Source organism: Kitasatospora sp. NPDC093102, from assembly GCF_040683915.1.
GTDB lineage: Bacteria > Actinomycetota > Actinomycetes > Streptomycetales > Streptomycetaceae > Kitasatospora.
The window spans coordinates 113,670-229,012 of the sequence record NZ_JBFBFA010000004.1; the positions used below are offsets into that span (position 1 = coordinate 113,670).

General features: G+C 73.7%; 94 protein-coding genes and 2 pseudogenes (2 of these 96 cut by a window edge). 30 read left to right on the plus strand and 66 right to left on the minus strand.

Annotated elements, in window-relative coordinates; translation table 11 throughout:
• From AB0O11_RS08190 to manA, 3 genes are all read left to right on the plus strand, one after another.
• On the plus strand, nt 1-2,669 hold the 3' portion of the coding sequence (locus tag AB0O11_RS08190) for a glycoside hydrolase family 38 C-terminal domain-containing protein (protein ID WP_363383195.1). The gene continues 373 nt to the left of window position 1, outside the view; only the last 2,669 of its 3,042 coding nucleotides appear in the window; its start codon lies beyond the left edge, outside the window; its stop codon occupies nt 2,667-2,669.
• A 92-nt stretch (nt 2,670-2,761) separates the two neighbouring features.
• A complete protein-coding gene (locus tag AB0O11_RS08195; RefSeq protein WP_363383198.1) occupies nt 2,762-3,694 on the plus strand; it encodes an ROK family protein in 933 nt (310 codons plus the stop codon).
• A 20-nt stretch (nt 3,695-3,714) separates the two neighbouring features.
• A complete protein-coding gene (gene manA, locus AB0O11_RS08200; protein WP_363383201.1) occupies nt 3,715-4,962 on the plus strand; it encodes a mannose-6-phosphate isomerase, class I in 1,248 nt (415 codons plus the stop codon).
• A 27-nt stretch (nt 4,963-4,989) separates the two neighbouring features.
• On the opposite strand, the gene AB0O11_RS08205 is transcribed toward manA, so the two are convergent.
• From AB0O11_RS08205 to AB0O11_RS08240, 8 genes are all read right to left on the minus strand, one after another.
• On the minus strand, nt 4,990-5,385 hold the full coding sequence (locus AB0O11_RS08205; RefSeq protein WP_224285228.1) for a DUF2267 domain-containing protein: 396 nt from the start codon (nt 5,383-5,385) through the stop codon (nt 4,990-4,992).
• 273 nt (nt 5,386-5,658) lie between these two features.
• Nucleotides 5,659-6,270, minus strand: a complete 612-nt coding sequence (locus AB0O11_RS08210) for a thioesterase family protein (RefSeq protein ID WP_363383204.1) — start codon at nt 6,268-6,270, stop codon at nt 5,659-5,661.
• 17 nt (nt 6,271-6,287) lie between these two features.
• Entirely contained in the window at nt 6,288-6,485 is a 198-nt protein-coding gene (locus AB0O11_RS08215) for a hypothetical protein (RefSeq protein WP_363383206.1), read from the minus strand.
• 371 nt (nt 6,486-6,856) lie between these two features.
• Entirely contained in the window at nt 6,857-7,819 is a 963-nt protein-coding gene (locus AB0O11_RS08220; RefSeq protein WP_363383208.1) for a DUF6528 family protein, read from the minus strand.
• A 320-nt stretch (nt 7,820-8,139) separates the two neighbouring features.
• Nucleotides 8,140-9,528: an FAD-binding oxidoreductase gene (locus AB0O11_RS08225; RefSeq protein ID WP_363383210.1), complete on the minus strand. Its 1,389-nt coding sequence runs from the start codon at nt 9,526-9,528 to the stop codon at nt 8,140-8,142.
• A 107-nt stretch (nt 9,529-9,635) separates the two neighbouring features.
• Nucleotides 9,636-10,133, minus strand: a complete 498-nt coding sequence (locus AB0O11_RS08230) for a flavoprotein (protein ID WP_363383212.1) — start codon at nt 10,131-10,133, stop codon at nt 9,636-9,638.
• Between the two features lie 238 nt (nt 10,134-10,371).
• A complete protein-coding gene (locus AB0O11_RS08235; protein ID WP_363383214.1) occupies nt 10,372-11,784 on the minus strand; it encodes a hypothetical protein in 1,413 nt (470 codons plus the stop codon).
• A 296-nt stretch (nt 11,785-12,080) separates the two neighbouring features.
• On the minus strand, nt 12,081-13,043 hold the full coding sequence (locus tag AB0O11_RS08240; protein ID WP_363383216.1) for an FAD-dependent oxidoreductase: 963 nt from the start codon (nt 13,041-13,043) through the stop codon (nt 12,081-12,083).
• A 127-nt stretch (nt 13,044-13,170) separates the two neighbouring features.
• On the opposite strand from AB0O11_RS08240, the gene AB0O11_RS08245 reads away from it, so the two are divergent.
• Entirely contained in the window at nt 13,171-14,085 is a 915-nt protein-coding gene (locus AB0O11_RS08245) for a LysR substrate-binding domain-containing protein (protein ID WP_363383218.1), read from the plus strand.
• Between the two features lie 67 nt (nt 14,086-14,152).
• On the opposite strand, the gene AB0O11_RS08250 is transcribed toward AB0O11_RS08245, so the two are convergent.
• Nucleotides 14,153-14,638: a cysteine/serine endopeptidase inhibitor gene (locus AB0O11_RS08250; protein WP_363383220.1), complete on the minus strand. Its 486-nt coding sequence runs from the start codon at nt 14,636-14,638 to the stop codon at nt 14,153-14,155.
• A 403-nt stretch (nt 14,639-15,041) separates the two neighbouring features.
• Between AB0O11_RS08250 and AB0O11_RS08255 the strand changes: the two genes are divergently transcribed.
• Together AB0O11_RS08255 and AB0O11_RS08260 are read left to right on the plus strand one after the other, a co-directional pair.
• The gene (locus tag AB0O11_RS08255; protein WP_363383222.1) at nt 15,042-15,695 is read left to right on the plus strand and encodes a 4'-phosphopantetheinyl transferase superfamily protein; all 654 of its coding nucleotides are present in this window, start codon (nt 15,042-15,044) and stop codon (nt 15,693-15,695) included.
• Nucleotides 15,696-15,798: 103 nt separating this feature from the next.
• Nucleotides 15,799-16,182 carry a barstar family protein gene (locus AB0O11_RS08260; protein WP_363383224.1) on the plus strand — a complete coding sequence of 128 codons (384 nt, stop codon included), beginning with the start codon at nt 15,799-15,801 and terminating at the stop codon, nt 16,180-16,182.
• Between the two features lie 5 nt (nt 16,183-16,187).
• On the opposite strand, the gene AB0O11_RS08265 is transcribed toward AB0O11_RS08260, so the two are convergent.
• Entirely contained in the window at nt 16,188-17,168 is a 981-nt protein-coding gene (locus AB0O11_RS08265) for a polysaccharide deacetylase family protein (protein ID WP_363383226.1), read from the minus strand.
• 172 nt (nt 17,169-17,340) lie between these two features.
• Here AB0O11_RS08265 and AB0O11_RS08270 point away from each other — a divergent pair, with 172 nt between their 5' ends.
• Nucleotides 17,341-18,966: a CehA/McbA family metallohydrolase gene (locus AB0O11_RS08270; RefSeq protein WP_363383228.1), complete on the plus strand. Its 1,626-nt coding sequence runs from the start codon at nt 17,341-17,343 to the stop codon at nt 18,964-18,966.
• Between the two features lie 240 nt (nt 18,967-19,206).
• Nucleotides 19,207-19,701, plus strand: coding sequence for a hypothetical protein (locus tag AB0O11_RS08275; protein WP_363383230.1), 495 nt, complete (start codon nt 19,207-19,209; stop codon nt 19,699-19,701).
• Between the two features lie 19 nt (nt 19,702-19,720).
• Here the strand turns inward: AB0O11_RS08275 and AB0O11_RS08280 are convergent, their stop codons facing one another.
• Both AB0O11_RS08280 and AB0O11_RS08285 read right to left on the minus strand, forming a co-directional pair.
• Nucleotides 19,721-20,179 carry a DinB family protein gene (locus AB0O11_RS08280; protein WP_224279528.1) on the minus strand — a complete coding sequence of 153 codons (459 nt, stop codon included), beginning with the start codon at nt 20,177-20,179 and terminating at the stop codon, nt 19,721-19,723.
• A 448-nt stretch (nt 20,180-20,627) separates the two neighbouring features.
• Nucleotides 20,628-20,828: pseudogene (locus AB0O11_RS08285) on the minus strand (zinc ribbon domain-containing protein); the annotation flags it as partial.
• 33 nt (nt 20,829-20,861) lie between these two features.
• Here AB0O11_RS08285 and AB0O11_RS08290 point away from each other — a divergent pair.
• The 6 genes and pseudogenes from AB0O11_RS08290 to AB0O11_RS08315 all read left to right on the plus strand — a co-directional run bounded on the left by AB0O11_RS08290 (nt 20,862) and on the right by AB0O11_RS08315 (nt 25,133).
• The gene (locus AB0O11_RS08290) at nt 20,862-21,020 is read left to right on the plus strand and encodes a hypothetical protein (RefSeq protein WP_363383232.1); all 159 of its coding nucleotides are present in this window, start codon (nt 20,862-20,864) and stop codon (nt 21,018-21,020) included.
• Nucleotides 21,017-21,358, plus strand: a pseudogene (locus tag AB0O11_RS08295) (sigma factor); the annotation flags it as partial. The gene AB0O11_RS08290 and the pseudogene AB0O11_RS08295, both read left to right, overlap by 4 nt.
• 118 nt (nt 21,359-21,476) lie before the next feature.
• Nucleotides 21,477-22,352, plus strand: a complete 876-nt coding sequence (locus AB0O11_RS08300) for a class I SAM-dependent methyltransferase (RefSeq protein ID WP_363383234.1) — start codon at nt 21,477-21,479, stop codon at nt 22,350-22,352.
• A gap of 316 nt (nt 22,353-22,668) precedes the next feature.
• A complete protein-coding gene (locus AB0O11_RS08305) occupies nt 22,669-23,517 on the plus strand; it encodes an LLM class F420-dependent oxidoreductase (protein ID WP_363383236.1) in 849 nt (282 codons plus the stop codon).
• A 317-nt stretch (nt 23,518-23,834) separates the two neighbouring features.
• Nucleotides 23,835-24,473 (plus strand): flavin reductase family protein, encoded by a 639-nt coding sequence (locus tag AB0O11_RS08310; protein WP_363383238.1) that lies wholly within the window; start codon nt 23,835-23,837, stop codon nt 24,471-24,473.
• Nucleotides 24,474-24,560: 87 nt separating this feature from the next.
• A complete protein-coding gene (locus AB0O11_RS08315) occupies nt 24,561-25,133 on the plus strand; it encodes a MarR family transcriptional regulator (RefSeq protein ID WP_363383240.1) in 573 nt (190 codons plus the stop codon).
• A gap of 39 nt (nt 25,134-25,172) precedes the next feature.
• On the opposite strand, the gene AB0O11_RS08320 is transcribed toward AB0O11_RS08315, so the two are convergent.
• The 10 genes from AB0O11_RS08320 to AB0O11_RS08365 form a co-directional block, all read right to left on the minus strand.
• Nucleotides 25,173-25,898, minus strand: a complete 726-nt coding sequence (locus AB0O11_RS08320) for a gamma-glutamyl-gamma-aminobutyrate hydrolase family protein (protein WP_363383242.1) — start codon at nt 25,896-25,898, stop codon at nt 25,173-25,175.
• Nucleotides 25,895-27,382 (minus strand): aldehyde dehydrogenase, encoded by a 1,488-nt coding sequence (locus tag AB0O11_RS08325; protein WP_363383244.1) that lies wholly within the window; start codon nt 27,380-27,382, stop codon nt 25,895-25,897. Before AB0O11_RS08325 ends, AB0O11_RS08320 begins: the two co-directional genes overlap by 4 nt.
• A gap of 87 nt (nt 27,383-27,469) precedes the next feature.
• Nucleotides 27,470-28,918: an APC family permease gene (locus tag AB0O11_RS08330; RefSeq protein ID WP_363383246.1), complete on the minus strand. Its 1,449-nt coding sequence runs from the start codon at nt 28,916-28,918 to the stop codon at nt 27,470-27,472.
• Nucleotides 28,919-29,033: 115 nt separating this feature from the next.
• Entirely contained in the window at nt 29,034-29,672 is a 639-nt protein-coding gene (locus AB0O11_RS08335) for a TetR family transcriptional regulator (protein ID WP_363383248.1), read from the minus strand.
• A 27-nt stretch (nt 29,673-29,699) separates the two neighbouring features.
• Complete coding sequence (locus tag AB0O11_RS08340) at nt 29,700-30,545, minus strand: fumarylacetoacetate hydrolase family protein (protein WP_363383250.1); 846 nt, start codon at nt 30,543-30,545, stop codon at nt 29,700-29,702.
• Nucleotides 30,546-30,557: 12 nt separating this feature from the next.
• Nucleotides 30,558-31,493, minus strand: a complete 936-nt coding sequence (locus AB0O11_RS08345) for a 3,4-dihydroxyphenylacetate 2,3-dioxygenase (RefSeq protein ID WP_363383252.1) — start codon at nt 31,491-31,493, stop codon at nt 30,558-30,560.
• Entirely contained in the window at nt 31,486-32,949 is a 1,464-nt protein-coding gene (locus AB0O11_RS08350; RefSeq protein ID WP_363383254.1) for an aldehyde dehydrogenase, read from the minus strand. The genes AB0O11_RS08345 and AB0O11_RS08350 overlap by 8 nt, the downstream gene beginning before the upstream one ends.
• A gap of 68 nt (nt 32,950-33,017) precedes the next feature.
• The gene (locus AB0O11_RS08355; protein WP_363383256.1) at nt 33,018-33,824 is read right to left on the minus strand and encodes an acetoacetate decarboxylase family protein; all 807 of its coding nucleotides are present in this window, start codon (nt 33,822-33,824) and stop codon (nt 33,018-33,020) included.
• 10 nt (nt 33,825-33,834) lie between these two features.
• On the minus strand, nt 33,835-35,043 hold the full coding sequence (locus tag AB0O11_RS08360) for an FAD-dependent oxidoreductase (protein ID WP_363383258.1): 1,209 nt from the start codon (nt 35,041-35,043) through the stop codon (nt 33,835-33,837).
• Between the two features lie 3 nt (nt 35,044-35,046).
• Complete coding sequence (locus AB0O11_RS08365; RefSeq protein WP_363383260.1) at nt 35,047-35,235, minus strand: ferredoxin; 189 nt, start codon at nt 35,233-35,235, stop codon at nt 35,047-35,049.
• A 420-nt stretch (nt 35,236-35,655) separates the two neighbouring features.
• On the opposite strand from AB0O11_RS08365, the gene AB0O11_RS08370 reads away from it, so the two are divergent.
• Entirely contained in the window at nt 35,656-37,011 is a 1,356-nt protein-coding gene (locus AB0O11_RS08370; RefSeq protein WP_363383262.1) for a glutamine synthetase family protein, read from the plus strand.
• A 17-nt stretch (nt 37,012-37,028) separates the two neighbouring features.
• Nucleotides 37,029-38,327, plus strand: a complete 1,299-nt coding sequence (locus tag AB0O11_RS08375; protein WP_363383264.1) for a cytochrome P450 — start codon at nt 37,029-37,031, stop codon at nt 38,325-38,327.
• Nucleotides 38,328-38,392: 65 nt separating this feature from the next.
• Here AB0O11_RS08375 and AB0O11_RS08380 read toward each other — a convergent pair whose 3' ends face one another.
• Nucleotides 38,393-39,052: a response regulator transcription factor gene (locus AB0O11_RS08380; protein ID WP_363383558.1), complete on the minus strand. Its 660-nt coding sequence runs from the start codon at nt 39,050-39,052 to the stop codon at nt 38,393-38,395.
• A 5-nt stretch (nt 39,053-39,057) separates the two neighbouring features.
• Nucleotides 39,058-40,296 (minus strand): sensor domain-containing protein, encoded by a 1,239-nt coding sequence (locus tag AB0O11_RS08385; protein WP_363383559.1) that lies wholly within the window; start codon nt 40,294-40,296, stop codon nt 39,058-39,060.
• A 354-nt stretch (nt 40,297-40,650) separates the two neighbouring features.
• Between AB0O11_RS08385 and AB0O11_RS08390 the strand changes: the two genes are divergently transcribed.
• Nucleotides 40,651-42,549, plus strand: a complete 1,899-nt coding sequence (locus AB0O11_RS08390) for an FtsX-like permease family protein (protein ID WP_363383266.1) — start codon at nt 40,651-40,653, stop codon at nt 42,547-42,549.
• 22 nt (nt 42,550-42,571) lie between these two features.
• Here AB0O11_RS08390 and AB0O11_RS08395 read toward each other — a convergent pair whose 3' ends face one another.
• On the minus strand, nt 42,572-43,858 hold the full coding sequence (locus tag AB0O11_RS08395; protein WP_363383268.1) for an MFS transporter: 1,287 nt from the start codon (nt 43,856-43,858) through the stop codon (nt 42,572-42,574).
• A gap of 468 nt (nt 43,859-44,326) precedes the next feature.
• Between AB0O11_RS08395 and AB0O11_RS08400 the strand changes: the two genes are divergently transcribed.
• The 3 genes from AB0O11_RS08400 (at nt 44,327) to AB0O11_RS08410 (ending at nt 46,567) form a co-directional block, all read left to right on the plus strand.
• Complete coding sequence (locus tag AB0O11_RS08400) at nt 44,327-44,503, plus strand: hypothetical protein (RefSeq protein WP_363383270.1); 177 nt, start codon at nt 44,327-44,329, stop codon at nt 44,501-44,503.
• A gap of 34 nt (nt 44,504-44,537) precedes the next feature.
• The gene (locus tag AB0O11_RS08405) at nt 44,538-45,641 is read left to right on the plus strand and encodes an alkene reductase (RefSeq protein ID WP_363383271.1); all 1,104 of its coding nucleotides are present in this window, start codon (nt 44,538-44,540) and stop codon (nt 45,639-45,641) included.
• A 116-nt stretch (nt 45,642-45,757) separates the two neighbouring features.
• Nucleotides 45,758-46,567, plus strand: coding sequence for an AAC(3) family N-acetyltransferase (locus AB0O11_RS08410; protein WP_363383272.1), 810 nt, complete (start codon nt 45,758-45,760; stop codon nt 46,565-46,567).
• Nucleotides 46,568-46,624: 57 nt separating this feature from the next.
• Here AB0O11_RS08410 and AB0O11_RS08415 read toward each other — a convergent pair whose 3' ends face one another.
• The 5 genes from AB0O11_RS08415 to AB0O11_RS08435 form a co-directional block, all read right to left on the minus strand.
• Nucleotides 46,625-48,160, minus strand: coding sequence for a M1 family metallopeptidase (locus AB0O11_RS08415; RefSeq protein ID WP_363383274.1), 1,536 nt, complete (start codon nt 48,158-48,160; stop codon nt 46,625-46,627).
• A gap of 164 nt (nt 48,161-48,324) precedes the next feature.
• Nucleotides 48,325-49,851, minus strand: a complete 1,527-nt coding sequence (locus AB0O11_RS08420) for a M1 family metallopeptidase (protein WP_363383276.1) — start codon at nt 49,849-49,851, stop codon at nt 48,325-48,327.
• A 161-nt stretch (nt 49,852-50,012) separates the two neighbouring features.
• Nucleotides 50,013-50,885 (minus strand): sulfurtransferase, encoded by an 873-nt coding sequence (locus AB0O11_RS08425; protein WP_363383278.1) that lies wholly within the window; start codon nt 50,883-50,885, stop codon nt 50,013-50,015.
• 242 nt (nt 50,886-51,127) lie between these two features.
• Nucleotides 51,128-51,454 carry a hypothetical protein gene (locus tag AB0O11_RS08430; protein ID WP_363383280.1) on the minus strand — a complete coding sequence of 109 codons (327 nt, stop codon included), beginning with the start codon at nt 51,452-51,454 and terminating at the stop codon, nt 51,128-51,130.
• 153 nt (nt 51,455-51,607) lie between these two features.
• The gene (locus tag AB0O11_RS08435; protein ID WP_363383282.1) at nt 51,608-52,324 is read right to left on the minus strand and encodes a polysaccharide deacetylase family protein; all 717 of its coding nucleotides are present in this window, start codon (nt 52,322-52,324) and stop codon (nt 51,608-51,610) included.
• A 326-nt stretch (nt 52,325-52,650) separates the two neighbouring features.
• Between AB0O11_RS08435 and AB0O11_RS08440 the strand changes: the two genes are divergently transcribed.
• Entirely contained in the window at nt 52,651-53,511 is an 861-nt protein-coding gene (locus AB0O11_RS08440) for an SAM-dependent methyltransferase (protein WP_363383284.1), read from the plus strand.
• A gap of 69 nt (nt 53,512-53,580) precedes the next feature.
• Here AB0O11_RS08440 and AB0O11_RS08445 read toward each other — a convergent pair whose 3' ends face one another.
• On the minus strand, nt 53,581-54,456 hold the full coding sequence (locus AB0O11_RS08445) for a DNA-formamidopyrimidine glycosylase family protein (RefSeq protein ID WP_363383286.1): 876 nt from the start codon (nt 54,454-54,456) through the stop codon (nt 53,581-53,583).
• A 124-nt stretch (nt 54,457-54,580) separates the two neighbouring features.
• Between AB0O11_RS08445 and AB0O11_RS08450 the strand changes: the two genes are divergently transcribed.
• The 4 genes from AB0O11_RS08450 to AB0O11_RS08465 all read left to right on the plus strand — a co-directional run bounded on the left by AB0O11_RS08450 (nt 54,581) and on the right by AB0O11_RS08465 (nt 57,345).
• Entirely contained in the window at nt 54,581-55,075 is a 495-nt protein-coding gene (locus AB0O11_RS08450) for an SRPBCC family protein (protein WP_363383288.1), read from the plus strand.
• A gap of 98 nt (nt 55,076-55,173) precedes the next feature.
• Nucleotides 55,174-55,833, plus strand: coding sequence for a hypothetical protein (locus AB0O11_RS08455; protein WP_363383290.1), 660 nt, complete (start codon nt 55,174-55,176; stop codon nt 55,831-55,833).
• Between the two features lie 103 nt (nt 55,834-55,936).
• Nucleotides 55,937-56,728: a thioredoxin domain-containing protein gene (locus AB0O11_RS08460; protein ID WP_363383292.1), complete on the plus strand. Its 792-nt coding sequence runs from the start codon at nt 55,937-55,939 to the stop codon at nt 56,726-56,728.
• A complete protein-coding gene (locus AB0O11_RS08465) occupies nt 56,725-57,345 on the plus strand; it encodes a vitamin K epoxide reductase family protein (protein ID WP_363383293.1) in 621 nt (206 codons plus the stop codon). Before AB0O11_RS08460 ends, AB0O11_RS08465 begins: the two co-directional genes overlap by 4 nt.
• A 72-nt stretch (nt 57,346-57,417) precedes the next feature.
• On the opposite strand, the gene AB0O11_RS08470 is transcribed toward AB0O11_RS08465, so the two are convergent.
• From AB0O11_RS08470 to AB0O11_RS08480, 3 genes are read right to left on the minus strand one after another with little or no spacing between them, the layout of a single operon-like run.
• A complete protein-coding gene (locus AB0O11_RS08470) occupies nt 57,418-58,401 on the minus strand; it encodes an adenosine deaminase (RefSeq protein ID WP_363383295.1) in 984 nt (327 codons plus the stop codon).
• A 54-nt stretch (nt 58,402-58,455) separates the two neighbouring features.
• Entirely contained in the window at nt 58,456-59,739 is a 1,284-nt protein-coding gene (locus AB0O11_RS08475; protein WP_363383297.1) for an MFS transporter, read from the minus strand.
• Nucleotides 59,736-60,341: a winged helix-turn-helix domain-containing protein gene (locus AB0O11_RS08480; RefSeq protein ID WP_363383298.1), complete on the minus strand. Its 606-nt coding sequence runs from the start codon at nt 60,339-60,341 to the stop codon at nt 59,736-59,738. Before AB0O11_RS08480 ends, AB0O11_RS08475 begins: the two co-directional genes overlap by 4 nt.
• 142 nt (nt 60,342-60,483) lie before the next feature.
• Between AB0O11_RS08480 and AB0O11_RS08485 the strand changes: the two genes are divergently transcribed.
• Nucleotides 60,484-60,765: a DUF6158 family protein gene (locus tag AB0O11_RS08485; RefSeq protein ID WP_051829638.1), complete on the plus strand. Its 282-nt coding sequence runs from the start codon at nt 60,484-60,486 to the stop codon at nt 60,763-60,765.
• 121 nt (nt 60,766-60,886) lie between these two features.
• Complete coding sequence (locus tag AB0O11_RS08490) at nt 60,887-62,275, plus strand: NADP-dependent succinic semialdehyde dehydrogenase (RefSeq protein WP_363383300.1); 1,389 nt, start codon at nt 60,887-60,889, stop codon at nt 62,273-62,275.
• A gap of 185 nt (nt 62,276-62,460) precedes the next feature.
• Here AB0O11_RS08490 and AB0O11_RS08495 read toward each other — a convergent pair whose 3' ends face one another.
• Nucleotides 62,461-64,080, minus strand: a complete 1,620-nt coding sequence (locus AB0O11_RS08495) for a tryptophan halogenase family protein (RefSeq protein WP_363383302.1) — start codon at nt 64,078-64,080, stop codon at nt 62,461-62,463.
• 166 nt (nt 64,081-64,246) lie between these two features.
• Here AB0O11_RS08495 and AB0O11_RS08500 point away from each other — a divergent pair, with 166 nt between their 5' ends.
• The gene (locus AB0O11_RS08500) at nt 64,247-64,405 is read left to right on the plus strand and encodes a hypothetical protein (protein ID WP_363383304.1); all 159 of its coding nucleotides are present in this window, start codon (nt 64,247-64,249) and stop codon (nt 64,403-64,405) included.
• Between the two features lie 39 nt (nt 64,406-64,444).
• Here AB0O11_RS08500 and AB0O11_RS08505 read toward each other — a convergent pair whose 3' ends face one another.
• The gene (locus AB0O11_RS08505) at nt 64,445-66,268 is read right to left on the minus strand and encodes a BTAD domain-containing putative transcriptional regulator (RefSeq protein ID WP_363383306.1); all 1,824 of its coding nucleotides are present in this window, start codon (nt 66,266-66,268) and stop codon (nt 64,445-64,447) included.
• Nucleotides 66,269-66,674: 406 nt separating this feature from the next.
• On the opposite strand from AB0O11_RS08505, the gene AB0O11_RS08510 reads away from it, so the two are divergent.
• Both AB0O11_RS08510 and AB0O11_RS08515 read left to right on the plus strand, forming a co-directional pair.
• Nucleotides 66,675-68,630 (plus strand): AarF/UbiB family protein, encoded by a 1,956-nt coding sequence (locus AB0O11_RS08510; protein ID WP_363383307.1) that lies wholly within the window; start codon nt 66,675-66,677, stop codon nt 68,628-68,630.
• 38 nt (nt 68,631-68,668) lie between these two features.
• Nucleotides 68,669-69,238: a hypothetical protein gene (locus AB0O11_RS08515; protein ID WP_363383309.1), complete on the plus strand. Its 570-nt coding sequence runs from the start codon at nt 68,669-68,671 to the stop codon at nt 69,236-69,238.
• Between the two features lie 56 nt (nt 69,239-69,294).
• Here the strand turns inward: AB0O11_RS08515 and AB0O11_RS08520 are convergent, their stop codons facing one another.
• From AB0O11_RS08520 to AB0O11_RS08665, 30 genes are all read right to left on the minus strand, one after another.
• On the minus strand, nt 69,295-70,599 hold the full coding sequence (locus tag AB0O11_RS08520; RefSeq protein WP_363383310.1) for a cytochrome P450: 1,305 nt from the start codon (nt 70,597-70,599) through the stop codon (nt 69,295-69,297).
• Nucleotides 70,599-71,180, minus strand: a complete 582-nt coding sequence (locus AB0O11_RS08525) for a hypothetical protein (RefSeq protein WP_363383312.1) — start codon at nt 71,178-71,180, stop codon at nt 70,599-70,601. Before AB0O11_RS08525 ends, AB0O11_RS08520 begins: the two co-directional genes overlap by 1 nt.
• Before the next feature lie 38 nt (nt 71,181-71,218).
• On the minus strand, nt 71,219-72,073 hold the full coding sequence (locus AB0O11_RS08530) for a tryptophan 2,3-dioxygenase family protein (RefSeq protein WP_363383314.1): 855 nt from the start codon (nt 72,071-72,073) through the stop codon (nt 71,219-71,221).
• Between the two features lie 38 nt (nt 72,074-72,111).
• Entirely contained in the window at nt 72,112-72,900 is a 789-nt protein-coding gene (locus tag AB0O11_RS08535) for an ABC transporter permease (RefSeq protein WP_363383315.1), read from the minus strand.
• Nucleotides 72,897-73,916: an ATP-binding cassette domain-containing protein gene (locus AB0O11_RS08540; RefSeq protein ID WP_363383317.1), complete on the minus strand. Its 1,020-nt coding sequence runs from the start codon at nt 73,914-73,916 to the stop codon at nt 72,897-72,899. The genes AB0O11_RS08535 and AB0O11_RS08540 overlap by 4 nt, the downstream gene beginning before the upstream one ends.
• A 29-nt stretch (nt 73,917-73,945) precedes the next feature.
• On the minus strand, nt 73,946-81,136 hold the full coding sequence (locus AB0O11_RS08545; RefSeq protein WP_363383319.1) for an amino acid adenylation domain-containing protein: 7,191 nt from the start codon (nt 81,134-81,136) through the stop codon (nt 73,946-73,948).
• A complete protein-coding gene (locus AB0O11_RS08550; RefSeq protein WP_363383320.1) occupies nt 81,118-89,013 on the minus strand; it encodes an amino acid adenylation domain-containing protein in 7,896 nt (2,631 codons plus the stop codon). Before AB0O11_RS08550 ends, AB0O11_RS08545 begins: the two co-directional genes overlap by 19 nt.
• Nucleotides 89,010-95,435 (minus strand): amino acid adenylation domain-containing protein, encoded by a 6,426-nt coding sequence (locus AB0O11_RS08555; RefSeq protein ID WP_363383321.1) that lies wholly within the window; start codon nt 95,433-95,435, stop codon nt 89,010-89,012. Before AB0O11_RS08555 ends, AB0O11_RS08550 begins: the two co-directional genes overlap by 4 nt.
• Before the next feature lie 81 nt (nt 95,436-95,516).
• A complete protein-coding gene (locus tag AB0O11_RS08560; RefSeq protein ID WP_363383323.1) occupies nt 95,517-99,440 on the minus strand; it encodes an amino acid adenylation domain-containing protein in 3,924 nt (1,307 codons plus the stop codon).
• A 314-nt stretch (nt 99,441-99,754) separates the two neighbouring features.
• Entirely contained in the window at nt 99,755-99,967 is a 213-nt protein-coding gene (locus tag AB0O11_RS08565; RefSeq protein ID WP_363383325.1) for an MbtH family protein, read from the minus strand.
• Nucleotides 99,968-100,017: 50 nt separating this feature from the next.
• On the minus strand, nt 100,018-100,653 hold the full coding sequence (locus AB0O11_RS08570; protein WP_363383327.1) for a DsbA family protein: 636 nt from the start codon (nt 100,651-100,653) through the stop codon (nt 100,018-100,020).
• A gap of 29 nt (nt 100,654-100,682) precedes the next feature.
• Nucleotides 100,683-101,429, minus strand: a complete 747-nt coding sequence (fabG, locus tag AB0O11_RS08575; protein ID WP_363383328.1) for a 3-oxoacyl-[acyl-carrier-protein] reductase — start codon at nt 101,427-101,429, stop codon at nt 100,683-100,685.
• 29 nt (nt 101,430-101,458) lie between these two features.
• Nucleotides 101,459-101,947, minus strand: coding sequence for a beta-hydroxyacyl-ACP dehydratase (locus AB0O11_RS08580; protein ID WP_363383330.1), 489 nt, complete (start codon nt 101,945-101,947; stop codon nt 101,459-101,461).
• A complete protein-coding gene (locus AB0O11_RS08585; RefSeq protein ID WP_363383331.1) occupies nt 101,944-102,354 on the minus strand; it encodes a hypothetical protein in 411 nt (136 codons plus the stop codon). The genes AB0O11_RS08580 and AB0O11_RS08585 overlap by 4 nt, the downstream gene beginning before the upstream one ends.
• Nucleotides 102,354-102,614, minus strand: coding sequence for an acyl carrier protein (locus tag AB0O11_RS08590; protein ID WP_363383332.1), 261 nt, complete (start codon nt 102,612-102,614; stop codon nt 102,354-102,356). The genes AB0O11_RS08585 and AB0O11_RS08590 overlap by 1 nt, the downstream gene beginning before the upstream one ends.
• Nucleotides 102,615-102,675: 61 nt before the next feature.
• Nucleotides 102,676-103,779, minus strand: a complete 1,104-nt coding sequence (locus AB0O11_RS08595) for a beta-ketoacyl synthase N-terminal-like domain-containing protein (RefSeq protein WP_363383334.1) — start codon at nt 103,777-103,779, stop codon at nt 102,676-102,678.
• 77 nt (nt 103,780-103,856) lie between these two features.
• Nucleotides 103,857-104,270, minus strand: a complete 414-nt coding sequence (locus AB0O11_RS08600) for a hypothetical protein (RefSeq protein ID WP_363383335.1) — start codon at nt 104,268-104,270, stop codon at nt 103,857-103,859.
• Complete coding sequence (locus AB0O11_RS08605; protein WP_363383337.1) at nt 104,270-104,677, minus strand: hypothetical protein; 408 nt, start codon at nt 104,675-104,677, stop codon at nt 104,270-104,272. The genes AB0O11_RS08600 and AB0O11_RS08605 overlap by 1 nt, the downstream gene beginning before the upstream one ends.
• Nucleotides 104,677-105,033 (minus strand): DsrE family protein, encoded by a 357-nt coding sequence (locus tag AB0O11_RS08610; RefSeq protein ID WP_363383339.1) that lies wholly within the window; start codon nt 105,031-105,033, stop codon nt 104,677-104,679. The genes AB0O11_RS08605 and AB0O11_RS08610 overlap by 1 nt, the downstream gene beginning before the upstream one ends.
• Complete coding sequence (locus tag AB0O11_RS08615; RefSeq protein WP_363383341.1) at nt 105,030-106,001, minus strand: hypothetical protein; 972 nt, start codon at nt 105,999-106,001, stop codon at nt 105,030-105,032. The genes AB0O11_RS08610 and AB0O11_RS08615 overlap by 4 nt, the downstream gene beginning before the upstream one ends.
• Nucleotides 106,001-106,837 carry an alpha/beta hydrolase gene (locus AB0O11_RS08620; protein WP_363383342.1) on the minus strand — a complete coding sequence of 279 codons (837 nt, stop codon included), beginning with the start codon at nt 106,835-106,837 and terminating at the stop codon, nt 106,001-106,003. The genes AB0O11_RS08615 and AB0O11_RS08620 overlap by 1 nt, the downstream gene beginning before the upstream one ends.
• Nucleotides 106,837-107,763 carry a beta-ketoacyl synthase N-terminal-like domain-containing protein gene (locus AB0O11_RS08625; RefSeq protein WP_363383343.1) on the minus strand — a complete coding sequence of 309 codons (927 nt, stop codon included), beginning with the start codon at nt 107,761-107,763 and terminating at the stop codon, nt 106,837-106,839. The genes AB0O11_RS08620 and AB0O11_RS08625 overlap by 1 nt, the downstream gene beginning before the upstream one ends.
• Nucleotides 107,760-108,893 carry a beta-ketoacyl-[acyl-carrier-protein] synthase family protein gene (locus AB0O11_RS08630; protein ID WP_363383561.1) on the minus strand — a complete coding sequence of 378 codons (1,134 nt, stop codon included), beginning with the start codon at nt 108,891-108,893 and terminating at the stop codon, nt 107,760-107,762. The genes AB0O11_RS08625 and AB0O11_RS08630 overlap by 4 nt, the downstream gene beginning before the upstream one ends.
• On the minus strand, nt 108,890-110,155 hold the full coding sequence (locus AB0O11_RS08635; RefSeq protein ID WP_363383344.1) for a beta-ketoacyl-[acyl-carrier-protein] synthase family protein: 1,266 nt from the start codon (nt 110,153-110,155) through the stop codon (nt 108,890-108,892). Before AB0O11_RS08635 ends, AB0O11_RS08630 begins: the two co-directional genes overlap by 4 nt.
• Before the next feature lie 59 nt (nt 110,156-110,214).
• A complete protein-coding gene (locus AB0O11_RS08640; RefSeq protein WP_363383345.1) occupies nt 110,215-110,469 on the minus strand; it encodes an acyl carrier protein in 255 nt (84 codons plus the stop codon).
• A 231-nt stretch (nt 110,470-110,700) separates the two neighbouring features.
• Nucleotides 110,701-111,441, minus strand: coding sequence for an IclR family transcriptional regulator C-terminal domain-containing protein (locus AB0O11_RS08645; protein ID WP_363383347.1), 741 nt, complete (start codon nt 111,439-111,441; stop codon nt 110,701-110,703).
• Between the two features lie 4 nt (nt 111,442-111,445).
• Nucleotides 111,446-112,198 carry an alpha/beta fold hydrolase gene (locus tag AB0O11_RS08650; protein WP_363383349.1) on the minus strand — a complete coding sequence of 251 codons (753 nt, stop codon included), beginning with the start codon at nt 112,196-112,198 and terminating at the stop codon, nt 111,446-111,448.
• A complete protein-coding gene (locus AB0O11_RS08655) occupies nt 112,195-113,142 on the minus strand; it encodes an ACP S-malonyltransferase (RefSeq protein ID WP_363383350.1) in 948 nt (315 codons plus the stop codon). The genes AB0O11_RS08650 and AB0O11_RS08655 overlap by 4 nt, the downstream gene beginning before the upstream one ends.
• Nucleotides 113,143-113,559: 417 nt before the next feature.
• Nucleotides 113,560-114,498, minus strand: a complete 939-nt coding sequence (locus tag AB0O11_RS08660; protein WP_363383352.1) for a transcriptional regulator — start codon at nt 114,496-114,498, stop codon at nt 113,560-113,562.
• 484 nt (nt 114,499-114,982) lie between these two features.
• Nucleotides 114,983-115,343, minus strand: the final stretch of a protein-coding gene (locus AB0O11_RS08665; RefSeq protein WP_363383354.1) for an alpha/beta hydrolase. 557 nt of this gene lie beyond the right edge of the window; the window shows 361 of its 918 coding nt (coding positions 558-918); its start codon lies beyond the right edge, outside the window — the gene reads right to left on this strand; the stop codon is at nt 114,983-114,985.

Below are 115,343 nucleotides of genomic sequence, written 5' to 3' on the forward strand. Positions count from 1 at the left end.
TGCGGATCGCCGCGCCGGCGGCCGGCGGCGAGCAGGTGCTGCTGCACGTCGAGGCCGCCTCCAACCCGGTCATCCTGGACTACCACCCGTTCCTGCCCACCGAGCTGGGTGACAAGGAGACGGCCGGCGACCAGCCGCAGTACAAGCTGGCCCGGATGGACCTGGCGGTCTTCGACGAGACGGTCTGGCAGCTCGTGATGGACCTGGAGGTGCTCGGCGAGCTGATGGCCGAGCTGCCGGTGGAGAGCGCCCGCCGATGGGAGATCCTGCGCGCGGTCGAGCGCTGCCTCGACGCGGTCGACCTCCAGGACGTCAACGCCACCGCCGCGAAGGCCCGTTCGGAGCTGGCCGGGGTGCTGGCCGCGCCCGCCGTGCCGTCCGCGCACCGGATCAGCGCGATCGGCCACGCCCACATCGACTCGGCCTGGCTCTGGCCGCTGCGCGAGACCGTCCGCAAGGTGGCCCGCACCACCGCCAACATGACCGCGCTGCTGGAGGACGAGCCGGACTTCCGCTACACCATGTCCCAGGCCCAGCAGTTCGCCTGGATCAAGGAGCACCGTCCCGAGGTGTACGCCCGGGTGCGGAAGGCGGTGGCGGAGGGCCGGTTCGTCCCGGCCGGCGGCATGTGGGTCGAGTCCGACACCAACATGCCGAGCTCGGAGGCGATGGCCCGGCAGTTCGTCCACGGCAAGCGGTTCTTCCTGGACGAGTTCGGGGTGGAGAACCACGAGGCCTGGCTGCCGGACACCTTCGGCTTCACCGGCGGCCTTCCGCAGATCATCCGCAACGCGGGCTCCAAGTGGCTGCTGACCCAGAAAATCTCGTGGAGCCAGGTGAACCGGTTCCCGCACCACACCTTCCTCTGGGAGGGCATCGACGGGACCCGGATCTTCACCCACTTCCCTCCGGTGGACACCTACAACTGCTCGATGAAGGGCAGCGAGATCGCCCACGCGGCGAAGAACTTCAAGGACAAGGGCGTCGCCCGGCACTCGCTCGCCCCGACCGGCTGGGGTGACGGCGGCGGCGGCACCACCCGCGAGATGGTCGCCAAGGCCGCCCGGATGAAGGACCTGGAGGGCTCGGCCACCGTCCGCTGGGAGAATCCCGCCGAGTTCTTCGCCAAGGCCGAGGCCGAGTACCCGAACCCGCCGGTCTGGGTGGGCGAGCTCTACCTGGAGCTGCACCGCGCCACCCTGACCAGCCAGGCCAGGACCAAGCAGGGCAACCGGCGCAGCGAGAACCTGCTACGCGAGGCCGAACTCTGGTGTGCCACCGCCGCGTTGCGCACCGGCGCGGCCTACCCGTACGAGCAGCTGGACCGGATCTGGAAGACCGTCCTGCTGCACCAGTTCCACGACATCCTGCCCGGCTCGTCCATCGCCTGGGTGCACCGCGAGGCCGAGGCGACGTACGCGGCGCTGGCCGGGGAGCTGGAGGCGCTGATCGACGCGGCCCAGCAGGCGCTGGCCGGGGCGGCCTCCGGCGGGCGCGAGCTGGTGTTCAACGCGGCGCCGCACACCCGCTCGGCGGTACCGGCCGGCGGGGCCGCGGTCGCCGCCGTGACCGGCCCGGAGTGCGCGGTGGCGCAGCGGCCGGAGGGCGGCTTCACCCTGCGCAACGGCCTGCTGGAGGTCGTCGTGGACGCGGACGGCCTGATCGCCTCGGTGGTCGAGCTCGCGACCGGCCGGGAGACCGTCGCGCCCGGCAGCCGGGCCAACCTTCTCCAGCTGCACCCCGACTTCCCCAACATGTGGGACGCCTGGGACGTGGACCAGTTCTACCGCAACACCGTCACCGACCTGACCGGCGTGGACTCGCTCACCGCCGACCGCACCGCCGAACTGGCCTCCGTGCGGATCGCCCGCTCCTTCGGCTCCTCCACCGTGGTGCAGACCCTCACCCTGCGGGCCGACGAGCAGCGGCTGGACATCGACACCGTGGTCGACTGGCACGAGACCGAGAAGTTCCTCAAGGCCGCCTTCCCGCTGGACATCCACACCGAGCGCTACGCCGCCGAGACCCAGTTCGGCCACCTCTACCGGCCCACCCACACCAACACCAGCTGGGACGCCGCCAAGTTCGAGGCCTGCAACCACCGCTTCGTCCACCTCGACGAGCCCGGCTGGGGCGTCGCCCTGGTCACCGCCTCCACCTACGGCCACGACGTCACCCGCGCGGTGCGCTCCGGCGACGGCGGGACCACCACCACGGTCCGCTTCTCGCTGCTGCGCGCCCCGCGCTTCCCCGACCCGAAGACCGACCAGGGCCTGCACCGCTTCCGGCACGCCCTGGTGCCGGGCGCGGCGATCGGCGACGCCGTCCGCGAGGGCTACCGGATCGGCCTGCCGGAGCGGCGGGTCACCGGCAGCGCCGAGCAGGTCGCTCCGCTGGTACGGCTGGACAACGACGCCCTGGTGGTGAGCGCCGTCAAGCTCGCCGACGACCGGAGCGGGGACCTGATCGTCCGGGTCTACGAGGCGGGCGGCGGCCGTGCCCGGGGCCGGCTCACCACCTCCTTCCCGCTGGCCGGCGCCGTCTCCTGCGACCTGCTGGAGCGGCCCTGGGACGGCACCCGCGGCGAGGTGGCGGTCGAGGACGGCGCGGTGCGCCTCGCACTGCGCCCGTTCGAGCTGGTCACGCTGCGGCTCGGCGCGGCCGGCTGACGGGCGGCCGACCACCCGTCTGTTCTACGCTGTTCGGCGCCTCGGCCTCCGCGGCCGGGGCGCCGACCCCATCGACCGCTTTGGAGCCCACCGTGCCCGTCACCCCGCTGTTCGCCGCCCTCGACATCGGCGGCACCAAGATCGCCGGGGCGCTGGTCGACGGCGACGGCCGGCTGCGGCACCGGCTCCAGCTGCCCACCCCGGCCGCCGAGCCGGGCGCGGCCGTGCTCGCCGTGGTGCACCAGGTGCTGGCACAGCTCGCCGGAACGGCGGACTGGGCCGCCGTGACGGCCGTCGGGATCGGCAGCGCCGGCCCGGTCGACCTCGTCGGCGGCACCGTCAGCCCGGTCAACATCCCCGGCTGGCGGAGCTTCCCGCTGGTCGCCGCGGTCGCCGCACACCCGGCTGTGGCAGCCCGCGCGCTGCCCGTCCACCTCGCCGGGGACGGCGTGGCGATGGCCGCCGCCGAGCACTGGCAGGGCGCGGCCCGAGGCGCCGACAACGCGCTCTGCCTGGTGGTGTCGACCGGCGTCGGCGCCGGGCTGGTGCTCGACGGCGCGGTGCGCCCCGGCCCCAGCGGCAACGCCGGCCACCTCGGCCACATCACCGTCGAACTGGACGGAGAGCCCTGCCCGTGCGGCTCGCGCGGCTGCCTGGAGGGTCTCGCCAGCGGCACCGCGATCGCCCGCCGGGCCCTCGCCGCGGGCTGGCGGCCCGCGGACGGCGATCGGACGGCACGCGCCGTCGCCGCCTCCGCCGCCGCGGGCGACCCGGTCGCCCTCGCCTCCTTCGACCGCGCCGCCCAGGCACTGGCCGCCGGGATCGCCGCCACGGCCGCCCTGGTGGACCTCTCCCGGGTCGTCATAGGCGGCGGCGTGGCCGGTGCCGGGGACCAGCTGTTCGCCCCGCTCGCCCGCCACCTCGACCGCTACGCCGCCCTCCCGTACATCCGCGGCCTGGACGTGCGCCGCGCCGCACTCGGCACCGACGCCGGGCTGATCGGCGCGGCCGCGCTCTGCCGCTGAGCCACCCCGGAGCCGCCCGCATGCCGCCGCTCAGCCCCCTGCCGTTCGCCCTCCTGCAGAACCCGGTCCGCCGCTACGCCTGGGGCTCGCCCACCGCCATCCCCGCGCTCACCGGCACCACCCCCGACGGCACCCCGCAGGCCGAACTCTGGCTGGGCGCCCACCCGTCGGCGCCGTCCCTGCTGTCCGGCGACGGCGGCCCGCAGCCGCTGGACCGGCTGATCGACGCCGACCCGGACGGCATGCTCGGACCGGACACCGTACGGCGGTTCGGCCCGGCGCTGCCGTTCCTGTTCAAGGTGCTGGCCGCCGACCGGGCGCTCTCCCTCCAGGTCCACCCCACCCGCGCCCAGGCCGAGGCCGGGTACGCGGCGGAGCAGGCCCGGGGCGTTCCGCCGGACGCGCCGGAGCGGGTGTTCAAGGACCGTGGGCACAAGCCCGAACTCATCTGCTCGCTCGGCGACTTCGAGGCCCTGTGCGGCTTCCGCCCGGCCGCCGCCACCGCCCGGCTGCTGGACGCCCTCGGCGTGCTCTCCCCCTGGGCCACCGCGCTGCGAACCCGGCCCGTCGAGGCCGTGCTGCCCGAGCTGCTGCGCTCCGGCCTTCACGCCGACGCCGCCGAACTCATGGCCGTCACCGACTCCCTGCGCCGGGCGGCGGCGGCCGGCGGACCGCACGCCGCGAGCTGTGCCGCCTACGCCCGCCTCGCCGCGGAGTACCCCGGAGACCGGGGCCTGCTCGCCGCGCTGCTGCTCAACCATGTCCGGCTCACCGCCGGGCAGGCGCTGTACCTGGACTCCGGGGTGCCGCACGCCTACCTCCGGGGCGTGGGTGTGGAGTTGATGGCCAACTCCGACAACGTGCTGCGCTGCGGTCTCACCCCCAAGCACGTCGACGTGGACGGCCTGCTGGCGGTCACGTCCTTCCGCACCGGGGAACCCGAGGTGCTGGTGCCGCGCCCGCTCGGGGACGGCGCCGGCCCCGACTCCGGCGCCGGCATCAACACCGGCACCGGCGTCGAGGAGGAATTCCCATCGCCCGCAGAGGAGTTCAGGCTCTCGCGGCTGCGTCCCGGCGCCACCTCCGTCCGGGTCGACCTCCCCACCCCGCAGATCCTGCTCTGCGTCGCCGGCCAGGCCTGGCTGCGAGCGCCCGGCGGTGCCGGGCTCGCGCTTCCGGCGGGCGCGTCGGCCTACCTGCGCCCGGGCGCCGGGCCGGTCGAACTGACCGGCCCGGGCGCGGAGCTGTTCCGGGCGACCACCGGGTAGCGGCGCCCGACGGCCGCGCGGACGTGCTCAGGCCCGTGCCGGGTGTCCGAACAGCAGGTCGTAACCGTCCGGGAGCTGCTCGATCACCCGGTCCAGCAACTCCCCCGGGACCAGGTCGGCGACCGTGCTGAGCACGGCCCCGATGTCCCACTGTGCCGTCGCCGGGGTCGCCCCGTCGATCCAGCCCACCACGGCCTGCACGAAGCGCTCGGCGGTCAGTGGCTCGGCCGCGGGCCCGGCGTCGCGCAGCAGCGAGGCGTAGGTGACGGGCAACGCGTCGGCGAGTTCGCCCCGCTCGGACCCCACCAGGTGCTCGCCGAGCAGGGCCAGCACGACCCGGGCGGCGTGATCCGCCTCAGCCTCGCCCCGGTACTCGCCGCGCTCCACGACGCGGGCGAGGAAGTCCTCCCAGGAGATGGTCATCGCATCCTCCTTCCGGTCGGCGGGCTCCGGCCGGGCCGACGACGGCCTGCTCGCCCTGGGCCTGGAGGGAGGTCGCAGCCCGTGACCACCGCGGGGCGTACCGGTGCCCGTGCTGCTCAGCGTAACTCGCCGCGGCGCCTTCGGAACCGCCCTTCTTCCTGGGTACGGCGGGACCGCAGGGACCGGGGAGGCCGGGAACGCAGGTGAGGCCGGGGACGCAGGCCGGGCGGACCGACGCCCTTGTCGATCACGCCACCGGCCCGGGACGGCGGTTCACCCCGCCGAGGCGTGGCACCGCCGACGCGGCCGCCGGGACGGCACCACCACGCCGGCGGCCGCACCGGCCGGTACGCGCTGTGCCGGGGCCGTCGCGCTCACCGCTGCCGCCGCGGCCACCGCGGTGGCGGCACCCGCCGCGGTCGCGGCCGGCACGGTCGTCGCCGCGGTCACCGTCGTGGCCGCCAGGAGCGCCTGGGCGCGGGCCGCGTCCGTCATAAACGCCGAGAGAAAGCTCCGCTCGGCCGGGCTCAGCGCCCGTGAGCGGCCCGATTCGCGGTCCCGCGCGACCACCACGGTCCGCGCCCGCATAAAGGTGATCCGGTCCCGGCAGACATTCACCTCGACCTGCGCGGAACTCCGTCCGAGCCGTTCCACGACGAGCCGCACCGACAACGGCTCGGGCCGGTGGTGCAACTGTTCCAGGAAGTCGATCTCATGCCTCGCGATAATGAATCCGAACGGGAACAGCGATTCCCGCACGGCAGTCTCGTGATGACGGAACAGGTCGTAAATCCCCTCCTGGACGTAGCCGACCAGACGGGCGTTGTTGATGTGCCCGTTCTCGTCGACGTCACTCCACCGGGTGGGGCAGGACAGCACGTGCACGCCCGGTCGCACCGCGCTCACTGCCGGGTCAGCCCGGCAGCGGCGGGGAGCAGCGCGCGCTGCAACCTGGCGTAGTAGCCGGAGTGTTCGGCCGCCATGCGGGCCGCGGTCCACCCCTCCTCGGCTGCCTCGGCGGCCGCCTGGACGACCAGACTGTCGAGCACCGCGTCGACCGCGCGGCACAAGTCGTGAACGGCCGCGAGCCGCTCGGTCACGTCCGCTCCGCTCCCGGCGTTCCGGGACGGGAAGGCTGCCAGTGATTCCATCGCGAGCTGAAGGTCGTCGACTCCATCCGGCCGGTTTTCCGCACGGAAATTCCGCATGTTTTTCTCCAGGACTCATTCGGCCGTTACGGCCCAGTAGCTAGCGTTCGAATACACCGGATCGGCGTCGACCCCCCGACCCCACGACGCTATCCCAGCCGACCGGGGTCGACGGATGGTTTGCCGACCGCGACGGGAAACTGACCTCCATCGGAGTAGTTTGTCGGTGTACACAATATGCCCCATCAGCCGAATGCCGTCCGCAATTCGGGTGGTATCTCCGACGCGCGCGCCCAGATCGGCCACCTGGGGTCCAGAATCTGCTACCAGCCACTCCACCACCTCGCCTTGTACAGGTGCGTGCCGCGCAGCGACCGCGTTCCCTCCGGCCGGTGCAGGGTGATCACCGAGGTGCACCAGTCGCACGGCGCCGCGTGCTCGGGCGTCACCGTGAGCAGCCGGCCGGTGCCGGGCTCGTCGCCGACGCTCTTGAGGTCCCGCTCGGCGGCCGGATCTGCCAGTCGCACGGCGGCGAAGCGGTCGGTGGCGGGGTCGTAGCGCCACAGGCCGGTCAGCGTGGTCACCCAGAACCGCCCGGGAGCCGCCAGTACGGCGGCCAGGTCGTGCCCGCCACGGCCGGGCAACGGGCTGCTCCGCACCGCGGTGAGGGTGGGCGCGGCCGGGGTTCCGCCGACCCGCAGCGCGGTCAGCACCGTATCCCCGAGCACCCAGAGCAGGCCGGTCCGCCCGTCCCAGTGCACCCCGTGCGCACCCGGCAGCGGGAACTCCGCGTACGCTGCGGCCCGCGGGCCCTGCGACGCCGCGTACAGCCGCACCCAGCCGCCCGTGCTCGCTGCCACGGCCACGTTGCCGTCCGGCAGCAGTTCGATGCTGTGCGGGTTGACGGCCGTCCCCAGGTCCGCCGCCCAGTGGACGCGGTTCGTGGTGGTCTCCACGACGGCCGCCAGCCCACCGGAGGCGGTCGTCAGCAGGTACCGGCGCCCTTGCCGGACCCGGGACTTCGCCTCGTCCGGGTTCGTCCAGCTGCGCTCGGGCGCCAGATCCGCCAACTCCGGTGCCCGGTCCGCACTCCAGCCCCAGACCACCGGCAGCCGGTCCGGGCCGCGGTAGGCCATCAGATCCTCGGCGCTCTGCAGCACCAGCACACTGCGCGAGGCCTGGTCCACGACCGCCACCTGCCAGCCCGGCGACCTGGCCCACGCGCCGCTCCCGGGCGCGCAGAGCAGCAGGGCGACCGCAAGGGCCGGCAGTGTTCTCCTCGGCACGCCTTCACCGTCCGTGCTGCGGGCCCGCTCCGCTCGGCGGCAGGTCCGAACGGCCGATCGGCACGGCGGCCGCTCCGGCCGGACCCGGTCGTCGACTTCGCCGCCGACGGCGGCGGATCCACCTTGTTCACCGTCATCCGCACATCGTGGCGCGACGCTCGCCCCGACGGCCGTCGCAACACGGTCCGGCACGGCGGCCCGACCGCCGACCGCGCTCGTTCCGCGTCCGGGGACTCAGCGCCCGGCGATCGGCCCTGGATTCGGCACACGGAGACTCAGCGATCGGCGATTCAGAATCCGGGGACTCGGCGCCCGGCGGCTCAGCGCCCGGCGATGAGGTCCGCGACCCGGGCGATCGGCGAGGTGGTGGCCCGGCCGGCCGCCTCCTGCCGGTCGGCGGCGTGGTACGCGGCGTACATCGCGTGCACGCCCAGCCAGCGCAGCGGCTCCGGCTCCCAGCGCCGCACGGTGTGGCCCACCCAGGGCAGCCGGGTCAGCTCGGTGTCCCGGCCGAGCACCAGGTCCCGCAGGGTGCGGCCGGCCAGGTTGGTGGTGGTCACCCCGCTGCCGACGTACCCGCCCGCCCAGCCGAGCCCGCTCACCCGGTCCAGTTCGACGGTGGCGCACCAGTCCCGGGGCACCCCGAGCACGCCCGCCCAGGCGTGGTCGATCCGGGCGTGCGCGGCAGCCGGGAAGAACCGGTCGAGGATCGCCCGGAGCTGGCGCACCGTCTCCACCTGGGTGCTGCCGTCCGAGTCCGTCCGCGAGCCGAACCGGTACGGCACGCCCCGCCCGCCCAGCGCGATCCGGTCGTCGGCGGTGCGCTGCGCGTACATGTAGGCGTGCGCGAAGTCGCCCAGCACCTCCCGGCCGTGCCAGCCGGTCTCCGCCCAGAACTCGGCGGGCAGCGGCTCGGTGGCGACCATCGCGGAGTTCATCGGCAGCCAGGTCCGCTTCTCGCCGCGCAGCCCGGCGGTGAACCCCTCGGTGGCACGCAGCACATGGTCGGCGGTGACGGTGCCGTACGGGGTGACGGCGCGGGGCTTGCGGTAACCGGAGCCGGGCAGGATCGCGGTGACCGCCGTCCCCTCGTACACCTCGACGCCCGACCCGCGCACGGTGCGCGCGAGGCCACGGGCGAGCTTGGCGGGCTGGATGCGGGCCCCGTACGGGCTCCAGCAGCCGCCGAGGGCGCCGGCCACGTCGATCCGCTCCCTTGCCTCCTTCGCGCCGAGCAGCTCGACGCGCCCTTCGCCGTAGGCCCGCTCGCCCTCGACGTGGGCGCGCAGGCGTTCCAACTGCGGCTTGCTGCGGGCCACTTCGAGTACACCGCCGCGGACGATGTCCGCCTCGATCCCCTCGGTGGCGGCAATGTCGACGACCTCCCCGACCGCCTCGTCCATCATCCGCTGCATCGCGGCAGCCCGCTGCCGCCCGTACCGCTTGGCGAACGCACCGCGCCCCGCGAAGCCGTTGTACAGCCAGCCGCCGTTGCGGCCGGAGGCGCCGTAGCCGCAGAAGCGCTGTTCGAGGACGGCGATCCGGAGGGAGGGGTCGGCCTTCTTCAGGTAGTACGCCGTCCAGAGCCCGGTGTACCCGCCGCCGACGATGCACACCTCGACGTCCCGGTCCCCCGGCAGCCCGGGGCCCGGCTCGGGCACCCCGTCCGCCGCGTACCAGAACGACACCTCGCCGTTGACCGCCGCCACCGGAAACCTCCCACACCCTCGCTGACCTGCCCGGACGCTACCTCCAGAGCTTCGGCACCAACCACCCCTCACACTGCAAGGATCGCCGGCCCGGATCAGCCACTCTGTCAGTCCCGCAGCAACTCCAGGGCCCGCGTCCAGTTGTAGGAGCCGGGCACGAAGCCCGCGATCCGCACCCCCATCCGCCGCAGCTTCGCCAGGCTCTCCTCGTACGCGGGATGCGCCGCCTGCGCCGCGCTCAGACACGGCTGCACGGCCACCGGGATGCCCCAGCCGTACGACTCGCAGAGAATCCCCAGGGCCAGGGTGTCCGAGATCCCCAGGGCCCACTTGTTGATCGTGTTGAAGGTGGCCGGCGAGACGACGACGGCGTCCGGGTCCGGCAGTGGCCGGGGCTCCCCGGGCTTCCGCCAGGCCGAGCGGACCGGATACCCCGTCTGCGCGGTGATCGCGTCCGCGTCGATGAGCGTCATCGCGTTCGGAGTCGCCACCACCCCGACGTCCCACCCCTGCGCCTGCGCAGCGGCGATCAACTCCCCCACCCCGCCCGCGACTCCCGCCGCGCACACCACGACGTACAACACCGGCTTCCTGGCCTCGGACACCCTTGGAATCCCCACTCTCGAACCACCAGCGAACCCCAGAACAGTAAGCTGCCCGTATGGTCCGCTCCGTGGTGTTCGACATCGGCGAAACCCTCGTCTCCGACGTCGACGAGGCGAGACGCACCGGGCTCCTCCTGCTCGCCGACATCTTCGAAGCCGTCGAACGCCACGTCTGAACCGATCCTCGTCGGGCTCGCCTCTGCGAATCGCAGAGGCGAGCCCCCAGCCTGCGCGGGTCTCAGGTCCGGATCCGGGCCGGTGGGGCGATGGAGGGCGGGGAGCAGCGAGGGGTGGTGGCACAGACGGTGAGCGGTCTCGGGTGGGGGCCGTCAAGGATCTGGACGGACCAGAGCACGGGGTAGGTTCCGCCGCAGATGCCGCAGCTCGGGCGGGGCGGCGCGGTGGGCATCGGGGGCGCGGTGGGCATCGGGGGCACGACGGACGGCCGCGGGGTCGGCGGGGCGAGCGGGGGCGGCGGGGCGAGCGGGGGCGGCGGGGTGCCGGCCCAGGCGGGGAGGTCCGCGGCGAGGGCCTCGAAGTCATGGCCGCACTCGGAGCAGGTGTCCAGGACGGACTCGGTGCGCATGTCGCCGCAGCGCGGGCAGAAGGTCACCGGCTGTTCGTCGGCGACGGTGCTCTCGCAGCGCGCGCAGACGAAGTCCGGGTCAATCTTGGAGCGTTGGAAGACCGACCCGAAGATCAGGAAGGGGTTGGGTTCGCCGTCGTTCTCGTACGTCGTCTGCACGACGGAGGCGATCGTCTTGAGGCGGTTCTTGCGCTGCCGCAGCCGTTTGAGGTCCAGGTTCACCACCTTGGTCTGCCGGCAGTCCCGGCAGGTGCAGAGGGTCCGGACGGGCAGCTGCGAGCGGATGCCGAACTGGCGGTGCAGGAACTCGAAGGCCGGGCGGTCCTCCTCGGTGACCGCCACCTCCACGGAGCCGAGGCCGCCCGCGCCGAGGCGGCCTTCCACCACCGCCGCCAACCGTGCGACGTCGGAGGCCAGTTGGGCCGGTACGCCGTCCCGACGGCTGCCGATCATCACCGGGATCGCCAGCAGGGTGCGGGCGGTGACCATGTCCATCGCGAGGAACCCGGCCGGGGAGCGGAAGACGATGCGCTCGATGCCCTCCCACAGGGACGGGCCGGTGGAGCGGCGCCCGCCGGAGAGCCGCTCGTTGACGCGGGCGGCGACGCCGCCGACCAGCCGCTGGCCGGTCTCGTGGTGCCGGGCCAGGTTGTCGGCCCGGGGTGCGCGGGCCCACCACCGGGGTTGGGGGAAGCCGGCCGCTCCGGCTGCCGGGTCGAGGCCGGTGAGTGCGCGGTCGAGGGCGAGCAGCGCCGTCTGGAAGGCGGCCACATAGGGCTCCTGCACGCCCAGCGCGATCACCGAGACCGCCCGGTCCGTCAGGTGCAGCGAGACCGAGGTGCGGTCGCCGTCGGCGGGCACGAGGTGGAGGCGGGCCGCCAGCGGCACCTGGTCGGGCAGGAGCATCGCCGAGCGGACGGCGGAGCCGCGCCGGGCCTCCACCACGGTGGCCATCTCCGAGGTGATCTGGAAGCCGAGCGAGCGCAGCACGTCCACGGCGGCGACCCGGACGCGTCCGGTGTCGGCGTGGACGCGGCGCTCGGCGTCGAGCGTGATCGAGGCCAAGGTTCCTCCGGAGGAACGAAGTTGGGGAGCGAGAACGGAAGCGGGACGGTCTCAGCGCGCAACCGTAGCGAATGCGACTCACCGCCGTGGCCGGAACGGACCGCCGAACGCGTCGGGCCACGGGTGCTCCGACCGCGCTCGTTCGCCGGGGTGCACGGTTCTCGACCTCCTGCGGTCCGCTGCCTGCGACAGAGCAGGGCGCCCCTGGCCGGACCTCACGCCTGCCGCCGGCACCGGGCCCGCCCTCGCCCCATCGGCTCGACGGGCTCCGGCACCGACCCGGTGCGGATTCCCGGTCACCCCACCAGTTCGGCGGCGGCGTCGGCACAGCCCCAGCTGAGGGTGACGCCGGCGCCGCCGTGGCCGTAGTTGTGGACGATCCGGCCGGCCGGGTCCGCTTCGAGGCGGGGGCCGCCGTGGCGGGCGGGGCGCAGGCCGACGGCGTGGCCGATGACGCGGGCGCCGCGGAGTTCGGGTATGCGGGCCGTGCAGCGGGCGAGGATGGCCTCGGCGATGGCCGGGTCGGGCGTGGTGTTCCAGTCGTCCGGTTCGAAGGTGCCGCCGAGGACGACGTCGGCGCTGCGGGGGTGGATGTAGGTGTAGCCGGCCGGGTCGTCCTGGATGCGGGTCGAGCTGGGCAGTCCGGGGTTGCGGACCAGGACGAGCTGGCCGCGCACCGGGTGCACGGCAGGGTCGTCGCAGAGCTGTCGGGCGGCCAGTCCGGTGGCGTTGACCACCACGGGCGCCCAGGCCAGGGCCTGGTCGAGGGCGTCGAGTCGGCGGTGGACGATCTCGCCGCCGTTGTCGATGAACCGGCCGAGCAGCCAGGGCAGGTAGAGCGGCATCTCGACGGCGGGGGCCGTGAACGACCAGCCGTCCGCGCAGTCCGGTCCGCGTTCGGCTGCCGTCAGCCGGTGCAGGTCGGGGACGGCGTCACCCCACCAGGGCAGGCCCGACGGCTGCCGCTGGTGTTCCAGCATGCGGGTGCTGCGCATCGAGACGCCGGGTACGCCCTGCGCGGCCTGGCGGGCGAACTCGGCGAAGGCGGTCGCGGACCAGTCCGCCACCCGGCCGCTCGTGCCCGTGGCGACGGGGAACCAGACGGCCGCGGCCACGGCGGAGGTCGTCGACAGCAGCCCGTCGGCCGTCACCACGACGACTCGAAGTCCCTTCTCCTGCAAGCGGATCGCCGTGGTGAGCCCGATGATCCCGCTTCCGGCCACGACGACGTCCTTCGCCCCACCCACTGCATCGCCCATCGCGAACTCCTCCTCCCGAGGACCGCCCACCGGGTGTCGGCGGCCGTCTCCAGGAAATCCGGCCGCACCGACGGCCGTCCAAGACCAGTTCTGTCCCACGGCGATAAGCTGCGCTTATCATCACCGGATGGATCTGCGTCGGATGCGCTACTTCTCGGTACTGGCCGAGGAGTTGAACTTCACCCGCGCCGCGCGCCGACTGCACGTGGCGCAGCCTGCGCTCAGCCAGCAGGTCAAGGCGCTGGAGCGGCAGCTGGGCGTACAGCTGGTCGAGCGGACCAGCAAGGGCTGCGCGCTGACCCCGGTCGGGCGTGCGGTCGCCGAGGAGGCCCGGCGGGTGCTGCGGGAGGTGGCGGCGGCCGAGGAGCGGGTCGCGGCGGTGGTCCAGGGGCGGGAGGGCCGGCTGCGGGTGGCGTACACCCGCTCCGCCCGCGGCGGGGCCTGCGACGTCCTGGTGACGGAGTTCCGCAACCGCTACCCCCGGCTCGACGTCGCCCTGCAGACCGGTTGGACCTCGCACAACGTTGCCGAGCTGCTCGCCGGGCGGCTGGACGCGGCGTTCGTCCGGCCGCCACTGGACGTCCCCGGGCTCGACTGCCGGATCATCGCCGAGGAGGAGCTGCTGCTCGCCGTGCCGGCCGGCCATCCGCTCGCCCGCACCCGGGCCCGGATCGGCCGGCACCGGATCGCGGACGAGCCGGTGGTGCTGTGGCCGCGGGAGAACGGGCCGGGGATGCACGCGCTGATCACCGGGCAGCTGTGGCCGGGCCGGTCGCCGCGGATCGTGCGGGAGGAGCCGGACGACGAACAGCTCCTGCTGGCCGTGGCGGCGGGCTACGGCATAGCGCCGATACCCGAGGGCCGGGCCCGGGTGTTCCGGATCCCCGGCGTCCGCCTGCGCCGGCTCACCTCCCCGGTGCCGACCGTCACGCTGGGGCTCGCCCACGATCCGCGGACCGCTCCCCCGGCCGTACAGCTGCTGCTCGCGATGGCCCCGCCGCTCGTGCAGGCGGAAGCGCCGCCCGGACGCGGTCGGCCGTGATCCCGGCCTCCGACCGTGCCCGCCCCCGCCGACCGGGCGGGGGCGGGCACGGTCGTCAGGGGCGGGCTCAGCCGATGGTGGAGCCGGCGATCGGGGCGGAGAGCTCGACCGTCTTGCCGTTCAGGGTGGTCTTGACGAACTGCCAGGTCAGGCCGGTGATGATGCCCTTGTCCAGCGGGGCGAGCTTGGCGAAGGCGGGCTGGCTGAGGTCGATGTGGGTGGAGTCGCAGGAGGGACACTGGTCCTTCACCGGGACGGTGACGGTCTTGCCCTGGTAGGTGACCTTGACCGAAATGCCCTTGCAGACCGGGTCGTTGTTCGGGTTGGCGGTGGTCCACCAGGTGTGCGAGACGGCGACCAGCATCTGGGTGGCGGCATTGATCTGGGTGCCGCAGGCGCCGTAGCCGGCGTCGTTGTAGTAGGTGGCCTTGCCGGTCATGGGCTGGTTGATCGGTATCGCGGCGCTGGCGGAGCCGGCCGTGAGGGCGATGAGGGCGGCTGCGGCGAGCGGGGCGCCCGCGAGGATCCTGAGGTTCTTGCCGATGGCGCGCATGGTTCGTTCCCTCCGGTTGCAGTGCAGGTCATGGCAGTACAGGTCATGTACATGACAGGCCGGAACTCGACACATTCGCACGACAGTTCGTCAACCGAATGTCCGCCCCCGTGGAGGAAACGTATGCGCCCGCCCGCAAGGTGGTCCAGACCTCCGCAATGTTGGCATGAACACAAGACAGGGATCTTTACCAATGCGGCCGAAGGGGCGAAGATGCGTGACAGGCCCGCCACGGATGGTGCTGCCGCCTTCGGGCAGTCCGCGCGCCGCGCGGGGCGGCGGCCGCCTTCGAACAGTCCGGGCGGGCAACGGGCAGGCACCGATCCGTCCACCGGGAGCCCTCGGTCGGGTTACCCTCGTCCCGCGCGGCGACCACCCGCGCGGCCGACCGAGGGGGGAACGGATGATCGGGGACCTGCTGCCGGACGTCGTGGTGACCGAGGTGGCCTACGACGACCCGCCGGAGGCCCGGCTGGAGCCCGAGGAGGAGCCGGCCGTCGCCCGGGCCGTCGACAAGCGGCGCCGCGAGTTCACCACCGTCCGGCACTGCGCCCGGGCCGCCCTCGCCCGGCTCGGCGTCCCGTACCGCCCGCTCGTCCCGGGTCTGCGCGGCGCGCCGAGCTGGCCGGACGGCGTGGTCGGCAGCCTCACCCACTGCGACGGCTTCCGCGCGGCGGCCGTGGCCCGGGCCGGCACCCTCGCCTCCGTGGGCATCGACGCCGAGCCCGCGCTGCCGCTGCCGGAGGGCGTCCAGGAGGCCGTCGCGCTGCCGGTGGAGCAGCAGCGGCTCGCCAAGCTGGCGGCCGAGCGCCCGGACGTCCCGTGGGACCGCATCCTGTTCAGCGCCAAGGAGTCGGTGTACAAGGCCTGGTTCCCGCTGACCCTGCTCTTCCTGGACTTCCACGAGGCCGAGCTGGACCTCTCCCCCGACGGCACCTTCACCGCCCGGCTGCTGGTCCCGGGCCCGGTGGTCAACGGCCGCCGGATCGACGGCTTCGACGGCCGCTGGGCGGTCCGGGACGGGCTGCTCGCCACCGCGATCGCCGTCTCCCCCTGATCCGTCCGCCCCGAGCCGCCTCCCCCTGATCCGTCCGGCCCGGCCTGTTCACCCCGGGCCGTCCGCCCGGACCCGTTCACCGCCGCGGCATATCCTCGACCCCGTGACGGTGACCTATGTGATCGACGGCAACGAGATCAAGACCCTTGAGGACTTCTGGGACGTGGTCGGGCGGGCCATCGGGGTGGACGGCTACTTCGGCCGCAACCTCGACGCCTTCGCCGACTGCCTGCGCGGCGGCTACGGCACGCCCGAGGACGGGGACTGGGTCATCGAGTGGCGCCGTCACGAGGTCTCCCGCCGCAACCTCGGCCACCCGGAGACGGTCCGTCAGCTGGAGCTGCGGCTGGCCCGCGCCCATCCCACCAACCGCGCGCGCATCACTGCCGAGCTGGACGCCGCCCGGGCGGGCCGGGGGCCGACGGTCTTCGACTGGCTGGTCCGGGTCGTCGAACAGGAGCACCCGGGCGGCCTGCGCCTGCTCTGAGCCGGCTAAAGCACGTCCGAGAGCCGGACGAAGCGCCGCCCCGCCGCCAGCAGCCCCGGCACCGCCGCCGCCACCCCGGGGGCGGTGCCGCCGCCCGGGTGGTTCAGGTGGCCGATCACGATCGCGCCGGGCGGGGCGGAGGCGACCTCCCGCCGCACCTCGGCGGCCGGGAGCGTCGCCCCGCCGTCCCCGTTCACGGTGAAGCCGGCCACCAGCTGGCCCAGGTCGGCGACCACCCGGGTGGCGACGTCGTCGTAGTGCGCGGTGCCGGAGCGGAAGAACCGGGGCGGGTGCCCGAGCAGCCCGGCGAGCTTGTGGGCGTTGCCCACCACCTCGTCGTACACCTCGCCGACGTCACGCGTGCCGGAGATGCCGTAGGCGGAGCGGCCGGAGACCGAGAGCGGACGGTGCGCGGTTCCATGGTTGCCGATCTCGAACAGCGGGTCGGCGGCGAGCCGCTCGAACTCCTCGGGGTTGGCGTCGATCCAACGGGCGTTCAGGAAGAGCGTGGCCGGCACGTCCTGCGCCCGCAGGAAGTCGATCAGGTCGGCGTCGTAGCCGTTGCCTCCGGGGCCGCCGCAGGCGTCGAAGGTGAGCGCCATGGCGCCCTCGCCCTCCGGCAGCGCGGTGATCACCCCGTCGACCTCCGGCCCCCATTCGCTCGGAGCCAGTGCGCCGTACCGCTCGACCACCTCGGCCCGGGTCGGCTCGTGCGGCGGCTGCTTCGCCGGGTCCGGCGTCGGCTCCGGCGCGGGCGTCGACGCGGCGGCGGCCTCGGTGGGGCCTCCGGACGGCGTAGCGAACGGTGTGCCGGGCGGCGCGGCGGACGGTGTCACCGAATCCGCCGAGGCGCCGCCCACCGCCGAGGCCGGGCCGGTGTCCGCCGCTCTCGTCCGGCACCCCGCCAGCGCTCCCCCGGCCACCGCCATGAGCAGCGTCCGCCGACTCACCGACACACCCGCCTCCATCCGCGCCATTTCGCACATGAACTGACTCCATGACCATGAACCGACCATTCGTCACTCCCCGCAACTCGACCCTGGCCTGCCCGCCCCCTCTTCACCGGCCCGCCCCACCGCCGTGGGCCCCGACTCACCCCCGGTTCACTCGCCCGGGTAAGCACGCGAGCAACCCGCCAGCCCCGATCCGGAGACCTCGATGCCGACCGAGCCCAGCACCCCACGCTCCGACCAACCGACCGACCAGCCGGCTCCGCAGCCGGCCGCCCGGCCCGCCCGCCGCGACCTGCTCCGCACCGGCCTCGCCACCGGCGCCGCCACCACCCTCGGCCTCGCCGCCACCACCGGCCAGGCGACCGCCGCCCCCGCCGGCACCCCCGGCACCACTCCCGCCGACCGCACCCTCACCCTCACCGGCCACCTGCCCACCGGCGCCCCCGACTTCCTCTACCTCCCGGTGGAAGTGCCCGAGGGCGTCCGCGAGATAGCCGTCTCCTACGGCTACGACAAGCCGCCGGTCCCGGCCGGCACCCCCGGCAACTCCTGTGACATCGGCATCTTCGACGAGCGCGGCACCGACCTCGGCGGGCCCGGCTTCCGCGGCTGGTCCGGCGGCTTCCGCACCGAGTTCAGCCTCTCCCGCGGCGCCGCGACCCCCGGCTACCTCCCCGGCCCGATCAACCCCGGCACCTGGCACGTGGTCCTCGGCCCCTACCAGATCGCCCCGCAGGGCCTGGAGTACCACGTCGAGGTCACTCTCCGGTTCGGTGCACCCGGGCCGCAGTTCACGCCGCACTACCCGGCGGAGCGGGCCCGCGGCCGCGGCCGGGCCTGGTACCGGGGCGACTGCCACCTGCACACCGTCCACTCCGACGGGCGGCGCAAGCCCGAGGAGGTGGCGGCCGGGGCGCGCGCGGCCGGCCTGGACTTCATCGTCTCCACCGACCACAACACCAGCTCCTCGCACGCCGCCTGGGGCCCGCTGGCCGGGCCCGACCTGCTGATCCTGCCGGGCGAGGAGATCACCACCCGCAACGGCCACTGGCTGGCCCTCGGCCTGAAGCCGGGCCAGTTCGTCGACTGGCGCTACCGCTCGCGCGACGAGGAGTACCCGCGCTTCGTCCGCCAGGTCCACCGCTCCGGCGGCCTGGTGGTGCCCGCGCACCCGTACTGCCCGTACGTCGCCTGCCAGTGGAAGTTCGGCTACGAGCAGGCCGACGCCGTCGAGGTGTGGAACGGCCCCTGGACGTACGACGACGAGTCGGCGGTGGACACCTGGGACGGCCGGCTCGCCGTCGCCCTGCGCGAGGGCCGCTCCTGGCTGCCCGCCCTGGGCAACAGCGACGCACACAGCGAGCCGCAGGTCATCGGCTCCCCGCACACCGTGGTGCTGGCCGAGGACCTCACCCGGGACGCGATCCTCGACGGGTTGCGCGCCGGGCGCAGCTGGCTGGCCGAGTCCTCCGCCGTCGCGCTGGACCTCACCGTCACCGGGCACGGCCGCCGGGCGGGCATCGGCGAGGAGCTGACCGTCCCGGCCGACGCCCCGCTGGACGTCCGGCTCACCGTCTCCGGGGTGCCCGGCGGGACGGTCCGCCTCCTCACCGACGAGGGGCAGATGCACCAGGAGTCGCTGCCCGCCGACGGCTCCGGCACCGTGGTCTGGCGCACCACCGCCTCGCTCGCCGCCTACGTCCGGGCCGAGGTCCGCCACCCGAAGGCGGACGGCACCCCGGGCAGGGGCAACTCGATGGGCCCTGACCTGCCCTGGGGCCCGATGGCGGCGCTCACCAACCCGATCGTGCTGCGCACCGGCGACCGGTAGGGGCCGCCGGCGGTCCCCCGACGGGCCGCCGACCGGTCCCGGGTCTTCCCTCCGACCCGCCCAGGAACCGGGTGGGGGACGACTCGGACCACCCGTTTGGACTAGGTTGATCCCCGAAACGCATCAGTCGTAGGGACGAGGCGGTCGGTTGTCCGAATATGGGCCGACCAGCTCCTTCGCACTCCGACCGCCCCGCCCCGGCTACCCGACCGTCCCCGGCCCGCGAAGGGATCAGCAGCTGTGAACCGTACGACCGTAGGTGGGCCGGAGCTCGGGGGCGGCCGGGGCGCCGGGGGCGTCCTCGTCCTCGTCGACCCGGGCGGGGCCGGGGACAGCCCGGTCGCGGAGCTGCTCGCCCGGGAACTGAACCCGGGCGTCCACCTGCGGACGGACGACTTCCTGCGGGTCATCCGCAGCGGCCAGCTCCCGCCCCACCTGCCCGAGGCCGGACGCCAGAACGCCACCGCCCTGGCCGCCGCCGCCCAGGCCGCCTTCGCCTACGCCACCCGCGGCTACCAGGTCGTGGTGGAGGCCCCCGCCGTCCCGGCCGCCCTCGACACCTTCCGCCGCGAGAGCCGCGCCACCGGCGCCGCCCTCCACTACGTCGTCCTCCACCCCGGCCCGGCCCCCGACGACGCCACCCACACCCTCGACACCGCCGCCCTCACCCCCGAGACCACCGCAGCCGCCGTTCTCACCGCCCTCACCCACCGCACCCACCTCCTCGGCTGGTAGGCCCGCCCGGCCCACCCGGCTACGCCCCCACCGCGCCGTCGATCGCCTCCCGCAGGAAGTCCGCGTGCCCGTTGTGCCGGGCGTACTCGTGGATCAGGTGGAGCATCACCAGCCGCAGCGACACCTCGGCGTCCCACCGGGCCTGGTAGCCGGTGACGTCGAGGGAGTCCGCGGCGAGCTCGATGCGGCGGGAGTGCTCGACCTCGGTCCGCCAGGCGGTGAAGGCCTCGGCCCGGGTGGCGCCGGCGGGGTCGTACGCGGCCTGGTAGTCGCCGTCCTCGGACCAGACCAGCGGAAGGTCCTCGCCGTTGATGACCCGGCGGAACCAGGTGCGCTCGACCTCCGCCAGGTGCCGGACCAGCCCGAGCAGGCTGAGCGTGGAGGGCGGGCTGGAGCGCCGGCGCAGCTGCTCGTCGGTCAGGCCCTCGCACTTCAGGGCGAGGGTCGCCCGGTGGAAGTCGAGGAAGCCGCGCAGCATCTCGCGCTCGCCGCCGGTCAGCGGCGGGGCGGGGCGGTCGTCGGGGGCGTTCACGTGTCGTTCTCCTCGCGGTGGTCGGCAGTCCCCGCGGACTGTAGCGAACCGACCGGCCGGTCCGGAGGTCGTTTTCCCCGGCCGTCGCATCCGGCTGTCACATCCGTGCACCCTCCGGTGTCTTCATGTCCGGCAACCCGCCGAACCATCGAACCGGGAGGACACCATGGCACTGCGACTGCCGAAGGCCCAGCTGCCCGCCGAGCTGAGCGAGAACATGATCAAGGGATTCGGGACCACCCTCGAACCCGTCGAGGCGGTCTGGCACAACCCCGGCGTCGCCACCGCGAACCTGGACTTCTCCCGCCGGATCGCCGAGTGGGACGCGCTCGACGAGGGCCTCAAGTCCTTCGCGCACGTGACTCCTCCCCCGCGTGAACGCGGGGGCTTCTCGCTAACCCTTCCGGGCGTTGCGACGGGCCAGCCCGGCCCGGAGAACGTTGACGGCTCCCACCGTGTCGGCGTGCGCCCGGTGGGCGCAGCCGGTGCAGTGGAAGGTGTCCTGGGTGGGCCGGTTCTCCGCCGCAACATGCCCGCATGCGGGGCACGTCCGGGAGGTGTTGCGGGGGTCCACGGCGATCGTTTCCCGCCCGGCGCCCACCTGCTGGACGAACTCGGCCCGGCGGCCATGGTCGAACTCACCGCCTACGTCGCCTTCGTCAACATGGCCACCAGGAACAACACCGCGAACGGCGTCCGTTCCCAGGGCTTCTCCGACTCCTGCGAGATCCCGCCGGCCAGGCGCACCACCGCCGGCGACGCCCCGGCCGGAGCGTCGCCGGCATGACCGAGGACCCCTTCGTCACCCACCGCAGCCTGCTCTTCACCGTCGCCTACGAGCTGCTCGGCTCCGCCGCCGATGCCTCGGACGTGCTGCAGGAGTCCTGGCTGCGGTGGGCCGAGGTCGACCGCGGGCAGGTGCACGACCCGCGCTCGTACCTCATCCGGATCGTCACCCGCCAGGGCCTCAACCGGCTGCGGACGCTGTCCCGCCGGCGCGAGCAGTACGTCGGCGAGTGGCTGCCGGAGCCGCTGCTCACCAGCCCCGACGTCGCCGAGGACGTCGAACTCGCGGAGAACGTTTCGTTCGCGATGCTGACCGTGCTGGAGACGCTCGGGCCGACCTCGCCCGGTAGCCGCCCCGGTCGCGTGGTGGTGCTCCCAGCCCCCTCGGAGCACCACCACGCCCCCGTTGCTCCCCGGACACTCCACCATCACGTACCGTGTTCGGACCACCACAGGTTTGGGTACGTACCTCGGCGCGCCCGGCGGCCGGGCGCCCACCGAGCAGGAGACCCAGCGGCCCATGGACCACAACCGCATCCCCCCGACCGTGCGCCGGACCTACGGCGCCGACGACCTCAGCACCGCCCCGTCATTCGCCGGAGGTTTCATCAACTTCGGCTACTGGCGGGGCATCGACCTCGCCGCCCCGACGCCCGAGGACCGGGTACGCAGCCAGGAGCAGCTCTACCGGCGGGTGTTGCGGGCCTTCCCCGAGCCGCGTGAGCGGCTACGGCTGGCCGAGGTCGGCTGCGGGCGGGGGTTGGGTGCGGCGCTGGCGCTGCGGGAGTACCGCTTCGCGGCGGTGACGGGGGTGGACATCCACCCCGATCAGATCGAGCGGGCCCGCGCCGTCAACGCGAGAGCCCTGGCGGCGTACCCCGATCGGCTGGCGTACACCCTGGGCTCGGCGGACGAACTCCCGTTCTCCGACGGCTACCTGGACGGTGTGTTCTCCGTCGAGGCCGCCCAGCACTTCCGCGAGCTGACCGGCTTCGCCCGCGAGTCGGCCCGCGTCCTTCGCCCCGGCGGCCGCCTCGCCGTCACCACCTTCTTCACCGCGCCCGGCTCCGACGCCGCCGAGCGCCTCAAGATCCTCCTCGCCAGTTTCGCCGACGGCCTCGACATCGCCCACCCCCTCGACGACTTCACCGCCGACCTCGCCCGCCATGGCTTCACCGACATCACCACCGACTCCATCGGCGCCGACGTCTGGCCCGGTCTCGACCGCTACCTCGCCGACACCGTCCCACCCGCCCACTGGACCCGCCACTTCCTCACCGCCTGGCGCGACGACCTCGTCGACTACCAGGTCGTCACCGCCACCCGCATCTGACAGCGCCGCACACTCGACCAGCCCCGGGCTCGATCACGCCACCGGCGGAACAGGCCCCGGGGCGGACATCAGTGCCTGCTGCATGCCTTTCAGGGCTGATCACGAGGCGCTCGCCCTGCCTCGGCGTGCGGTGGGGTCTTTCAAGGCGAGGAGTGTTCCTCGGTACCGGGAATGGGTGACCGGAACAGCCGGTTGGACATGGCTGGTGGACAACGCGGCGATCACCTGCGACAGCTGGCAGTGGGCCGGCGATGCGGACCTACCGGTGGTTCGGGACACGGTGCCGCCGAGCAACGACCGATGGGGGTAGGAGTTCGTGGAACTGGGTGTGTACGGCCTGAGTGCCAAGGCGACGCTGGGGCCGGTCGACACGGCTCGGCTGGCCCGCCGGGCAGAGAAGTTGGGTTATCGCTCCTGGTGGGTGGGAGACCATGTGGTGCTGCCCAGCCCCCGGGTGCCCGACTCGCCGATGGCACCCACCGACCCGATTCTCGATCCCCTGGTGCACCTGTCCTATGTGGCCGCACTGACTGAGCGGATGGAGTTGGGAACCGGGATCCTCATCCTGCCGCAACGCAATCCGGTAGTGCTGGCCAAGCAGGCTGCCAGCCTGGACGTGCTGTCCGAGGGCCGGCTGCTTCTCGGCGTCGCGCCCGGCTACCTGGAGCCGGAAATGGCCGCAGTGGGCGTGCGGCTTTCCGAGCGCGGCGCCCGCACCGACGAGTACCTGGACGCGATGCGGCAGCTGTGGACCGAGCCGGAACCTGCGTTCCACGGCCGTTACGCGAACTTCGAACGCGTGGACGCGCATCCGCGCCCGGTGCGGCCGGACGGCCCGCGAATCGTGATCGGCGGGCACAGCCCAGCCGCGTACCGACGGGCAGTCCTCAAGGGGCACGGCTGGATCGGCAACGGCAGCTCGCCAGAGGACCTGGTCCTCCACCTCGAAGGGCTGCGCAAGGCCGCGGCCGAGGTGCCCCGGCCGGCGCAGCTGGGCCGATTGCAGATCAATTTCATGCAGATCGATCCGGTCGAGGTGGACGCTGACAGTGCGCTGCGGTACGCGGAACTCGGTGTGGACCGGCTGCTGCTCTACCCGCTGCCGGTGGAGGACCCGGTCGAGGTGGGCGCGTTTCTGGAGAGGCACGCCGGTCTCCCCCGCTGACTGCCCAAGGCTTCGGCGTAGTCAGGTGATGTCCGGTTCGTGATGAGTCGTCTGCTCAGTCGGAACTTCCGCCGGCGTGGGTCGGCCTTCTGCACCCTGACGGGCATCATGGTGGTCGCCGCCGCGCTCTCGTCACTCCGCGGGCGGAGCGTGTCCCGGTGACGCGTCCGGGTCGTCCTCGGCCACGGGTTCCACTCGGCGGGAGTGCGACGTCGTGTTTCCGCCAGCGCCGGTGATCTCGTCGCGAGAAGGTCGGCGACGGCTCGTGTTCCTCATCGCGGGTCCGTCCGTTCGGAACTCTGCGAAAGGCGCAGCGCATGCACATCGTCCCCGGGCTCAAGGTCCTGTACTTCGGAACTCCGGTGGTGCTGATCAGCTCGCTCAACGAAGACGGCACGGCGAATCTCGCGCCGATCTCCTCGGCGTGGTGGCTGGGCCAGTCGTGCATGCTCGGTCTCGGCAACAACGCCCAGACCACCGCGAACCTGCGGCGGGAGGGCGAGTGCGTGCTCAACCTGCCCTCGTCGGCGATGGTCGGTGCCGTCGACCGGATCGCGCTCACCACCGGGAAGTCGGCCGTGCCGGACTACAAGGTGGAGCAGGGCTACCGGTACGAGCCGGACAAGTTCTCGACCGCGCGGCTGACCGAGCAGGCCTCGGACCTGGTCCGAGCCCCACGGGTCGCGGAATGTCCGGTCCAGCTGGAGTGCCGCGTCGTCTCGGCCCATCCCTTCGGCGGCCCCGCTTCCCATGCCACCGCCTTCGAGGTCGAGGTTCTTCGCGCCCATGTCGAGGAGGGGCTGGTCATCCCGGGGACCCACTACGTGGACCCGCTCGGCTGGGATCCGCTGATCATGAAGTTCTGCGAGTTCTTCGGCGGTGGGCACAACGTTCACCCGTCGAGGCTCGCCGAGGGCTGGAACATGCCGCACCCGCGCCCGTCGGCGGCCGCCTGAGCGGTGTCCGCCCGTAGAATGGGAAGCTTGAACGGCCGTGGGCCCGGCCGGGCCCTCGCGGCCCGGCGATGATGTGAGGGAGCACCCGTGCCCAGCCAGCGGTCCATCAACGAGGCGGAAAGGCTCGTGCAGGCGAAGCTCGGCGGCATCCCCGTCCGCCGGGAGCGGATGGCCGCGGTGGCCAACATCTACCGGGCGGCCTCCGCCGTGCGGCAGCACCTGGAGAACTCCGTACTGCGCGGCTCGGACCTGACCTGGACCGCCTTCGTGGTGCTGTGGGTGGTGTGGGTCTGGGGCGAGTCCGAGACGCGGCACGTCGCCGAGGAGGCGGGGATCTCCAAGGGCACGCTGACCGGGGTGTCCCGCACGCTGGAGTCACGCGGCCTGCTGCGGCGCACCGATCACCCCACCGACGGGCGGCTGGTGCTGCTCGCACTCACCGAGGACGGCGAGGAGTTCATGCGCCGGGTGTTCCCCGCGTTCAACGACGAGGAGTCCTTCGTCACCGCGCAGCTGAGCGACGCGGAGTGCGTCAGCCTCGCCGACGGGCTGCGGCGCGTGGTGCTCCAGGTCGAGGAGGCGGGCGAGGACCGGCGCCGGTCGCTCCTGAACGGCGAGGAGCCCGCCCCGCGCCGCAGCGGCCGGCGCGCCCGCCGCTGACGCGGCGAGGTCGGGCCGGCCACCGCGTGGCACGCCGGCTCAGGCCGCGCCGCGGGCGGCCCGCACCAGTGCGTCGAAGAGGCGCTGCTGGACCGGGTCCTCGTGGGCGGTGTCCTCCGGGTGCCACTGCACGGCCGCGAACCAGCCGTCGTGCCCGGCGAGTTCGACCGCCTCGACCGTCCTGTCGGCGGCCCGGGCGGTGACGGCCAGGCCCTCCCCGAGCCGGTCCACGTGCTGGTGGTGGTAGCAGGACGCCTGGACCTCCTCGGCACCGGTGATCCGGGCCAGGGGGGAGCCCGGTGCGAGCGGTACGGGGTGCCGGCGGTGGCGGTGCTCGTGTCCGGGGCCGCCCATGTCCTGGTGCAGGGTGCCGCCCAGGACGGTGTTGACCACCTGGAGTCCGCGGCAGACGGCCAGCAGCGGCACCCCGCCCGCGAGGGCCTGCCGGGCGAGCTCCAGGTCGAACGCGTCCTGCTCGTCGTCCACGTCGTAGACGGCCTGGTGGGCGCCGGAGGCTCCGTAGCGGTGGGGCGCGAGGTCGCCGCCGCCGGGGAGCAGCAGCGCGTCGAACCGGGAGAGCCGGGCGGCGACCTCGGCGGGGTCGGCGGCGCCGCCGGGAGCGTGCGGGTGCAGGGTGACGGGCTCGCCGCCGGCCCGCCAGACGGCCTCGATCAGGGCCCGGGCGTTGACCTCCGCGGCGTGGCGCAGCGCGGAGGTGGTGGCGGCGAAGCGGGCGGGGATCGCGATGAGCGGTCGGTGGGTCAAAGCTGGATCCAGGTGGTCTTGAGTTCGGTGTACTTCTCCAGGGCGTGGGCGGACTTGTCGCGTCCGTTGCCGGACTGCTTCATGCCGCCGAAGGGCACGGTGAGGTCGCCCTCCTCGTAGCAGTTGACCCAGACCGTACCGGCCCTGAGGGCGCGGGAGACCTGGTGGGCGGTGGACAGGTCGGACGTCCACAGTCCGGCCGCGAGGCCGTACTCGGTGGCGTTGGCGAGGGCGACGGCCTGGTCGAGGTCGTCGAAGGTGAGGACGGACAGCACCGGGCCGAAGACCTCCTCGCGGGCCAGCCGGCTGTCCGGGGCAACCTGGTCGAAGACGGTCGGTGCGAGGTAGGCGCCGCCGGCGCCGGTCAGGGTGCGCGCGCCGCCGGTGCGCAGGCGGGCGCCGTCGTCGAGGGCGGTGCGGACGTGGCCGAGGACCCGGTCGAGGTGGTTCTCGCCGACCAGGGCGCCCATCTCGGTGGCGGGGTCGAGGGGATCGCCCACGCGCAGGGCGCGGGCGCGCGCCACGACGGCCTCGGTGACCCGTTCGGCGACGGAGGTGTGGACCAGCAGCCGGGAGGGCGCGGTGCACATCTCGCCCTGGTTGAAGAAGATGCCCCAGGCGGCGGTGGCCGCGGCCTGCTCCAGGTCGGGGGCGTCGGGCAGGATGATGTTGGGCGATTTGCCGCCCAGTTCCAGCCAGACCCGCTTGAGGTTGGAGTCGGCGGAGTAGCGCAGGAAGTGGCGGCCGACGGCGGTGGAGCCGGTGAAGGCGAGGACGTCCACGTCGGGGTGGAGGCCGAGGGCCCGGCCGGCGACCGGTCCGTCGCCGGCCACGACGTTGAGCACGCCCGGTGGCAGTCCGGCCGCCAGACCGATCCGCCCGAGCAGCAGCGCCGACAGCGGCGAGCTCTCCGAGGGCTTGAGCACGACGGTGCAGCCGGCGGCCAGCGCCGGGGCGATCTTCCAGCCGGCCAGAGTGAGGGGGAAGTTCCAGGGGACGACCGCGCCGACGACACCGGCGGGCTCCCGGGTGACGAGGGCGAGGGCGTCGGGCGCGGTGTGCGGGGACTCGTCGGTGAGCTTGTCGGCGAGCCCGCCGTACCAGCGGAACGTCCCGATGACGGCCCGCAGTTCGATGTCGTGGGCGTCGGTGACGGGCTTGCCCATCTCCAGGCTGACGGTGAGCGCCAGCTCCGCTCGCCGCTCCTCCAGGAGGTCGGCGAACCGCAGCAGGACGCGGCCTCGTTCGGCGGGGGACAGCCGCGGCCAGGGACCGCGGTCGAAGGCGCGGCGGGCGGCGGCGACGGCCGCGTCGACCTCGGCCACGCCGGCGTCGGCGACCTCGGCCAGCACCCGGCCGTCGCGGGGCGACACCACGGGGAACGCGCCGCCGCCGGCTTCGTCGGCGCCGTCGATCAGGTGCGTGCGGATCGGTTCCAGCGTCTCGGCCCGGCGGAGCCAGTCGTCGTGGGTGGCGGGGGTCATGCGGTCCTCCGGAGCACGTGGGTGGGACATGGGTGGCGCGCGCCCGGCCTGCGGGCGCGCGCCTTTGCGGACAGGCCCTGGAGCGGGTCAGCCGGTGCGTCGGCGCCGGATCCGGTGGTTGGCCACGCCGAGCGCCATGACGACCGGCACCGACAGGACGAGCGACAGCGCGGTGCTCACCTCGCCGCCGATCAGGGTGGTGAAGTTGGCCAGGATGAGCCAGATGGCACCCGTGATGCCGAGCGCGCCCAGCACGGGGGCGATCACGGTGTTCCACACCCTGGTGTCCACCCGCCGGCGGCGGAAGAACACCACGACCGACACCGAGGTCAGCAGGTAGAGCAGCATCATCGCCAGGACGGCGAGCCCGCTGAACCAGGAGAAGAGGGTGAGCACCGGGTCCTGGTCGGCCAGGGCGAAGGGCACGACCAGGAGGACGGCGACGACGCTCTGGACCCGGCCCGCGACCGCCGGGGCGTGCCGGCCGTTCAGCCGGCACAGCCGCGCGGGCAGTTGCCCGTCCCTGCCGAGGCAGAACAGGTAGCGGCTGGCGGAGTTGTGGAAGGTCAGGACGCCGGCGAACAGCGAGGTGGCCAGCAGGACCGGCAGGACGCCGCCGATCCAGCCGCCGAAGAGGTCCGCGACGGGAGCGAAGACGAATCCGGCGGAGTCGCCGGCTGCCAGCGCCTGCTCCGCTGCCGCCGGTGCCTTCGAGGCGCCGTAGGCCGAGATGAGGGTCCACGAGGTGAGGGCGAAGAAGCCGGTCACCACGATCACCGAGAGGTAGGTGGCCCTCGGCACGGTCTTCTTGGGTTCCTTCGCCTCCTCGCCGTAGATGGCGGTGGCCTCGAAGCCGAACATCGACGCCAGGGCGAACATCACGGCGACCCCCGGCGCGCCCTGGAGGGCCGCCGACGGGGAGAAGCTGTCGGCCACCCCGAGCCCTTCCGGCCCGCCGCCCTTGACCAGGGTGACCAGGCCGAAGACCAGCAGGATGCTGAACTCGGCGAGCACGAACGCGGCCAGCACCCGCGCGCCCATCTCGATCCCCAGGGCGCCGAGGGCCTGCACCACGGCCATGGTGACCAGCGTGTAGACCCACCACGGGAGGTGGAGCGGGGTGTGGTCGGCGACGAGTGCGCTGACGATCGAGCCGTACAGGCCGTACATCGCCGCCTGGATGACGCAGTAGGCGAACAGGGCGACGGCCGCGCTGCCCGCACCGGCGGCCCGGCCGAGGCCGGTGCCGATGTAGGTGTAGAAGGCGCCGGCGTCGACGACGTGCCGTCCCATCGCGATGAACCCGACGGAGAAGAGCAGGATCACCGCCCCGGCCACCACGTAGGCCGCGGGGGTGCCGGAGCCGTTGCCGAGGGCGACCGACAGGGGGGCGGCGCCCGCGATGCCCGTCAGCGGGGCCTGACCGGACAGGACGAAGAAGAGGATGCCCAGGACACCCAGGGCGTTGGGTTTGAGCGTGGTCGCGGTGGGGGCGTCCCGCTCGGTCCGTTTTGAGGAAGTCGTCCGACTGTCCACACGGATCACCTGCCAGTTTGGAGTGGGGGAAGTCGTTTCAGGTCAAACGAGTTGCCTCATCGTGGGGTGCGGCCACCCGTTTGACAAGGGGTCGGGAGGCAGAGAACCCCGGCCGTCAGCGCCCGTCCGACTCCTCGGCCGAGCCGGCCGGCCCGGACAGCCCGGCCAGGACGCCCCTGAGCTCCGTCAGGGCCGCCTCGGTGGCCGCACGCTCGCCGAACACCAGCTGGTGCAGCACCAGGCCCTCCAGCGCGGCGAAGACCAGCCGGGACATGCCGGGGCTCACCGGCCCGGGCAGGATGCGGTCCAACTCGCGCCGGCTGGCCTCGAAGTACTCCTCGTAGAGGCCGCGCAGGTGCGCCAGCAGCTCGGGCCTACGGCGGGCCTCCAGCAGCAACTCGTACTGGAACGCCTGCAGTTCGGGGCCGGCCTCGACCATCTCCGCGAGACCGGCGGCGAAGTCGGCCGGGCCGCCCGTACCGGCGCCGAGGGTGCTGATGCTCAGGGAGGAGCGGATGGCGTGGGTGACGGCCTCCTCGATCAGCGCGTCGCGCGAACCGAAGTGGTGCACCACGAGCCCGTGGGTGACTCCGGCCTCCTCGGCGACGGCCCGGTAGGTGAGCTTGCGCAGACCGCCCCGGGCCACCACGCGTACGGCGGCGTCCAGCAGGGCCGTCCGGCCCGTCCCGTAGTTCGTCACGCGCTTGCGGGGGCGGCGAGCGGGGGCGGGGGCGGGCTTGACGGGGTCGGTCATGTGATCGACCCTACCGGGGCCCACCGGTCAGCGCTTCGGCGGCCTGATGCCGCGGAACTCCCAGTCGCCGCCCAGGGCGGTGGACAGCACCTCCTCCGACTCCGTGGGCTGCGCCCCCACGTCGGTGCGGACCGGGGTCGGCCCGGTGACGACGTGGTTGGTGAGCCGGCCGAGGCCCTCCACCTCCACCTCCACGACGTCCCCGGGCCGGACGGGCCGGGAGTTGGCCGGGGTGCCGGACAGCAACACGTCGCCGGGGTACAGGGTGATGGTGCGGGCGATGTCGGCGACGAGGTAGTGCATGTCCCAGGTCATCTCGTCGGTGGAGCCGTCCTGGACGACCTCGCCGTTGACGTAGGTCCGCAGCCGCTTGTCGTGGAAGTCCCAGTCGGTGACCAGTCCGGGGCCGAGCGGGCACAGGGTGTCGGAGCCCTTGACCCGGAGCATGGAGCCGGCGTCGGTGTCCCGGAAGTCGTGGAGGCCGTAGTCGTTGGCCACGGTGTAGCCGGCGATGTACTCCCCCGCCTCGGCCGGGGAGACGTTGCGCGCGGTCCGGCCGATGACGATGGCGACCTCGCCCTCGTAGTTGAGCCACTTGCAGCCCTCGGGGCGGACGATCGCGCCCTTGTGGGAGTTGAGCGCCGAGGTCGGCTTGTGGAAGTACGTGGGGGTGTCGGGCAGACCGATCCGGAACTCCTCCACCCGGCTGCGGTGGTTGAGGTGGACGGCGATCACCTTCGAGGGGACGGCGGGCGGCAGGTGGTGGGCGTCCTCGATCGCGACGCGCCGGCCGTCTCCGGCGACCAGTTCGTCGCCGTCGCGCACGGTCTGGACGGCGGCGCCGTCGAGGAGGATGCGGCGGTACTCGGGCATGGCGGGGCCTTCCTAGACCAGGCTGTGGGGGTTGCGGGGACCGGCGGGGGCGGGCAGGCCTGCGCCCGTCCAGCCGTTCTCGGGGCGGTCGAACCAGAGGTGGACCTGGCCGGTGCCGATCGAGTTCTCGTACTCGCCGTACTGGCGCGCCTTCGCGGTGCACGCCTGCTCACCGAGGGCACCGGCCATCATCAGGTAGTGGGAGAACCGGGCTTCGGGCTTGTGGCGCCAGAACTCGTCCATGGTGTCGAGGACCCGGTCGTGGCGGCCCTCCTTGAACCAGGCGATCCGCTCCCGGTCGGCCGCCCGCGCCTCGGGGGTGAAGATGTGCGCCGGGTCGCTGGACTCGTGGTCGCGCAGTTCGCGCAGCGGCCAGAAGGTGTGGGAGAGGGCTCCGGAGGCGATCAGCAGCACCCGTCGGCCCGGGGTGGCGGCGATGCCGTCGGCCAGGGCGCGGCCCAGGCGCAGGTGGTCCTCCATGTCACCGGTCTGGCAGACGCCGATGGTCACCCAGCGCTTGTCCGGCAGGCCCTCGCCGAGGAACTTCCACAGGTTGATCGTGGCGTAGTAGATCGGCAGGTACGCGTCGTCGATCGCGGTGATCCAGGTGCCGTGCCGGTCGGCGAACGAGGCGATGTTGCGGGCGAGTTCGGGATCACCGGGGAAGTCGTAGGGCATCCGGCACATGCCGCGCGGCAGTTCCTCGGAGGTGAACAGGCCGGCCCGGCGCTGCTGGGCGGTGACCACGAACTCGACGGTGGTCGCCCAGTGGGAGTCCAGGACGACGACGGTGTCGTAGTCCTCGCGCTGGAAGACGTCCTCGCGCAGCTGACGCAGGCCGGTGACGAGGGTGATCTCCCTGCCCTCGTTCAGCTCCAGCCTGGTCTCCTCGGGCAGCACGATGGTGGGGACGTGGGCGAGCAGGCCCGCCCCGACGATCTCACCCATGGTCCTTCCACCCCTTCGGCGAGGTGACGGTGTTCTTGAGGTCGCAGTAGAAGTCGAAGCTCCAGGTGCCGCCCTCGCGGCCGACGCCCGAGTGGCGGGAGCCGCCGAACGGGGCCTGGAGGTCCCGGACGAAGAAGCAGTTGACCCAGACGGTGCCCGCCACCAGCTGCCCGGTGACGCGCCGGGCGCGCTCCGGGTCTCCGGTGGCCAGGGTGGCCGCCAGGCCGAAGCGGGTGTCGTTGGCCAGTCGTACGGCCTCGTCCTCGTCGCCGAAGGTCTGCAGGGTCAGGACGGGGCCGAAGACCTCCTCCTGGACGATCTCCGAGTCCTGGGCGACGTCGGTGAGCAGGGTCGGCGCGAAGTACCGGCCGTCCCGGCGGTGGCCGCCGATCACGGCGCGGGCGCCGGCCGCGACGGCCCGCTGCACGAAGCCGTCGATCTTCTCCAGCTGGCGGGGGTGGATGGTGGGGCCGATGTCGGTCGCCTCGTCGCGCGGGTCGCCCTGCCGCAGGTCGGAGGCCCTGTCGACGAAGCGGCGGGTGAACTCCTCGGCGACCGTCTCCTCGACGAGGATGCGGGTGGCGGCCAGGCAGACCTGACCGGCGTTGTCGTACTGCTCCACCGCGAGGTCGACGGCGAGGTCCAGGTCGGCGTCGGCGAACACCAGCAGCGGGGACTTGCCGCCCAGTTCGAGGCTGAGCGGGGTGAGGTTGGCAGCCGCCGACGCGGCGATGTGCCGGGCGGTCGGCACGGACCCGGTGAAGCTGATCCGGCGCACGTCCGGGTTCGAGGTGAGGGCGTCGCCGATCTCGGAACCGTAGCCCTGCACGACGTTGAGGACGCCGGCCGGAAGCCCGGCCTCGGCGGCGATGTCGGCGAGCAGCGAAGCCGTCAGCGGTGACCACTCGGCGGGCTTGAGGACGACGGTGTCACCGGCCGCCAGGGCCGGGGCGACCTTCCAGGTGGCCAGCATCAGCGGCGCGTTCCACGGGGTGATCAGCACACAGGGGCCGGCCGGGTCCCAGCTGACGTGGTTGGTGTGGCCGCGGGTGTCGAAGTCCTCGTGGTCGAGCCGCAGCAGCCAGTCGGCGAAGAACCGGAAGTTGTGCGCGACCCGGGGCATGACGCCGCGGCGGTGCGAGCGCAGCAGGGCGCCGTTGTCGGCCGTCTCCACGACGGCCAGCTCTTCCAGCCGCCGCTCCACACCGTCGGCGATGGCGTGCAGGATGCGGGCACGCTCCTCGCGCGGGGTGGCCGCCCAGGCGGGGAAGGCCTCCCGGGCGGCGGCGACCGCCGCGGCGGCCTCCGCCGCGGTGCCCCGGGCGATCTCGCCGAGGACGCTGCCGTCGATGGGCGAGACGTCGGTGAAGGTTGCGGCGGAGGCGACGCGTTCGCCGCCGATCCAGTGCCGGGTGTCGACGGCCACTCCGGCGACGGTGGTGATGTGTTCGCTCATGTCCTCAAGATCCTCGTGCGTCGAGATCCTCATGCGTCCTCGAGATCCGTGATCGGTGCGGTGCGGGTTCACTCGGCGCCGGAGGCGTTCGACTCCAGCAGCCGGCCGCCGTCCCACACCACGCCGACCTGCCGGTAGTACGCGGCGATCGGCTCGCGGACCTCCAGCCGGGCCAGCTCCTCGGTGGGCGCCTCGAACAGCTCCAGTTCGGCGTCGCCCACCCACGGCTGTCCGGCCTCGAAGGAGGCGGCACCGGACTCGACCAGCTCGTCCAGGGCGAGGCCCTTGCCCTTCTCGATGGAGGGCAGCCAGCGGTGGTGGGCCATCGGATGGCCGTTGACGAAGCCGTTGGTCTCGGACGGCTCGCGCAGGGTGACGACGGCCTGGGCCAGGCGCCGGTCCGCGGCGGCGAGGGTCGCGCCGAACCGGGCACCGGGCTCGATGCGCGGGGCGGGGCCGTAGGGGTGCGGCCGGGTCTGGTGGATGGAGCCGAGCTTCTTCGGGTAACCCTGGTGCAGTCCCCGGGCGATGGCGAAGTCCTTGTCGACCCAGATGTGGACGCAGCGCGAGTAGGTCTGCCCCCGGTACTTGCAGCGGACGACGGCGAACGCCTCCTTGTACTGCGCGAGCACCGGGTCGAGCAGTTCCCGCCCGGAGGCGGAGCAGGACTGCCAGTCGGCCCAGATCAGCGCGACGGCGCCCGGGTCCTCGTCGGCGAGTTCCAGCGGCTCGGGCAGCAGTTCGCGCACCCGCGCGGGGTCGGTGCGGTACTCGATGGTGAGCAGGTCGCCGGAGTAGCGCCACGGCGGCGAGGGGATCAGCGACGAGGCGCCGGTCGCCGTCTTGGGGTGGAAGTATCCACGGACACTGGCCACTTGGGATTCCTTACGCGGTGGGAGCGGGTTGCTGGAGCAGTTCGGCGCGGTAGCGGGCGGCGGCGGCCGCGGCGCTCTGGCCGCCGAGGGCGACGACGCCGACCAGGCGGCCGTCCCGGTGGTAGCCGACCAGGACGTCCCCGTCGAGGTCGCCGTCCAGGACGCGCACGTCGTCCTTGCCGAGGGCGGGGGCGCCGAAGGACTGGAGCCGGAAGTCGTGCTGGTCGCTCCAGAAGGTCGGCAGCGGCGCGAACGGCGCGAGACCGTGGTCGGCGCCGGTGAGGTGCGCGGTGAGCACCTTGGCGGCGTGCTTGGCCGTGTCGGTGGGGATGCACCAGTGCTCGACGCGGCGCGGGACACCGTCGTACCGGGCGTTGGGGAAGCGGGCGACGTCGCCGACGGCGATCACGTCCGGACGTCCGCCGGCCCGCAGGTGCTCGTCCGTGAGCACGCCGTCGGAGAGGTCCAGTCCGTTGCCTTCGAGCCACTCGGTGTTGGCCGCGGAGCCGACCGACTCCACCACGACGTCCGCGGCCAGCACCCGGCCGTCGGCCAGGGCCACCCCGGTGACCCGGTCCCCGCCCTGGAAGGCGCTCACCCCGGTGCCGAGGGCGAAGCGGACGCCCCGCTCCCGATGGCGGGCGAGCAGCGCCCCGGCGAGCAGTTCGCCCAGCGGGCCGACCATGGGCAGCGGCAGCGGGTCGACCACGGTGACCTCGGCGGCGCCGAGGGCCACGGCGCTGGCGGCCACCTCGCAGCCGATGAAGCCGGCTCCCACCACGACCACGCGCACGCCCGGCCGGGTCAGCGCCTCGCGCAGCCCCCGGGCGTCGGCCAGCGTACGGACGGTGTGCCGTCCGGTGACGGGACCGGGGCAGCGCAGTCGCCGGGGGCGCATGCCGGTGGCCACCACGAGAGCGCGGTAGGGCAGGGTCTCGCCGTCGTCGAGTTCGACGACCTGCCGGTCGAGGGCGGCCCGGACGATCGTGGCGCCCAGGCGCCACCGCACGTCGGAGACACTGGCCCGGGGCCGGAAGGCGAGCGAATCGAAGGTCGCCTTGCCCGCCAGGACCTCCTTGGACAGCGGAGGCCGGTTGTAGGGCATGTGGGGCTCGTCCCCGACGAGGGTGATCGGCCCGTCCCAGCCCGCGGCGCGCAGCTGTTCGGCGGCGCGCAGCCCGGCCATGGAGGCGCCGGCCACGACGATGGGTGCGGTCACGGCTCAGTCCTCGATCCGGATGGCCTGGAGCGGGCAGACGTCGGCGGCCTCCTCGACGTCGCCGCGCAGGGCCTCGTCGGGGTGCACGACGTACGCCAGACGTCCGTCGTCGTCGAAGCGGAAGACGTCGGGGGCGGCGAAGACGCACTGGCCGTGGTCCTGGCACTTGTTCATGTCGACGACGACCTTCATGGCCGGTCCTCCTGATGGTGGGGGAGCGTCGGGGAAAGGGAGGGAGAGGGGGCGTGGACCCGCGGGGACCGGATCACGGCCGAGGGGGGCGGTGGACGCCGCAGAAGGGCGACGGCCTCCGCGCGGGGGGGCGATGGACATCGACCGCCAAAACGTTTGATGTCAAATAACATAGGAAGCAGCCCGGCCCCTGGTCAATAGCTATCCGGATGGATAAATTTCTGGGACAGACCCCTTGCGGGAGAGCGACCGGCGTCCCTACCGTTTGCCACCAGCGAGCGAGCGGTGTCCTGCCCCACCCCGCAGTCCGAAGCCGCCGCGCCCCCTCCCCACTCTCCACTCCCCCACTGCCGCGCGCCCTGGCCCTCCCCGTGCCGCGAGCACGGGGAGGCGCCCCACTTCCCCCCAGAGGAGCCACCGGTGAGCGCATCCGACATCCCGCCCGTCCGCCACCACATGGAGCGACTGGCCGCCCAGGGCATCGACGTGGTCCGGGTGACCTATCCCGACCTCATCGGCACCGAACGGGCCCGGGACGTCCTGCTGGACCACCTGCCCTCGGCCTGCGGCCACGGGCTCGCCTTCTGCCGCGCCGTCTACCACACCAGCCCCCAGGGCGACGTGGTCCCCGTCTCCGGGGGCCTGGACGCCGGCCTGCCCGACATCTGCGTGCGCCCCGACCTCGACACCCTGACCGCCCTGCCCTGGGAACCCGGAGTCGCGGCCTGCCTCGGCGACGTCACCGACCCGGCCACCGGACGGCCCGCCCCGGAATCCCCGCGCGACCTGCTGCGCACGGTCGTCGACCGATGCCGGCAGTACGGCCTGCACCCGGTCGTGGGGCCGGAGTTGGAGTACTTCCTGTGCGACGCGGCCCCCGAGACCCCCCGGGGCTGGCGCCGCTACAGCGAGGCCGCGGGCGTGGTCTACACGGCAGGGCTGCGCGCCGACGGCGACAACCACCTGCTGCGCAGCCTGCGCCTGCTGCGCGACCTCGGCATCGGCGTCACCAACGGCAACCACGAGTTCGACGGCTCCCAGTTCGAGATCAACCTGAACCACTCCGGCGCCATGGAGGCCGCGGACCGCGCCTTCCGCTTCAAGTCCGCGGTCAAGGAACTCGCCCGCAAGGAAGGCCGGTTGGCCACCTTCATGGCCAAGCCCTTCCAAGGCGCCGGCGGATCCGGCTTCCACCTCCACCTGTCCTGCGTGGACGACGAGGGCGGCAACGTCTTCGCGGACCCGGCCGCGCCGTACGGGCTGAGCGCCACCGCGCGCCACGCGGTGGCCGGCGTCCTCGCCCACGCCCCGGCACTCGCGGCGCTGGCCAACCCGACGATCAACTCCTACAAACGCTTCGGCCCCGACACCCTCGCCCCCTGGCTGATCGACTGGGGGCTGGACAACCGCAGCGCCATGGTCCGCATCCCGCCGGAGCGCGGCTCCGGCAGCCGGTTCGAACTGCGGCTGGGGGACGCGAGCGCCAACCCCTACCTGCTGATCGCGGGCACCATCGCGGCGGCGCTCCTGGGCGTCATCGCCGGCGAAGAGCCCGCCGCGCCGCTGGAGGGCTACGGCTACGACCGCACCAGGTCCGCGGTCCTGCCGATGTCCCTGCCCGAGGCCCTCGACGCGCTGGAAGCGGACACGGCCCTGACCGACGTCCTCGGCCCGGACTTCACCGCCGCCTACCTCTCGTACAAGCGCGACGAGGTCGACCGCTTCCAACGGCACGTCACCGACTGGGAGTTCACCGAGTACGCGTACCACCTGTAAGACCGAGGAGACCAACCATGACCACCGTGCCGGCCACGCCGACCGCTTCCGGCGCCATCGACGAACCGATGCCGCTCGACCAGGTGAACCTGGCCGATCTCGACAACTTCACCGACGGCGTCACACCGTGGCGCATGTTCCACACCCTCCGCCACGAGGATCCGGTCCACTGGCAGCCGGAGGAGGCGCCCAACTCCGGCTTCTGGGCGGTCACCCGGCACTCCGACATCGCCCGCGTCGACCGGGACGCCGAAACCTTCACCTCGGCGAGGTTCGTGAACCTGGAGGAGGTCGACGACGACCAGATCAAGAAGCGCGCCTCCATCCTGGAGCTGGACGGAGTCCGCCACCGCGCCCTGCGCAGCCTCCTCCAGCGGCAGTTCGGCGCGAACGTCATCAACAGCTACGCCGACTTCCTGCGCGGACTGACCGCCACCACGCTGGACGCAGCCCTGGCCAAGGGCCGCTTCGACTTCGTCAGCGAGGTCTCCGCCGACTTCCCGATCAACGTGCTCGCCCGCCTCCTGGACGTGCCCCCGGAGGACAACCAGCAGCTCATCGACTGGGGCAACCGGATCATCGGCAACACCGACCCCGACTACGCCGACGTCCTGCTGCACAGCGAGGAGAGCGAGAAGTACCGCGACCTGCCCTTCCGCTCGCCCGCCTCGCTGGAGGTCTTCGCGTACGGCCGCGAGCTCGCCCGGCAGCGGCGCGGCGGCGCCGGCACCGACCTGATCTCCAAGCTGGTCAACGAGACCCCGCGCGACGGGGTGCCGCTCTCGCCGCAGGACTTCGACAACTACTTCCTGCTCCTGGTCGTCGCCGGCAACGAGACCACCCGCCACACCATCAGCCACTCCATGCTGGCCCTCCTCCAGCACCCCGGGCAGCTCGCCCGCCTCCGGGAGGACCCCTCCCTCATCCCCGCCGCGGTGGAGGAGTTCCTGCGCTGGGCGTCTCCCGTCTACCACTTCCGCCGCACGGCCACGCGCGACGTCGAACTCGGCGGAAAGCGGATCAGGGAGGGCGACAAGGTCGTCATGTGGTTCGCCTCCGGCAACCGTGACGAGGAGGTCTTCGGCAATCCCTACGACTTCGACGTGACCCGCCGGGACAACGACCATGTCACCTTCGGCAAGGGCAGCCCCCACCTGTGCCTGGGCAACCTGCTCGCGCGCACCGAGATCCGCATCATGTTCGAGGAGCTCATCCCGCGGCTGGCGGGCATCAAGCTCGTCGGAGACGTCCCGCGGGTGCGCTCCAACTTCGTGAACGGCATCAAGAAGCTCCCCGTCGAGGTCACCCTCGCCTGACGCCCACTCCCCCGGTACGGCCCGGAGCCCCGCCCCGGGCCGTACCCGACCGACCGCGGGCACCCTCAGGCCCGGAGGAACTCCAGCACCGCCAGCACCCGCCGGTGGGTCTCCTCGGCCGGCGGCAGGTCCATCATCAGGATGTTGCCGATGTGCTTGCTCACCGCTGCCTCCGACACCACCAGCTCCCGGCAGATCGCCGCGTTCGACCGTCCCTGCGCCATCAGCGCCAGCACCTCCCGCTCGCGCGGGGTGAGCCTCTCCAGCGGGCTGCGGCGGCGACGCAGCAGTTGCCGCACCACCTCCGGGTCCACCACCGTGCCCCCGGCGGCCACCGCACCGAGCGCCGCCACGAACTCCTCGATCTGTCCGATCCGGTCCTTCAGCAGGTAGCCGACCCCGGAGCCGTCCCCCGCCTCCAGCAGCCGGGCCGCGTACGAGTGCTGCACGTACTGGCTGAGCACCAGGACGGGCAGTCCGGGGAAACGTTCACGCAGCGCGAGGGCCGCCCGCAGCCCCTCGTCGCTCTGGCCCGGCGGCATCCGGACGTCCGTGACCACGAGGTCCGGCCGGTGTTCCCCGACCGCCGTCCGCAACGCCTCGGCGTCCCCGACGGCCGCCACCACCTGATGTCCGAACCGGGCCAGCAGGCCGACCAGGCCCTCGCGCAGCAGGACACCGTCCTCGGCCACCACCACCCGCAGGCCGTCCGGCGCCGGTCCCATCGTCGTCACGCTGCTCCTCGGTCGATCGGGGTGCAGGGGATCTCCACCCGCACCAGGGTCGGTCCGCCGCGCGGACTGCTGACGGCCAGTGTGCCGTGCACCACCGCGACCCGGTCGGCCAGTCCGGTCAGTCCGGTGCCGCGCGCCGGGTCGGCGCCGCCGCTGCCGTCGTCCGTCACCTCGATCGTCAACCGGCCCTCCGTGTACCGTCCTTCGACCGTCGCGCTGCTCGCGCCGCTGTGTTTGGCGAGGTTGGCGAGCGCCTCGGTGACGGCGAAGTAGCCGGCCGACTCGACCGGGGCCGGCAGCCGGCCGGGCAGCTCGAAGCGGGTGGCGACCGGGACCGGCGAGCGGTCGGCGGCGTCCGCGCAGGCCTCCGGCAGGCCGTGGTCGGTGAGCACCTGCGGATGGATGCCGTTGATCAACTCCCGGAGTTCGGCCAGGACTTCACCTGCCTCCCGGTGCGCCTCGGCCAGCCGGGCAGCCAGCGGCCCGTGCACCGGAGCGTCCAGCCGGGCCAGCCCGAGCGCCATGGTCAGCGCCACCAGCCGCTGCTGGGCGCCGTCGTGCAGATCGCGCTCGATCCGGCGCCGCTCCGCCTCGAAGGCATCCACCAACCGGGCTCGGGAGCGCACCAGTTCACCGATCCGCTGCTCCTGCCCGCCGGGCGCCAGCACCAGCCGGACCAGCGCCGCCCGGGCGGCGGCCAGGAGGGCCAGCGGGTAGGCCAGCAGCGGGAACAGCAGCAGTCCGGCCAACCCGAGCAGGGCGGCCAGCGGCGGCGAGTGCACCACGACCACCTTGAGCACGTTCACCTGCTCGCCGTCCCGCAGCAGCAGCGGCAGCGCCGCGATCAGGTAACCGGGCACGGCGAGGGCGCAGGCCGTCACCGCCAGGTCGATCGGCCAGAGCACGAAGGCGGCCAGCAGCGCGAAGCCCAGCTCCCGCCAGGTCGCCTGCTCGCGGTAGCGCAGCCGCAACCAGGCGGCCAGACCCGGGTTCGGGGGGACGAGGTGCGGGTCCGGCACCCGTCCGCCGTCCAGGAAGCGGACCAGCCGCCGCTCCCAGGCCGCGACCGGCACCCCGGCCAGGGCCAGCGCGGCCGCCAGTGGCAGCCCGACCAGCACCACCGCCAGGACCCCGGCGACCAGCCCCGACAGCAGCAGCCCGAAACAGAGCAGCAGCCCGCTCAGGCCGGTGGCCAGCAGGTACCCGGCCGCCCGCCAGGGGGCGTCCGAGCGCAGGAACCCGGCCCGGGCCGGCGGAGCCCAGAGGCTCCTCGCGCCCGGCCCGTCCGCTCCGGCCGTTCCGTCCGTTCTGGCCGTTCCGGCCTTCCCGCCCCCGTTCACCGTGCCCCCTCCGTCACAGCCATGCCCCTCCGTCGGAGGAATGCCCCCTCCGTCGGAGGAATCCCGTCCGCACACCCTAGGCACCGGGCGGACGCCCCGGCGGTAGGGCCTGGCCTACCTTTGCCCCGCCCCTCCCCCGGCGCCGGGAGCCCGCGCCGGGGACCTCCCCTACGGGTAGGGCCGCCCCTACCCATCGGAGTAGGCCCCGGTCTGCTGACCGTCCCCGCCCCGACCGGTTCGCTGAGTGTCATGAGAATGCTGCGGATCGCCCTCACCTCGCTGACCACGCGCTGGCCCTCCCTGCTCGGCGCCTTCCTCGCCCTCGCACTCGGCGTCGCGATGACCGCCGTGATGCTGCTCGGCCTGGCCGCCGCGCTCGACGCGCCGTCCGGCGGAGGGGAGTTGGTCTCGCTGGTCGCCGCGCTCGGCACCGCCGGCGGGGTGAGCGCGTTCGTGTCGGCGTTCGTCGTGGCCTCCACGTACTCCTACGCCGTCGTCCGGCGCCGCCGCGAGTTCGGCCTGCTCAGGTCGGCCGGGGCGACCCGGGCGCAGGTCCGGCGCACGGTGCTGGCCGAGGCACTGCTGCTCGGCGCGGCCGCCTCCGCCACGGGCTGCCTGCTCGGCCGGCTCGGGGCGCCCGCGCTCGTCCGATGGCTGTCCGGGGTCGGCATGGCCCCGCCCGGCTTCGCGCCGAGCGACTCGGCCTGGCCGCTGCACGCCGCGTTCTGGACCGGCCTGCTGGTCGCCCTGGGCGGGGTCGCGGCGGCCGCCCGCCGGGCGGGCCGGGTCGGCCCGCTGGACGCCCTGCGCGCGGCCGACCTCGACACCGGGGTGCTGACCCGCGGCCGGCTGCTGCTGGGGCTCGGCCTGTTCCTCACCGCCATCGCGCTGGCCGGCGCCGCGCTCCTCACGGACCCCGCCGACCTGCTGCACCGCAAGACCTACACCACCCAGCCGATGTGGCTGATCTGCGCGGCCGGCCTGCTCTCCCCGCTCCTCGCGCCGCCGCTGGTCCGGGCGCTCGGCCTGCTGCTGCCCGCCCGGCTCACCGGGTACGCGGGCCGGCTGGTGCCCGCCGGCGCCGCCGCGGCGCTGCGCCGTACGGGCGCGGTGGCCGCGCCGGTGCTGGTGGCGGTGGCGCTGACCGGCTCCCTGGCCGGCGCGCTGGACACGGTGAGCGCCGCCCGGGCCGCCGAGGCCCGCGCCCGGACCGCCGCCGACCTGGTCGTCCGCCCCGCCGGTCCGTCGGCGCCGCTGGTCACCGCCCTGCGGACCGTCCCCGGCGTGACCGCCGTCTCGGCGACCGCGCCCACACCGCTGGCCCTCGTCGAGCCGGACGGCGTCACCGTCCGGTCCGAGGCCCGCGCCGCCGACCCGGCCGGCCTGGCCGCCCTCGCCCGGCTCCCCCTGCTCGCCGGTTCCCCGGCCGACCTCGACGACGACTCCCTGGTCCTGCCCGCCGAGTCGGGCCGCACGGTCGGCGAGCTCGTCCCGGTGGTCCGGGCCGACGGCAGCCGGACCGTCCTGCGGACCGTCGCCGTGCTGCGCGACGGCCTCGGCGACAACGGGCTGTACGTCACCGCCGCCAACGCCCCGGGCGCCCGGGTGGACCGGATCGAGGTCCGGCTCGCCCCGGGCACCGACGGCACCGCCGCCCTCGACCGCGCCCGCGCCGCCCTCCGCCCTTACGGCGCGACGGTGCTCGACCGGGCCGGCTGGCTCGCCGCCGTCTCCCCCTCGACCGGCCGGATCGCCTGGCTCCGGACCGTCCTGGTGCTCGCCCTGGCACTCGTCTACACCGCGATCGCGCTCGCCAACACACTGCTCACCACCACCGGGGACCGCCGCCGCGAACTCGCCCTGCTCCGGCTGGCCGGCGCCACCCGGGGCCAGGTGGTCCGTCTGGTGACGGCCGAGGCGGTGCTGGTGGCAGCGGTCGGCGTGGTGCTCGGCTGCGCCGTGTCCGCCGTTCAACTCGGCACCATGCACGCCGCGTTGAGTGTCATCGGCGCGCCCGGGCCGTGGGCGCTGCCATGGCGCCCGGTCGGGCTGGTGGCGGCCGGCGCGCTGGTCCTGTCGGCCCTGTGCGCCGCCCCGGCCGCCGCCTGGGTGCTCCGCCACCGCCCGGTCACGGCCGCCGCCCGCTGAGCGGGCCGACTCTCCGACCGGTTCAACCCACCGAGGCCTCGACCGATCGCACCGGCTCGACCCCCGCGCCACCGGCCGCCCCGGCCAGCGCCTCCAGCCGCCGCAGGCTGGCCCGGCGCTGGAGCGCGCCGAGGCCGACCGTCGCCGCTCCGAGCCCCAGCCAGCCGACCGGCCCGGCCGCCATCACCACCCCCGTGAGCAGCAGCGGGCCCACCGACTTCTGCACCGACTGGGACATCCCGGCGACCCCCAGGTACGAGGCCCGGGCACCCGGCGGGGCCAGTACGACCGCCAGCTCCCAGGAGCTCACCGAGCGCAGCAGCTCCGCCAGGGTGACCAGCATGGCCGCGGCCAGCAGTGCGACCGAGGCCACGACCGGCCCGGCGCCGGTGGCGAGCGCGATCAGCAGGCAGCCACCCAGCACCGTCACCCCGTACCAGCGCACCGCTGCGGCCGCGCCGAGCGCGCCCTCCGCCCGGGCCGAGACCCGCAGTTGCAGCAGCACCACGAGCACCGTGTTGAGCACCAGGAAGACCGGGACGACCGCGTGCGGCGCGCCGGTGTGGTGGACCAGCCAGAGCGGCAGCCCGACGTTGAGGATCGAGTCGTCCAGGTTCAGCGGCATGTCCAGCAGGACGAACCGCAGGTAGCCGCGGTCCCGCCAGGGGCTCGGCACGGCGGAGGGCGACGCGGCGGGCTCTTCCCCGGCCTTCGCCGCGACCAGGCCGCGCCCGGACGGCTCCCGGGTCCGCCAGACCAGCACGGCGGCGAGCACGTAGGACAGCCCGTTGGCGAGGATCAGCGCCCGGTAGGCGGCCGTGGTCCCGATCGCGAGCCCGATCGCCGCGATGCCCGCACCGAGCGCGTACCCGGCGTTGGCCACACTGCGGAACAGCGCCTGGTAGGTCGCCCGCCGCTCGCCCGCCACCCGGGTCGCGAACAGCATCTCCAGTGTCTTGGCGGCGCGCTCGGCCAGGCAGATCAGGGCCACCACGGGCAGCAGCGCGGCGAAGTCGTCGACCACCAGCAGCAGCCCCATCGCGCCCAGTCGCAGCAGGTGGCAGCCGATCAGCAGCCACCGCACCGGGATCCGCTCGGCCGCCCGCCCGGCCAGCGGGGAGCCGGCGATCCCCGCCACCGCCCCCACCCCGAGCAGCAGCCCCAGCCGGCGTGCGTCCATCCCGCACACGTAGGTGAAGTAGAGCACCGAGGCCGCCGCCCACACCCCGGTGCCGGTCCGGTCGACGCACTGCGCCAGCAGCATGATCCGCGCGTCCCGCCCGCCCGGCGGCCGCCGCAGCTGCGCCATCAGTCCGTTCCCCCGCATGACAGGCCCCCGTCGTATGAGTGGTGTGAGTCGGTCGAGTCGCACGATCGCAATTAATCTCGACGTCAAGATACTTTATGTCAAGAGACTCGCGGAACCCCCGAACCGCCGGTAGCGCCCGGCCCCACGAAGGGCCGGGCGCTACCGGTGCGACGACGAGCGGGAGTCCCCGCCCGGTACGACAGCTGCCGCCGGCCGACGCGCCGCGCCACGACATCGCCACCGCGGCGCCGCCGGACCCGCGGCTGCGACTGCCCGTCCTGCTCACCGCAGTGGAGCAGCTGCTGCGCCTGCACGGCTCGCTGCACACCCGACTGCTGCCGGACGACAGCGGCGGCCTCCGCCAAGTCGTCGACGGCGAAGGCACCTTGGGCCCTGGACACCCTGCGGTCCGCCGAGGCGCCGAGCCTGGCCACGACGGCGGACCCGGCCGCACTCCCGCGCCCCGCGATGGGACGATTCCCCTACGGCATCGAGGAGTTGATCCCCACCGAGGCCGACACGGACGCCGACGCGACCACCGGCACGGACACCGGAACGGCCACCGACAGGGACACCGACGCGAAGGCGGACACCGCGACCGCCGCCGGGGCCAGGAGCGGACCCGGGACCGCCGAACACGCTTGAACCTGACACCGGTGTCAAGTTCTACCGTACCGGCATGACCACGACCACCACCGCATCCCTGCTCACCCCGTACCGCCTCGGCCGGCTCGACCTGCCGAACCGCGTCGCCATGGCCCCGATGACGCGGTACCGGGCCGCCGTGGACGGTACGCCACTGCCCGTCGTCGCCGAGTACTACGCCCAGCGCGCGAGTGCCGGCCTGATCGTCACCGAGGGCATCTGGCCCAGCCGGCAGGGCCAGTCCGGCTGGCGCCTGCCCGGCCTGGAGACGCCCGCGCACGCGGCCGGCTGGCGCGCGGTGACCGAGGCCGTGCACGCCGCCGGCGGGCGGATCGCCGCCCAGCTGATGCACGGCGGGCGCCAGGGACACCCCCTCAACCGGCTGCTCGGCGACGTCCCGGCCGGCCCGTCCGCCGTCCCCGCCCCGGGCCCGGTGCACGTCAAGGACGGCGGCAAGGCAGAGGCCGTCACCCCGCGCGCCATGACCCGCGAGGAGATCCGCCGCACCATCGCCGACCACGTCGACTCCGCCCGGCTGGCCCTCGCCTCCGGCTTCGACGCCGTCGAACTGCACGGCGCCAACTCCTACCTGATCCACCAGTTCCTGGCCGACAACACCAACCTGCGCACCGACGAGTACGGCCCCCGCACCCTCGCCGACCGCCTGCGCTTCCCGATCGAACTGGTCACCGCCGTCGCCGAGGCCATCGGCCCCGATCGCCTCGGCCTGCGCCTGTCCCCCGGCAACCCGCAGTTCGGCATGTACGAGGCCGACCCCGCCCCGGTCTACCGCGCGCTGCTCGCCGAACTCGACGGCCTCGGCCTGGCCTATCTCCACCTCACCGACAACGACGACTACCCGGCCCTGGCCGACCTGCGCCCGCGCTGGTCCGGGCCGCTGATCGGCAACGTCGGCGAGAACCGCGCCGCCACCGACCGCGAGCGCGGCGAGGCGGTGCTGACCGCCGGCCTGGCCGACCTGGTCTCCTACGGCCGCGCCTTCATCGCCAACCCCGACCTGCCCGAGCGGCTCGCCGCGAACGCCCCGCTCACCCCCGTCGACCCCACCCACCTCTACGGCCAGGAGGCCACCGGCTACACCGACTACCCGCGACTGCGGCCGGCCGCCCGGCCGTGAAACGGCCGGCGAGTCGGCGCAGGGGGCCCCCGTCCTGACCGACTGTCAGCGCCACCCGCTATGGTCGGCCCGGAACGATCCCAGTACGAACAGCACCACCGCCACCAGGGGGCACCATGACCGCACCGGGCACCGGCCCGCTCACCACCACCGACCTCGTGGAGGGCTGGCGCCGGGTGGGCGTCCGGGAGGGCATGGCGCTGATCGTGCACTCCTCGCTCTCCAGCCTCGGCCGGGTCGAGGGCGGCGCGGCAGCCGTGGTGGCCAGCCTGCGCGAGGCGGTCGGGCCCGGCGGCACCGTCGCCGCTCCCGCCTTCACCTCCGACACGGTCCGCGACCCGGCCCCCGGGCACAGCGGCCCGCCCAGCCCCGAGGTCGCCGAACTCCGGGCCGCCGTCCCGCTGTTCAACCCCGGGCTCCCCTCCGCCACGGGCGCGGTGGCGGAGGCACTGCGCGCCCTGCCGGAGAGCCTGCGCAGTGCCCACCCGCAGGTCTCGGTCGCCGCTGTCGGCGCGCACGCCCGGGAGGTCACCGCCCGGCGCTCGCTCGGCTTCGCCGTCGGCCGGGAGTCGCCGTTCGGCGCGCTGCACGACCTCGGCGGGTACGTGCTGCTGGTCGGCGTCGGCCACAACCGCAACACCTTCCTGCACTACGCCGAGACCTTCGCACCCAACCGCCGGCTCAAGCTCCGCCGGTTCCCGATGGCGATCCAGGGCGAGCGGGTCTGGATCGAGGCGCCGGACGTGGGGGACGACAACGACACCCACTTCCCGGTCGTGGGGCGGGAGTTCGAGGAGCAGGCGGGCATCCGCGAGGTCCTGGTCGGCGACGCGCCCTGCCGGCTGGTCCCGGTCCGCGAACTCATACCCTTCGCTGTCCGCCGCCTCACCGAACTGCTGGCGGCGGACGGCCCGGGCACGGCATGAGCCGGGCCGGCGGTTCCCGCCGTACACGCGGAACCGCCGACCCGTCCCCGCATGCCGTCAGTGTCGGGCTTCGTGCACCGAGCTGGTCTCCTGGATCTTCTTCCAGGACTTCGGCTCGGCCGGCAGCTGCCCCTCGGCCCGGCCGGCGTCCGCGCCCGGCGCCAGCGAGGCCGCGGCCGCGGTGCCCGGCGGCACCGGCCCGACGGCGGGCTTGCTCGGGGTGAACAGCCAGGTGTTCAGCAGGTCGCCGAGCTTCTGGCCCGACACCTTCTCCGCGTACGCCTGGAACTCCGGGATGGTGGCGTTACCGTAACGGCGCTCGGTGGGCCAGCCCTTGAGGATCCGGAAGAACTTCTCGTCCCCGACGGCGTTGCGCAACGCCTGGATCGCCACCGCGCCACGGTAGTACACCGCACCGGAGAACTGGTTCTCCTCTCCCGGGTCGCCCGGCTTGACGGTCCAGAACGGGTCGTCGGCCGGGCGCGAGGCGTAGATGTAGTCGGCCAACTCCTGGGCGGTGCCCTCGTTCTCGTGCTCGGACCAGAGGAACTGGGAGTACTCGGCGAAGCCTTCGTTCAGCCAGATGTCGCTCCACCGGGAGAGCGAGACGCTGTCCCCGTACCACTGGTGGGCCAACTCGTGGACGACCACCTGGGTGTTGGAACCCCGGGCGAACAGCCCGGGACCGTAGGAGACCCGGGTCTGGGTCTCCAGTGCGCCACTGGACTGGGTGTTGGCGACGTAGCCGCCGACGGAGCTGAACGGGTACTCGCCGAAGTAGCCGCTCAGCCAGTCCACCAGCTCGCCGGTGCGCTCGACGCTCGCCCGGGCCGCGGCCGCGTTCTCCCCGAGGTCCTTGCTGTACGCGTTGTAGACCGGCAGCCCGCTCGCCGTGGTGTCCTGGCTCACGTCGAACTTGCCGATCGCCAGGGTCGCCAGGTACGTCGCCTGCGGCTTGTTCTCGCGCCAGCTGTAGCGGGTCCAGCCGGCCTGTGAGGTGGTGCCGGTCAGCACGCCGTTGCTGATCACCTGGTTGCCGTCCGGCACGAGGACCGAGACGTCGAAGGTCGCCTTGTCGCTCGGGTGGTCGTTGCTCGGGAACCACCACCCGGCCGACACCGGCTCACCGGCCACCACCGCACCGTCCGGGGTGCGGCGCCAGGCGGTGTAGCCACCGTACTTCTGCACGGTGGACGGCACGTCCTTGTAGCGCACCACCACGGTGGCCTGGCTGCCCTTGGCCAGCGGCCGGGCGGGGGTGATCTCCAGCTCCTGATCGCCACTGGTGGCGAAGGTCGCGATCCGGCCGTTGACCCGGACTTCGGAGACGTTCAGCGCGAAGTCGAGGTTGAACCGGGAGAGGTCCTGGGTCGCCGTGGCGAGAATGGTCGTGGTGCCCTCCAGCTCGTCGGTGGCGGGCTGGTACTTCAGCCGGATGTCGTAGTGCGAGACGCGGTACCCGCCGTTGCCGAGGGTCGGGTAGTACGGGTCCCCGAGCCCGTCCGCGCCGGGCTGGAAGCCGGAAGCCGAAGCGGGGACGGCCAGGAACAGGCTCAGGGCACTGGCAGCAGAGACGATCAGTCTCTTGCGCACGTGGTCCTCCAGGGATCACAGGAACGATGGGGTTGAACCGATCCTTGTCCCGGCAGCCCCTCGCCCACTCCCCGATCGTGAGTTCTTCATGAGAAGAAACGCGCCGAAATGACGGCTCCGCAGCGGTGCCGCGAAGCCGTCACGTCGAACGGCCCGATCTGTCGTCAGTTTCGGGCTTCATGCACCGAGTTGGTCTCCTGGATCTTCTTCCAGGACTTCGGCTCCACCGGCAGCTGCCCCTCGGCCCGGTCCGCGCCCGGCGCGAGCGAGGCCGCGGCTGCGGTGCCCGGCGGCACCGGCCCGACGGCCGGCTTGCTCGGGGTGAACAGCCAGGTGTTCAGCACGTCGCCGAGCTTCTTCCCGGAGACCTTCTCCGCGTACGCCTGGAACTCCGGGATGGTGGCGTTACCGTAACGGCGCTCGGTGGGCCAGCCCTTGAGGATCCGGAAGAACTTCTCGTCACCGACGGCGTTGCGCAGCGCCTGGACGGCCACCGCGCCGCGCTCGTACACGGGGCTGGAGAACTGGTCGTCCGGCCCCGGGTCGCCCGGCTTGATGGTCCAGAACGGGTCGTCGGCCGGATGCGAGGCGTAGACGTAGTCGGCCAGCTCCTGCGCGGTGCCCTCGTTCTCGTGCTCGGACCAGAGGAACTGGGAGTACCGGGCGAAGCCCTCGTTCAGCCAGATGTCGCTCCAGCGGGAGAGCGAGACGCTGTCCCCGTACCACTGGTGGGCCAGCTCGTGCACGACCACCGAGGTGTTGGCGCCCTTGGCGAACTGCCGGGGGCTGTAGAAGATCCGGGTCTGGGTCTCCAGGGCGTAGCCGGTCGGGACGTTGGGGACGTAGCCGCCGACCGAGCTGAACGGGTACTCGCCGAAGTAGCCGCTCAGCCAGTCCACCAGCTCGCCGGTGCGCTCGACGCTCGCCCGGGCCGCGTCGGCGTTGTCGCCGAGGTCCTTGCTGTACGCGTTGTAGACCGGCAGCCCGCTCGCCGTGGTGTCCCGGGTCACGTCGAACTTGCCGATCGCGAGCGTGGCCAGGTACGTCGCCTGCGGCTTGTTCTCGCGCCAGCTGTAGCGGGTCCAGCCGGCCTGTGAGGTGGTACCGGTCAGCACGCCGTTGCTGATCGCCTGGGTGCCGTCCGGCACCAGCACCGAGACGTCGTAGGTGGCCTTGTCGCTCGGGTGGTCGTTGCTCGGGAACCACCACCAGGCCGCCTCGGGCTCGTTCGCGGCGATCCCGCCGTCCGGCGTGCGGTGCCAGCTGGTGAAGCCGTACTTCTTCACGGTGGACGGCACGCCCTTGTAACGCACCACCACGGTGGCCTGGGCGCCCTTGGCCAGCGGCCGGGCGGGGGTGATCTCCAGCTCCTGCTCCCCGCTGGTGGCGAACTTCGCGACCCGGCCGTTGACCCGGACCTCGGAGACGTTCAGCGCGAAGTCGAGGTTGAACCGGGAGAGGTCCTGGGTCGCCGTGGCGAGAATGGTCGCGGTGCCCTCCAGCTCGTCGGTGGCGGGCTGGTACTTCAGCCGGATGTCGTAGTGCGAGACGCGGTACCCGCCGTTGCCGTAGGTCGGATAGTACGGATCTCCGACCCCGGCCGCGCCGGGCTGGAAGTCGGAAGCCGAGGCGGGGACGGCCAGGAACAGGCTCAGGGCACTGGCAGCAGAGACGATCAGTCTCTTGCGCACGTGGTCCTCCAGGGATCACAGGATCGATTGGGTCGAATCGATCCTTGTCCCGGCAGCCCCTCGCCCACTCCCCGATCGTGAGATGTTCATGAGAAGAAACGCGCCGAAATGGCGGCTCCGCAGCGGTGCCGCGGAACCGCCTCACCCGCCCCACCCGTCACTCACGTCCCGAGCGCCACGGGCGCCCGCACCAGCGAGCCGTACTCCGTCCACGAGCCGTCGTAGTTCTTCACGTGCGGGTAGCCGAGCAGTTCGGTGAGCGCGAACCAGGTGTGCGCGGACCGCTCGCCGATCCGGCAGTACGCGATCACCTCGCGCTCCGACTCCACGCCCCGCCCCCCGTACAGCGCCCGCAGCTCCTCCGCCGAGCGGAACGACCCGTCGTCGTTGGCCGCCTGCGACCAGGGGATGTTGACCGCGCCCGGAATGTGCCCGGGCACCTGCGCCTGCTCCTGCGGCAGGTGCGGGGGCGCGATCAGCTCGCCCCGGAACTCGGCCGGTGAGCGGACGTCCACCAGCACCGCGTCCGCCCCGGGCTTGGCGAACACCTCGGCCTTGGCCAGGACCTCGTCCCGCAGCGCCCGCAGCTCCGGCCGCTCGGGCCCGCGGAGCCGGTAGTCGGTGTGCTGGTAGTCCATCACCTCGTGGGTGAGCTCCCGCTCCTCCAGCTCCCACTTCTTGCGCCCGCCGTCCAGCAGCCGCACCGGCCCGAAGCCGCGCAGCCGCAACAGCCAGTAGGCGTAGGCGGCGAACCAGTTGTTGTTGCCGCCGTAGAGGACCACGGTGGTGTCGTCCTCGACCCCGGCCGCCCGCAGCAGGTGCTGGACGCCGTCGCGGTCGATGTAGTCCCGGCCGACCTGGCTGTGCAGGTCGGTGGTCCAGTTCCAGCCGACCGCGCCGGGGATGTGGTCCCGGTCGTAGGCCTGCGTGTCCTCGTCCACATCGACGACCCGGACCGTCCCGTCGTCCAGGTGGTGGGCCAGCCATTCGGTGTGGACCAACGCCTCGGGGTGCGCGTAGCCGTTGCCGGTCATCCCAGGCCCTCCTTCGCTCTGCCCAGGCTGCGGCGCCCGGCCACGGGCACAGCGGGCCGCACGACGAGGGCAGCGCGTACGGGCACGGTGAGGCGCCGGCGACCGGGCCGGACAGTTCGAACCTACGCCGCCCGTCCGGCCCGGGCCACCCCTGGCAGCCCCCGCCCGGCTGACGGGCCCGGTCAGCCGGGCGGCGGCCCCGGCCCGTGGCCCGACCGTCCGGATCCGCGGTGACCGTCCGCTCAGGAGAAGACGACGGAGCGCAGCTTCAGCCGGTCGCCGAGCTTCTTGCCGGGGTTCATGACGTAGAACACGTCGCCCGAGCAGCCGAAGTCCAGGAAGACCGTGGCCGTGGACCGGGTGAAGTTCTCCGGCGCGAAGCCCGGCGCCTCCTCGGTCGTCCACGGCAGGTCGATGCACGTGCCGCTCCGCGGGTCGGCCAGGCCGGTGAGGACGCCGGGGCCGACCTTGTAGAGGAAGTCACCCTCCGCGGCGTTGGCGGAGAACGGAACGGCGAGGACGAGGGCGACGGCGCTGGCGGCAGCGAGCACGGCGTTGCGGAGACGCATGAGTGAGGGCCTTTCAGGTGGTACTCGGCGGTACCCGGTTTATTGGTGCGAAATCACCCTAGAGGCCCAAAATCCGCAGAAACGGTTCTCCCAATCCACCCTTTCGGGTGGTTTAAGCACTAGAGCCGCGACCTGCCGCCCAGTGGAACCCCCTCAGTTCGGCGGAGCCGTGAAGTAGTACCCCGAGTCGACGAGCACCGGCAGGTACGCCTTCAGCGCGGCCACCGTCTGCGACCGGTCCCCACCGCCGTCGTGATTGAGCACGATCGACCCGGGCCGGACGTTCTTGAGGACCCGGTCGATGATCGCCGGGGTCCCCGGCCTGGCCCAGTCCCGCGGGTCCACCGACCAGGCCATGTTCCGCATCCCGAGGTCGGCGGCCACCTTGAGCGAGACCTCGGACCAGTCCCCGCCCGGCGCGCGGAACCAGGTGGGCTGCCGGCCCGCGGTCCGTTGCAGCAGGTCGGAGGTCCGCTCCAGCTCGTCCCGCACCTTGTCCTCGGACAGGTGCCGCAGGTCCGGGTGGGTCCAGGTGTGGTTGGCGATGTGATGGCCGCGGTCCGCGATCTCCCGCACCAGGGCGGGGTGCTCGGCCGCGTTCTCGCCGATCAGGAAGAACGTCGCCCTGATCCCGTACTGCTCGAACAGCGCCAGCACGGCCGGTGTGTGACGGGGGTCCGGGCCGTCGTCGATGGTGAGCGCCACCACCCGCCGCCCCGAGCCCAGGTCGTACACCGGCTTGCCCTCCGCCTCGGTGAGCACCCGGTGCACGGGCGCCTCGCTCGGCACGATGGCCGACGGGGTGGCGGCCGACGAGGCGGCGGACGGCGAGACGGCGGGCGGGGAGACGGCATCGGTCGCCCCCGCCACGGCGCGACGCTCCCCGCCGCTCCAGGGGCTCTGGCATCCGGCAGCCGTTCCCAAAAGGGACATTCCGGCCGCGACCAGCAGCAGCCTGCGTGAAGTAATCTGATGATCTGACAGCATTGTGGATGCATCCCCTGGCCGTCACCGCCGCTCCCGGGGGCAACTCCGACGGACCCGATCACCACTCCGACGGCCCAAGAGCCATCGGTCGCACACCCCGCTTCCGGAGCTCTTCCACGGATCTTCCCCGACCGGACGCTCCACCTCCCCCCGGGGCCGCTACGCTGTGCCTTCCCCAGTGTGATGATCTGCCATCAGAGGACGTGGCCATGACGACAAGTCAGGACTCCCCCGACCAGGGCCAGCAGGGCGACGGCTCCACCGAGCTCAGCCAGTGGGAACGCTTCGGCGTCGACACCACCGCCCCGCACTCTGCGCGTGTGTACGACTACTGGCTGGGAGGGAAGACCAACTTCCCGCCGGACCGCGCCATGGGGCAGGCCATCGAGCAGGCCGTGCCGAGCGTCAAGGAGATGGCCAAGGCCAACCGCGCGTTCCAGGGCCGGGCCGTGCGCTACCTGGCCCAGGAGCACGGCATCCGCCAGTTCCTCGACCTCGGCACCGGCATCCCGACCTCGCCGAACACCCACGAGATCGCCGAGGCCGTCAGCCCCGGGACCCGGGTGGTCTACGTCGACAACGACCCGATCGTGCTCGCCCACGCCCGCGCGCTGATGGTCTCCAGCCCGGCCAGCCGCACCACCTACATCCACGCCGACCTGCGCAAGCCCGAGGAGCTGTTCGCCGACCCGGCGCTCACCTCCACCCTCGACCTCACCCAGCCGGTCGGCCTGCTGATGATCGCCGTGCTGATGCTGATCGCCGACGCGGACGACCCGTGGGGCCGGGTCGCCGCACTGCGCGACGCCCTGCCGACCGGCAGCTGCATCGCGCTGACCACCCCCACCCCGGACTTCGACCCGGAGGCCGTCGGCAAGGTCGCCGAGGCCGCCCGGGCCGGCGGGATGACCCTGGTGCCGCGCAGCTACGACGACGTGGTCCGGTTCTTCGACGGCTGGGAGCTGGTCGAGCCGGGCGTCGCCCCGGTGCTGGCCTGGCGCCCGGACGGCGAGCCGCCGGCCGACCCGAAGGCCGCGTACTACTGGGGCGGCGTCGCGATCAAGCGCTGACACCGTCAAGCGCTGACACCGTCGAGCGCCGGGTGGGGCGGCCGCGGGCCGTCCCACCCGGCGAAGGCGTCACTTCAGCAGCCGCGACAGCCGCCGGTCCGCCAGCGGCTTGCCGCCGGTCTGGCAGGTCGGGCAGTACTGGAACGAGGAGTCCGCGAAGGACACCTCGCGGATGGTGTCCCCGCACACCGGGCAGGGCTGACCGGTCCGGCCGTGCACCCGCAGCCCGAGCTTCTTCTCCGCCTTCAGCTCCCCCGCCGTCAGCCCGCGCGCATGCTCCACCGCCTCGCGCAGCGTGCCGCCGAGCGCCTCGTACAGCCGGGCCACCTCGCCCTCGGTCAGGCTCGCGGCCGACTTGTACGGCGACATCCGGGCCGCGTGCAGCACCTCGTCCGAGTAGGCGTTGCCCACCCCCGCCAGCACGCTCTGGTCCCGCAGCACGCCCTTGATCCGGCGCCGGTCGTCGCGCAGCAGGGCGGCGAAGTCCGCCAGGGTGAAGGCCGGGTCCAGCGGGTCCGGACCGAGCCGGGCCACGCCCGGCACCTCCGCCGGGTCCCGCACCAGGTGGACCGCGAGCCCCTTCTTCGAACCGGCCTCGGTGAGGTCGAAGCCGTCCCCCGCCTCGCCTTCCAGCCGCAGCCGCAGCCGCAGCGCCAGCGGGTTGCGCGGACTCAACCGCGGCGGCTCGGCGGGCAGGCTGTCCTTCCAGCGCAGCCAGCCGGCCCGGGCCAGGTGGACCACCAGGTGCAGCCCCTCGGCCTCGATGTCCAGGAACTTGCCGCGCCTGGTCACCGGACCGACCGTCCGCCCCTCCAGTGCCGTCACCGGAGGGTCGTACGTCTTCAGCGCGCTGATCGCCACCGGCTGCACCCGGGCGATCACGCGCCCGGTCAGCCGCTCGGACAGGAAGGCGCTCAGCGCCTCGACCTCGGGCAGCTCCGGCATGCGCCCAGTCTCCCCCGGCCCACCGCCGACCGCGCGGGCTCGCCCCACCGCCCCGCCCTCACCCGCCGCTTTGCCCGTCCCCGCCCCGAGGCGCAGTCTGGAACGGAGGGAGGTGCCGCGCCCCATGAGCACCCTTGAGGAACAGATCGACATCGCCGTCCCGGTCCTCGCCGCCTGGGAGCAGCTGCACCGGGTGCACGAGTATCCGCAGTTCGTCGAAGGCGTCCACAGCGCCCACCCGCACGGCCGGAACCTCGCGCACCTCGGGGTGGAGATCGACGGGGCCGAGCGCTCGGTCGACGCCGAGATCATTGACCGCGGCCGGGGCCGGGTGATGGCCTGGCGGACCCTGGACGTCCTCCGGCTGCACGGCGCCTTCGCGCTGCTGCCGCTCGACGCCCGGCACACCCGGGTGCAGATCCGGGTGGAGTACGACCCGGAGGCGGTGCACCGGGAGCTCGGCGGGCCGCGCGGTTTCGCCCTGGCCGGGGCGATCGAGCGGGCGGTGCGCGAGGACCTGGACCATTTCCGGGAGCTGGTGGAGGCGCGGGTGAACGCCGCCGACGGTCACCCCGACGCACCCGACGCCGCCCCGCCGGCCTCCGGCGGGGCGGCGTAAGTTCCGCATAAGCCCAGCTCAGCGCGGGTGGTGAGGCACTTCACAGCTCGCCGCCCGGCAGACCGTTCCAGTTTCAACCTGTGGCAGACTCGGGTCCCATGGACATCGGCCCGGTCACCAGGACGCTCCGCGCGGCGGTCTTCGCCGCGCTGGTCGTCCTGCTCGCCGGGCTCGGCCAGGTGCTCGTCACCGGCCGCGCGCTGCCGGTCGGCCCGATGCTGCTGGCCTGGGCCGCCGTCTTCGCGGTGGCCTTCGCGCCGGCCGGCCGCGAGCGCGGCTACCCGGCGGTCGCGGCGGTGTTCCTGCCGCTGGAGCTGGCCGCCGGCGCGCTGTTCGACCTCGCGCAGAGCACCTGTCCGTCGCTGCCGCCCGGCGCCGGGCACGGCCTCCAGCCGCTGCTGTGCGGCGGCGGCTCGCTCGGCGGCTTCCTGCTCGGCCACGGTGTCTCCCCGCAGACCGGCGTGCTGCTGCTCCTGCTGCTGCACACGGTGATCGCGCTGGCCGGCGCCTACTGGCTGCACCGCGCGGACGCCGCGCTGCGCTGCCTGGCCGGGACCGTCCGGATGCTGGGCGAGTTCCTGCACCGCCACCTGCCCGCCGCCGCCCGCTGGCTGCGGCTGCTCGTCGCTCCGCTGCCGGCCCGTCCGCCGGCGCGGGTGCCGTTCCCCCGGGCCAGCCGGGCGCTGGTCCCTGCCGAGGACGTCGTCGTCCGCCCGGCCGTCCGGCGCGGTCCGCCGGTGTTCGCCCTGGCCGCCTGAGCCCGCAGGCCTCCCGCCCGCTCAGCCGGCTGTCTCTCCCCTCGCACAGGCCCCGCCCGGCCGCGCGTCTCCCCGTACGCCCGAGAGCACAGGACGACACCCCATGAGCAACACCCGCAAGACCGACAAGAAGACCTCCGCCACCGAGCGCATGCGCGTCGCCCGCGCCCAGGCCGAGCGCTCCGACCGGATCCGCCGCCGGGTGGTGGTCGGCGGCGCCTCCGTCGCCGTGCTCGCCCTCGCGGCGGGCGTGGCCTTCGCCGTCGGCGGCTCCTCCGGCTCCGGTTCGAACGCCGCGAACGGCCCGCTGGTCGTCCCGGCCAACGCGAGCGGCACCGACGGCACCGTGATCACCTACGGCAGGGCCGACGCCCCGCACACCCTGGAGGTCTACGAGGACTTCCGCTGCCCGTTCTGCGAGCAGCTGGAGACCACCACCGGCAAGGCGATCCAGCAGCTCGCCGACGACGGCACGTACAAGGTCGAGTACCACCTGGCGACGTTCCTGGACAACAACCTCGGCGGCAAGGGCTCGCGCACCGCGCTGGCCGCGGCCGGCGCCGCGCTGAACGAGGGCGTGGACAAGTTCAAGGCGTTCCACGACGTGCTGTACGCCAACCAGCCGGACGAGCGCAGCGACGCCTTCGGCGACGTCAACCACATCCTGGACCTGGCCGGCCAGGTACCCGGCCTGAAGACCGACGGCTTCGTCAAGGCCGTCCAGGACGGCACCTACGCGCCGTGGGCGGCCAAGGTCAACGAGGAGTTCAACAAGAGCGACGTCACCGGCACCCCGACCGTCAAGCTGGACGGCAAGAAGCTGGACGTCCTGACCAACGGCAAGGCCGTCGCGCCCGAGCAGTTCACCGCGATGGTCAAGCAGGTGACCGGATGACGGCCGGCTCCCCCGCCGCACGGCCCGCCTACGGCGCGAGCCGCCCGTTCGCCTGGCTGCTGCTGATCGGCGGCGCGGTCGGCCTGTTCGCCTCGACGGTCCTCACCCTGGACAAGATCCGGCTGCTGAAGGACCCGTCCTACGTCCCCAACTGCAACATCAACCCGATCATCAGCTGCGGTTCGATCATGCGCAGCGAGCAGGCCGAGGCCTTCGGCTTCCCCAACTCCCTGATCGGGCTGGTCGCCTTCGGGGTCGTCGTCGCGGTCGGCGCCGGGCTGCTCTCCGGGGCGGCGTACCGGCGCTGGTTCTGGCTCGGCCTGCAGGCCGGAACGGTGTTCGGGGCCGGCTTCGTGACCTGGCTGATGTACCAGGCGCTGTACCGGATCGGCGCGCTCTGCCCGTACTGCATGGTGGTGTGGGCCGCGGTGATCCCGCTGTTCTGGTACACCACGCTGCACAACCTGCGCACGGGCGTGATCCCGGTGGGCCCGCGGCTGCGGGCGGTCGTCCGGGAGGCGGCCCGCTACCACTGGGTCGTCCCGGCCCTGTGGTACGCGGTGATCGCGCTGCTGGTCCTCAACCGGTTCTGGTACTACTGGAGCACCCTGATCTGACCCCCGTCCCGCCGCCCTCCCGTTCCGACGGGGAAGGGCGGCGGGCCGCCACGGCAGGCGTATCCGGCCCGGTCAGAAGGTGAACTCCTCGACCTCCGCCAGGAGTTCGGCCCGCCGCCGGTCGTCGATGAACGAGGCGCGGAAGGAGTTCGCGGCCAGCCGGCGCAGGGTCTCCTGGTCGAGGGCGAGGGCCTCGCTCACCGCGCGGAAGTTGTCCTCCACGTAGCCGCCGAAGTACGCCGGGTCGTCGGAGTTGACGGTGACCAGCAGGCCGGCCTCCAGCATCTCGCGCAGCGGGTGGTCGGCGAGGGTGTCGATGCAGCGCAACCGGACGTTGGAGAGCGGGCAGAGGGTCAGCGGGATCTGCTCGCGCACCAGGCGGGCGACCAGCTCGCCGTCCTCCAGGCAGCGCAGCCCGTGGTCGATCCGCTCGACGCCGAGGACGTCCAGCGCCTCGGTGATGTACGCGGCCGGGCCCTCCTCGCCCGCGTGGGCGACCCGGCGCAGCCCGGCCTCGGCGGCCCGGCGGTACACCTCGCGGAACTTCACCGGCGGGTGGCCGACCTCCGCGGAGTCCAGGCCGATGCCGGCGATCCGGTCGAAGTACGGGCGGGCGGCCTCGAAGGTCTCCAGCGCGGACTCGGCGGACTCGTCCCGCAGGAAGCACATGATCAGCTGGGTGCTGATGCCGTACCGCTCCTCGCTGCGCTCCAGCGCCCTGGTCAGCCCGTCCACCACCACGGCCAGCGGCACTCCGCGCGCGGTGTGCGCCTGCGGGTCGAAGAAGATCTCCGCGTGCCGCACGCCCTGCTCGGCGGCGCGGGCCAGGTAGGCGTCGGCGAGGTCGGCGAAGTCGTCCTCGGTGCGCAGCACGGCCATCAGCGCGTAGTAGAGGTCCAGGAAGGACTGGAGGTCGCTGAAGGAGTACGCCTCGCGCAGCGCCTCGGTGTCGGCGTACGGCAGCTCGACACCGTTGCGGGCGGCGAGCTCGAAGGCGAGCTCGGGCTCCAGGGTGCCTTCGATGTGCAGGTGGAGTTCGGCCTTGGGAAGCGGCATGTGCGATCTGTCCAGCGGTAGCGGGTGGACCCGGAGGTAACGGAATGATCCATCCTATGAGCTGCTGCCCACCGGGGGCCCGGTGGGCAGCTCCCGGAGGGTCCGCAGCGGGGAGAGCAGCGGCAGCGCCCCGGCCAGTACGAGCAGACCGGACATCACCCACATGGTGGCGCGCAGCCCGATCGTCTCGCCCAGCATGCCGCCGGCCAGGGCGCCGAGCGGGATGGTCGCCTGGACCGCGAACATCGAGCCGGCCGCCACCCGGGTGAGCAGCTCGGGCGGGGTGTAGGACTGCCGGAAGCTCCCGAGCACCACGTTGACGAACACCACCGCCGCGATGACCGTGAGCGATCCGAGGAGGTGGAGCGCCGTCCCGGGGCCCGGCCCGGCCAGCGGCATCAGCAGTCCGAACGGCACGGCGGTGAGCAGCACGATCCGTACCGCGCGCGCCGTCCCGAGCCGGTGACAGAGCGGGCGGGCCGCCAGCGCACCGAGCACGCCGCCGACCGCGGCGGCGGAGGCGAGCCCGCCGACCCAGCCGGGGGCGATCCCGGCCTCCCGGACCAGGAACAGCGCCAGGATCGACTGGTAGCCGATGAGCGCGAAGTTCGCGGCCGCGCCGAAGCACAGGAAGGCGCGCAGGTACGGGTCGCGCAGCAGGAAGGACAGCCCTTCCCGGACCTGCCCGAGCAGGTCCGCCCGCTGGGGCACGGCCGGCTCCGGCCCGGACCGGATCCGCAGCAGGGTGCCGGCCGCGACCAGGAAGCTCACCGCGTCGACGAGCAATCCGGCCGCCGCACCCAGCAGTTGGATGGTCAGCCCGGCCAGCCCGCGCCCGAGGACCTCGGCCGCCGAGCCGCTGCCCTGGAGCTTGGCGTTGCCCTCGACCAGGTCCTCCGGCGCCACCAGCTCGGGCAGGTACGCCTGGTAGGCGGCACCGAAGAACACCGAGGCCACCCCGCTCAGGAAGGCCACGGCCAGCAGCTGCGCCAGGGTGAGCGCCCCGAACCAGCCCGCCACCGGCACGCTCGCGAACAGCGCGGCCGAAACCAGGTTGCAGACGATCATCACGGCCCGCCGGGGCAGCCGGCCGACCCACACCCCGGCCGGCAGGCCGAACACCAGCGAGGGCAGCCAGACCGCGCCGGTCAGCAGGCCGGAGGCGAGCGGCCCGGCGTCCAGCACGAGCACCGCGACCAGCGGCAGGGCGACGGAGGTGACGCTGCTGCCCAGCTTGCTGGCGGCCTCCCCGGCCCACAGCAGCCGGAAGTCCCGCTGGGCGAACAGGCCCCAGCGTGACCGGACTTCGGGATCCCGGGCAACCGGAACGGCGGTCACGGCCGGGCCGGGACGCTGTGCGAGAAGGCGAGCACGGTCTCCCGCTCCCGCCCGTCCTCCGGCACCGGCCGGTCCGTCCACTTCTGGATCACCGCGTGCAGGTCCGCGGCCAGTTCCCGGGCCTCCTCCGGGGTGAGCCGCAGCCAGGCCTGGGTGGCGATCGAGCAGCCGTCCCGCCACTCGGGGGCGTAGCTGCTGCGCCGCGCCCCCCACTCGCGGACCAGCTCGGCCTGGCGCTCCAGCAGGATCGAGCCGGCCGCGTCCGCGACGGCCTCGGTGACCGGGTCGCCGTCGAAGTCGGCCCTGGTCCAGCTGAGTTCCTTGTCGGCGAGCCGCCACCAGCGTTCGCGCCGGTCCCGGGCGAGTTCGGGTGCCTCGGCGATCAGTCCGCTCTCGGCCAGCACCTTCAGGTGGTGGCTGACGTTGCCGACCGCCTGTCCGGTGCGCTCCGCGAGCTGCCCGACCGTCGCCGGGCCGTCCACCTTGAGCAGGTCGAGCAGGCGGCGGCGCAGGGGGTGGGTGAGGGAGGCGAGCACCCGGGAGTCGGAGATCTCCCGGGAGCCGCGCGGTTCGTCCGTCGTCTCGGTCGTCTTCTCGGTCATGCCGGGAGAGTATCAACAAGAGCTCTTGTACGACAGCTCTTTTACAATTTCTCTTGTGGATTCACGGTACGGGCGAAGGGGTGCACCGGCGGCGGCCGACGGGCACCCTGTAGGAGGGGACTTCCGCCGAGGAGGCACCGAGATGCGGCACGCCGACGACCCGCACATCCGGCCCGCGGGCATCTCCCCGCACGCCCTGGGCAACGACACGCTCCTGCACGAGCTGGAGCAGCTGCACCGCACGCGCCACGAGACCTTCCTCTACGGCTCCGAGGACGCGCTGAAGCGGCACACGCTGCGCACCGGGGAGCTGGAGGCCGAGTACCTGCACCGCTTCCCCAACCGGCAGGTCACCGCCGCACGGACCAGGGCCGGGGCCCGGGCCCGGGAGGCGGCGGCCCGGGTGGAGTCGCTGCCGGAGTGACCGGAGCCGACCGCCCGCCCGCCGGGACACGCCGGGCGCGCGGTGGCGTGCCCGGAGCCGGGTGGTCGGGGAGGGTGTGAGGGCAGACGCACCGGACCCCGACCCCATCTGGGAGCCCCCCATGCCCATCGCCAGCGTCAACCCCGCGACCGGCGAGACCGTCAAGACCTTCGAACCTCTCGACACGACCGGTGTCGAGCAGCGGCTGGCCCGCGCCGAGGCCGCCTTCCAGAGCTATCGCGGCACCTCCTTCGCCGCCCGCGCCGAACTGATGCGGCGCGCCGCCGACCTGCTGGACCAGGACCAGGAGGCGGTCGCCCGCACCATGACCGAGGAGATGGGCAAGCCGCTCGCGGCCGCCCGCGCCGAGGCCGCCAAGTGCGCGAAGGCGATGCGCTGGTACGCGGACAACGCCGAGGCGCTGCTCGCCGACGAGCACCCCGCCCCGGCCGACGTCACCGACTCCGGCGCCGCCCACGCCTACGTCCGGTACCGCCCGCTCGGCCCGGTGCTGGCCGTGATGCCGTGGAACTTCCCGCTCTGGCAGGTCATCCGGTTCGCCGCGCCGGCCCTGATGGCGGGCAACGTCGGTCTGCTCAAGCACGCGTCCAACGTGCCGCGCACCGCGCTGGCGATCGAGGAGCTGTTCCAGCGGGCCGGTTTCCCGGAGGGCTGTTTCCAGACCCTGCTGATCGGCTCGGGCGCGGTCGAGGGCGTGATCCGGGACCGCCGGGTCGCCGCCGTCACCCTCACCGGCAGCGAGCCGGCCGGGCGGGCGGTCGCGGCCACCGCGGCGGACGAGGTGAAGAAGGCCGTCCTGGAGCTGGGCGGCAGCGACCCGTTCGTCGTGCTGCCGAGCGCCGACCTGGACGCCGCGGTGCGCACCGCCGTCCGGGCCCGGGTGCAGAACAACGGCCAGTCCTGCATCGCCGCCAAGCGCTTCATCGTGCACACCGACGTGTACGACCGCTTCACCACGGCCTTCGCCGACGCGATGCGCGCGCTGAGGGTCGGCGACCCGATGGACGAGGGCACCGACGTCGGCCCGCTGGCCAGCCGGCAGGGCCGGGACGACCTGGAGGAGCTGGTCGAGGACGCCCGCACCCGCGGCGCCCGGGTGGAGTGCGGCGGCGGGCGCCCGGAAGGCTGGGACACCGGCTGGTTCTACGAGCCGACGGTGCTGACCGGCATCACCCCGGCGATGCGGATCCACCAGGAGGAGACCTTCGGCCCGGTCGCCACCGTCTACCGGGTGGCCGACCTGGACGAGGCGGTGGCGGTCGCCAACGACACCCCGTTCGGGCTCAGCGCCAACGTCTGGACCACCGACGAGGCGGAGCGGGAACGCTTCGTCCGGGACATCCAGGCCGGCGGGGTGTTCTTCAACGGGATGACGGCCTCCCACCCGGCGCTGCCGTTCGGCGGCGTCAAGCGCTCCGGGTTCGGGCGGGAGCTGTCCGGGCACGGGATCCGGGAGTTCTGCAACGTCACCACGGTGTGGATCGGCTGAGCCTTCCCGGACCCCGACTCATCCCGGCCGGGTCAGGACGCCATCCGGTGCCGGCCCGGCCCGGGTGTCATCCAGCGGGCGATCACGCCGAACATCGCGATGACCGTCGGGCCCAGAAGACCGCCTTCGGCACCAGCAGCAGGCTCACGCCCGGATCCGCCCGGATCGGCGACAGCGCGCAGCGCTCAGCCCCTGGGGCGCGGGCGACCGGCGACCGACCAGCCGTGCAGGTGGCGCAGGTAGTCGTGGGCGTCCGGCAGGGTGTCCACCAGGTTCCGCTGCTGACGCTCGATCCGGTCGAACAGCGGCTCGGCACCGCGCACCGACTCCGGCCGGTGGGCCAGCGCGGGCAGCGGGGCGTCCGGCTCCACGCCGAGCCCGGCCAGCACGGCGCAGTAGCCGGCGTTGGACCAGAGCCGACCCGGTTCGGGGGCGCCGCCGCCGCAGTACGGCCGCTCTTCGGCCGGCGGGGCGCCCAGCGGCAGCCCGGCCCGGTAGGCGACGGTCTTGGCGCGCAGGCTCGCCGGGACGTCGATCTCCCGGTGGGCGCGCCAGAACGGGGTGTCGGTGCGCGGCGCGCAGGCGTAATGCGCCTGGACGAAGTCCCGGGCCTCGTCGAACTCGGCGGCCACCGCGCGGTTGAAACCGTCCAGCAGGGCCGGGGTGAAGGCACCCGCCGGGAAGTGGCGCACCAACTGCTGGAGCGCGCTGACGACGAAGTGCAGCGCGGTCGGCTCCAGCGGGTCCAGCAGGCCCGCGCTCGCACCGATGCCGACGCAGTTGCGCACCCAGGCGCGGCGGGTGCGCCCGGCCCGGAAGACCGTCTCGGCGACCTCGGCGCGGTCCGGGTCCAGGCCCCAGAGGCGGCACAGCTGCTCGGTGGCGGTGTCGGCGTCGGCGAAGGCGCCGGCGTAGACGTAGCTGGACTCGAACCGGCCGAGCAGCGGGACCTTCCCGGCCCAGCCGGACGGCATCGCGATCACCGTGCGGTACGGTTCGATGCCGAGCGCGTAGTCGTCGTGCGGCAGCCGAACGGTCACCGCGCGGTCGCACGGCTGGTCGCCGAGGTCGAGGTAGGGCTCGGCCATCGCCTGGCGCAGCAACCGGGCGCGCGGACCGGAGCAGTCGACGAAGAGGTCGCCGCTCAGCGCCTCGCCGGCGGTGGTGTGCAGCGTCTCCAGGTAGCCGTTGGCGTCCAGGTCGACCCGGGCCAGGGTGCCCGGCACCCTGAGCACGCCCAGCTCGGTGGTGGCGTGGCGGCGCAGGAAGTCGGTCAGCCGGGCCCGGTCGAGGTGCCAGCCGTAATGGGTGGCCCGGCTGCCGTCCATCCAGCGCGGGGAGCGCCGGGCGTCCAGCAGCGGGGGCTCCCGGAAGCAGGCGTGGTCGAAGGGCACGGCGGTGACGCCGTGCTGGTGACGGTTGAACCAGTAGTGCGAGAGCGGGAGCCGGTCGTGCTCGGGCAGCGGCCCGTACGGGAGGTAGAAGGCGTCGGGGCCGCCCTGCGGCAACTGCCGGGCGTCCGGGCGTCCGGCGCCGGGAGTGCGCCAGTTGACGAACCGCACGGCCGTCCCGAAGGAGGCGTCGCACGCGCGCATCCAGTCGTCCTCGGCGATGCCGAGCGGGCCGAAGAAGGAGTCGTGCAGGGCCGGCAGGGCCGCCTCGATCCCGGCGTCGCCGGCCGTCTCGGGCTCCTCCAGGACGGTCACCGACACGGTGCCCTGCAGCGCCGCTCTGAGATGGGCCGCCGTCATCCAGCCGGCCGGGCCTCCGCCCAGCACCACCACGCTCGCGATCCGGGCCTCCATCGCCGTTCCCCTCCGCTCCTCGACCGTCGGCCCAGCGTGCGGGGGCGGGCTATGGCGCAGCCATATCGCGGGACGCCCGCCGGAATATACGGAATTCATAGCTCGGGGGCCGAAGCTCGGAGCGGCGGACCGAAAGCACCGCCACAACCGGCCCCGGGAGGACGCCATGGAACAGAACACCGCCCCGACCGAGCTCCGCGTGGCGGAGCAGAACGGCGCGGGAATCCCCGACGGCCCGGACCGGGAGTTCCGGGAACAGCCGGAGCGGTACGAGCCGGCCGCCGGGCGCGGCCTGGACTTCGGGCACGCCGGCGGCTGCGGCTGACCGGAAGACCACGGCACCGGACCGTGGCGCGGCCGGGGATCAGCCGGCCAGCGCCCTGATCCGTTCCGGGACCGCCCCGACGATGTCGCCGATCGGCAGTTCGGCAGCGAACAGCCGGACCAGCGACGTCAGTTGGAACACCGGGCGGGGCTCCGCCGAGACGGCCAGCAGCCGGGCCTCGGCCAGGGCGTCGAGCAGGTCCGCGGCCGTCGGTTCGCCGATCCCGAGCAGGGCCGCCGCCCCGCGCGCCGTGAAGGTGCTGGCGCTGGCCCGGGCCAGCAGGTGCAGCACGATCCGGGCGGCCGGGGGGAGGGCGCGGTGGCCGGGGCGCAGGCTCTCCCGGACGTCCAGGTCGCCGAGCCGCAGTTCGTCCAGCCGCCGGTCGGGCGGTTCGAGCCGGTCGGCGAGGGCGGCGGGCGACCAGTGCGGGTGGGTGGCCAGCCGGGCCGCGCTGATCCGCAGCGCGAGCGGCAGCCGGTCGCACAGTTCGACGATCCGGGCAGCCGAGGCCGGGTCGGCGGCCACCCGCTCTCGACCGGCGACGGTGGCGAGCAACTGGTAGGCGTCCGGGAACTCCAGCGGGCCGAGCTGAAGCGCACGGCTGCCCTCGACCGCAGCCAGCGGACTGCGGCTGGTGACCAGGGTGCGGCAGGGCCCGTCGCCGGGCAGCAGTGGGCGGACCTGCCGTTCGTCGGCCGCGTCGTCCAGCACCAGAAGCAGCCGCCGGCCGGCCAGCCGGCTGCGGAACAGCTGGACGCGCTCGTCCAGGCCGTCCGGGATCTCCCGGGGGTGGGCGCCGAGCGCGCGCAGGAACGAGCCCAGCACCTCTGTCGGGTCGCGGGGGCGGGCCTGCCGGGCGCGCAGGTCCGCGTACAGCTGGCCGTCCGGGAAGTCGGAGCGGGCCGACCGGGCGGCGCGGACGGCGAGCGCGGACTTGCCCACCCCGGCCGGGCCGGTGACCACGGTGACCGGGCCGGGTGCCGGGTCGGGCCGCAACCGGGCGCGCAGCAGGGCGAGTTCGTCCGCACGCCCGGTGAAGTCCGGGTCGGCTGCGGGCAGCGTCGCGGGGGGCAGGCCGGTCCAGAGGGTGACCGGCGCGGACTCGACGGCGGCGGGCGCAGCGGCCGGGGCGGACAGTTCGCCGTGCAGAACGGCCCGGTGCAGGGCCCGCAGGCCGGGGCCCGGGTCGACGCCCAGTTCCTCGACGAGCAGCCGGCGGCCGTGCTGGTAGACGCCGAGCGCGTCCGCCTGCCGGCCGCAGCGGTGCAGGGCGGTCATCAGCTGGCCGCGCAGCTTCTCGCGGACCGGATGCTCGGCGACCAGGCTGGTCAGTTCGGCCACCAGGGCGTCGTGCCGGCCGAGTTCGAGCTCGGCGTCGATCCGGTGCTCCAGGGCGGTCAGCCGCAGCTCCTCCAGCCGGGGCAGTTCACGGCCGGTCAGGTGCTCGGTGGTGCCGGCCAGCGGGGTGCCGCGCCAGTGTGCGAGGGCGGCGCACAGCAGTTCGGCCGCGCGGCGGGGCCGGCCGGCGGCGAGTTCGGCGCGGCCCTGCTCGGCGGCGCGCTCGAAGGCGTGCAGGTCGAAGGTGGCCGTGCCGAGGTCCAGCCGGTAGCCGGGGGGGCGGCGGACCAGGGCGACCTCCGGGCCGAGCCGACCGCGGAGCCGGGAGACGTAGGTGTACAGCTGGGCGTTGCGGGTGGCCGGCGGGTCGCAGCCCCAGAGCAGCGTGCTGAGCCGTTCGTCCGGCAGCAGCCGGCCCTCGGCGAGCAGCAGGGCGGCCAGCACGGTGCGCTGCTTCGCGCCGTCCAGCGGCACCTCCCGGCCGCCGTCCAGCACGTCCACCGGGCCGAGAATCCGTAACTCCATGCCGTCTCCCCTCCCCGGGCGCCGCCGAGCGCCGAGCGGGCCGCGCGGCAACCACCGGTTGCCTCCCTCCGGCCGCGGCCGCGGCGCGTTCGAGCGGCGTTCATCGCCGACGTGTTCGTTGGTAACAGAATCGCATCGGACACGACAAGAAATGCTTCAGGAAGCTGCCACCGGAATCAGGCCCGGGTGCCGGCCCGAAACCCCCGGGGACAGCTAGGGGACAGCATCGTGCCGCACGGCCGCCGCCCCCGCTCGGACCTGCCGCGAAGTGCGATGCTGAATGGCCCGGACGGCAGTTCGCCCTCCGGCTTTCGCCCCGCGCACGGGTGTCCGCCCGGCCGCCACCTGACTGCGCGAAAGGAGGCACGGCCCGACCCCCCGCCACACGGGCGGGCCCCCGCCGCTCATGCAACTGGCCCTGTTCCTGGTCCTGTCCTTCGTCGTCCTGCTGCTCACCATCGCCGTCCTCTCGGCCGGGGCCCGTCGCCTGCTCGGGCTGCGGATCGGCCGCACCCGGGCGCTGTTGACCAGCCTGGTCGGCCTCGGCGCAGCCGCCGTGATCGGCGCGGCCATGGGGGACTCCCGGCGCGGTGCCCTGATCACCGTGCAGCTCAGCTGCGCGGTACTGGTCTCGACGGCCTTCCTCGCGCTGTCCGAGGTCGTGCTGCCCAGCGGCTCGATATCCGGCGTGGTGCGCTGGCCGCAGGCCGTCCGCCGCCGGCTCGCCCGGGGCCGCCGCTACACCGAGCTGAGCCGGATCGCGGTGCGGCACGGGCTCGGGCGCTGGCTGCGCGGGCGCGGCCGCAGCGCCGGCCCGAGCGCCGCCTCCGAGCGGGCCGCGCTGGCGGTGTCGCTGCGGCTGGCGCTGGAGGAGGCCGGGGCGACCTTCGTGAAGATGGGCCAGCTGCTCTCCACCCGCTACGACCTGCTGCCGCCCGAGTTCGTCGAGGAGCTGACCCGGCTGCAGCACCAGGTCGCCCCCGAGCCCTGGGCCGAGATCCAGCAGGTGCTGGCCGAGGAGCTGGGCCGGCCGGTCTCCGAGGTGTTCGCTTCCTTCGACCGGGAGCCGCTGGCGGCCGGGTCGATCGCCCAGGTGCACCGGGCCGCCCTGCACTCCGGCGAGCGGGTGGTGGTGAAGGTGCAGCGCCCGGGCGCGCGGGCCACCGTGCAGCAGGACCTCGACATCCTGTTCCGGATCAGCCGCAAGCTGGAGGAGCACACCGAGTGGGGCCGCAGCGTCGGCGCGCTGGAGCTGGCCGACGGCTTCGCCCGCTCGCTCCACGAGGAGCTGGACTTCCGCGTCGAGGCCCGCAACACGGCCGCCGTCCGGGCCGGGGCCGAGCGCTCCGACGCCCCCACCGGGGTGCTGCTGCCCGAGGTGCACGAGGAGCACTCCAGCCGACGGGTGCTGGTGCTGGCCTGGATGGACGGGGTGACCCTCGGCAGCGCCGGGGCCGCGCTGCCCGGCGACGAGGCGGACCGCGCCGCGCTGGCCCGGCAGCTGCTGGAGTGCGTGCTCCAACAGATCATGCTCGGCGGGGTGTTCCACGCCGACCCGCACCCCGGCAACATCATGCTGCTCCCGGACGGCCGGCTCGGGCTGCTCGACTTCGGCTCGGTCGGCCGGGTGGACCGGATGCTGCGCGCCTCGCTGCGCAACCTGCTGCTGGCCATCCACCGCAGCGACCCGGTGGCCCTGTGCGACGCGCTGCTCGAACTCGTCGACCGGGACGAGGAGATCGACGAGGCCCGGCTGGAGCGCGCTCTCGGCCGGTTCATGGCCCGGCACCTGACGCCGGGCGTGCGCCCCGACCGCGAGATGTTCGCCGACCTGTTCCTGCTGGTCGCCCGGCACGGCCTCACCTGCCCACCGGACATCGCCGCCGCGTTCCGCGCGCTGGCCACCCTGGAGGGCTCGACGGAACTGCTCGTCCCCGGCTATGACATCGTCACCCAGGCGAAGGGCTTCGCCCGTGACCAGCTGCGGCGCAGGCTCACCCCGAAGGCGCTCGGCGAGGTCCTCGTCGAGGAGGCGCTGTCGCTCGCACCGATGCTGCGCCGGATGCCGCGCCGGCTGGAGCGGATCACCAACGCGCTGGAACACGGGCGGCTCGGCGTGCAGGTGCGCCTGCTCGCCGACGAACGGGACCGCCGCTTCGTCCGCACCCTCGTGCACGAGGTGCTGCTCACCTTCCTCGGCGGCACCCTCGGCCTGATCGGGGTGCTGCTGGTCGGCACCTCCGGCGGGCCCGTCCTCGGGCACTCGCTCCAGCTCTTCCAGGTGCTCGGCTACAACCTCCTGGTGATCAGCAGCGTGCTGGTGCTCCGGGTGGTGTTCTCGATCTTCCGCGCCCAGCGCTGACCCTCTCCCACCGTCCCCGACCAACTCCTGGAGTACCGATGACCGCAGTCGACCGAACCGTGCCGGCCACCGCCCGGCCGGCCATCTGGGCAGCACATGCCACCGCCCTGTGGTCCTTCGTGTTCGCCCTCTTCCACCTCTACTGGGCGCTCGGCGGCACCTTCGGCCTGGGCGACGGCGAGAACATCGACATGTCCAGCAGCCCCGGCTTCCTCGCCTACGACCTGGTGGTCACCGGGATGTGCCTCTGGGGCACGGTCGTCCCGCCGGCCCTGCTCCTCCCGGTGTGGCGGGAGCGCACGCTCGGTGCGGTCGGCCGGGTCGCGGCCGCGACCCGGGTGCGGACGGCCTGGCGGACGGGGGCACCGCTGTGGACCGTGACGGCGAGCGCGTGGATCGCCGCCGTGCTGCTGGTGGTGCGCTGGGGACTCGGGATGCTGCCGCAGAGCATGACCGGGCAGACCAACGAGAAGGTGTTCGGGGTGGCGCAGCCGTCGGCCTACACGATCTGGTCGATGCGGGTGGTCGAGGGCTACTTCCTGCTCGGCGGGCTGCTGTTCGCGCTCGTCCTGGTCCAGTACTACCGGAAGTCGCGCGAGCGGGTGTGACACAGCGAGCGGCCGGTACCCCCCGACAGGGTACCGGCCGCTCGGCGCGTACGGGCTCAGCGCTCCGGGTGGAGGGTCACCGGCAGGGTGCTGTACCCGAACAGGAAGTTGGAGTAGACCCGGGCGGCCGGCCCGGCCTGCTCGATGCCGGCCACCTGCTCGCGCAGCGCGTCCAGCAGGGCCTTCAGCTCCTCGCGGCCGAGGAAGGCGCCCAGGCAGAAGTGCGGGCCGTAGCCGAAGGTCACGTGCTTGTTGGGGGTGCGGGCGAGGTCGAAGGTCCGCGGGTCGGCGAAGACCTCGTCGTCGAAGTTGGCGGAGGTGTTCCAGAGCGTCACGATGTCGCCCGCGGCGATCCGCCGGCCGCCGATCTCCAGGTCGACCAGGGCGCGCCGGCCGAAGTGCATGGCGGGCGTCGTCCAGCGCAGGATCTCCTCCGCCGCGCTCGCCACGCTCACCTGCCCGGCCTTGAACGCCCGCCACTGCTCGGGGTGCTGGGCGAAGGCGAGCACCGCGCCGATGGAGGCCATCCGGCTGGACTCGTCGCCGCCGATGATCAGGCTGTAACAGTTGAAGATGATCTCGTCCTCGGACAGCGGCACCCCGTCCACCTCGCCGGTGGCGAGCGCGCTGATCACGTCGTCGCCGGGGTTGCGGCGGCGGGCCCGTGCGAGGTCGGAGAAGTAGAGCAGGATCTCGTTGCGGGCGAGCCACGCCTCCTCGGCGCTGCCGTCCGCGCTGTCGGCGCTGAGCACCTGCTTGTTCCAGTCCAGCAGCCGCTGGCGGTCCTGCGGGGGCACGGCCATCAGGTCGCAGATGGTGCCCATCGGGATGTGCTCGGCGACCTCGGCGGCGTAGTCGAAGGTGCCCTGGCCGAGCGCCCGGCCCAGCAGCTCGGTGGTGCGCAGCCGGACCTGGGCCACCACGTGGTCGAGGGCGCGCGGCGAGAAGGAGCGGAGCATCAGGTTGCGGATCGCCCGGTGCCGGGCGCCGTCGGTGACGGCGAGCATCTTGCCCCCGGCCGAGTCGCCGCCCTGGAGCAGGGTGGTGAGCACGTTGCCGCGCTCGGAGGTGAAGCGCTGGTTGTCCTTGTAGACGGCCAGCACGTCGTCGTACCTGGTCAGCGCCCAGAAGCTGGGCAACTGCGCGGTGGCGCGGTGCTGGTGGACGGGGCGCTCGGTGCGGAAGCGCCGCCAGAGGGCGTACAGGTCGGTGCCGACGAAGGTCCGCGCGTCGGTGAGGTCGACCGCGTCCAGGTCGAGGGCGTCGACGGCTTCGGCGGCGCTGAGGGCGTCCACGGCGCCGAGGGCGTCGAGGTCGACGGCCGACGGGGTGGCCACGGGTTCGGTGCTCGGTACGGTCATCACAGGTCTTTCCGAAGAGAAGGGCTTTCCGGTGGCTGCGAGCCGGTCGGCGCGGCCGGTTCCAGCCCGCGGCGGGCGGCTCGCAACCACTCCTGGCGGATCAGGCCGCTGGGCAGCCGGATCATCAGCCAGTACCGCCTGAAGCGCCGGCGGGTGGCCGGGTCGGTGCTCAGCACCCGGGTCTCGGTTGACAGTTCGCCGCCCGCGCAGTGGAAGTTGAAGGCCACCTTGTAGTGGCCGTCCTGGTCGAAGTCCCGGAAGGCGGCCCCGGGTTCGTCGCCGAGGCCGGCGGGCCCGCTGCCGCCGGTGGTGCGGACGGCGGCGCCGATGACCAGTTCGTCCGCCGAGCGGTGCAGCACGGCGAAGCCCCCGGAGAGCATGGACGCCAGGAACGGGCGCCCCGACTGGCCGCGCTTGGTGCCGAGGGTGCCGACGGTGGTGATCGCGTGGAACACCGGGACGTCCCGGAAGCGGACGGCCTCGACGGCGGCGATCGCCACCGCCGGGTCGGTCGTCGCCGGCACCGCGATCCGGTGCCGCTCGGTGTGGTCCCATTGCGGCAGCAGACGGTCCAACTCCACGATCCCACTCCTGTCCTGGTGGTGTTGTGCGGTGGTGCTCAGGCGGTGGCGGTGCCGTGGCCGAGCGGGCAGCCGGGGCCGGCCGGCTCGGCGGCGGTGTCCTTGCGGACGTCGGACACTCCGGTGCGGGCCTCGTGCAGCTCGGGGAAGAACCACTGGTCCAGCGTCCGGCGCAGGAACTCCGCGCCCGCGCTGCCGCCGGTGCCCGGCCGCGAGCTGAGCGCGCGGACCACCAACAGCCAGTGCCGGTAGCGCCACTGGTGGAAGGCCGCGTCGAACTCCAGCAGGTCCTCGGCCAGCTCGCGCAGCTCGTCCGGGGCCAGGCCGGGGACGAACAGCGCCTCGGCGTCGAGCCCGTTGCGCTCCAGCAGCGCGGTGAAGGCGTCGCGCAGCGAGGGCTCCTCGAAGCGCCGGTTCAGTCTCTCGCACTCGGCGGCGGTGGAGCCCGGCAGCGTCAGGTAGCGGCGCTCGCGCAGGCCGCAGATCATCTCCAGCTCGCGGAACTGCACCGACTGGAAGCCGCTGGACTCGCCCAGCACGCCACGGAACTCGTTGAAGCCCTCGGGGGTCATGGTGCCCAGCACGTCCATCTGGACGACCCAGAGCCGGACCATCTCGCGCATCCGGCGCAGGCACCATCGGGCCGGGCCGGTGCGGCCCTGCTGGATCAGATCCCGCGCCCGCTCCAACTCGCGCAGCGCGCAGGCGAACCAGAGCTCGAAGGTCTGGTGGGTGACGATGAAGAGCAGTTCGTCGTGGGCCTCGGTGCGCGGGCGCTGCAGTTCCAGCAGGCCCGGCACCTCCAGATAGCCGCCGTAGCTGATCGGGGCCTCGGGCCCATCCGCCGGGCCCCGCTCCAGGCCGGCCGTCGGTTCGGTCATCATCTCGGTCATCGGACGTTCCTAGGTCTCACTCGGGTCTCAGGAGTCGTTCAACGGGCTGCGGCAGTGCGGTACTTGCGCACTGCCAGCGGTGCCACCAGGGCGAACAGCACGGCCATCCACAGCAGGCTCAGCAGCACCGGGTGCTGCACCGGGAAGGAGCCGGAAGCGGTGGCCTGCGGGTTGCCCCACAGGTCGCGGCAGCCGCCGACCACCGCGCTCAGCGGGTTCCACTCGGCCGCCACGGCCAGCCAGTGCGGCAGCCCGGTGAGCGGGATGAAGGCACTGGACAGGAACATCACCGGCATCAGCAGCACCGAGGGCACCCCCGAAGCGGTCTCGGCGTTGCCGGTCGACAGGCCGATCAGCGCGCCGACCCAGGCCATCACGAAACCGAACAGCAGCAGCAGGCCGAAGCCGGCCAGCACCGACAGGACGCCGGTGTGGGTGCGCCAGCCGATCAGCAGTCCGACCACCGCCATCGCCAGGCAGCTCAGAGCACGCAGCGCGGTGTCCCCGACCGTGCGGCCGATCAGCACCGCCGCGCCGGACATCGGCAGCGAGCGGAACCGGTCGGTCAGGCCGTTGCGCAGGTCCTCGACGGTGCCGACCGCCGTGTTGGGCACCGCCGACATCACGCCCTGGGTGAAGATCCCGGCCATGATGAACTCATGGTAGCCGCCGCCCGGGACGTCGATCACGCTGCCGAACAGCACGCCGAACAGCAGCGCGAAGACCATCGGCAGCAGGATCGCGCTGACCAGCTTGCCGGGCATCCGGATCAGGTGCCGCAGGTGCCGCTCGACGCAGACCGTGCCCTCGACGAGTACGCCGGTCATGCCAGGCTCCGTTCCTTGAGTTCCTTGAGTTCCGTGAGTTCCGTGAGTTCCGTGGGCTCGTTCGGCTCAGCGGCGGGCCGGCCGCCCTGGCCGGTGAGGGTGAGGAACACCTCGTCCAGCGAGGGCCGGCGCAGCGCGAAGTCCACCACCTCGATCCCGCGCCGCTCCAACTCGGCGGCGGCGGTTGCCAGACCGGAGTTCGCGGCGGTGAGCCGGGCGGACACGAAGCGCCCGTCCTCGGAGAGCGCCGGGACGGAGCCCGGCAGCGCGGCCAGCACCTCGGTGACAGCCGGCAGCTGCGCCGGGTCCACCGGGCGCACCTCCAGCCGCTCGCCGCCGACCCGGCGCTTCAGCTCGTCCGAGGTGCCCTCGGCGATGACCTGCCCGGAGTCCACCACCACGATCCGGTCGGCCAGTTGGTCGGCCTCCTCCAGGTACTGGGTGGTGAGCAGGATGGTGACGCCGGCCGCCACCTGCTCGCGGATCATCGCCCACAGGGCGAGCCGGCTGGCCGGGTCCAGGCCGGTGGTGGGCTCGTCCAGGAAGAGCACCGCCGGGTCGGCCACCAGGCTGGCGGCCAGGTCGAGCCGGCGGCGCATGCCGCCGGAGTAGGTGCCGGCCCGCCGGTCGGCGGCCTCGCCCAGGTCGAAGCGCTCCAGCAGTTCGACGGCCCGCCGGCCGGCCGCGCGCCGGTCCAGGCGCTGCAGCATGCCGACCATCCGCAGGTTCTCCCGGCCGGTCAACTGCTCGTCCACGGCAGCGTACTGGCCGGTCAGGCCGATGCTGCGCTGGACGTCCCGGCGCTGGGTGCGGACGTCGTAGCCGGCCACCTCGGCGGTGCCCTCGTCCGCGTCCAGCAAGGTGGCCAGGATCCGTACGGTGGTGGTCTTGCCCGCACCGTTCGGGCCGAGCACGCCGAGCACGGTGCCGGCCGGGACACACAGGTCCACCCCGTTCAGCGCCTGGTGGTCACCGTACCGCTTGCGCAGGCCGGCCGCCCTGATCGCTGTCTCCATGCCTCAACTCCTGTCGTTCGTCGGAAGGTTCAGTGGCTGCTGCGGCGCAGCCGCGCGGCGAGCGTGCGGCCGATCGCGGCGAGCGGGCCGGGCGCGGTCATCGCTTCGTGCGGGCAGGCGACCTCGACCAGTTCGAACTCCCCCGTCAGGTAAGGCTGCCAGGACTCGACGGCGGGCGCGTCCGCGTCCCGGCCCTCAGTGGCGAAGAAGTACAGGACGTCCCCCCGGAAGACGGCGGGGCGCACCGCGTCGGCCAGTCGGCCGTTGTTCGCCGCGACCCGCTCGATCGCCGCGACGTGCCGGGCCTCGATGCCGGGCAGTGCACTCGCGCCCAGCAGTTCGGCGGCCTGCGCGTGGCTCAGCTCGCCCTCCGGCGCCGGGGATCCGGTCAGGCCTACCAGTTCGCGGCGGAACGCGGCGCCGTCGTGCTCGACGTGCTCCCTGCCGTGCGGGTAGGCGTCCAGCAGGGTGAGCAACGCGACCCGCTCGCCGGCTGCTTCCAGCCCGGCAGCGATCGCCTGGGCCACCACGCCGCCGAAGGACCAGCCGAGCAGGTGGTACGGCCCCTCGGGCTGGACGGCCCGGATCCGCGCCAGGTACTCCTCGGCCATCTCCTCGACGCTCGCCGGGAGCCGGTCGTCGTCGCCGCGCAGGCCGCGGGCCTGCAGGGCGTACAGCGGGCGGTCGTCCAGGCTGCGGGCGAGGCCGGAGTAGACCCAGCCGATGCCGAGGCCGGGGTGGACACAGAACAGCGGAGGCCGGCTGCCGCCGGCGCGCAGCGGCAGCAGCACGTCGAGCGTGTCGTCGAAGCGGTCCCCGGTGGCGCGGTCGGCCAGCCGTTCGGCGAGCCGGGCGACGGTGGGCGCCTCGAACAGGCTGCGGATGGTCAGTTCGGCGCCCAGGGTCTCGCGGATCCGCCCGGCCAGGCGGGTGATCAGCAGGGAGTGCCCGCCGAGGTCGAAGAAGTTGTCGTCGATGCCGAGCCCGGTGACGCCGAGCACTTCGGCGAACAGGGCGAGCAGCTGCCGCTCGCGCTCGTCGCGCGGGGCGCGGCCGGCGGCGGCGGGGCCGAACTCCGGTGCGGGCAGGGCGGATCGGTCGATCTTGCCGTGGCTGCTGAGCGGCAGCCGGTCGAGCACGACCACGGCGGCCGGGACCATGTAGTCCGGCAGCAGGGCGGCCAGGTGGGCGCGCAGCTGGGCGGGTTCGACCTCGGCGCCCTCGGCGGGCACCGCGTAGGCGACCAGCCGCTGGTCGCCGGTCGGGGCGTCCTCGGCGGAGCGGGACGTGTCCTCGCGCAGCACGGCGGCCGCCCGGGCCACGTCCGGGTGGCCGGCCAGCACGGCCTCGATCTCGCCGAGTTCGATCCGGTGGCCGCGCAGCTTGACCTGGTCGTCGGCCCGGCCGAGGTGAACCAGCCGGCCGTCCGCCGTCCAGCGGGCGAGGTCGCCGGTGCGGTACATCCGGGCGCCGGCCGGGCCGTACGGGTCGGCGGTGAAGCGCTCGGCGGTCAGGGCGGGGCGGCCCAGGTAGCCGCGGGCCAGGCTCGCCCCGGCAATGTACAGCTCGCCGGGCACGCCGGGCGGCACCGGGCGCAGCGTGGCGTCCAGCACGTAGGCGCGGGTGTTGGGGAAGGGGCGGCCGATCGGGACGGGGCCGGCCGGCAGCGGCTGCCCGGGCTCGATCCGGTGCTCGGTGCAGTTGACGGTGGCCTCGGTCGGTCCGTAGACGTTGACCACGGTGGCCTGCGGGTGGCGCTCGCGCCAGGCTCGGACGGCCTCGCCGTGCAGGGCCTCGCCGCCGAGCAGCAGTTCGCCGGTGGGCGAGAACGCGTCGGGCAGTTCGGCGAGCAGCGGCAGGTGGCTGGGGGTCGCCTTGAGGAAGGTGACCGGCTCGTCGGCCAGGGCCGCCTCGGTGGCGGCGTCCTCGGTGAGCGGGGCCAGGTGGACGGTGCCGCCGGTGACCAACGGGGTGTAGAGCGCGGTGACGGTCAGGTCGAAGGTGACCGGCGAGTGCAGCAGGGCGGCGCCGGCGGCGGCCGGGTAGGCGGTGGCGGCCCAGCCGAGGTAGTCGGCGACCGAGCGGTGCTCGACCACGACGCCCTTGGGCCGGCCGGTGGATCCGGAGGTGAAGATGACGTAGGCCGGGTGGCCGGGGTCGAGCGGCGCGCTGCGGTCCGCGTCGGTGAGGTCGACGGCCGACTGGGCAGCCGCCGGCCCGCGGAGCTCGTCGAGCAGCAACACCTCGATGCCGTCCGACAGTTCGAAGCCCTCGCGGTCGGTCAGGAGCAGCTTGGGCATGGCGTCGGCGAGCACCTGGCGGGTGCGCTCGGCCGGATGGTTCGGGTCGAGCGGCAGGTAGCCGGCGCCGCTCTTGAGCACCCCGAGCAGGGCGACGACCAGGTCGGCGCTGCGCGGCAGGGCGAGCGCGACCAGGGTGCCGGGGGCGGCGCCGCGCGCGACGAGCACCCGGGCGAGCCGGTTGGCGCGGGCGTTCAGCTCGACGTAGTCGAGCACGTCGGCGCCGGCCACCAGGGCGGTGGCCCCGGGAGTGCGGGCGACCTGGGCCTGGAACAGTTCCGGGACGGGCACCACCGGAACGGGCCGTTCGGCGCCGCTCCACTCGGTGAGCAGCTGCCGGCGCTCGTCCGGGCCGAGCAGGTCGATCCCGCCGATCGGCCGGTCCGGGGCCTCGGCGGCGGCAGTGAGCAGCCGAGCCAGCCGCTCGGTGAGCCGCTCGGCGGTGGCACGGTCGAACAGCTCGGTGTCGTACTGCAGGACGCCGTCGATGCCGGCCGGGGCCCCGGTCGCGGCGTCGAAGCGCTCGCCGAGGTGGGCGGCGAGGTCGAACTTGGCGCCCTGCTCGGCGGGCGTGTACGGCTCGGCGCGCAGCCCGGCCAGGTCGAGCGTGGCCTCGGTGTTGTTGTGGACGGTCAGCATCACCTGGAACAGCGGGTGCCGGGCGAGCGAACGGCGCGGGTTGAGCACCTCGACCAGCCGCTCGAACGGCAGGTCCTGGTGGGCGTAGGCGGCGAGGTCGGTGTCCCGGACCCGGTCGATCAGCTGGCGGAAGGTCGGGTCGCCCGAGGTGTCGGTGCGCAGCACCAGGGTGTTGACGAAGAAGCCGACCAGGTCGTCCAGGGCGTCGTCGGTGCGCCCGGCGATCGGGGTGCCGATCGGCAGGTCGTCTCCGGCGCCGTGGGCGCTGAGCAGGGCGGCGAGGCCGGCCTGCAGGACCATGAACATGCTGGCCCGGCCGTCCCGGGCGAGCCCGGCGAGGCGGGCGTGCAGCCTGGCGTCGAGCCGGAAGGCCACGCCGTCGCCGCGGTGGGCGGCGACCGCCGGGCGGGGCCGGTCGGTGGGCAGCCGCAGCTGGTCGGGCAGGCCGTCCAGGGCCTGGCGCCAGTGTGCGAGCTGCTTGGCGGCCTGGCTCTTCGGGTCGTCCTCGCTGCCGAGGGCGCGGCGCTGCCAGAGCGCGTAGTCGGCGTACTGGACGGGCAGCGGCCGGAACCGGGGGGCCTCGCCGTTGCCGCGGGCCGCGTAGGCGGTGGAGAGGTCGCGGGCGAGCGGGGCGATCGACCAGCCGTCGGTGGCGATGTGGTGGACGGTGAGCAGCAGCACGTGCTGCTCGGGGGCGAGCTCGAACAGCTCGGCGCGCAGCGGCTGGTCGACGGAGAGGTCGAAGCCGCGGCCGGCGGAGCGCTGAATCGCGGCCTCCAGGCCGTCCTCGGTGGTGGCGGTGACGGCCAGCGCGGGCCTGGCGGCGGCCGCGTCGAGGACGTGCTGGCGCGGTTCGCCGTCCCGGTCGGGGAAGACGGTGCGCAGGCTCTCGTGCCGCGCGGTGAGATCGCCGAGGGCGGCCTCCAGCGCGGCGCGGTCGAGGGCGCCGTGCAGCCGGACGGCCAGCGGGACGTTGTAGGTGGCGTCCGAGACCTGCATCCGGTTGAGGAACCAGAGCCGGCGCTGGGCGAAGGAGAGCGGGACGGCCTCGGGCCGGGGGCCCGCCTTCAGCGCGGCCCGGGCGCCACCGGCCGCGGCGACCCGCTCGGCGAGCGCGGCCACGCTGGGCGCCTCGAACAGGGCGCGGATGGGGAGTTCGACGCGGAGGTCGGAGCGGACCCGGCTGACCAGCCGGGTGGCGAGCAGCGAGTGCCCGCCGAGCTCGAAGAAGCTCTGGTCGACGCCGACCGAGGGCAGGCCGAGGATCTCGCAGAAGAGCGCCGACAGCGCCTCCTCCTCCGGGCCCTGCGGCTCGCGGCCGGCGGGCTCGCCGGCGAGTTCGGGGGCGGGCAGGGCCTTGCGGTCGACCTTGCCGTTGGGCATCAGCGGGAACTCGTCGAGCACCACGAAGGCGGACGGGACCATGAACTCCGGCAGCTTGGCGCCCAGGTACTCCCGCAGCTCGTCCACGGCGACGGTCTGCCGCTCGGCGGCCACCAGGTAGGCGACGACGCGCTTGTCGCCGGGCTCGTCCTCGCGCACGACCACGGCGGCGTGACCGACCGCGGCGTGCAGGCCGAGGACGGACTCGATCTCGCCGAGCTCGATCCGGAAGCCCCGGACCTTCACCTGGTCGTCGGCGCGGCCGGCGAACTCCAGCTGCCCGTCGGCGCGCCAGCGGCCGAGGTCGCCGGAGCGGTAGAGCCGGGCGCCGGGCGGGCCGTACGGGTCGGCGACGAAGCGCTCGGCGGTCAGGCCGGGGCGCTTGAGGTAGCCGCGGGCCAGACCCTCGCCGGCGATGTACATCTCGCCGGCCACGCCGGGCGGCACCGGACGCAGTGCGCGGTCGAGCACGTACACCCGGGAGTTGGCGAACGGACGGCCGATCGGCGGGGTGCCGCCGGGGGTGAGGGCGGTGCTCATGGTGGCGCCGACGGTGGTCTCGGTGGGGCCGTAGCCGTTGAGCAGTCGGCGGCCGGGCGACCAGCGCGCGACCAGTTCGGGGGTGCAGGCGTCGCCGGTGGAGACCAGGGTGGCGCCGGCCAGCACCTCGTCACCGGCCGGCAGCGCGGCGAGCGCGACCGGCGGCAGGGTGGCGTGGGTGACGGCGTGCCGGCGGACGAGCTCGGCCAGCGGCTCGCCGGGCAGCACGTCGTCGGCGCTGCCGAGGACGAGGGCAGCGCCGGAGAGCAGGCCCATCGAGATGTCCCAGAAACCGGCGTCGAAGCTGACCGAGGCGAACTGCAGCACCCGGCTGCCAGGCCCGGCCTGGACGGCCTCGGCCTGGGTGGTGACCAGGCTGGCCAGGCCCCGGTGCGGGACGACGACGCCCTTGGGGCGGCCGGTGGAGCCGGAGGTGTAGATGACGTACACCGGGTTGGCCAGGTGCAGCGGGGCGATGCGGTCGGCGTCGGTCGGGTCGCTCGCCGGGCGAGCGGCCAGGGCGGCGAGGGTGGCCGGGTCGTCCAGGACGACGCTCGGCACCTCGGCGCCGGCCGCGCCGAGCAGTTCGGCGGTGGCGGCGGTGGCGAGACCGAGCACCGGACGGGCGTCGGCGAGCATGAAGGCCAGCCGGTCGGCCGGGTACTGCGGGTCGAGCGGCAGGTAGGCGGCGCCGGCCTTGGCGACGGCCCACAGGGCGACGATCAGCTCCACCGATCGGGGCACCGCGACGGCGACGAACTGCTCCGGGCCGACCCCGGCCGCGATCAGGTGGTGGGCCAGCCGGTTGGCGCGTTCGTTGAGCTCGCCGTACGAGACCACGGTGTCCCCGAACAGCAGCGCGGGCGCGTCCGGGTCGGCGGCGGCACGGGCCTGGAACAGCTCGGGCAGGGTGGCCGGAGCCACCTCGCGGCCGCTGTCGTTCCAGTCGGTCAGCAGCCGGCGGCGCTCCCCGGCGGAGAGCACGTCGAGCCGGCCGATCGGCTGCTCCGGGTCGGCGGCGATGGCGGCCAGCAGCCGCAGCAGCCGGTCGAGCACGGCCTGCGCCTCGTCCTCGCCGAACAGGTCGGGGGCGTAGCACAGCCGCAGGTGCAGGTCCTCGCCCATCAGGCCGGCGGCCAGGTTCAGCGGGTAGTGCGCGCCGTCGCGGCCGTCCACGCCGGAGAACCGGACGCCGGCCACCTCGAGGTGCTCGGTGGTCGGGTCCACCGGGTAGTTCTGGTACACCAGCGTGGTGTCGAACAGCTCGCCGTGCCCGGCGAGTTGCTGCACGTCGGTGAGGCTGACGTGCTGGTGGGCGAGCAGTTCGCTCTGCTCAGCCTGCAGCCGGGTGAGCGCGCCCAGCAGGGAGTCGCCGGCCCGCAGCCGGACCCGCACCGGCAGGGTGTTGATGAACAGGCCGACCATGGTGTCGACCTCGGGGATCTCCGGCGGGCGGCCGGAGACGATCGCGCCGAACACCACGTCCTCGCGGCCGGTCAGCACACTCAGCAGCAGGCCCCAGGCGCCCTGGACGACGGTGTTGAGGGTGAGGCCGTGGCTGCGGGCGAGCGCCTGCAGGCCGGTGGCGACCTCGGTGGGCACCTGGTGGCGCAGCCAGCCGGGGCGCACCATGGCGCGGCCGCGGGTGGCGGGCGCGACCAGGGTCGGCTCGTCGATCTCGGCCAGCGCGATGCGCCAGGCCCGCTCGGCGGCGTCGGCGTCCTGGTCGGCCAGCCAGGCAAGGTAGTCGCGGTACGGCGTGACCGGGGCCAGCACCGAGGCGTCGCCCCGGCTGCCGTACAGCTCGAACAGCTCCCGGATCAGCACCGGCACCGACCAGCCGTCCATCAGGATGTGGTGCTTGGTCAGCATCAGCCGGAACCGCTCGGGAGCCAGCCGCAGGACGGTGAAGCGCATCAGCGGCGGGTGGGTGAGGTCGAACGGGCGGGCCTGGTCCTCGTCGGCGAGCCGGGCCAGCTCGGCCTCCTGGCGCTGCGGGTCCAGGGCGCTGAGGTCGATCTGCTCCCACGGCACGGCGACCTTGCGGTGCACCAGCTGGACGGGCTTGCTCACCTTGTCGCTGCGGAAGCCGACCCGCAGGTTGGCGTGCCGCTCCAGCAGGGTGCGGGCGGCCAGGCGCAGGGCGCGGGTGTCCAGCGGGCCCTGGAGGTCCAGCAGCAGCTGGTGGACGTAGAGGTCGGGGCCGTCCTGGTCGTAGAGGGCCTGGAAGAGCATGCCCTCCTGGAGCGGGGAGAGCGGGAGGATGTCCTCGACGGCGGACTTCTTCGCGCCGGTGCTCCGGCGGGTGTTGGTGCCGGGGTTCTGCACGCCGGACTCGGTCACTTTGCGGTCTCCCATTCGTCCTCGAAGTCGTCCTCGACCTCGTCCTCGTCCAGCTCGTCGGTGAAGTCCTGGTCGAACTCCGCCGCGAAACCGTCCAGTTCGTCCTGGCTCAGCGAGACCAGGGAGAGATCGGACGGGGTGAAGCCGCCGCTCTCGGGGCGTTCGGCGTGTGCGGCCAGGGCGCGCACGGCCCGGCTGAAGCAGTCGGCCAGTTCGGCCACGTCCTGTTCGCGCAGCAGGGTCTGCGGCCAGGACCAGACGAGCAGCAGTCGCGGCCCGTCCGGGTGGTCCTCGGTGAGCGCGTTGACGGCGAGCGCGTGCGTCATCGGCGTCTCCGGCTCGGGCCGGCCGCCGGACAGGTCGGCGCCGCCGACCATGCCCTCCTCGGCCACCGGGGTCCACGGCTCGACGGTGGCACCGGCGGCCGCCGGGGTGCGGCCGAGGTAGTTGAAACTGATCTGCGGGCCGAGGAGTTCGGCCAGCGAGTCCCGGGTGTCGTGGTTGAGGTGGCGCAGCAGCCCGTAGCCGAGACCGTGGTCGGGCAGGGCTCGCAGCTGCTCCTTGACCAGCTTCAGCGCCTGGCCGACGCCCGGGCCGCCGTCCGCGACCTGCGCGCGGTCGACGCCGTCGACGTCCAGCCGCACCGGGTGCAGGCTGGTGAACCAGCCGACCGTGCGGGACAGGTCCACGCCCGGGACGACGTCCTCTCGGCCGTGACCCTCCAGGTCGACCAGGACGGCGGTCTCGTCCTCCTCTCCCCGGGCCGCCCGCCAGTCGGCGGCGGCCAGGGCGAGCGCGGTCAGCAGCACGTCGTTGACGCCGGCGTGGTAGGCGGCGGGCAGCGTGGTGAGCAGCGGGGTGACGTGCTCGGCGGGCTCGGTCCGGGTGAGGAAGCGCATGGTGCCCAGCACGTCCTGGCCCGGGTCCAGCGGGCGGTCGCCGAGCAGGGCGTCCGGGATGTCCAGCATCTCCTCCCACAGGGCGAGTTCGGCGACCCGCTCGGGCTTGTGGGCGAGCTCGACCAGGTGCTCGGCCCAGCGGCGCAGGGAGGTGCCGGTGGGCTGCAGCTGCGGCTCCCGGCCGGCGACGCGCGCCGCGCAGGCGGCGGCCAGGTCGGGGACCAGGACCTGCCAGGAGACGTTGTCGATCACCAGGTGGTGGGCGACCAGCAGCAGTCGGCCGGTGTTGCCGGGGCCGGCGTCGAACCAGACCGCCTGGAGCATGGCGCCGTCGTCCGGGGAGATCCGGGCCCAGGCGGCCTCGCTCTCGGTGGAGGTCAGGGCGCGCAGCGCGTCCGCGTCCAGGCCGCTCGTGTCGACCCGCCGGACGCAGCCGGCCGCGTCGACGGCGCCGCGCTCGGGGACGGTCAGGCGCCACTGGCCGGTGTCGCGGATCAACCGCAGGCGCAGCGCGTCGTGGTGGTCCAGCACGGTCTGGAGGGCGGCAGTCAGGTGCTCCTCGGTCAGCTCGGCCGGGGCGTGCAGCAGGGTCGACTGGTTGAACCGGCCGATCGGGCCGCCGCGTTCGCGCAGCCAGTGCACGGTCGGGGTGAGCGGCACCTCGCCGATGCCGTCGTCCGGGCCGTCGCTGACCACCTGGTCGAGGCTGCCCGCGACGGCGGCGAGGGCGGCGACGGTCTTGCGTTCGAAGACCTGGCGCGGGGTGATCACCAGGCCGGCCTTGCGGGCGCGGCTGACCAGCTGGATGGAGACGATGCTGTCGCCGCCCAGGTCGAAGAAGCTGTCGTGGACGCCGACCTTCTCCAGGCCGAGGAGTCCGGCGAACAGCTCCGCGAGGGTCGCCTCGCGGTCGCTGCGGGCCTCGCCGCCGGTGGTGGCGGTGGACAGGTCCGGGGCGCGCAGGGCCTTGCGGTCCAGCTTGCCGTTCGGGGTCTGCGGGAGGGCGTCCAGCACGACGACGGCCGCGGGGACCATGTAGTCGGGCAGCGACTCGCCGACGCGCGAGCGCAGTTCGGCGGGTACGGGCGCGGCGCCCTCGCTCGGGACGACGTAGCCGACGAGCTGGCGCACACCGGGCTGGTCCTCGCGGACCAGGACGGCCACCTGGCCGACGCCCTCCTGGGCGGCGAGGGCGGCCTCGACCTCTCCCAGCTCGATCCGGAAGCCGCGCACCTTCACCTGGTCGTCGGCGCGGCCGACGTACACGAGTTGGCCGTCCGCGCCCCAGCGGGCGAGGTCGCCGGTGCGGTACATCCGGGCACCGGCCGGGCCGTACGGGTCGGCGACGAAGCGCTGGGCGGACAGGTCGGGCCGGTTCAGGTAGCCGCGGGCCAGGCTCGGACCGGCGATGAACAGCTCGCCGACCACGCCGGGCGCCACCGGGCGCAGCGCCGGGTCCAGCACGTACAGACGGGAGTTGAACACCGGCGTGCCGATCGGCGGTGCGACGGCTCCGCCGAGGGCGCCGCTCATCGAGGCGCAGACGGTGGACTCGGTCGGGCCGTAGGCGTTCACCAGCCGGCGGCCGGGCGACCAGCGGCCGACGACCTCGCCGGACAGGGCCTCACCGGCGGAGACCAGCGTGCCGCCGGGCAGCAGCCGCGCCTCGGGCTCCATCGCGGCGAGGACCACGGGCGGGATCGTCGCGTGGGTGACGCCGAACTCCGCGAGCGTTCCGGCCAGTTCCTCGCCGGCGGCGAGCCGCTCGGCGGGGACGACGACCAGGGCCGCACCCGAGAGCAGGCCCATGCACAGCTCCCAGAAGGCCGCGTCGAAGCTCGGCGAGGCGAACTGCAGGACGCGCGAGCCGTCGCCTACCTCGAAGCGCTCGACCTGGGTGGCGAGCAGGCTCGCGACACCCGAGTGCGAGACCACGACACCCTTGGGGCGGCCGGTCGAACCGGAGGTGTAGATCAGGTAGGCCGGGTTCGACAGTCGCGCGGGGCTGTCGAGTTCGGCGCCCGACCGGGCTGCCACCGCTTCGACGACCGCCGGACCGTCCAGCACGACGACCGGACGGCCCTCCGGTACCCGGTCGGCCACGTCGGAGCGGGTGAGGACGAGCAGCGGCTGCGCGTCGTCCAGCATGTAGCCGATCCGCTCGGCCGGGTACGCCGGGTCGACGGGCAGGTACGCGCCGCCGGCCTTCCACACCGCCAGCGCGGCGACGACCAGCTCCTCCGAGCGCGGCAGAGCGAGGGCGACGAACCGCTCCGGACCGACGCCGAGTCCGACGAGGTACCGGGCGAGCCGGTTCGCCCGGGCATCGAGCTCGGCGGCCGACAACTCGCCGCTCTCGGTGACGAGCGCCGGCGCATCCGGCGCCGCCGCCACCCGGGCCGCGAACAGCTCCGGCACCGTCGACCCGGCGACCTCACGCGGAGAGGCGTTCCAGCCACCCCCGACGACCTGCCGCCGCTCCTCGCCGTCCAGCACCTCGATCTGCCCGATCCGCAGGTCCGGCTCCGCCGCCACGGCCGACAGCACCCGCACGAACCGCTCGACGATCCGCTCCACCGTACCGTGGTCGAACAGGTCGGTCGCGTACTCGACCAGGCCCTCGATCCCGCCCCCGGAGCGCTCGGCCAGCTCGAACGAGAGGTCGAACTTGGCGGCGCCGACGCCGACCGTCTCCTGCCGCGCGTCCAGACCGGGTAGGCCCAGCTCGGCGGTGGCGGTGTTCTGCAGGACCAGCATCACCTGGAACAGCGGGTGCCGGGCCAGCGAGCGGTCCGGGCTGACCGCGTCCACCAGCCGCTCGAACGGCACGTCCTGGTGCGCGAACGCCGCCAGGTCCGACTCCCGGACCCGGCCCAGCAGCTCGCGGAAGGTCGGGTCGCCGGAGGTGTCGGTGCGCAGCACCAGGGTGTTGACGAAGAAGCCGACCAGGTCGTCCAGCGCCTCGTCGGAGCGGCCCGCGACGGCGCCGCCGATCGGCAGGTCCTCCCCCGCGCCGAGGCGGGTCAGCAGCGTGGCCAGGCCGGCCTGGATCACCATGAACAGCGTCGAGCGGGACTCGCGGGCGATCGAGAGCAGCCCGCCGTGGAGCGCGCCGTCGAGTTCGAAGGTGTGCAGCCCGCCCCGGTGGCTGGCGACGGCCGGCCGGGGACGGTCGGTGGGAAGTTCCAGCTGGTCGGGGGCGCCGACGAGTTCGGACTTCCAGAAGTCCAGCTGCCGGGCGATGACGCTGTCGGCGTCGCCCTCCTCACCGAGCAGCTCGCGCTGCCAGAGGGTGAAGTCGGCGTACTGGACGGGCAGCGGCGCCCACTGCGGGGCCACGCCCTGCACCCGGGCCCCGTACGCCGCCGCGAGGTCCGCACCCAGCGGCGCCAGCGACCAGCCGTCCGCGGCGATGTGGTGCACCGTCAGCAGCAGGACGTGCTCCTCGCCACCGAGCGTGAACAGCCGCGCCCGCACCGGGATCTCCGTCTCCAGCGCGAAGCCGACCGACGCGGCCTCCGACAGTGCCTGCGCCAGCTGCGCCTCGGTGGTCTCGGAGAAGCTCAGCTCCGGAGCCGCACCCTCCAGCACCTGCTGGTACGGCACGCCCCCGTCCTCGGGGAACACCGTGCGCAGGCTCTCGTGCCGCCCGACCACGTCCGCCAGCGCCTGCGCCAGCGCGGCCCGGTCCAGCGCGCCGGAAAGCCGCAGCGCCAGCGGGATGTTGTAGGTGGCGCTCGGTCCCTCCAGCCGGTGCAGGAACCAGAGCCGCCGCTGCGCGTACGACAGCAGCACCCGCTCCGGCCGCACCACCGGGAGCAGCGCCGGGCGGGCCTGCCCGGCGTCCTCGGCGAGCCGGCCGGCCAGCGCGGCGACGGTCGGGGCCTCGAACAGGGTACGGATCGGCAGCTCGACGCCGAGCGCCGTCCGCACCCGGCCGACCAGCCGGGTGGCGAGCAGCGAGTGCCCGCCGAGGGCGAAGAAGTCGTCGTCGACACCGACCACGGGCGCGCCCAGCGCCTCGGCGAAGATCCCGGTGAGGATCTCCTCCTGCGGGGTGCGCGGGCCGCGTCCGGCCCCGCCGCCGGTGGCGAACTCGGGTGCGGGCAGCGCCTTGCGGTCCAGCTTGCCGTTCGGGGTGAGCGGGAGCGCTTCCAGCCCGACGAAGGCCGCCGGGACCATGTACTCGGGCAGCGCCCGGGCGGCGTGCGAGCGCAGGGCGCCGAGGTCCAGCGCCTGCCCGGCGGCGGGCACCAGGTAGGCGGCCAGCCGCAGGTCCCCCGGGCGGTCCTCGCGGACCAGCACGGCACTCTGCGCGACTGCCGGGTGAGCGGCCAGCACGGCCTCGATCTCGCCGAGCTCGATCCGGAAGCCGCGGATCTTCACCTGGTCGTCGGCGCGGCCGGCGAACTCCAGTCCGCCGGTCTCCGTCCAGCGGGCGACGTCGCCGGTGCGGTACATCCGCGCGCCGGGAGGGCCGTACGGGTCGGCGATGAAGCGCTCGGCGGTCAGGCCGGGGCGGCCGAGGTAGCCGCGCGCCAGCCCGGCGCCGCCGACGTAGATCTCGCCCGCGACTCCGGGGGCGACCGGGCGCAGCCCGCCGTCCAGGATCTGGATCCGCAGGTCGGGGATGGCGCCGCCGATCATGCTGCCGGGGCCGGCGGCCGCGCTCGGGGCGTCCAGCGCCAGGTGGCTGACGTGCACGGTGGTCTCGGTGATGCCGTACATGTTGACCAGCACGGGAGCACGGTCGTCGTGCCGCTCGTACCAGTCGGCCAATCGCCACAGGTCGAGCGCTTCGCCCCCGAACACCACGTACTTCAGGGCGAGTTCGCGGCGCAGCTCGGGGTTCTCCCGGTCCGCCTGCATCAGCTGGTAGAAGGCGGACGGGGTCTGGTTGAGGACGGTGACCCGCTGTTCGGCGAGCAGCCGCAGGAACTCCTCCGGCGAGCGGCTGACCGAGTGCGGGACGACGACGAGCCGGCCGCCGTGCAGCAGCGGGCCCCACAGCTCCCAGACCGAGAAGTCGAAGGCGTAGGAGTGGAACAGCGTCCAGACGTCCTGCGGGCCGAAGTGGAAGAACCGCTCGGTGGCGCCGAACAGCCGGACCACGTTCTGGTGCGGGATCACCACGCCCTTCGGCCGGCCGGTGGAGCCCGAGGTGTAGATGACGTACGCGGGGTGCTCCGGACGCAGCGCCGTCACCGGGGCGGTGTCCGGCCGGGCGGCGAGTTCGGCGAGCACGCCCGGGGCGTCCACGACGACGCGCGCGGTGTCGCCGGCCAGCACGTCGGTGGCGGCGTCGGTGAGCAGCAGCGCGGGCTGCGCGTCCGCCAGGGTGTAGGCGAGCCGGTCGGCCGGGTACTCGGGGTCGAGCGGCACGTACGCGGCGCCGGCCTTGAGCACGGCGAGGACGGCCACCACCAGGTCCGCCGAGCGGGACATCGCCAGCGCGACGAAGTCCTCGGGGCCGACGCCGCGTTCGACCAGCAGATGGGCCAGCCGGTTGGCCCGGGCGTCCAGCTCCCGGTACGTCAGCTCGGTGTCCCGGTGCGTGACGGCGACGGCCTCGGGAGTGCGCGCGGCCTGGGCGGCGAACAGCTCCGGGACGGTCGCGGGGGCCACCTCGGCACCGTCGCCGTTCCACTCGACCAGGACGCGGTGCAGCTCGGCCGGGCCGAGCAGGTCGATCCGGCCGACCGGCTGGGTCGGGTCGGCGGCGATCGCCTCGAACAGGCGGACCAGCCGCTCGCCGATCAGCCGGACGGCGTCGGCGTCGAACAGCTCGGGTCGGTGGTCGAGGCGCAGCTGCAGCCGCCCCTCGACCACGCTGGCGATCACGCCGAGCGGGTAGTGGGTGGCGTCGATCGCCTGCAGGTCGGCCAGCCGCAGCTCACCGACGGCGGGCTGGAGGGACTGCGGGTCGAGCGGGTAGTTCTCGAAGACCGCGATGGTGTCAAAGAGCCGGCCGTGCCCGGCGAGGCGCTGCACCTCGGTCAGGCCCAGGTGCTGGTGCTCCATCAGGTCGGCCTGCTGGTCCTGCATCCGCGCCAGCGCGTCCACCAGCCGTTCACCGGACTGGAGTCGGGCGCGGACGGGCAGGGTGTTGATGAACAGGCCGACCATCGTCTCGACACCCGGGAGCTCCGGCGGACGGCCGGAGACGGTCGCGCCGAACACCACGTCGTCGCGGCCGGTGAGCTTGGCGAGCAGCAGCGCCCAGGCGCCCTGGAGCACGCTGTTGAGGGTCAGCCCGTGCCGGCGGGCCTGGCTGCGCAGCTGCGCCGTCAACTCGGCGGACAGCTCGACGATCCGGTGCTCGGGCGTACGGGTGGCCTGCTCGGGCTCGGCGCCGGCCAGCAGGGTCGGCTCCTCCAGCCCGGCCAGCGCCTGCCGCCACGCCTCCCGGGCCCCGGCGGCGTCCTGGCCGCCCAGCCAGGCCAGGTACCGGCGGTACGGCGTGACGGCGGGCAGCGCCGTCTCGTCGCCGCCCCGGCCGTACAGCTCGAACAGCTCGCGCACCAGGATCGGCATCGACCAGCCGTCGACCAGGATGTGGTGCTTGGTCAGCACCAGGGTGTGCCGCTGCTCATCGAGCCGGTACAGCGCGAAGCGCAGCAGCGGCGGGCGGGCGAGGTCGAAGCGGCGGCCCCGGTCGGCAGCCAGCAGACGGGTCAGTTCGGCCTGCCGGGCGGCCTCGTCGGCGTGGCCGGACAGGTCGGTCGCGGTCCACGGCAGCTCGACCTCGTGCGGGATCAGCTGGACGGGACGGGCCAGGCCCTCGTGCCGGAAGGCCGCCCGCAGGTTGGGGTGGCGGCGCAGCAGGCCGTCGGCGGCGGCGCGCAGCGCGGCCGGGTCGAGCGGGCCGTCCAGGTCGAGGACCAGCTGCACGGTGTACACGTCGGCAGCCCGCTCGTCGTAGAGCGAGTGGAAGAGCAGTCCTTCTTGCAGCGGGGAGAGCGGGAGCACGTCCGCCAGGCCGGGCTTCGTCACTTTGAGATCCTCCAGTCAGCTTCCAGCAGGTCGATCTCGGCCTGGGACAGGGTCACGAGAGAGAGGTCCGAGGGGGTGTGGCCGCCGCTGCCGGCGGTGCGGGCGTGCTCGGCGGTGACGGCCAGGGCGCGGAACCACAGGTCGGCCAGTTCGGCCACGGTCGCCTCGGGGACGGCGCCGTCCGGCCAGGACCAGGTGGCCACCAGCCGGGGGCCGTCCGGGTGGTCCTCGGTGAGCGCGTTGAGCACCAGCGCATGGGTGAGCGGCATCGCCGGGTCGGCGCCGCCGCCGAGCGCCGGTGCCTCGGCGGCCGCCGTCCAGGGCTCGCGACCTGCGGCGGGGAAGCGGCCCAGGTAGTTGAAGCCGAGCTGCGGCTCGCCGAACACCGCCAGCTGCGGGCCGGTCGCCGGGTTCAGGTGGCGCAGCAGGCCATGGCCGAGGCCGTGGTCGGGCAAGGCGCGCAACTGTTCCTTCACCCGCTTGAGCGCCTGGCCGACCGGGGCGCCGCCGGCCCAGATCCCGGCCCAGTCCCGGACAACCGGGTCGAGCCGAACGGGGTACAGGCTGGTGAACCAGCCGACCGTGCGGGAGACGTCGGCACCGGGGAGCACGTCCTCGCGGCCGTGGCCCTCCAGGTCGACCAGCACCGAGCCGTCGCCCCGGCGGCCGCTCCGGCGGCGGTGGTCGGCGACGGCGAGCGCGAAGGCGGTGAGCAGGACGTCGTTGACGCCCGCGTGGTAGACGGCCGGGACGCTGGTCAGCAGCTCGGCGGTGAGCCCGGTGTCCAGGGTGCGGGTGAGGGTGCGCTCGGTGGCGACGACGTCCCGGGCCGGGTCGAACGGGCGGTCGCCGATCAGCGGGTCGAGCCCGTCCAACTGGCGTTCCCACTGGGACAGTTCAGCCCGCCGGCGGGGGTCGAGAGCGGCCTCGGCCAGGCCCTCGGACCAGGTCCGGAAGGAGGTCGGCACCGGCTCGAGGGCGGGCGTGCGGCCTTCCCGTACGGCTTCCCAGGCAGCGGCCAGGTCCGGCACCAGGATGCGCCAGGACACGCCGTCGACCACCAGGTGGTGGACGACCAGCAGCAGCCGGCCGGCGTTGCCGGGGCCGGCGTCGAACCAGACCGCCTGGAGCATGGCTCCGTGCTCCGGGTCCAGCCGGTCGGCGGCCTCCTCGCTCTCCCGGGCCACCAGTTCGGTCAGGTCCGGGGTGGTGGCGGTGGTGAGGTCGATCCGGCGCACCAGCTCGGCGGCGCGTACGGTGCCGGGCGGCGGGACGTCCAGCGTGGGACCGTCTGCGCGGACCAGCCGGGCGCGCAGCGCGCCGTGGTGGTCCAGCACGGCCTGGAGGGCGGCGGTCAGGTGCTCCTCGGTCAGCTCGGCCGGGGCGTGCAGCAGCATCGACTGGTTGAACCGGCCGATCGGGCCGCCGCGTTCGAGCAGCCAGCGCATCACCGGGGTCGCCGGGATCCGGCCGATCCCGCTGTCCTCGATGGCAGGGCCCGCCGCGTCCGGCGCCGACTCGTCGGCGATCACGGCGAGGGCGGCGACGGTCTTGTGTTCGAAGACCTGGCGCGGGGTGATGACGAGCCCGGCCTTGCGGGCCCGGCTGACCAGCTGGATGGAGACGATGCTGTCGCCGCCGAGGTCGAAGAAGCTGTCGTCGACACCGACCCGGTCGAGGCCCAGGAGGCCGGCGAAGAGCTCGCAGAGGACCGCTTCACGGTCGGTGCGGGCGGCAGTGCCGCTCGAGGCGGTGGACAGGTCGGGGGCCGGCAGGGCCTTGCGGTCCAGCTTGCCGTTCGGGGTCAGCGGCAGCTCGCCCAGCGGCACGACGGCGGCCGGCACCATGTAGTCGGGCAGCAGCCTGCCCACACCGATGCGCAGTCCGGCCGGGTCGAGCTCGGCACCGGCGGCGGGGACGACGTAGCCGACGAGCTGACGCACGCCCGGCTGGTCCTCGCGCACGACGACGGCCACCTGGCCGACACCCTCCTGCGCGGCCAGCGCCGCTTCCACCTCACCGAGCTCGATCCGGAAGCCACGCAGCTTGACCTGCTCGTCCACGCGGCCCACGTACACGAGTTGGCCGTCCGCGCCCCAGCGGGCGAGGTCGCCGGTGCGGTACATCCGGGCACCGACCGGGCCGTACGGGTCGGCGACGAAGCGCTGCGCGGACAGATCGGGGCGGTTCAGGTAGCCCCGCGCCAGACTCGGGCCGGCGATGAACAGCTCGCCGACCACACCGGGAGCCACCGGACGCAGCCCCGAATCCAACACGTACAGAAGGGAGTTGAACACGGGAGAACCGATCGGCGGAGCCTCGCCGCCACTCAGCGCGCCACTCATCGAAGCACACACGGTCGACTCCGTCGGACCGTAGGCGTTCACCAGACGACGGCCCCGCGACCAGCGGCCCACCACCTCGCCCGACAGCGCCTCACCGGCCGACACCAACGTGCCACCCGCCAGCAGCCCGGCATCCGCGTCCATCGCCGCCAACACGACCGGCGGCAGCGTCGCATGCGTCACGCCGTACTCCACCAGGGTGCCCGCCAGGGCCTCGCCCGGCAGCAGCTGCTCGGCCTCCACGACGACCAGCGCCGCACCGGAGAGCAGGCCCATGCACAGCTCCCAGAACGCCGCGTCGAAACTCGGCGACGCGAACTGCAACACCCGCGAACCCGGACCGACCTCGAACCGCTCCACCTGTGTGGCGAGCAGGCCGGCCACACCCGAGTGCGACACCACGACGCCCTTCGGGCGGCCGGTCGAACCGGAGGTGTAGATCAGGTAGGCCGGGTTCGACAGTCGCGCGGGGCTGTCGAGTTCGGCGCCCGACCGGGCTGCCACCGCTTCGACGACCGCCGGACCGTCCAGCACGACGACCGGACGGCCCTCCGGTACCCGGTCGGCCACGTCGGAGCGGGTGAGGACGAGCAGCGGCTGCGCGTCGTCCAGCATGTAGCCGATCCGCTCGGCCGGGTACGCCGGGTCGACGGGCAGGTACGCGCCGCCGGCCTTCCACACCGCCAGCGCGGCGACGACCAGCTCCTCCGAGCGCGGCAGAGCGAGGGCGACGAACCGCTCCGGACCGACGCCGAGTCCGACGAGGTACCGGGCGAGCCGGTTCGCCCGGGCATCGAGCTCGGCGGCCGACAACTCGCCGCTCTCGGTGACGAGCGCCGGCGCATCCGGCGCCGCCGCCACCCGGGCCGCGAACAGCTCCGGCACCGTCGACCCGGCGACCTCACGCGGAGAGGCGTTCCAGCCACCCCCGACGACCTGCCGCCGCTCCTCGCCGTCCAGCACCTCGATCTGCCCGATCCGCAGGTCCGGCTCCGCCGCCACGGCCGCCAGCACCCGCACGAACCGCTCGACGATCCGCTCCACCGTGCCACGGTCGAAGAGGTCACAGGCGTACTCGACCAGACCGTCGATCCCGCCCCCGGAGCGCTCGGTCAGCTCGAAGGCGAGGTCGAACTTCGCCACGCCCGCGTCCACCCGGTCCAGGTCGGCCTGGATCCCCGGGAGTTCGAAGCGGGCCTGCTGGTTGTTCTGCAGGACCAGCATCACCTGGAACAGCGGGTGCCGGGCCAGCGAACGGTCCGGGCTGACCGCGTCCACCAGCCGCTCGAACGGCACGTCCTGGTGCGCAAACGCCGCCAGGTCCGACTCCCGGACCCGGCCCAGCAGCTCGCGGAAGGTCGGGTCGCCCGAGGCGTCCGTCCGCAGCACCACCGTGTTCACGAAGAAGCCGACCAGGTCGTCCAGCGCCTCGTCGGAGCGGCCCGCGACGGCGCCGCCGATCGGCAGGTCCTCCCCCGCCCCCAGCCGGTTCAGCAGCGCGGCCAGACCGGCCTGCACCACCATGAACAGCGTCGACCGCTCCGTGCGCGCCAGCGCCAGCAGGCCCTGGTGCACCTCGGCCGGCACGGCGAACGGCACGTTGCCGCCCCGGTAGGTCGCCACCGCCGGACGCGGCCGGTCCGTCGGGAGTTCCACCTGCTCGGGGGCGCCCGCCAGTTCGCTCTTCCAGAACTCCAGCTGCCGGGCGATCACGCTCTCCGGGTCGCCCTCCTCACCGAGCAGCTCGCGCTGCCAGAGGGTGAAGTCGGCGTACTGGACGGGCAGCGGCGCCCACTGCGGGGCCGTGCCGTTCAGGCGGGCCGCGTACGCCGCCGCGAGGTCCGCACCCAGCGGCGCCAGCGACCAGCCGTCCGCGGCGATGTGGTGGATGGTCAGCAGCAGCACGTGGTCGGTCTCGCCGATCGCGAACAGCCGGGCACGCACCGGGATTTCGGTCTCCAGCGCGAAGCCGACCCCGGCGGCCGCCGACAGCGCCCCCGTCAGCTCCGCCTCGGCGGTCTCCTCGACCGTGAACTCCGGCGCCACGCCCTCCAGCACCCGCTGGTACGGCACGCCCCCCTCCTCGGGGAACACGGTCCGCAGGCTCTCGTGCCGCCCGACCACGTCCGCCAGCGCCAGCGCCAGCGCGCCGTGGTCCAGCGCGCCCGAGAGCCGCAGCGCGTACGGCAGGTTGTAGGTGGCGCTCGGCCCCTCCAGCCGGTGCAGGAACCAGAGCCGCCGCTGCGCGTACGACAGCGGTACCCGCTCCGGCCGGGCGGCCAGGGCCTCGACCGCCGGGCGGGCGGTGCCCGCGTCGGCGAGCCGCGCGGCCAGGGCCACGACGGTGGGCGCCTCGAAGACCGTACGGACGGCGAGTTCGACGCCGAGCGCCGCCCGGACGCGGCCGACCAGCCGGGTGGCGAGCAGCGAGTGCCCGCCGAACTTGAAGAAGTCGTCGTCGATGCCGAGGTCCGGCACGCCGAGCAGGTCCGCGAACATCGCGCAGAGCAGTTCCTCGTGCGGCGTCCGGGGCCGCCGGGCCGTCCGGGCGGCGCCGAAGTCGGGCGCGGGCAGGGCCTTGCGGTCCAGCTTGCCGTTCGGGGTGATCGGGAACGCGTCCATCCCGACGAACGCCGCCGGAATCATGTGGTCCGGGAGCAACTCACCGATGTACGAACGCAGTTCTGCTTCCTCCGGCAGCTCGTCGCCGGCCGCCGGGATCAGATAGGCGACGAGCAGCTTGTCGCCGTGCCGGTCCTCCCGGGCCACCACGGCGGCCTGGGCGACGGACTCGTGCCGGGCCAGCACCGACTCGATCTCGCCGAGCTCGATCCGGAAGCCGCGGATCTTCACCTGGTCGTCGACCCGGCCGAGGTAGTGCAGCAGGCCGTCCGCGTCCTGGCGCACCAGGTCGCCGGTGCGGTACATCCGCGTGCCGGCCGGGCCGTACGGGTCCGCGAGGAAGCGCTCGGAGGTCAGACCGGGGCGGCCCAGGTAGCCGCGCGCCAGGCCGTCGCCCGCGAGGTACAGCTCGCCGGTCTCGCCGTCGCGGACGGGCCTCAGCGCGGCGTCCAGCACCCGCACCCAGGTGTTGCGGATCGGCCGCCCGATGGCCGGCCGGCCGCCGCCGACGGTCACCTCGGCAGTGGTGGACCAGATGCTGGTCTCGGTCGGCCCGTAGACGTTGGTGACGCGGTCGCCGAGCCCGGCCATGGCGTCGGCGAGCGCGGGCGACAGCGCCTCGCCGCCGGCCATCATCTGCAACCCCCGCAGGGAGTCCGGCTGTTCGGCGGCCATGGCCTGGAAGAGCGCGGGGGTGGCCTGGAGGTGGGTCACGCCGGTGCCGGTGATCAACTCGGCCAGCCGGGCCGGGTCGCGAACGGTCTCGCGCGACGCGATCACCACGCCGGCGCCGGCCAGCAGCGGCAGGTAGTGCTCCAGTTCGGCGATGTCGAAGGCGATGGTGGTGACGGCGGCCATCCGGTCCGTCTCGGCCATCGGGAAGAGCTCGGCCATCCCGAGCAGGAGGTTGAGCAGCCCGGAGCGCTGGATCACCACACCCTTCGGCCGCCCGGTGGAGCCCGAGGTGTAGATCGCGTACGCCGGGTTGGCGGGGTGCAGCTTCCTCCCGGTCAGCGGACCGGAGGGCATCTCCTCGGCGGCGGCCAGTGCCTCGTCGAGGTACAGCACGGGCGCACCCGCGTCCGGCATCCCGAACTGACGATCCGTCAACAGAATTGCGGGCGAGGATTCCTGGAGGATGTAGCTGACCCGGTCCGCCGGGTAGTCCGGGTCCAGCGGCACGTACGCGGCGCCGGTCTTGAGCACGGCGAGCAGCACGACCATCTGGTCCACCGTGCGGGGCAGCGCCACCGCGACGAACCGCTCGGGACCGGCCCCGTGCCGCACCAGCAGCCGGGCGAGCCGGTTGGTCCGGGCGTCCAGCTCGGCATGGGTCAGCTGCCGCCCGCCGCTGAGCACGGCGACGGCGTCCGGGGTGCGCGCCGCCTGGGCCGCGATCAGGTCGGTGATGTCGGCGGCAGGCAGGGGCACCCGGGCGTTCCCGGTTTCGGACATGGTTTATCCACCCTCGAACGGTTCGGTGTTGCGTCAGGAGGAGCTGCGGGCACGGCCCGGGCCAACGGGCCGGGGCGGAGGTCAGAGACCCCGGGCCTCGAGGGCGCGCAGCTCGTCGGCGAGGATCCGGCCGATCTCGGCGAGCGCACCGGGCTTCATCAGGTCGTTGTGGTTGCGCTCCAGGTAGTACGGGGTGATCCGCCCGGCCACGTACGGGCTCCAGGTGTCCGGGGTGGGCGAGATGTCGACCTTGTCGAGCGAGGCGACGATCACCACCGCGTCCCCGCCGTACCGCGCCGGCTCGAACTCGTGCACCAGCTCGCGGTTGTTGGCGTAGACCCGGCCGATCGCCTCGATGTGGTGCCGCTCCAGGCTGGCCAGCGAGCTGCCGAGCTTGCGCAGCAGCTCGACCACCTGGTCGAACTCCAGCGGCTTGCGGCCGAGTCGGCGCCGGTCGTAGCCGACCCAGCGCAGCAGGTCGGCCAGGATCTCCTGCTCGCCGAGCTCGGCCAGGGTCTGGCCGGGGTAGGTGTCCAGGATGGCGAGCAGCCCGACCTGTTCGCCCTCGCGCTCCAGCTGGGAGGCGATCACGTGGGCCGCGATGCCGCCGGAGGAGTAGCCGAGCAGGTGGTACGGCCCGGTCGGCTGGACCTTGCGGATCTGCTGCAGGTAGTCCTGCGCCATCTCCTCGAAGCTGCCCGGCAGTTCGCCGCCGCCGTCGAGGCCGCGCGCCTGCAGGCCGTAGACCGGGTGCCCGGCGCCGAGGTGCTTGATCAGCCCGGCGTAGCACCAGCTGAGTCCGCCGGCCGGGTGCACGCAGAACAGCGCGGGGCGTTCGCCGTACGGCCGCAGCGGCAGCAGGACGTCGAGCGGGTCCTCGCTGCGGCTGTCGTCGTCGAGCCGTGCGCCGTACAGCGCCGGGGTGGGGGCCTCGAAGAGGCTGCGGATGGTGAGCTGGACGCCGAAGGTCTCGCGGACGCGGTTGATCAGGCGGGTGGCGAGCAGGGAGTGTCCGCCGAGGTCGAAGAAGTTGTCGTCGACGCCGATCCGGGGCAGGCCGAGCACTTCGGCGAACAGCTCGCAGACGATCTCCTCGCGCGGGGTGCGCGGGCCGCGCGAGGAGACGGCGGCGGCGAGGTCGGGTGCGGGCAGGGCCTTGCGGTCGAGCTTGCCGTTGGGGGTGACGGGCAGCCGGTCGAGGGTGACGAGGGCGGCGGGCACCTGGTGGTCGGGCAGCCGGGCGGCCAGGTGGGCACGGACCTCGGCGTGGTCGGGGGCGGTGCCGGGGACGGGCACCAGGTAGCCGACCAGCCGGCGGTCACCGGGGCGGTCCTCGCGGGCCAGTACGGCGACCGCCGCGAGCTGCGGGTGCTGGGCCAGCACAGCCTCGATCTCGCCGAGTTCGATCCGGAAGCCGCGGATCTTCACCTGGTCGTCGGTGCGGCCGAGGTAGCGCAGCGCGCCGTCCTCGCCCCAGCTCGCGAGGTCGCCGGTGCGGTACATCCGGGAGCCGGGCGGGCCGTACGGGTCGGCGACGAAGCGCTCGGCGGTCAGGCCCTGACGGTCGAGGTAGCCACGGGCCAGCTGGACGCCGGCCAGGTACAGCTCGCCGGGCGCGCCGGGGGCGGCCGGGCGCAGGCCGGCGTCCAGGACGTAGACGCGGGTGTTCCAGACCGGACGGCCGATCGGCACCGGGCCGGGACGGTCGGCGCACGGCCAGGCGGTGACGTCGACGGAGGCTTCGGTGGGGCCGTACAGGTTGTGCAGTTCGGTGCCGGGGAGCAGGCCCAGCAGCCGGCGCTGGGTCTCCTCGGGCAGCGCCTCGCCACTGGTGATCACCCGGCGCAGGCCTGTGCACCGGGCGGCGGCCGGCTCCTGGAGGAAGACCTGGAGCATGGACGGCACGAAGTGCGCGGTGGTGACGCCCTGGTCACGGATCAGCTCGGCGAGGTAGGCCGGGTCCTTGTGGCCCTCGGGCCGGGCCAGCACCAGGGTGGCGCCCTGGATCAGCGGCCAGAAGAACTCCCAGACGGAGACGTCGAAGCCGGACGGGGTCTTCTGCAGCACCCGGTCGTCGGCGCGCAGCCCGTACGCGTCCTGCATCCAGAGCAGTCGGTTGACGATGCCCCGGTGCGGGACCAGGACGCCCTTGGGGCGGCCGGTGGAGCCGGAGGTGTAGATGACGTACGCCGGGTGGTCCGGGTGCCGGCGGACGGCCGGCGGCCCGGCGGGGCACTCGGCGAGCCGCGGGGCGAGGCCGGGGTCGTCCAGCAGCAGGTGCGGGACGGGAAGGTCGGCCGGGAGCCGGTCGTGGACGGCCGTGGTGGTGAGCAGCAGGGTGGGCCGGGCGTCCGTCAGCAGCAGGTTGATCCGCTCGGCGGGGTAGTCCGGGTCGACGGGCAGGTAGGCGGCGCCGGTCTTGAGCACGGCGAGCAATGCGACGACCAGCTCCTCGGAGCGGGGCACGGCGAGGGCGACCCGCCGCTCGGGACCGGCGCCGCGCTCGGCCAGCAGGTGAGCGAGCCGGTCGGCACGTTCGTGCAGTTCGCGGTAGCTGAGGGTGCGGCCCTCGAAGGCGAGCGCGACGGCCTCGGGGCAGGCGGCGGCCCGGTCGGCCAGCAGGTCGGTCAGGGTGGCCGGCGGGACGTCGTGGGCGGTGTCGTTGTGGGTGTCGAGGACGAGCTCGCGCTCGGCGGCGCCGAGCAGGTCGGTGCGGCCGACCGGCTGCTCCGGACCGGTGGCGGCAAGGTTGGCCAGGAAGCCGAGGAAGCGGTCCTGGTGGGCGGCGAGTTCGGCCTCGGTGTACAGCTCGGGGTTGGCGTCGAAGTCGACCTGGAGGCCGCGGCCGTCCGAGCGGTCGTAGACGATCATCGAGAGGTCGTCGGAGGGGCCGATCGACAGGTTGTGCACGACGGCTCGGTGCGGCCCGAAGCACAGGTCGTAGTCGAACATCATGATGTTGATCTCGGGCCCGGTGAGCCGCTGGTCGTCGGCGAGCAGCCGGCGGTCGCGGCGCAGGTCCTCGTAGCGGTAACGCTGGTGCTTGAGCGCGCCGCGCAGTTCGGCGCTGACCTGCCGCAGGGCCTCGGCGTGGGTGGTGGCGGGGTCGATCGCGATCCGCACCGGCACGACGTTGGAGACCATGCCGGGCAGGGTGCGGGCGGCCCGGCCGAGCCGGGTGGCGACCGGCAGGCCGAGCACCACCTCGGCGGCACCGGTGGCGCGCTGGAGGTAGAGAGCGGCGGCGGTGGCGACGACGGCGGGCCAGGTGGCTCCGGCCTCGCGGGCGGTGTCGCGCAGCGCGTCCAGGTGCTCGGCGGGCAGGAAGGCGGTGCGGCGCACCAGTCCGTGCGCAAGGACGGGCTTGCGCGCGGCCAGGCCGGCCGGCTCCGGGCAGTCGGCGAGCTTGTCGGCCCACCAGTCGCGGTCCTCGGTGAACAGCGCGGAGGCCCGGTACTCCTGGTCGGCGGCGACCAGGTCGGCCAGCGGGCCGAACGGGTTCGCCGGGCAGGGCTCACCGGTGGCGAGCGCGGTATAGACCTCCGCGGCGCGCCGGGCGAGCAGGGCGACGGTGAAACCGTCCACCACCACGTGGTGGTAGCAGTAGAACCACAGGTGCCGTTCGGCGGCGACCTTCAGCAGTTCGAAGCGGAACAGCGGGTCGCGGCCGGGATCGACGGGGACGGCCATGGCCTGGCGCATCCGGGCGAGGGCGGCGGCCTCGGGATCCGGCTCGCCGGTGAGGTCGACGACCTCCAGCACCCGCCCGGGCACCGGCCCGACCGTCTGCCACAGCTGCTCGCCGTCCTGCTCGATCCGCACCCGCAGGGTCTCGGCCTCGGTGACCACCTGCCGCAGCGCGGTCTCCAGCAGCGCCGCGTCGACGCCGCCCCGGATCTCCAGGTATTCGGCGGCGTTGAAGACCGGGTTGTCGGGGTCCAGTTGCTGGGCGAACCAAATTCCCGCCTGAGCGGCTGTCAGGGCTGTCCTGTCTCCGCCGAACATGCTTTTCGTTCCACCCCTGGCCGTCGTTTCGAGCGGGATCGAACCGCTGTCGCGGAATCCCGGAAATCGAATTCTTGGGAGATTCGTCATCGGCCCCGGGACGGCCCGGCAATGTCTCGCAGGAAGCCGACAGGTCCGTTCGGGGCAGCTACGGACCACTGTGGCACTCAGCGAGGGGGGTCACAATCCTCGGTGCATCAAGCTGCCAACGGGGGGCCGAACGGCCCCCGGAGCGCGTCCGGATCCGGCATTCCCATGCACGACGACGCCCGGCCCGCGCGAAATGCACGGGCCGGGCACGAGTTCGCCGGGGATCATTCCCCCATCGCCGTGACCAGGCTGCGGGGGCGCATGTCGATCCAGTTCTCGTTGACGTAGTCCAGGCACTCCTGCCGGCCCGCCTGACCGTGCACGACCGTCCAGCCGGCCGGCACCTCGGCGAAGACCGGCCACAGCGAGTGCTGGTTCTCCTCGTTGACGAGGACGTAGTAGGAGGCGCTGTCGTCCTCGAAGGGGTTGGTGGCCATGGTGTCGGGTTCCTCTTCCGTTGATGTGGGCTGGTGGTGGTGCGGTGCGGTCAGGCGGTGACGCCGGTGGCGGTGCGGGCCCGCACCGAGGCGACGAAGCCGGGCAGCCGGTCCACACCCCAGAACTTCTCGAAGCCGTCGATGAAGTACGGCACGCCGAAGACGCCGTCGCGGTGCACCGCGGCCAGCGCGGTCAGGCCGCGCTCGCGGACGGCCGGGTCGGCGCTCGCACCGCCGAGCAGGTCGGGGTCGAGGCCGAGCTCGGGGCCGAGGGCGGCGATCACGGCGGGGTCGGAGATGTCCAGGCCGTCCTGCCAGCGGGCGCGGTAGACCCGGTCGATGAACTCCCGGCCCCGGCCGTGCTCCTCGGCCACCAGGTAGGCCAGGTGGGAGACCTCCCAGCGGGGTTCGCGGTCCACCGGCCAGACCATCTCCAGCTCGCGCTCACGGGCGAGCCGCCGGACGTCCTGAAGGATGTACAGGTGCTTCTCCCGGGACATCGGGACGTACGGCAGCCGCACGCCGCTGTGTTCCAGGTGCTCGTGGTGCTGCTCGTCCGGCTCCCAGAACGGCAGCCACTGGACCGCCTCGGCGACGTCCGGGTAGCGCCCGATCAGGTCGCGGTAGGCCATCCAGGAGTACGGGCTGCGGAACGAGAAGTACCAGCGCGGCGGTTTGCGCGCCATGGTGCCGCCTCTCTCGGTGGTTCGGCTGGTCAGATGGTGATGCCGCCGTCGATCTGCAGCACGGCGCCGGTGACGTACTGCGCCCGGTCCGAGACCAGGTAGCCGACCAGGTCGGCGACCTCCTCGGCCCGGCCCATCCGCTTGAGCGGGATGGACGCCATGACGTCCTTGAGCGCCCGGCCCTCGATGGCCGCCGTCATGTCGGTCTCGATGAAGCCCGGCGCGACGGTGTTGACCCGGATCCCGTACCGGCCGGTCTCCTTGGCCAGCGCGCGGGAGAAGCCGATGATCCCGGCCTTGGACGCCGAGTAGTTGGACTGGGTGGCGTGCCCGTACACCCCGGCGACCGAGGAGATGTTCACGATGGCGCCGGACTTGCGCTTCATCATGCCGAACACCACGGCGCGGCAGACGTGGTAGACGCCGCCCAGGTTGGTGTCGATGACCTCCTGCCACTGCTCGTCGGTCATCAGCACCAGGGGGTTGTCCCGGGTGATGCCGGCCGCGGTGACCAGCACGTCGACCGGGCCGAGGTTCTCCTCGACCTCGGCGACCAGCTCGCGCACCGGGGCGGCGGCGGTCACGTCCGTCTTCCGGGCCAGCACCCGGACGCCGGTCTGCGCGGCCTCCTCCTCCAGCCGGCGCGCGGCCTCCTCGTCGGCCCGGTAGCAGAACGCCACGTCGAAGCCGTCCCGGGCCAGCGCCAGCACGGTGGCGCGGCCGATCCCGCGCGATCCCCCGGTGACCAGCGCCACCCGCGAGGTGTTCTCCTCCATCGCTCCTCCATCGGTGTCGTGGGTCGACTTCACGCCTCTGCCCCCGGGTTCGGGCGCAGCACCTCGGCCGGGCGCATCGCGACCACCACGGAGCCCACGGTCAGGACCGGCCGGCCGGCGACCAGGCTCTCGCCCTCGAAGATCACGGTGTCGCCGACCGCGCGGGAGATCCGCACCCGGTGCTCCAGGACGTCCCCGGGCAGCACCGGGTGGTGGAAGACCACCCCGGACATGCTGCCGAACAGCATCACCTGCCCGGTGAGCACGTCGGGGTTGGGGTCGTCCCAGGTGGCGAGCAGCCCGGCGCTCTGGCACCAGGACTCGACCAGCAGCGACTGCGGGTAGCCGAAGCCTTCCTCGGGGGTGTCCGGGCCGAGCTCGGCGTACCAGGGCTCGTTGCAGGTCACCGCCTTGACCGCGGTGAGGTGCCGGCCGGGTTCGAGCTCGAGCACCCGGTCGACCAGCAGCATCGGGAAGCGGTGCGGCAGCCGGGCGCGGATCTGCGCCTGTCCGGTCATCGGGTCACCTCGCCGGTGTAGCGCAGCCGCAGCTTGGCGGCGTCACCGCGGGGCGAGCGGATCACCGCGCGACACTGCCGGCCGCCGTCCTTCTCGCGCCAGTCGAGCTCGACGTCGAGGACGTCGCCGGGGTAGACCGGGCCGGTGAACCGGGTCGACTCCACCTCGGCGAGCTCGGGTGCCGGGTCCGTGTCGGCGGCGGTGGCGAGCACCGCGGCGTGGGTGAGGTCCAGCAGGCAGACCCCGGGGAAGATCGGGAAGCCCGGGTAGTGGCCGGGCAGCACCGGCTCCCCGGCTGCGACGGTGAACCGGACGGCGGCGCGCGGCCAGTCCGCCGCGACCACCTCGACCGGACCGGCCAGCGGTGTGGCCCGCGCCGGCACCGGGCGTGCGGTGGCGAGCACCATCAGCTCGCCCGCACCTTCGCCAGCAGCAGTTCGTACGCCTTGGCGAGGCAGGTGAACTGCTTCAGCTCGGTCTCGGGGATCTTCACGCCGTACTTCTTCTCCAGCACCACGACGACCTCCAGGGCCATCAGCGAGTCGACCTCCAGGTCGTCCACGAAGTCGGCGTCGTCGGTGAGTTCGTCCACCTCGATGTCGAGGACCTTCGCGACCACCTCGCGCAGCTCCTCCAGGTCCAGCACAGCGAGCGGTGCGCTCGTCATCGGTCGGCCCTCTTTCTTTCCGTTGATGCGTTGTTGACGTTCGTTCGGCTGACGGGGATCGTCAGCGCAGGCCCAGCACGGCGCAGCCGACCGACCCGGCGCGGTCCACCGAGGTGATCAGGCCGATCTGCCCGGCCGCGGCGCCCGCCCGGTCCTCGGCGTACGCGAGCAGCGCGGCTGCCTGGAAGGCGGCGGCGGCCGCGCCGGTGTCGCCGATCAGCTCGGCCGGGGTGAGGTCGACGGCGTCCGCTCCGCCCAGCACCTCGTGGAGGGCGGCGCACTCCGCGTCGCCCTCCGGCCCGGGGGCCCCGGAACGGGCGACCACGGCCACCTGGCCGGGCTCGATCCCGGCCTGGTCCAGCGCCCGGCGCAGCGTCCGGGCCAGCGCGGGCCGGACGTCGCCATCCAGGGCCACGCCGAGTTCGACGGCCAGCACCTCGGCCAGCACCGGCTGTTCGGCGCCCTCGTCGGCCGGCGGTTCGACCAGCAGGACGGCGCAGCCCTCGCCGAGTGCGGCCGCGCCGGTGCCCTCGGCGGCGTGGTGCTCCAGCCAGGCGCGGGCCGCGGAGAACTCCTCGGCCGCGCCGCACAACACGGTCTGCGCCCGCCCGGCGCCGAGCAGGCGGCGGGAGTAGCTGAGTGCGTGCAGGCCGGCCACCCGGCCGCCGGCGATGGTCGCGTTGGGGCCCTTGAGCTGGTACCAGATGGCACACTGGCCGGCGGCGCAGTTCATCACGGTGTTGGGGAACTTGGCCGGGTCGACGAAGAACGGCATCTCGCCGGTGAAGGAGTCCCGGGTGAAGTCCATCATGCTCTGGGCGCTGCCGGTGGTGGTGCCGAGGGCGAGCGCGGCGCGCTCGCCGGTGCCGACCGCGCGGTTGCGCTCGCCGTCGTCGAGCAGCGCGCCGACCGCGGTGACGGCGAGGCCGGTGACCCGGTCCATCGACCGGGTGCCCTTGCGGCCGAGCACGGTGCGCGGGTCGAAGCCGGGGACGACGCAGGCGGTGCCGTCGGAGGTCCGGGCGAGTTCCGGTGCCAGGGCGGTCGCGGTGGCGCGCCGTTCGCGCAGGCCCTGGGCGAAGGCGGCCCGGCCGATCCCGAACGGCGACACCGCCGACCAGGCGGTGATGACCGGGCGTCGCGCGCCGGTCCGGGTGCTAGTCATACCCGCTCCGACTCCTTTCGGTTTGGTTCAGTGCGGTTTCGGTGGGGTGGGGCGGGGCCCGCGCTCGGGCCCCGCGCTCACAGGAAGCAGACCATCCGGTACTCCGGCCAGCGCAGGGCGAGTTCGCCGTCCGCCGCGAGCCGCACGCCGTCCAACAGCACGCCGTCCAGCGGGCCGGTGAAGCCGAAGGCGGCCAGCGCCGACTCCTCGACCCAGACCCGTACCCCGGCCTCGATGAGCGTGCGCAGGCCGCTCCGCGGGTCGGCGAGGGTGGTGACGGTGGTGTCGCCGAGCCGCAGCTCCGGCAGCGGCCGGGCCCGCACCGCGTGGGTGGCCGCCTGGCCGCGCAACAGCACGTCCAGGCCGCCGAGTTGGCGGTTCAGTTCGGTGGCGAGGTAGAGCGCGTCGAAGAACTGCTTCTCCAGCGCGCCCCGGTGGGCGCGTTCGACGACGGCCAGGGTCCGACCCTCGGCCGATGCCTGACTGTCCATCAGATCACTCCGACCATGACGGTCCTGGCGGCCGCCGCCACGTTCGCGGCGTAGCCGGCCGGGGGCCTGAGGACGACTTCGGGCAGGTGGTCGACGGCGCCCCGGTCGTCGCTGCAGAAACGGCAGCCGTACCAGTACAGCCGGTCCGGGTAGGCGCGGAGCATGCTCCGGACCAGCCCCACCGTGCTGGGGTACGAGGTGTTCCAGTCGGCGAGGTTGCGCGGCTTGTCCTCGCCCAGGCCCTGCTGGGTGAGCAGGGTCGCATAGCCGCAGGTCCAGATCTGGACGCTGGCTCCGCGCTCCAGCACGGCCTGGGCGAGGCGCAGCACGGTGGTGACCTTGTCGTCCGTGTGCGGGGTGCCCATCAGGGTGATGAGCAGGTCGGTGGGCGGGATGCGGCGGGCCATCAGTGCCACACCACCTTGACGTCCGGGTCCAGCATCCACTCCGCCATCTCGCCCATCCCGGTGACCCGGACGGACGGGCGCAGCGCGCGCCCGTCCAGGCCGCGCTGGGTGAGCGAGAAGTCGTCGGCGACCAGTCGGCCGCCGGCCCGCTGGAAGTCGTCCAGGGTGGCGTCGCTGCCCGGCAGGGCGAGCGCGACGCCGTCCTGGACGAGGAACATCAGAACGGGTCGGCCCGCCTCGGCCTGGGCGAGCGCGTCGCGGCGGAAGCCCGCCTCCTGCGGGGCGCTGTGGCCCTGGCTCTCGACCAGCAGGTACCACGGCGTGCCCGGCCCGACGGTGGCCCAGGCGTCGGTCACGACTCCCGCACCTCGCCGTTGATCGCGTCCACGACGCGCTGGTCGAAGTTGACCAGGCTCCAGTCACGGCGGTTCTCGATCACCGCGTAGCCGTGCACGATGCTGCCGGTCGCGGTCTTGACCAGCGCGCCGTCGCGCAGCACGTAGAAGTCCATCCGCGAGGTGTAGGTGAAATCCTTGAAGACGTCCTCGACGGAGTAGACGATGTAGAGGTCCTCCTCCATCAGCGCCTCGTCGAGGATGCGGATGTCGGAGCGCGGCACGACCGGGATCCACTTGCGGTCGTCCAGCAGGGTCTTGATGGAGATGCCGCGGTCGGCGACGAAGCGGTCCTTGCCCTCCTCCATCAGACGCAGGTAGCCGGACATCTGGATGCGCTCGGTGAAGTGGCAGTACGGGTACGGGATGTTCCACTTCCACGCGTAGGCGTTGCGGCCCTCGGTGAGCGCGGCCAGGATCCCCTCCTCGGCGGGCGCGGCGGCCGGATCCTGGCGCTCCAGGTCGTCGCCGAGCTTGGCGACGGCGAAGCGGGCCAGCTGCTCCGGGACGTCACCGGCGGCCTCCAGGTAGGTGTCGATCCGCAGCGAGACCCGGACCTTGGACGTGACGGCCTTGTGGACCTCGCCGTTCCGCTCGAAGCGGATGGTGACCTTGAAGCCGATCGTGCCGTCCTCGTCCTTGGTCCACGGCACGACCTCGGCCTCGGCCACGTCGTCCATGTGGAAGGCGTGCAGGATGCGGGTGTCGATGGTGACCAGGTCCAGGCCGAGGCCGTACTCCTCGTACAGCGCGCGGGCCGGCAGGCCGGCCTGCCGGAAGTGGTCCAGCACGGCCTCCTCGACGAGGTAGTTGACGTGCTTGAAGCCGATCCAGGTGCAGATGTTGGACCCCTCGTAGCGGGGGCGGACCTGCGTGGTGCTGACGGTGGTCAGCAGCTCCTTGACGGCGGTGTCGGTCACGATGGTCATCAGTGGTGCTCCAGGACTGTCCGGGGGCCGGGCCCGTGCTGCGGGTCTCCGGCCGGGATCGAGTTGAGGAACTCCCGGATCTCGGCGGCGAATTCCTCGGGCCGCTCGATCATCGGGAAGTGCCCGGTGGGCAGGACGCGCAGCCGGGCGTCGGGCAGTGCGGCCGCCAGTGCCCGGGCCTCACCGGGCGGCGCGGCGAAGTCGTGCTCGCCGCCGAACACCAGGCACGGGACGGCGATCCGGCCGGTCTGCAGGCCGGGGGTGCCCAGGTAGAGGTCGAAGAACCGGAGCCAGCCGTACGGCCCGATCCGGTCGCGCACCCGGTGGGCCATGGCGCGCTGGATGTCCGCGCCGAGCCGGCCCCCCGAGTGGGCCCTGAGGCCTTCCTCCAGGATCAGGTGGAAGTCGTTCAGGTAGTAGCTGATGGTCGGCCAGTCGAAGTCCTCGGCCGAGCCCCGGTAGAACGGGGAGACCAGGACCAGGGCACGGATCCCGAAGCGGGTGAAGGGGTCCGTGCCCCGGCGGCTCTCCCGGTCGAGCAGGTCGAGCAGCACGTTGGCCGACATCGAGTGGGCGACGACGACCTCGGCGCCGCCCGGCACCAGCCGCAGCGCCTCGGCCAGCCAGTGGCCGAGCTCGGGGCCGCGCGCCCAGTCGTCCACGCCCTCGCCCCGCCAGGGGAGTTGGGCGGTCCAGAGTTCGTGGCCGGCCGCCAGCGGGCCGGCGCAGGTGTCCCAGACGCTGGCGTTGGCACCGAGGCCGTGCACCAGCAGGGTGCGCCGCCCGCTGCCCGCCAGCTTCCGGACCACGACGGGCGCGTTGCCGTCGGTGGGCATCAGGGCGTCCCGGGGGCCAGCAGCGCCAGCCCGGCGCCGGCGTCGGCGTCGGCGCCGCCGGTCAGCGCGTACACCGGACCGCTGCCGCCGTCCTCGAACCAGCCGACGGCGGCCGCGCACTGCACCACGCCGAGCGCGCCGGAGGCCTCGCCGCAGTGCTCGGGCAGCCCGGCCCGGGGAACCCCGGGCAGCAGGGCGGCGTCGAGCCCGGCCGGTGCCTCGCAGCGGGCGGGCTCGCCCGCGGCGGCGAGCCGGTCCAGGACGTCCCGGACGGCGCCGGCGCGGGCGTAGCCGCCGAGCACCGCGCGGACGGTGCCGCCCCGCGCGTGGACGGCGTCCTCCCGCTCGAGCAGCAGGGCCGCGCCGCCGTCGACGCCGGGGCGGCCGCCGGTGAGCCGGCGGACCACCTCGTTGTCCGGTTCGACGCCGAGCACCAGCATCCGCTCCGCCCGGCCGGCCCGCAGCAGGGTGGCCGCCCAGTGCACGGCGTCCAGGCCGGAGGTCGGGCCGTTGCAAACCATCAGGTTGGGGCCGCGCAGCCCGTGCTTGATCGCCACCGAGGAGGCGATGACGTTGCTGGAGGCGTTCGGCAGGTCCATCGGGCTGGTGCCGGTGACGGTCTCCGCGCGGATGGTGTCCAGGGCGCGGGTGACGGTGTCCAGGTTGCCGAAGTTGGAGCTGGCGACCACGCCGGTGCCGGCCGCGGTGCCGTCCTCGCCGGTGAGCCCGGCGTCGGCCAGCACGAGGGCTGCCAGCGCGTACCCGAGTTGGGTGGCGCGGTCCTTGTAGCGCAGTCCCTTGCGGCCGACCAGGTCGGCCGGGACGACGGCGGGCGCGCCCTGCTCGGGGCCGGCCAGCAGCGCCCGCACGGAGTCCGCGCCGGGCAGCAGGACGGCGGCGCCGCTCACCACGACGGTCGCGCTCACCGGCCGGCCTCCACGATCGCGACGGCGTTGATCCCGCCGAAGCCGAAGGCGTTCAGCTGGGCCACCCGCAGCTCTTCGGTGGCGGCCTCGCCGATCACGAAGCGGAACTCCGCGGCCTCGTCCACCGGGTCCTCCAGTCCCACGGTCGGCGGGACCCGACCCTCGTTCAGGGCCCGCAGGCCGATGATCAGGTTGAGCAGACCGGACGCGCCGGAGGTGTGCCCGGTCATCGACTTGACGGCGGTGACCAGCGGCCGGCCGGCGTCCGCGCCGAACACCTCGGCCAGCGCGGTCGCCTCGGCCTCGTCGTTGAGCAGGGTGCCGGTGCCGTGCGCCATCACCAGGTCGACGTCGGCGGGCCCGACCCCGGCGAGACGGTGGGCGGTGCGCATCGCCTCGGCGATGCCGGCCGCGTCGGGCGCGGTGACGTGGTAGGCGTCGCAGTTGACGGCCACGCCGCGCAGCCGGCCGTGCGCCGGGCGCCCGCCGTCCGTGCGACGCAGCACCACGGCGCCGGCACCGTCTCCCATCAGCACCCCGGTGCGGTTGCGGTCGAAGGGCCGCACCCGGTCCGGCGGGGCCGGGTGGACGCGCTCCAGCAGGCCGTACATGCTCTCGGTGAGCACGTCCACGCCGGCCACCACGACGGTGTCCGCCCCGCCCTGCTCGAGCAGGTCGGAGCCGAGCGCGAGCGCGTACAGCGAGGCGGAGCAGGCGTTGGAGAAGGTGTGGGTGTGGTCGGCGCCGAACCGCTCGCGCAGCGCGGTGCCGAAGTGCAGCCCGGCATCGGAGAACTTGGTGTCCTCGCGCCACCAGAGTTCGGCCGAGCGCAGTTCGCGCAGGCCGGTGCCGACCAGCACCGGCACGCCGCTCAGGTCCTCGTCGAGGCCCGCGTCCCGCACGGCCTCGGCGATCGCCGCGCTCAGCAGCTCGGTGGCCCGGCCCGGCTCGTCCTGCCCGGGCTCCGGGCGGTCGTCGACCTCGTAGGCGTACTGGGCGCGGAACCGGCTGCGGTCGAAGCCGCGCAGTTCGGCCCGGCCGGTGCGGCCCGCGCACAGGCTCTCGAAGAGCTCGTCGACGCCGCGGCCGGTGCTGGCCACCGCGCCCATGCCGGTGATGGCGTGGCTCAGCACGGGCTCTCCTCCTGTCCGTCGTACTTGCCGAGGAGCACCACCGCGTTGTTGCCCCCGAAGGCCAGGCCGTTGTTCTGGACGATCCGCAGGTCGGCCTCGACGGCCTCGTTGGGCACGCAGTCCACGTCGCACTCAGGGTCGGTGGTGACGTGGTTGATGGTCGGTGGGACGAAGCGGTTGGCGATGGCCAGCGCGCAGCCGATCGCGGCGAGCGCGCTGGCGGCGCCCATCGAGTGGCCGAGCATCGACTTCATCGAGACGGTGCGCGGCGCCTGCGCGCCGAACACCTCCCGGATGGCGGCGACCTCGGTGACGTCGTTGGCCTTGGTGCCGGTGCCGTGCGCGGAGATCAGGTCGACCTCCTCGCGCTTCACCCCGGCGTTCTCCAGGGCCAGTTCCATGCACCGGGCCAGGCTCGCCTGGTTCGGCGCGACCTGGTGGTACGCGTCGCAGTTGAGCCCGTAGCCGAGCACCTCGGCGTAGATCCGCGCCCCGCGGGCGAGCGCGGACTCCAGGCGCTCCAGGACGAGCACGCCCGCGCCCTCACCGGTGAGGATGCCCTTGCGGTCGACGTCGAAGGGCTGACAGCGGTCCGGCGCGATGGTGCCCAGCCGGTAGAAGCCGGTGAAGGTCTTGCGGCACATCGCGTCGGCGCCGCCGCAGAAGGCGAACTCCGCCTCGCCGGAGCGCACCGCGTCGAAGCCGTTGCCGATCGCGTAGTTGCCCGCCCCGCAGGCGGTGGGCACGGTCACCGCCTCGACGTTCTCCAGGCCCAGTTCCTGGGCGACGGCGGCCGACAGGCGGCCGGCCGGCACCCGGCGGGCGGCCGCCGGGTCGATCTGTTCCGGGCCCGACTCCAGTTCGGCCTGGACGAGTTGGTCCAGATCGTAGGACTCGCCGTCGGTGGTGCCGATGGAGATCAGCCCGCGCCGTTCGCGCAGTTCACCAGCGTCCAGGCCGGCGTCCTCCAGCGCCATCCGGGCGGCGGCCACCGAGAACTGGGTGGCCCGGCCGAGCTGTTCGGCGTCGAGGCGGCGGACCCACTCCTTCGGGTCGAAGCCCACCACCTCGCAACCATTGGCGTGGGCGTACCCCTCGGTGTCGAACACCGTGATGGGCTTGGCCCCGCTCCGTCCTTCGCGCAGCCCCCGCAGGAACTCCGCCGCCCCCAGCCCGATGCTGGAGACCACACCGAGCCCGGTGAGGACCACCCGGTGCGGCCCTTCCCCTCCCGGGTCAACGCCGTGTTGTGCCGACATTCCGACCTCCCGATCCGCCTGACTGCTGGCCTGCCGCCCGTGCCCGCACGGGCCGACGGCTACCAGCCGGCCGGCTCCGCCACGACCGCGTAGACGCCGTCCAGGTTGACCATGCGGGGCAGCTCGGTCTGGTTGATGACGACGCCGAACTCCTTCTCCAGCGCGGCCAGGATCTCGATCGCGCGCAGCGAGTCCGCGCCGTGGTCCTCCTTGAAGAGGCTGGTCTCGGTGACCTCGTCCTCCTCGATCTCCAGGATGTCGCAGACGATCTCCTTGATGGTCGCAAGGCGGTCGGCACGCGTGCTGGTGGTCATGATTCCGCTACCTCTCGAGTGACGCGAATGAACGCGAAATTAAGTCGGATGAAATCGGATGCGCCGGTGAATTCGAATGCACCGGGCCTGCCGGCCGGACGGGTCGAATTCGCGCCGGAATTCCGCCGGGGCTCCGCAGGACAATTTCTAACAATCCTGTTCGAGTGCCCGCAAGAACCGCTGCAGCAAGCTGCCAGGGCCGCCCGGCCCCGGCCCGGCGGGGGCCGGAACTTACCGGACCAGGCCCTCGGAGAGCCGGACGGCGGCGTCCGTCAGGGCGCCGGCGAAGCGCAGGGCCGGGGTCCGGGTCAGGGTCGCCACCGGCCCGTCCAAGGTCACCGCGGCGACCACCCGGTCGCCGAGCCCGCGCACCGGCGCGGCCAGCGAGGCGACCCCGGCCTCGCCCACCGCCAGGCTCTGCGCCCAGCCCTGCCGGCGCACCCCGGCCAGCGTGGCGGCGCCGAACCCGGCCCCGCACAGCGCCCGGTGCAGCACCTCCGGTTCCTCCCAGGCCAGCAGCACCTGGGCGGCGGCACCGGCCTTCATCGGCTGCGCCACGCCGACGAAGACCCGGCCGCGGCCGGGCCCCGCTTCCGCCGAGGAGACGCAGACTCGCAGGTCGCCCTGTCTGCGGTAGAGCCGGGCGCTGGCGCCGGTGCGGTCGCGCAACTCGTCCAGGACGGGCCGGGCACCCAGCAGCAGCCGGTCCCGGGCAGCCTCGGCCGCGAGTTCGGCGAACCGGGGCCCGAGCACGAACCGGCCCTGCCGGTCGCGGGTGAGCAGCCGCAGGTTCTCCAGCGCCACCGCGAGCCGGTGCACGGTCGGGCGGGTCAGGCCGGTGATCTCGGTCAGGGTCCGCAGTGAGGCCGGGCCGCGGGCCAGCGCGCCGAGCAGCTGCGAGGTCTTGTCGAGGACGCCGACCCCGCTGGTGTCCGGTCCGGCCGCCGCTCGGCCCGCCGTCGTGCCGGTCATCGGTTCAGGCCAGTCTGGCGGCCAGGTCGCGCACCAGCGCGTCCCGCTGCCAGTTCAGGTAGAAGTGGTCGCCGGGCAGCACCACCAGCTCGAACCCGCCGGCGGTCACCTCCGACCAGCCCCGCAGGTCCTCCGGCCCGACCTCCGGGTCACCGTCGCCCAGGTAGCCGGCCACCGGGCAGTGCACCGGGTGCCCGGGCTGCGGGTGGTAGGTGCCGACGATCCGGAAGTCTGCCCGGATGGCGGGCATCACCAGCTCGTACAGGTCGGGATCGGCCAACAGCTCCGCGTCGGTGCCGCCCAGTCGGCGGACCTCCTCGACGATCGCCCGGTCACCGCCCAGGTAAACCGGCTTCGGCCGGACCAGGTGCGGCGCCCGGCGGGCCGAGACGTAGAGGCCGTACGGGCGCACACCGTGCAGCCGCTCCAGCCGCAGCGCGACCTCGTACGCCAGCGAGGCGCCCATGCTGTGGCCGAACAGGGCGATCGGCAGGTCGAGTTCGGGCAGCAGGGCGGCGGTCAGGGCGTCCGCGAGCTCCGGCATGCTCTGCGCGCAGGGTTCGGCGATCCGCTCCTGGCGGCCGGGGTAGCGGGCGGCCAGCAGCTCGACGCCGGGGCCGAGCCGGCCGGCCCAGGGGTGGAACAGGCCGGCCGAACCGCCCGCGTGCGGCAGGCAGACCAGGCGCCGGGCGGGCCGGCCGTCCGGCGCCGGATGACGGCGGAACCAGCTGCCGGGGCCGGCGTCGGGGCCGGTCATGCCAGCGCCTCCCGGGCGGCCAGGGCGGTCAGGGCCTCCGGGCCGTCCACCGCAATCACCTCGGTGTCCGGGCGGATCCGGCGGATCATCCCGGTGAGCGTGCGGCCCGGGCCGAGCTCGATCAGCCGGGCGCAGCCCAGCCGATCGGTGAGGGTGCGCACGCTCTCCTCCCAGCGCACCGGGGAGGTCAGCTGGCGCACCGCCAGCTCCCGCCAGTCGCCGTCCCCGTGGTACGGCCGGGCGTCGGTGTTGGCGACCACCGGCGTGTGCCGGGCCGCGAACCGGACCTCGGCCAGGGCGTCGGCCAGCCGCTCGGCGGCGGGCGCCATGAACGGGCTGTGGAAGGCGCCGCCGACCGGCAGGGTGATCAGCTTGCCGCCGATGCCCGGCGCCTCCAGCGCGGCCCGCTCCACGCCCGCGCGCGAGCCGGACAGCACCACCTGGCCCGGGGCGTTGACGTTCGCCACCCAGATCGGCACCCCGGCCGCGCGCAGCCCGTCGACCAACTCGGTCACCCGCTCCAGCGGGGCGGCGACCAGCGCGCCCATGGTGCCGTCCGCCGCCTCGGCCGCCGCGCGCATCGCCCGTCCGCGCTCGGCCACCAGCGCGGCGCCGTCCGCCAGGCTGAGCGCGCCGGCGGCGACCAGCGCGGAGTACTCACCCAGGCTGTGCCCGGCGCAGCCGGCCACGCCGGTCAGCAGGCCGGCCCGGCGGGCCTGGTCGTGGGCCACCATCGTCACCCCGAAGACCGCCAGCTGGGCCAGGTCGGTGCGGCGCAGCCGCTCGGCGTCGGTGCGCAGCAGCAGCTCCTCGACGTCCTCGCCGGCGTGCCGGGAGATCTCCTCCACCAGCGCCCAGGACTCGGTGTCGCGCCACGGCGCGCCCATCGCCTGCCGTTGCGTCCCCTGCCCGGGGAACACCAAACCGATCGGTTCCGGACTCACGGATCCACCCTCCACACCCTGTGTCGGCGCCGGACCGGACCGGACCGGCGCGTCCGGGCGGAGGCCCGGACCCCTCACGGGGAATCGGGGCCGCGGGCCTCCGCCATCGGTTCCGTCGGGCCGCTCGCGTCCTGCACGGCGGGGCCGGGGTGGGGCCCCGCCAGGGACCCGGGCGACACCGACGGGGAATTCCGCTCCCGGGTGCCCGGAATTCGCCGGGGCACGGCGTCGGGCGGAATTCCCGGACCATTTCTAACCGCCGCCGGTGGCGGGCCGCAACGGCGGCTACAGGAAGCTGCCAGGGGCCGGGGCGGAATTCCGGGCCGGGGGGTGGTTGCCCGACAATGGTCCGGGACCCGGCGAAAACGCGACCGACCCCCCGGTGCCGGGGCACCGGGGGGTCGTGACGCCCGGGATCTACCGGAGCAGGCGTGCCGCCGCGGGCAGGCCGCCCGTGGCGTGGCGGCCGGCGTCCTCCACCGGGCGGCCCGCGATCTCCCACGGCCGTTCCGCCGGCCGACTGCCCTTCGCGGCCGGCGGCCCGGGGTGGCCCGGGTGTTGCGAGTTGACCGGGAGCAGGCCCAGTTCGAAGGCCCTGGCCCCGGCCTGGAACCGGGAGTTGGCGCGCAGCAGCTCCATGATCTCGGCGACGTACCGGCGGTAGGTGCGCACCGAGACCGACAACTCGCGGGCCGCCACCTCGTCGGTGACCCCCGCGTTCAGCCAGCCCAGGATGCGGACCGCGAACTCCGTCCGGGCCCGGTCGCCGAAGTCGACGTGCTCGCTGGCCGGTACGGCGTGCCGCCACACCCCGGCGAACAGGGTGTACAGCGTGCACAGCACCGAGGCGGCCCGAATCACCGAAGCCTCGCGCGTGCCCGCCGTCGACTCCACGCACACCAGCGCCGACCTGTCGTCGATCAGGACGGCCTCCAGCATCGGCATCCTGGCCAGCCGCACCTCCAGCTGCCGCCCGCGCGCCGAGTGGACCCGCAGGAACTCGCGGTCGAACGTCGCGGGCGGACAGAGCAGCCGGAGCTTCACCCCGTCGCCCTTGGCGGACAACAGCCCGTGCAGCGCACGGTGGATCGCCCTGGCGTGCACCACGTCGCTCGCGAAGATCACGTCGACCGACCGCTCGGCCCCCGCGATCATCTCCCCGACCGTGTCCAGCACCGTGCCGTCGTCCGCCGGCACCAGCACCACCGGCGACTGGCTCGCCCTGCGGTCGCGGTGCCTGGCCACGGTCGCTTCGACGAGGGTGCGGACCTCCAGCAACGCCTGGACGACCTCGTCCCCCACTACTGCAGCACCGGCCGTCGGCGGTTGCTCGTCCCGAGGCAGTATCAAATCCATCGACGCACCAGCCTCCACAGCGGGCTCCGGAATTCCGGCTGACCGTCATCTGGAGATCCGAATACGACTAACAAGCTGCTCATTGACATCCCCGTCATGTCCGGCTGAACTCCGGTGCTCCCCGGCTCGACGAACGCATCGTCCAGGTGATCCCGGTCACGTTGGGATCCTCCGCCCCGAAAAACTCCCCAGTCAGATCATTTGACTACGGAGCGTATCGCTCTCCCCCCGCCGGCCACGCACGCGGGCGGCGATCCCGCGATTGGGCGACGAAAACGACGGGAGGCGAACCGGGGCGATCATCCCGAATTCGAGGCGAACGCTAACGCTCACGCCGATGCTCCGTCAACGCACTCGTGGTCGGTGAACGATCAACAAAAATTTCTCCGGATAAGACCGCTAACAGAACGTCAACCTCCCTGGTAGTGGCTTCCGGGGCAACATACGATGTCCGGACGGTACTGTTCCAGCCATCGTGGCCGAATCACTCGGTCCGGGAAATCGTCGACACCCCCGATCCCCCCACCCGGCGCCCCGCCGGGTATCTCGGCAGCCCCATCTGCGCCAGCACCGCGGCCCCCAGCCGGGACTCCGGGCGGCCCAGGTCGAAGGGCAGGTCGAAGTGGTGCCGCGCCGGCTCCACGATGCTGACCACCGGCGCGCCCACCCGGCGCGCCACCTCGGCGAAGTCCTCGTGCTGACGGCCGAACTCCCCCGTCTCGTTGTCACCCCGGGCGATCACCAGCGGTGGCAGGCCGGGTCGCAGGTGGTGCAACGGGCTGTTGCGGTACGCGTCGGACGCGTCCAGGCCGAGTGCGTCGTTGACGTACGTCAGCCGGATCGGC

Coding starts and splice junctions, on each gene's coding strand:
- manA (WP_363383201.1), top strand. CDS start 3,715: ATGCCGCCGCTCAGCCCCCTGCCGTTCGCCCTCCTGCAGAACCCGGTC.
- AB0O11_RS08205 (WP_224285228.1), bottom strand. CDS start 5,385: ATGACCATCTCCTGGGAGGACTTCCTCGCCCGCGTCGTGGAGCGCGGC.
- AB0O11_RS08240 (WP_363383216.1), bottom strand. CDS start 13,043: ATGGGCGATGCAGTGGGTGGGGCGAAGGACGTCGTCGTGGCCGGAAGC.
- AB0O11_RS08245 (WP_363383218.1), top strand. CDS start 13,171: ATGGATCTGCGTCGGATGCGCTACTTCTCGGTACTGGCCGAGGAGTTG.
- AB0O11_RS08250 (WP_363383220.1), bottom strand. CDS start 14,638: ATGCGCGCCATCGGCAAGAACCTCAGGATCCTCGCGGGCGCCCCGCTC.
- AB0O11_RS08255 (WP_363383222.1), top strand. CDS start 15,042: ATGATCGGGGACCTGCTGCCGGACGTCGTGGTGACCGAGGTGGCCTAC.
- AB0O11_RS08265 (WP_363383226.1), bottom strand. CDS start 17,168: ATGTGCGAAATGGCGCGGATGGAGGCGGGTGTGTCGGTGAGTCGGCGG.
- AB0O11_RS08270 (WP_363383228.1), top strand. CDS start 17,341: ATGCCGACCGAGCCCAGCACCCCACGCTCCGACCAACCGACCGACCAG.
- AB0O11_RS08280 (WP_224279528.1), bottom strand. CDS start 20,179: ATGCTGCGCGGCTTCCTCGACTTCCACCGGGCGACCCTCGCCCTGAAG.
- AB0O11_RS08290 (WP_363383232.1), top strand. CDS start 20,862: ATGGTCGAACTCACCGCCTACGTCGCCTTCGTCAACATGGCCACCAGG.
- AB0O11_RS08310 (WP_363383238.1), top strand. CDS start 23,835: ATGCACATCGTCCCCGGGCTCAAGGTCCTGTACTTCGGAACTCCGGTG.
- AB0O11_RS08325 (WP_363383244.1), bottom strand. CDS start 27,382: ATGACCCCCGCCACCCACGACGACTGGCTCCGCCGGGCCGAGACGCTG.
- AB0O11_RS08335 (WP_363383248.1), bottom strand. CDS start 29,672: ATGACCGACCCCGTCAAGCCCGCCCCCGCCCCCGCTCGCCGCCCCCGC.
- AB0O11_RS08340 (WP_363383250.1), bottom strand. CDS start 30,545: ATGCCCGAGTACCGCCGCATCCTCCTCGACGGCGCCGCCGTCCAGACC.
- AB0O11_RS08345 (WP_363383252.1), bottom strand. CDS start 31,493: ATGGGTGAGATCGTCGGGGCGGGCCTGCTCGCCCACGTCCCCACCATC.
- AB0O11_RS08350 (WP_363383254.1), bottom strand. CDS start 32,949: ATGAGCGAACACATCACCACCGTCGCCGGAGTGGCCGTCGACACCCGG.
- AB0O11_RS08365 (WP_363383260.1), bottom strand. CDS start 35,235: ATGAAGGTCGTCGTCGACATGAACAAGTGCCAGGACCACGGCCAGTGC.
- AB0O11_RS08375 (WP_363383264.1), top strand. CDS start 37,029: ATGACCACCGTGCCGGCCACGCCGACCGCTTCCGGCGCCATCGACGAA.
- AB0O11_RS08380 (WP_363383558.1), bottom strand. CDS start 39,052: ATGGGACCGGCGCCGGACGGCCTGCGGGTGGTGGTGGCCGAGGACGGT.
- AB0O11_RS08390 (WP_363383266.1), top strand. CDS start 40,651: ATGAGAATGCTGCGGATCGCCCTCACCTCGCTGACCACGCGCTGGCCC.
- AB0O11_RS08395 (WP_363383268.1), bottom strand. CDS start 43,858: ATGGCGCAGCTGCGGCGGCCGCCGGGCGGGCGGGACGCGCGGATCATG.
- AB0O11_RS08400 (WP_363383270.1), top strand. CDS start 44,327: ATGGGACGATTCCCCTACGGCATCGAGGAGTTGATCCCCACCGAGGCC.
- AB0O11_RS08405 (WP_363383271.1), top strand. CDS start 44,538: ATGACCACGACCACCACCGCATCCCTGCTCACCCCGTACCGCCTCGGC.
- AB0O11_RS08410 (WP_363383272.1), top strand. CDS start 45,758: ATGACCGCACCGGGCACCGGCCCGCTCACCACCACCGACCTCGTGGAG.
- AB0O11_RS08425 (WP_363383278.1), bottom strand. CDS start 50,885: ATGACCGGCAACGGCTACGCGCACCCCGAGGCGTTGGTCCACACCGAA.
- AB0O11_RS08430 (WP_363383280.1), bottom strand. CDS start 51,454: ATGCGTCTCCGCAACGCCGTGCTCGCTGCCGCCAGCGCCGTCGCCCTC.
- AB0O11_RS08440 (WP_363383284.1), top strand. CDS start 52,651: ATGACGACAAGTCAGGACTCCCCCGACCAGGGCCAGCAGGGCGACGGC.
- AB0O11_RS08445 (WP_363383286.1), bottom strand. CDS start 54,456: ATGCCGGAGCTGCCCGAGGTCGAGGCGCTGAGCGCCTTCCTGTCCGAG.
- AB0O11_RS08450 (WP_363383288.1), top strand. CDS start 54,581: ATGAGCACCCTTGAGGAACAGATCGACATCGCCGTCCCGGTCCTCGCC.
- AB0O11_RS08455 (WP_363383290.1), top strand. CDS start 55,174: ATGGACATCGGCCCGGTCACCAGGACGCTCCGCGCGGCGGTCTTCGCC.
- AB0O11_RS08460 (WP_363383292.1), top strand. CDS start 55,937: ATGAGCAACACCCGCAAGACCGACAAGAAGACCTCCGCCACCGAGCGC.
- AB0O11_RS08465 (WP_363383293.1), top strand. CDS start 56,725: ATGACGGCCGGCTCCCCCGCCGCACGGCCCGCCTACGGCGCGAGCCGC.
- AB0O11_RS08470 (WP_363383295.1), bottom strand. CDS start 58,401: ATGCCGCTTCCCAAGGCCGAACTCCACCTGCACATCGAAGGCACCCTG.
- AB0O11_RS08480 (WP_363383298.1), bottom strand. CDS start 60,341: ATGACCGAGAAGACGACCGAGACGACGGACGAACCGCGCGGCTCCCGG.
- AB0O11_RS08485 (WP_051829638.1), top strand. CDS start 60,484: ATGCGGCACGCCGACGACCCGCACATCCGGCCCGCGGGCATCTCCCCG.
- AB0O11_RS08490 (WP_363383300.1), top strand. CDS start 60,887: ATGCCCATCGCCAGCGTCAACCCCGCGACCGGCGAGACCGTCAAGACC.
- AB0O11_RS08495 (WP_363383302.1), bottom strand. CDS start 64,080: ATGGAGGCCCGGATCGCGAGCGTGGTGGTGCTGGGCGGAGGCCCGGCC.
- AB0O11_RS08500 (WP_363383304.1), top strand. CDS start 64,247: ATGGAACAGAACACCGCCCCGACCGAGCTCCGCGTGGCGGAGCAGAAC.
- AB0O11_RS08505 (WP_363383306.1), bottom strand. CDS start 66,268: ATGGAGTTACGGATTCTCGGCCCGGTGGACGTGCTGGACGGCGGCCGG.
- AB0O11_RS08510 (WP_363383307.1), top strand. CDS start 66,675: ATGCAACTGGCCCTGTTCCTGGTCCTGTCCTTCGTCGTCCTGCTGCTC.
- AB0O11_RS08515 (WP_363383309.1), top strand. CDS start 68,669: ATGACCGCAGTCGACCGAACCGTGCCGGCCACCGCCCGGCCGGCCATC.
- AB0O11_RS08520 (WP_363383310.1), bottom strand. CDS start 70,599: ATGACCGTACCGAGCACCGAACCCGTGGCCACCCCGTCGGCCGTCGAC.
- AB0O11_RS08530 (WP_363383314.1), bottom strand. CDS start 72,073: ATGACCGAGATGATGACCGAACCGACGGCCGGCCTGGAGCGGGGCCCG.
- AB0O11_RS08535 (WP_363383315.1), bottom strand. CDS start 72,900: ATGACCGGCGTACTCGTCGAGGGCACGGTCTGCGTCGAGCGGCACCTG.
- AB0O11_RS08540 (WP_363383317.1), bottom strand. CDS start 73,916: ATGGAGACAGCGATCAGGGCGGCCGGCCTGCGCAAGCGGTACGGTGAC.
- AB0O11_RS08545 (WP_363383319.1), bottom strand. CDS start 81,136: ATGGGAGACCGCAAAGTGACCGAGTCCGGCGTGCAGAACCCCGGCACC.
- AB0O11_RS08555 (WP_363383321.1), bottom strand. CDS start 95,435: ATGTCCGAAACCGGGAACGCCCGGGTGCCCCTGCCTGCCGCCGACATC.
- AB0O11_RS08560 (WP_363383323.1), bottom strand. CDS start 99,440: ATGTTCGGCGGAGACAGGACAGCCCTGACAGCCGCTCAGGCGGGAATT.
- AB0O11_RS08565 (WP_363383325.1), bottom strand. CDS start 99,967: ATGGCCACCAACCCCTTCGAGGACGACAGCGCCTCCTACTACGTCCTC.
- AB0O11_RS08570 (WP_363383327.1), bottom strand. CDS start 100,653: ATGGCGCGCAAACCGCCGCGCTGGTACTTCTCGTTCCGCAGCCCGTAC.
- fabG (WP_363383328.1), bottom strand. CDS start 101,429: ATGGAGGAGAACACCTCGCGGGTGGCGCTGGTCACCGGGGGATCGCGC.
- AB0O11_RS08580 (WP_363383330.1), bottom strand. CDS start 101,947: ATGACCGGACAGGCGCAGATCCGCGCCCGGCTGCCGCACCGCTTCCCG.
- AB0O11_RS08585 (WP_363383331.1), bottom strand. CDS start 102,354: ATGGTGCTCGCCACCGCACGCCCGGTGCCGGCGCGGGCCACACCGCTG.
- AB0O11_RS08590 (WP_363383332.1), bottom strand. CDS start 102,614: ATGACGAGCGCACCGCTCGCTGTGCTGGACCTGGAGGAGCTGCGCGAG.
- AB0O11_RS08595 (WP_363383334.1), bottom strand. CDS start 103,779: ATGACTAGCACCCGGACCGGCGCGCGACGCCCGGTCATCACCGCCTGG.
- AB0O11_RS08600 (WP_363383335.1), bottom strand. CDS start 104,270: ATGGACAGTCAGGCATCGGCCGAGGGTCGGACCCTGGCCGTCGTCGAA.
- AB0O11_RS08605 (WP_363383337.1), bottom strand. CDS start 104,677: ATGGCCCGCCGCATCCCGCCCACCGACCTGCTCATCACCCTGATGGGC.
- AB0O11_RS08615 (WP_363383341.1), bottom strand. CDS start 106,001: ATGACCATCGTGACCGACACCGCCGTCAAGGAGCTGCTGACCACCGTC.
- AB0O11_RS08620 (WP_363383342.1), bottom strand. CDS start 106,837: ATGCCCACCGACGGCAACGCGCCCGTCGTGGTCCGGAAGCTGGCGGGC.
- AB0O11_RS08635 (WP_363383344.1), bottom strand. CDS start 110,155: ATGTCGGCACAACACGGCGTTGACCCGGGAGGGGAAGGGCCGCACCGG.
- AB0O11_RS08640 (WP_363383345.1), bottom strand. CDS start 110,469: ATGACCACCAGCACGCGTGCCGACCGCCTTGCGACCATCAAGGAGATC.
- AB0O11_RS08645 (WP_363383347.1), bottom strand. CDS start 111,441: ATGACCGGCACGACGGCGGGCCGAGCGGCGGCCGGACCGGACACCAGC.
- AB0O11_RS08650 (WP_363383349.1), bottom strand. CDS start 112,198: ATGACCGGCCCCGACGCCGGCCCCGGCAGCTGGTTCCGCCGTCATCCG.
- AB0O11_RS08660 (WP_363383352.1), bottom strand. CDS start 114,498: ATGGATTTGATACTGCCTCGGGACGAGCAACCGCCGACGGCCGGTGCT.